Here is a 115,343-nt window from a genome sequence, read left to right as displayed (position 1 = left end):
TAAAGCACATTTCTCTATATAATAATACTCATATAGAAAACACCTTTTAGAAAGATGCCTATGCTTCCATATCCATTCTCGTATTTCTCTAGTATCTGGGGATTTCGCAAACCCCTATCAAAACGTTTCGGTCTCAACTGGTTTCAGCTTCTCTTTACGAGCATTTTCCTCATCAGTTTGTCTATGGTTCCGATTGCCATTCAAAACAGCTCACAGGAAACGTATCCACTGGATACCTTTATCGATAATGTCTACACTCCACTGACAGATGAAGCCATCATGGACTTGTCAGAGAATGCACAAATCGTTGATGGAAAGCTGAACTACTCAGGTACGAAGAATCAGCAGCCTTCTCTTTTGATTGGCCCGAGCCAAAACAAAGAATTGCCAAAGGACTTGCAACTTCATTTTGATACAGAAGAACTCGTCATCAGTAAGGAAAGTAAGGAACTGACTCGCATTCGCTACCACGCGATTCAAACGGAGAGTTTCCAGAGTAAGGAAGATCTAACCCAGGCCATTTCTAAAGATTGGTACCAACAAAATCGGGTCTATATCAGTCTCTTTCTCGTCCTTGGTGCTAGCTTCCTCTTTGGATTAAATTTCTTCATTGTCTCTCTTGGAGCTAGTCTTCTCCTTTATATCACCAAAAAATCACGCCTCTTTTCATTTAGGACTTTTAAAGAGTGCTACCACTTTATCTTGAACTGTTTAGGATTACCCACTCTGATTACGCTTATTTTGGGACTTTTTGGCCAAAATATGGCAACCCTTATCACTGTACAAAACATTCTTTTTGTTCTTTATCTGGTCACTATTTTTTACAAGACACATTTCCGTGATCCAGATTATCATAAATAGGAGATTTTTATGCCCGTGACGATTAAAGATGTGGCTAAGGCTGCAGGTGTCTCACCTTCAACTGTTACCCGCGTCATTCAAAATAAATCAACGATTAGTGATGAAACCAAAAAACGAGTTCGCAAGGCGATGAAGGAGCTCAACTACCATCCCAACCTCAATGCTCGTAGCTTGGTAAGTAGCTATACTCAGGTTATCGGTCTGGTGCTTCCTGATGACTCGGATGCCTTTTACCAAAATCCTTTCTTCCCATCTGTCCTACGAGGGATTGCCCAAGTCGCGTCTGAAAACCACTACGCTATCCAGATTGCAACGGGGAAAGATGAGAAAGAACGTCTCAATGCGATTTCTCAGATGGTTTATGGCAAGCGTGTTGACGGTTTGATTTTCCTCTACGCTGAAGAAGAAGATCCTCTGGTCAAGCTAGTAGCCGATGAGCAATTCCCTTTCCTCATTCTCGGAAAATCCACTTCACCCTTTATCCCTCTTGTTGATAATGACAATGTACAAGCGGGCTTTGATGCGACAGAGTATTTCATCAAAAAAGGATGCAAACGAATTGCCTTTATCGGGGGTACAAAGCGACTCTTCGTAACGCAAGATCGTCTAACTGGCTATGAGTCCGCACTCAAACAACACCAACTTCCGATTGATACCAACTTAACCTACTTTGCGACCGAATTTCTAGAAGAAAAAGGGTATCAGTTCAGTGAACTCCTGTTCAATCACGATCCGCAGATTGACGCTATTATCACAACTGACAGTCTCCTAGCCGAAGGAGTCTGTGACTATATCGCTAAGCACAAACTGGATGTTCCTGTCCTCAGCTTCGACTCAGTCAATCCTCGACTTGACCTCGTAGCTTATGTCGATATCAATAGTCTGGAACTTGGGCGCGTTTCCTTTGAAACCATTCTCCAGATCATCAACGATGCTAAAAACAATAAACAGATTTGTTACCGCCAGTTGATTGGACACAAAATTATCGAAAAATAAAGGCCAGCCCCAAGGCTGGTCTTTTGAGTATTATTAATTGTCTGTTTCTACGAATCGTCCTAGGATGTGGACATTTTCAGATACAGAGACAAAGGCTGTCGGATCGACCTGTTTCATGATGTGTTTAAAATCATTAAACTCTGCTCGTGTGATAACCGTAATTAAGACTGCTTTTCTCTCATGATTATAGGTTCCTTCTGCATCGTGGATCATGGTTGCTCCGCGATGCAATTTTTTATGGATTTTTGCGATTACCTTGTCAGGATTATTGGTCACAATCATGGCCTGCATGCGTTTTTGCTTGGTAAAGACCGCATCAGTCACACGGCTGGAGACAAAGATGGTAATCATGGAGTAGAGGGCGTATTTCCAACCAAAGGTCAATCCTGCTATCAGCATAATCGTCCCATTCACTAAGAAAGAAATACTACCGACATTCTTACCCGTTTTCTTTCGAATGGTCAGACTGACGATATCTGTACCTCCACTAGAAATATTGTTACGGAGCGCAAAACCAATCCCCAAGCCCATGACAACACCCCCAAAAAGGGCATTGATAATGGGATCCTCTGTCAGGGTCACAACTGGTACAATCTGGATAAAGAGGGAACTCATGGATACTGTGATGAAGGTAAAGATTGTAAACTTATGCCCAATCTGATACCAAGCCAAAATCATCAACGGAAAATTGATAGCATAAAAGGTTAGCGATATCGGAATATAAAAACCAAACCAGTGATTACTCAAGGCAGAGATAATCTGTGCCAGACCTGTCGCGCCACTGGAGTAAACGTGCCCTGGTTGAAAAAAGAAATTGACTGCTACTGCTGACAAAAAGCCATAAACCAGAGAAGCCGATACTTTCTCATCATATTTTTCCCGAGAGATACTTTGTAAAACTCGTAAGATTTTTATCTGATAAGCAAAGCGGCGCAGATAATAGCGCCACCGCTTAATTCGTTTTGCTTGTTTCATCTTCTTCTACTTGTAAGCTGAGTTCCTCTAGTTGTTTGAGAGCGACTGTTGATGGAGCTTGTGTCATTGGGTCGGTTGCCTTATTGTTCTTAGGAAAGGCAATGACTTCACGAATATTCTCTTCCCCTGCTAAGAGCATCACAAAACGGTCAAGACCGATAGCCAAACCACCATGTGGCGGAAAACCATAGTCCATGGCTTCAAGAAGGAAACCAAACTGGTCATTTGCTTCTTCAGCTGAGAAACCAAGTGCTTTGAACATACGTTCTTGAAGGTCTTTTTGGTTGATACGAAGACTACCACCACCAAGCTCATAGCCGTTCAAAACGATATCGTAGGCAATGGCACGAACCTTAGCCAAATCACCTTCAAGCTCATGAGCAGTATCTGCTTGAGGAAGGGTAAATGGATGGTGGGCGCTCATGTAGCGGTCTTCTTCTTCAGACCATTCAAACATTGGCCAATCAACCACCCAAAGGAAGTTGAACTTATCGTTATCAATCAAACCAAGCTCTTTGGCAATACGGCCACGAAGGGCACCAAGGGTTGCATTTGCCACTTCAAGCGTATCCGCCACAAAGAGAACCAAATCCTTGTCTTCAAGAGCAAGTGCTGCAGTCAAGTCTGCTTGAATCCCAGTTAAGAACTTGGCAACCGGTCCATTTAATTCTCCATCAACTACCTTGACCCAAGCAAGACCTTTGGCACCGTACTGTTTGGCTACTTCAGTCATCTTGTCGATGTCTTTACGTGAGTAGTTGTCCGCAGCTCCTTTAACTACAATGGCTTTAACAGCAGGTGCTTCTGAGAAGACTTTAAAATCAACACCCTTGACAATTTCTGTCAGGTCCTGAAGCAACATGTCAAAACGCGTATCTGGCTTGTCAGAACCGTAAAGAGCCATCGCGTCATCGTACTTCATACGAGGAAATGGAAGCGTCACGTCGATGCCTTTTGTTTCTTTCATCACGCGCGCAATCAATCCTTCTGTGATATCTTGAATCTCTTGCTCCATAAGGAAGGATGTTTCCAAGTCGACCTGGGTAAACTCAGGCTGACGGTCTCCACGCAAGTCTTCATCACGGAAACATTTGACGATTTGGTAGTAACGGTCAAATCCAGCATTCATCAAGAGTTGCTTAGTGATTTGTGGGCTCTGAGGAAGAGCGTAGAAATGCCCTTTATTGACACGAGATGGTACCAAATAGTCACGCGCCCCTTCTGGCGTTGATTTAGAAAGGAATGGCGTCTCCACATCGATAAACTCCAACTCATCCAAGTAATTACGGATAGAGTGGGTCACCTTGGCACGAAGCTTAAGGTTTTCTAGCATTTCTGGACGACGAAGGTCAAGGTAACGGTAACGCAAACGTGTATCGTCATTGGCCTCAATTCCATCTTTAATCTCAAAAGGTGTTGTTTTGGCTGTATTAAGCACCGTCAAAGCTGTCACGTTCAACTCAACTGCACCCGTTGGCAATTTATCATTGGCTTGCTCACGCGCAGCGACTTGTCCAGTCACCTCGATAACAAATTCGCTACGAAGGCTTTCAGCTGTTGCCATAACCTCTGCAGATACTTTTTCAGGGTTGATAACCAACTGCATGATTCCTTCACGGTCACGAAGGTCGATAAATATTAAACCACCAAGGTCACGACGACGGCCAACCCATCCTTTCAAGGTCATTTCTTGTCCGATGTGTTCCTCACGAACACGACCAGCATACATACTACGTTTCATGTTTTCTCTCCTCTTTTATTCTGTTACTATTTTACCATAAAAGAGCAGGCTCTTCATGAAAATCAGCAGAAAAGTTTAATTGTCTTTAGAAATCAAAACGAACAGACAAAAAATCCGATGAAAACGTCATCGGATTCTCTGATTATGATTCTTAACCTTTTTTACGCTTTTCAGCAATCTCAGCTGCCTTTTTAGGTAGAACAATCTCCGTCGCATAAGCCGAAGCAAAACGCAAGACACCTGCAATAGGCGCAAAGACCACTGCTAGATAGTTGTAGAAGAAATCGCCTTTAAAGGCATAGGCAAGTGCCCCGATGATAAAGAAGAGAACGACCGCCTGTATCACTGCTAATAAAATTACTCGTTTCATGTGACCTCCTGACTCTATTATAGCATGAGTATCATCAAAAAGCCGATTAAATTATTCAAAGCGTGGAGAGAAATACTGTAAAGAAGACCTTTTCGGCTCACATAAGCCAGTCCCAAACTCAATCCCAGACTAGCATAAACTAAAAACTGTTGCAAAGTCCCTGGAAAATGAATCAAGGCAAAGAGCACACTCGATACGAGGAGAAACAGAGCTGTCTGTTTGCCGTTGTTCTGCTTAGGAAAGAGATAGCGCGCCAGCATCCCTCTAAAGATGAGTTCTTCCGTCAGAGGAGCAAAGACCACTACCATAAAGAAACCAAAGACAGGCTGAGCAACTGTCAGTTGTGATACGATTTGTTGATTGACCGACGGATCATCTGGCAAAAAGAACTGGGCTGTAATCGCCACTAGCAAAACCAGAGTTGGCAACCAAATATAACGATTAAAAGCTGTTGTCTGGATGCTAACCTTTTCTGTCTGATACCATCTGTAAACTCCATAAACATAGGCCCCTGACAGGGCGATATAAAGTGGCAAGACTCCAAAGATCGAAGCCCCTAGGTCAAGCGCTGATAAAGCCATACTCTGAACCAGACCATAGCCAAAGTAAAAGGATAGAATGGCTAGAAGAAACCAGCCAAGATTTTTAAGTAATTTCATATGGACCTCCTATTTGGAATGAAGACTTAGCATTGTTATTCACATCATCTTGATAAAAATGTGGAATACAGTCGCAACTAAAAGAGTTAATCAGTGAATTCCTCTTGCAAAAATAGAAACGGTAGTAATGGTTTTATAAAGATATTTTTGAGCAAGCAAAAGCAATGTTAATCCTAGGAAAAAGAGGGTCAGGAGCAAAGTAAGGTCCTGACCAGTTTTAAATACTATTAAAAGCCTAATTTTTCAAAGATTTCTGAGAAATTTTGATTGATAGCATCAAGTGACACTTGAACTTCTTCTCGAGTTTGGTTGTTCTTAACTGTCACTTGTCCGCTTTCGACTTCGCTCTCTCCGAGAGTGATGAGGGTCTTAGCAGCAAAGACATCGGCTGACTTGAACTGAGCTTTGAGCTTCCGGTTAAGGTAATCACGCTCTGCTTTGAAACCTTGCTGACGAAGGGCTTGTACCAATTCCAAGGCCTTGACATTTGCTCCATCACCCAAGACTGCGATATAGACATCTAGAGCATTTTCGATAGGGAGAGTCACACCTTGCTTTTCAAGAATGAGAAGCAGGCGCTCTACACCAAGGCCAAAACCAAATCCAGCAGTCTCAGGACCACCAAAGTAAGCAACCAAACCATCGTAACGACCACCCGCACAGACTGTCAAGTCATTGCCCTCAATCTCAGTGATAAACTCGAAAATGGTGTGGTTGTAGTAGTCCAGACCACGCACCATATTGGTATCGATGATATAGTCTACTCCAAGATTCTCCAACATCTGACGCACAGCATCAAAGTGAGCTTGGCTTTCTTCATCAAGGAAGTCCAAGATAGACGGCGCATTCTCCACTGCCACCTTGTCTTCTTTTTCCTTAGAGTCCAAGACACGAAGAGGATTTTCCTCCAAACGACGTTGGCTATCCTTCGACAAGGTCTCCTTGAGCGGTGTCAAATAGTCGATCAAGGCTTGACGGTAGGCTGCACGACTCTCAGGATTTCCAAGAGTGTTGAGGTGCAACTTGACACCTTGGATGCCAATTTCTTTCAAGAAATGGGCTGCCATAGCGATGGTTTCCACATCGGTAGCTGGATTGCTAGAGCCAAAACATTCAACACCAATTTGATGGAACTGGCGCAAACGCCCTGCCTGTGGACGCTCATAACGAAACATTGGGCCCATGTAGTAGAACTTACTTGGCTTTTGCACCTCTGGCGCGAAGAGTTTATTTTCCACATATGAACGGACAACGGGCGCAGTTCCTTCTGGACGGAGGGTGATATGACGGTCACCCTTGTCATAGAAGTCATACATTTCCTTGGTTACGATATCCGTTGTATCTCCGACAGAGCGACTGATGACCTCGTAATGCTCAAAAATAGGCGTGCGCACTTCTGCATAGTTGTAGCGCTTGAAAATCTCACGGGCAAAGCCCTCAACGTACTGCCACTTGGCAGACTCAGCAGGTAAAATATCCTGCGTTCCTTTTGGTTTTTGTAATTTCATAGGGAATCCTCTTTAAACTTAATAGTCTTATTTTACCATAAATAAAGGGATTAAAACAGTGAGAAAAAATAAGGATTTAGATATCATTTTTGAGATTAAGACTTGTCAAAAGAATAGCCAGGAAGGAAAGACCAACAAATAGCATCCAAGTCAACTGTATATTCCATACGGCTACTAGTGAAAAACAAGCTGTTCCCACAGGTATGGATAAGGTAAATAATAAACCTAAAAAATTACTGGTACGAGCTAGAACCTCTGGAGCTAGATTTTTCATGAGCATGGCACTAATCTTTGGTTGAACTTTGCCAGACACATACAGAGTTAAAAATAGAAATAGCAAACCAAGCACGACTTGATTGAATACGTTAGCCAGACCAATTAGAGTGAGCCCTACGGTAGCCCACATCATCAATCTAGGCAAGGACTGCTTCCCAAAATAATCATTGCCCGTAAGGCTACTGATGATGATTGCTAACAAAACACAGGCTTGATTGATAAATAGTGTCTCTGTGTAAGAAAAATTCAAGAGAGAATGGCTCAAAAAGAAGATATTATAAATTCCACCCAAAGCGCCACCCAAGGCATTGATAAGCAAGACAGCAAAGAGCATAAAACCAAAGTTTTTCTGTCCACTTTTAAGAAAAACGAGGCGTAAATTTCGGTAAATTGTTAGGAACTGGTCTTTGATAGGAAGCTTCTCATTTTTTAGTTTTTCACCATCAGCAGATGACATTGACAGACTCAATTTGCTTTTTCCTAAAAAGAGAATAAAGGCTGATACTAGGAAAAAGCAGGCATTGATTCCCGCAACAAGGGAAAAATTGTTGACCGATAGACCTAAAAGCCAGACTCCAAAAGCTTGACCACCAATAGCTGAAATATAGGTGATAAACTGGGAAAAAGAATAAGCCTCCATCAAATCATTTTCAGCCACTTTTTCCTTAATAAGAGGCATGCGCAAACCACCTGCAAAATCACTGATCACATCACTGATGACATTGATCAAACACAGGCTAGAAAAGGCAAAGAGACTAGCTTGCTGAACAACTAGGGCTGCCAGAAAAAATAAAACCGCCTGAAACAAACCGCTATAGACCATCCATTTGACCTTGTCCCTTGTGTAATCTGCCCGAATCCCTACAAAAACTGTAAAGAGAGTCGGAAGAATCATGACAATATTCGCCATAGCAACAGCAAAAGAGGCTTGTGGCAAGGTCGATGCATAAACGATAAATACCAGGTTAAAAATCGAAGCACCAAAGGCATTGAAGAAGCGCGACAAAGTCAAGAGTCGATAAGCTTGATTTCTAAACAATAGTTTCATAGGTAATCTCCCTTCTTGTTATAATCCCTATATGAAGTATGACTATAGTATAGCACTTAGAAATTGAAAGGGAAAACTTTTGAATATATGCAACACACAAAATGAGCAAAGAAACGATAGAACTTTTGTAACGACCTGAGAGTAGTCAAAAGTTCTATCGCTTAAATTTTCAAATTATTTTCTTAGTTTGCAGATATTAAACAATCGGTTGTATTTCTGTAGTATTCAGCAGATTTGTTACAACCAAGCATCTCAAAAATATGGACAGCATCTTCCATCTTTTTCTGACCTTCCTTGACTCTACCCTGCTTGCTATCAAGAAGACCTTCAGCCCACAAATAGACAATTCGGAAATAGGTCTCATTTTCCTTGTAGAAATGCTCTTTGATGACACGTTTAAAATAAGAGGCATTGGTAAATTCTTCACACTCAATGCTGGCTAAAAAACCATTCAATAGCATAGTATGAAAAAGGTTTCGACTACTAGACATTTCCATTAGAAAATCGGATTTGCGGACCATTTCTCGTACATATCTAGTAAAAAGAGAAACGGACAAGAACGGAGAACTGACTGAGAACAAATTGAGTTCATAGATTCCCCAAATCTCGGTAGAAAACAGGTAATCATGAAGGACTTTCCCTTCCTCTGCTGTTAACTCTACCGTTTCATCCATGCTCTTCATATAAGACTTAATCATAATGGCATTTAGAATATATTTCTGTTTGTTTTGAGAATTGGCATACTTTTGATACTCCTTACGATACAAGTCCTCGAGAGGTGCTATGTTCTTTGGATCCAAGATATCTGTGATTTCTTTTCTCAACTCAGAATCTGTATCATACTGAAAACCTCTCGCCAGAAAGAGTATTTCCTCTACACTCGCAGATATATTTTCTAGGGCAAACAGAAACTTTCCCACCGAAAGTTCACTCTGACCTGTTTCAAATCGGGACAACATGGACGGCGAAAATTGTCCCCCAGTTGCTTGTCTCAGCGAGATATTTCTTGACTCTCGTAATTCTCTAAAGACTTTTCCAATCTGCTCCATAGGCTTCCCCTTGATTCAGTATTTTCTTCATTTTATCATATTTTTCAGAAAATTCATCAAAAACTTGCCAAATTGTCAGAATTATGAGAAAATAGAGGATATTTATCACGTGGAGGGACTGTTATGAGAGACGATATCAAAATCAATGACCGCGCTTTGGCCTTGCAAGACCAAATTATCGAAAAACTAGAGAAGGTTTTTGATACAGATGTGGAATTGGATGTGTATAATCTGGGCTTGATTTATGAGATCAATCTGGATGAAACCGGGCTCTGCAAGATCGTCATGACCTTCACTGATACTGCCTGCGATTGCGCAGAAAGCTTGCCTATCGAAATTGTGGCAGGTCTGAAACAAATCGAGGGTATCGAAGATGTCAAGGTTGAAGTTACCTGGTCGCCTGCCTGGAAGATCACACGAATCAGTCGCTACGGCCGTATTGCCCTTGGACTACCACCTCGTTAATGAGGCAAATCACTTTTGAAGATAAAAAGAAGCAAGCCGAAGATGGCTTGCTTTTTGATACTCAATGAAAATCAAAGAGCAAACTAGGAAACTAGCCGCAGGCTGTACTTGAGTACGGCAAGGCGACGTTGACGTGGTTTGAATTTGATTTTCGAAGAGTATGAGTTTATTTTTTACCTGACTTGTCCATATTCCAGAAGTCTGTCACGGCTCCGCGAGAAGCGGATGATACGATGTGGGCATATTTACCGAGGACACCACGGCTGTAAAGTGGTGGCAAGGTTGTTTCTGCCTTGCGTTTTTCAAGTTCTTCTTCGGATACGGCCATAGAAATTTCTTTGGTATCTTGGTCAACCGTAACGATATCACCTGTACGAAGGTAAGCAATCGGTCCACCATCCTGAGCTTCAGGGGCGATATGTCCAACAACCAGACCATAAGTACCACCTGAGAAACGGCCATCCGTCAAGAGAGCAACCTTGTCTCCTTGACCTTTACCAACGATCATGGATGAAAGTGACAGCATCTCAGGCATACCAGGCCCACCCTTAGGTCCAACGAAACGGACAACGACTACATCGCCATCAACGATTTCATCTGTCAAGACAGCCTGAATAGCATCTTCTTCTGAGTCAAAGACCTTAGCCGGTCCAACGTGACGACGCACTTTAACACCTGATACTTTAGCAACCGCGCCATCAGGGGCAAGGTTCCCGTTCAAGATAATAAGCGGACCGTCTGCACGTTTTGGATTTTCAAGTGGCATGATGACTTTTTGACCTGGTGTAAGGTCTGCAAAGTCAGCCAAGTTTTCAGCGACTGTCTTACCAGTACATGTGATGCGGTCGCCATGAAGGAAACCATTTGCCAAGAGATATTTCATAACCGCAGGTACTCCACCAACTTCGTAGAGGTCTTGGAAGACATACTGACCAGATGGTTTCAAGTCAGCCAAGTGAGGCACACGTTCTTGGATCGTATTGAAGTCCTCAAGTGACAAGTCAACATTAGCCGCATGGGCAATGGCAAGCAAGTGAAGAGTGGCATTGGTTGACCCACCGAGAGCCATGGTTACTGTAATGGCATCTTCAAAAGCTTCACGAGTCAAGATATCTGATGGTTTGAGGCCAAGCTCCAGCATCTTAACAACAGCTCGTCCTGCTGCTTCGATATCTTCTTTCTTGTCAGCTGATTCAGCTGGATGAGATGAAGATCCTGGCAAACTCATACCGAGAACTTCGATAGCAGTCGCCATGGTATTGGCTGTATACATACCACCACAGCCACCAGGGCCAGGGCAGGCATTACATTCAAGACGCTTCACGTCCTCAGCCGTCATATCACCGTGGTTCCATTTTCCAATACCTTCAAACACAGAAACCAAGTCAATGTCTTTGCCATCAAGATTTCCCGGTGCAATGGTTCCACCATAGGCGAAAATAGCTGGGATATCCATATTAGCAATAGCAATCATAGAACCAGGCATGTTCTTGTCACAGCCACCGATGGCGACGAAGGCATCGACGTTGTGACCACCCATCGCCGCCTCGATAGAGTCCGCAATGATATCACGAGATGCTAGAGAGAAACGCATACCAGGTGTTCCCATGGCAATCCCGTCTGCTACGGTAATGGTTCCAAACTGTACCGGCCAAGCGCCCGCAGATTTGACACCTTCTTTAGCCAATTTCCCAAAATCATGCAAGTGAATGTTACATGGTGTATTTTCCGCCCAAGTCGAAATCACTCCCACAATCGGTGTTTCAAAGTCCTTATCTGTCATACCAGTCGCACGAAGCATAGCACGGTTAGGTGATTTAACCATGCTGTCATAAATGCTACTGCGGTGACGTTTATCTAATTCAGTCATCTTATCCCTCCCGTTTCAGTTTTTACTATTATAGCACATTTTAAAGGCAATGAACAGAAGAAAATTCTTGAATTTTCAGAAAATTTCGATTAATTTGATTGAATGTCTTCTAATTTTTTCATCTTTTTTTGTCAAGTAACTTTACTTTACAAAAAAAATGTGTTATCCTAGTATGGTTGATGAAAATCACTAGATTGAATCGAATTTAAATACCTAAAGGAGAAAAGAAAATGGCAGTACCTGCACGTCGCACTTCAAAAGCGAAGAAAAACAAACGTCGTACACACTACAAAGTAACAGCTCCATCTGTAAACTTTGACGAAACTACTGGAGATTACTCACGTTCTCACCGCGTATCACTTAAAGGATACTACAAAGGACGTAAAATCGCTAAAGCTGCATCAGCTGAATAATAGAAGGGAGATGCCATGCGCGTAAATATCACACTTGAACACAAAGAATCTGGTGAACGCTTGTACCTTACTTCTAAAAACAAACGTAACACTCCAGACCGTCTTCAATTGAAGAAATACTCACCAAAACTTCGCAAACACGTTGTGTTTACAGAAGTTAAGTAATTTAACACAGTAAAAGCCTATGAAATCAACGTTTCAATGGCTTTTTTCTTTTAATTTTAGCAATATAACTGAATTTTAACTGAATATGATTGTTCATATCAAGTAGGGGAATATTTTTGATATAATTATTTTGAAAATCATCAAGGAGCCTAGTATGAAGAAGACTATCAATATTAATTGGGGAGAAAAAATTTCTGAAGTCTCTAAAAAAATCAAAGAATTTAAAATAACTTCTTTTTATATGTTAAGTACAGACCTATATAAAATTGATAATAAAAAGTTAACACAAATTATTACCAATAAATTTGAAAATCATCCTGCCACGATAATGATTTTAATAGGTACTAAAGATAACCAACTTATTGCTAAAAAAAATAAATTTTGGAATATCCCCTCTAAAATACATCATTTGAAAGATGCGATTGATAAAAAGACCAATGACTATCTTGACTTATACTTTATCAAACTTGAGAAGGAAAAGCAAAAATGGTTATATAGCACAGAGAGTAATCAATTTATTAAATTTGTGTTCACTCCTCTTATAGAATTTGGTAAAGAGAGCAAAATATACCTCTACTTTGTCACACTTACCGTATATCAAAATGGATCAATAGTAATTGATTTATTTGAGGATTTGAGAGACTCTTTTTATGATGTCGACTTTCAACACCCGTATACCAAAATGATAGCCAAACTCTTTCCTGATTTTAAAAAGCGAAACAAATCATACTCTTTGGACTCTTCTCAACAGTTAGATGATATTTTAAATTATATAAAAAAAGAATTATCTTCAATAAGCGGAGGCATTCAATTAAGCGAACGTTTTTTTACACTTCATTTCATTACTAATATGAAAGATATGAATAAATTAGAATTCTTTAAAAAAGACAAATTGTATACTTGGATGATTAACGCTCCATATACTTCACAAGCTCTATCCTCTATGAATAAATCAAAATATTACAGAACAGACTATTTTGATTTAGAATACATTAACTACATAAACAAAGGTTCTAATTATGTCATCTGGAATAACAATAATTCTAATAATTTTGAGTCCAATTTTCTACAACAAGCTAGCTTCTTTTTAGCTTCGGCTACTCCTTTTTTTCAATTAGTTTGCCTTGAAGAAACTATTATGGACGGACTTGAAAAATTCCACCTTTCAAATGAAAAACATCTTATTCAGTTTAATGAATGGGCTCACAATTATAAAAAATCATATGTTTTTATGTACAGACTGAATTTTATAGCCATTTTTGAACTTTTTAATCATCTTAAAGAACATTCTGATTTCATTCACGATGAATATGTGGAAAAAGTAAAGCAAGAGGAATATGACTTGATTAAGGAAAAATATCAATTTAATGAATTAAGAAATACTAAACTTATGGAAGCCATACTTTTTATTATTGCTTCCGTATCTGTTCTTCAAGTAATAAATATCTTTACTAATAACATTGAGATTTTATTGATAAGTTTAGTTAGTATTATTGTTATTTCTATATTCATAATCATAGTAAGAATACTAAAATAATAATTAAAGGCCTATGAAATCAAAGTTTCAAAGGCTTTTTTCGTTTGATTTTAACAAAACAACTGAATCTCAACTGGTGAAGATAAATCAAGTAATTATTTCAGCCAAATCTACCATAGCTTGTTCAATCTTATGTTTTCCTTTTTGCATGACATGAAGATAAATTTTTTCTATTTCTCTACTATCTTCTGAATGTCCCACAAACTCTCGAATAACGTTTAGGCTTACATTCTTATCAGCCATGACTGAAACAAAACTATGTCGGAACATATGGGGAACTATGTGAACAGGTCTACCAAAATCGACTAGGTCGTCAATATCCTTATAGGATTTCCCACTTTTCTTATTATACTTTGCAGACTGACTAGTTCCTCCTCTTAAAAACATTGAAATTTCTGTATGATACAATGGACTCCCCTGCTGATTCTTCCCCTTTATGTATACTCTAGTAAAGATATATCCCATATCATGATAAGTCGGATTGAATCTAGCTTGAAACTTATTTCTTTCAATATATTTCAATAAAATTTGTTCTACTTTTGGTGACATTGGAATAGTTCTAACGCTTTCTTTAGTTTTTAGAATTGCTCTATATCGTTCCTTCTCATCACGCAAGCCTTCTTCTGCCATTTCTTTGTCAGTCTTATTATGGCTTGCCCTCTGCCAATGAATCTTAATGAGTTTATTCTTGAAATCTAAAACATCTTCATTCAAACCTAATGCTTCACTCGGTCTCATTCCTGTCAAGTAGATAATTCTGAGTACATCAGCAACTAGTTCATTATTATGTCGCTTAGTCCAGTTTTCAATAATCTTAAATACTTGATTAGCTTCTTCAACTTCAAGATATTTTTCAGCTATATCTTCCCTGAGTTTCGCCTGCTCCTCTGCACTTGTTAGTGTCTTACGCTTAACCCTCTTATTCAAAATAGGGTGTTGCGACGCTGTTAATTTTCCTTGTTCTACTGCCCAATCAAATATCATTTTAAGATAGATATGAATGTTCTTTGAAGTTCCCTCACTTGCATTATTTATAATATCTTGCATTTTTTCCTGTTCCATACAGAACTGTTTAAGGCTCATATTTTCGTTGAAATATGGGGAAATATGCTGGTTATAAACACTAACTCTAGTCTTTAGAGTATTCTTGGCAGGCTTAACACGATTGACCCACCACTTAAAAGCTAAACCGTATAATTCGTTGTTTTCATCATACGGTCTAGCTATCTCTTTGAGGCATAAAGTTTTACTAGGCTCTAATTTCTTTGGTTTTTCTCCAGTCAAATCTAATACAGTTTCATCAATCATTTCATTTAGTATCTTTGAAACTTTTGTAATCAGCTGACTATTCTTTATATCAGAAATAAGTAACTTCTCATGTCCCTTACTGTCCTTTCCTGTTGGTATTGCCTTAGTCGTATACCACCCTTTATTTTCTCCCCTTGTAAGGTACTTATAACGACTTTTTGTTATCAAAGGATGAGTATATCTCATTGCAAACTTAACAAGCACATTTCCTTTTTTAGAAGGGTCTGGTTTCCATTGATAAACAGTCAGAACTCGAGTAGTCTTACCTACCTTCATTTTTACCCCCTTATACTAAGCTATAACTGCCTCATTTTCATGGAAAATCTTATAATCAAACCAATCTTTAAACACCTCCGCATGAATAAAGACATTCCCATGGGTTCCACAAATTCCAAAAGAATATGGACTATTTCTCATTTGACGAATATAGTGATCCAATGTAGGTAATTTCATACCCTTCCAAAGTTCGTCTAAAAAATCTTTCTTCCGATACCAATTTTTAGTTAAATCATAGTCTGACTTTGTCTTAAGCTCTATCATTGGAATACTTTCCTTTCTTATGCTATAATCTAGTTAGTTAATTTTTAGAGGCGACTTATTCTCAAGTCGTCTTTTTTGTCCCCAAAGTTGGGAACTATTCTGTTCTCTTATATATTGTTCTATATCCTTTTCATCATTATCAGTTAGCCTTGAAAGTCCCTCTTTGAGTAAGCTTTGAATATAATCTTCCGCCTTTTGAACATCATAGGCCTGATACTTTGCAATATAGACTTTTGCTAATGTTTTCGCAACTTGTTTCTCTGTCCAAGCCTCAGACTGGCGTAGTGTCGTTTTAGCCCTTGTAATACTAAGAACTGTCTGATTTTCAGTTCCTAGATAATCTATCCACCACTTGACTTTTTTTCTTCTCCAATGATTGCTATCTGTCGCATTTGAACGAACAAAGCGATAATGACCATTGATAGCCTCAAAATAGATAGATGATAAAGGACGCTTTAGAAACAACTGCTCCGCAATAATATTGGCTTTTTCCTGCCAACATCTAAGTTCTGCGCGAATCCAAGACGGAACTTCTACAAGCTCTTGCTTACCAAGTTGCTCCATGCGTTTATTATATATGCACCACTGCTGATTACCTCGTGAACCTATTACAACTGTTTCCCCTACACGCTCACCAGAATCTAGAACTGATTTCTCATGATATTCAAAGTGTTTGGCTTTCGAGATACATAATCCTTTCTTGCAATAGTCATATATTCGTTGAACATTTAAGCTACCGTCAAATATGTCGTGGGCAATATCTAGTCTAGTAAAGTTGGCATTATGATGATATAAACGACTTATTAAAGCAATCCAATTATTTTCGTTACTGTTTAAAAATTCTTCATATTGACGACAACCTTGCCCTTTTAATTCGATAAATACACCCATAGAAAGTCTATCAACATTAAAATACACCTTAATTTCTGAACAAGAATAATGTTGCTTATACTTATTTATGCCCCAATCATTCAAGGTAAAGTTTTCAAGAGGAATCAGAAGGATGTCTGTCAGAACTCTTTCTGGCGGAACATCCTTAACAGTCACAGCAAAATAATCTATTCTGACTGTATTCATAGGATTATTCTCCTAGAACTTTAATATCCTCACACACAATTTTTACACCTGCCCAATTACTTCTAGCCATATTCCAAGCCAGTCGAACCTTAGGCCGAATCAATTCAACAGAAACATTCAACAAAGCATCATTTTGAGCAAGTTTTGCAATCTTATCCAGATTTCCGATAATTTCTAGGTTAATGGCTTTTAAGTCATCAGTAGAAATTCCCATTTCAGTTAGAACTTTCACTTTGTCAGCGTCAAGCACAGTAGAAGTAATTTTACTTACTTCATCTGTCTTCACGTTTTCACCGTTGACTTCTTTGTATTTGTTGTTCACCTTAACTGACAAAATCACTACTTTCTTAGGAATATCAAACTGTGACATTTCAAGGTCAAGCAATCCAATTTTAATGTTTTTATCTGTCATATTGTAAACCATATTTTTTCTCCTTTAATTCCGTATCCTACATGAAAACACCTCTCATCCTTACTCTCCCAAGAGTTTGCGACCTCTTGGTACAACTAGAAAGCCGTAACCCCTTACGTACCAAGGGTTTAGAGTACATTTCATGTATGTGTGCACCCCCTATTAGTACTGGGGCTGTTTTTTCTGACCTCCTGCAAGCAGTCGGTTGGCTCTTTCTCCCTAGCAAAAAAGAAGAACGCTCCGCTCGATTCTGCCCCTCCTGGGCAATCGTCCCTATTTTGCTAGCTCGAAAGACCGTCATCTGAATTTGGTAAAATACTCAGAGGTTCATTGTTTATCCTCGTTAATACCTCTATTTGCCTTTTTGATAAATTTTCAAGAGGCTTACCCTCTATAGCTAACGCCCACCATAAAGTGTTTTCAATCGTACAATTAGGGCAGGTTCTGGGGGATAAAATCCTAAAACTACCCATTATCGGAGGATATTCCCATCCTTTATCAAAAGCTAAATCTGAATCAATGATTTCACTTTTTTCACATACCTCGCAAATATGCTTCAACAGCATTTCAAATACCACCTTACATTATTCTAATTCATCTACAATTTGCATATGGACTACTTGTAAAATTTTTAACAATGCTTTATAAGGATTTTCATCACATTCAGTAGCACCCATTAAACTGCCATTCGATAACTTGACAACAACACTAATTTCGTTCATTTCGCATCCTCATATACCTATCACAAGCTTCATCAAAATATGCTTCAAAGTCTAGTTCGTCAGACTTGAACGGTGTCTCTACAAACTTAGGCGTAGGAAGCACCCCATCTATTTGGCAATATCCTTCGCCAATACCACAAGTCTTATAATCAATCTCTTGACTTGAAAACATCATGCGACAAGAATCTGAATCAGCAGTAGTTGACCCCAACAAGAGAGCTACTCCAAAGTTTTGTCTCATATATGTCGGAATGAAGTCACTTGAGGCCCTCTGTAAACCGATTATCACCTCTATTGAAGCTTGGCGTGATTTTACCAAGAGACTCCCAAGATTTGACATTGCCTCTTGATAGGCTTGTTTCCCTTCTTTAAACGTCTCGGCCTCGGTTTTAAAGGCAATCCCTTCATCAAGTACTACTACAAGAGGGTAATTCCCCTTAACATCAGCCCAAGACAAAACCTTCCCTTTAGAAACATATATATCTGGGTTATCTGCCATAATCTGAAAGCGTCTATTCATTTCCAAGACAGCCTCACGAAGGGCACCAGAAATTTGAAAGGGAGAATTATAAACTACTTTATAGCCTAATCTATCTTCTAGCTTCTTACCAACTAGCCAACTCAAGTCGCCATTTTTAGGGTCAAGCAATTTTATTTCAGCCCCTAAAGTTAAGTATTGAGCCACAAGGTTCTCTATCATTACCGTTTTTCCTGACTTCGTCGAGCCTGCCAAAAGGACGTGGGGCGGAGAACCAAGCTGGAAGCCAACGCTATCGGAAATTGTAATCCTTGTTGTTTTTAGAGTCTCCTCCCAAGAAATCCTTTTCTCAGGATATCTTCTGAATATGTACTTAGTAAAACTAGGACTCTTTAATTTTTGTTCCAAATTTAAATTCAAACAAGCACTCAAATATACATCTAACTCTGAAACCTTATTAGAGAAATTATCACCCATAACATGAGCATAAACAACTATGTATTCCTCATCTATAGAAAAGTCAAGAACCACGGAACGAACTACAGCCCCTTCAGAAGAAGATATAAACAGGTTGTTAGATTCAAGTAGGAAGATTAATTGTTCACGTATAGCAAGGATGGGCTGTATTCTATTGTATACTTCACTCAGCTTTGATATAAGTTTATTAGCGATGACAATTTCTAATCCTACAAGCAGTAGTAATAAAATCCCTGAAATATTAAAGATTAAAACCAATAAAATAAATATAAAAACTTGAGATAGTATACAAGCCCAATAACAAGTCTTCATTAAGGCTGTTGATAAAATATATGACTCGCAAAGAGAAACCCTACGATTTATATGGAACATATTTTACCTCATTTTATTTCTGATATCCTTGATAATAAGAGAAAGCGAAATTAATTTAACTCTTCCCCAATAAAAAAGGAACGCCAAAAAGAAAAGGAAGGCTAAAATTGAAAACAGCACACTAAGGGCTGACCCAAATCCTGTAGGGGCATACACTGATAAAAGAGTAAAGACGAATATACAAAAAAAGCAAAATCTATATTTCTTTATCATTTTTATTTCCTCTTTTAACCATGGCTGGTAGTATGGCTAACAATTGAACTACAAAGACTGTCATAGCTACTACTAAAGCGAATTTCGCAGATAAAAAGGGATTGTAAGAAGAGAAGGACAAGCGGGCTCCGAAGCCTGCAAAGAAACTCATAACAATTAGCAGTATAAGACAGCTCGTTCTCCAGAAGTATTCATTAACTTTCATTTTTATTATTTTCCTTTCAAAAATAAGGAAAGGGATTAACCTTCCTTATTAGATATAGCTTTTAGGGCGACGATGTATTTTACCAGATGAGATGTCATCCATGATAGTCGTTCCATCTTTATAATGAGTACGATTAGAAGCATATGCTATTTTCTTCATCACATCCAGTCTCGCAACTTTTAGCTCGAGATTAGGATTGGAAAACATAGCATTTTTAATATCTTCCAAATCTTGAGAACTAGGTGCGAGTAGAATTACATCACCTTCAACTCTATTAGCCTTATCAATATAGAGAGCAATTCTTTCAGCTGTCTCTGTTCTCAGAAACTTTAGTACATCTTTATTCATGTTTTTTACCTCTTATTTTTTCTAATTATTGATTTTTTCTAGAAACAAAATCAATTCAATGGTGAAGCTCGACTGTTACTCATATTCATAACCTCATTCTAAAATTATATTTCTTATATGTATCTAACATGTATCATAGTTCTATAAAAATTAGCATGTAGGACAAAAAAAAATACAAGGGGTTTAAACATTACATATTTGTTACATATTCATTACATATTAGATACATTGATTATATATGTATTGCTACAAAAAAAAAAGACGCTCAGTGCGTCAATTAATTATTATTTTCAAAATCTATAATCTCAGACTCCAGACTTTCAAAAAGTTCCTTTATCGCTAGATTAATAACCCAAGTCTTGTTCTCTCTTTCAAGCATATTTTTTTCTTTAAAAAATTTAGCTAGTCTTGGTAAATTAATTTCATTCTGTTTATTCAAATAAAAATTTGTTAATTTCGCCATAACATTCCTCCTACATAATATATATCATAAAAACACATACTTTTCAAGTAATTCCTATCTGAAAACTTCTCTACACACTTTGTACATCTGATATAAAATAATACCTTTGATGAACTATCATAACGAGAAATTTTGTTCAATACCTCTACAAACTAATGTACTCCATAAATTTAAACTACAACGCACTTATCTAATTAAGAAAATATCTAACCTATGATAAAGCAATACTAATAAGTGCTATATTCTGATTTCCAAAGAATATTAATTTATCGTAACTGATTCCTAACTGATTAAATTTCAATAAATTCATATTTCTCTATTTACCATTTATTTTATTTTAGGTAGAAAGGCTATCAAATCAAGGTTTTCAAATATCATTACATACCTTTAAAACAACATCTTCTTCACAGAAGTTAAGTAAGTATACCTAACTCAAAACGCCTTACTGGGCGTTTTTTGCTTTATTGGCTAGCAGTCTATAGCTTTTCAGGAGAGATTTATGACATTTTATCTTTGGATGTTTCCTCTACTTTTTATCTTTCACGATATGGAAGAAATTATCGGTCTTGTCCCTTGGATTCATCTCAACGAAACCTTGCTGGCTCAAAAGGCTCCAGCTATTCTCAAGATTCACAAAGGAATTACAACAGAGGGATTTGCCCTTGCTGTTTTTGAGGAGTTCATTCTTGTCTTATCCATCACTTTATTAGCGTATTTTACTCAATCTAGAGCGCTCGAATTAGTTTGGTTAGGAGGATTTGTGGCCTTTACACTTCATCTCTTGCTCCATATTGGGCAATCAATTCTTCTTCGCAAGTATATACCTGCTCTGATCACTTCTATCCTTTGTTTTCCTATCAGTGCTTATTTGATTACAGACATCGTGCATTTGTGGCGGGTTTCGACTAGCGAATTTTTCCTATTTTCACTAGTCGGCTCAGGCATCGTCGTCATCAATCTCCTCTTTGCTCTCTGGCTTGGGAAAAAGTATTCCGTCTGGCTTGCCCATTACCATTAACAAAAGAATCTGAGACAAAATGGTTCTCAAATTCTTAGTTATAAAAGAGAATAGGCGAAACCGCCGAATGTCGCCCCCACTAGCTAAGTAGCGCGTTGGTAATAGATATTTTGTGTCCTACTATATAGCTATACTTTCATGCCACTAATTCTTGTTATTACATAGAGACAAACAAATTAATTATTCCAAGCGATTCCTGATAATTTTACTATATTACAAAGATAATACAGTAGTCGTTTTAACATCGAGATGAATTTTTCCTGTTACCTAATAGTATCCTTTTAGGTTAATTACCAATTATTTATGAAATTCTCTGTATGCCATATGTTACTGTTCTATACATAATTAGTCTTTTATAACTGATACGGAACCATTTGAGCTAATTGCTCGACAACAGTCTGTATAAACTTCGATAAAATCATATCCTCCATGTAAAGCAATGCTTTTGGCTTTATCGAGGCCACCAGGTAATATCTCTCCTCGTTTATAATGCTCAATGATTTCTCCAACTAAGTCTAGGGTGTGCGCTTCGTAAGGTGCTCCTAAATAACATTTTGCTACAAAACCTAGGAGAATTCCATTAATATCCACATCTGGGAATTCCGACTTGATTGTATTAATAATTTCATTTACTTCCTTTTTATTATGAACATGTCCTCCTGCATCTAGTTGATGAATAGCATCCATATATTCTTTAGACCGTGATTTTCTTAGAAGCCTATCTAAACTCAATTTATCTATTTGTGGTTGTTTTAAGTTAGAAGTCATGATATGGCTTGCTTGTGTTTGTTTTTGGGATTGGTATGGATTTAACATTGGTCTAGGCATCTATTTTTCTCCTAATCGTGTTATAAGTTATATTTTGCAATTTAAGATTCCTTTTAATGGTACTCTCAGAATAGATCTTCATTTAAGGAATTATAAAAATGGACACGAAACTGAGATTACAGTTACCGTGTCCAAATAATGAACTTATTAAACAAGTACTTTTCTTGTTTTAAGTCCACTTTGTTTATGAACAAGTCCCTCTCCACCGATTGGTTTTCCAGATGCAGGAACAGCTCTTTCTTTCCCCCAATCTCTAATAGCCTCAATTTTTTCTGGGCTAGTTTGAGAGAGTGGGACTACATTATTGAAAGCATTCATGATATTCTCTTCGTTGAGAATAAAATTGTTATTAGCGATAGCTCGGTAAGCTAAATCTCTAACTGTCGATTCTAAGTCCGCACCAGTGAAACCATCACTTATTTGAATGATATTATCAGCAAACTCTCCTTCAAATTCTAGACTTAAGTATTTTTTAAAATACAAAGCAAGTATTTCTTTACGCTCATCTGCAGTAGGTAAATCAACAAAGAATAACTCATCAAACCTTCCTCGACGAAGAAGTTCTGATGGAAGCATAGACACATCATTAGCTGTTGCAACTACAAAAACTTGTTTTTTGCATTCTTGCATCCAGAATAAGAATTGACCAACCATACGAGTAGATACACCGCCATCATTAGCGCCTCCAGTAGCTCCTGATAGTCCTTTTTCTATTTCATCAATCCATAAAATACATGGGGATACATTCTCAGCGGTAGTTAGAGCATCTTTGAGTTGCTGTTCAGACTGACCTACATAACTTCCTTGAACCGTTGCAAAATCTAAACGATATAATGGAAGTTTCCAGTTAGCGGAAATTGATTTAGCAGATAAAGATTTTCCGCATCCAGGGACACCTACTAGGAGTATTCCTCTAGGTGGTTGCAATCCTTTCTCACGTAACATATCTTTCTTTTCGGGAGTTAGTAGTTCTTTCTTTTCATTAAGCCACTTCCTTAATCCTTCAAGTCCTCCGACATCCTTTACAGAATCATCTACAACGATTTTTTCTAGACCAGAGATATCAGAGAATAGGCGATCTTTTGCAAATCTTATCTCATCTAAATCAGATTTTCTTATGCACTTATTTGCAATCAAAGCAGCGATAACGTTCTCCGCCTCAATTCTAGTTACCCCATTGAGAGCTGCTGCAGCTTCTCGAATATCGGAGTTGTCCCATTCAATCTGGATATCGTTTCTATAGTCGTCAATGTATTCTTGAATTATTGAGTACATTTCCTCTTCGTTAGGTAAATCTATTTTTACTGTCATACCTTGCCGTTGAAGTTGATTCCAAATAGGGGTATTGGTAAAAACTATTACAACGCCTCCAGTTTCATTGGCTAGATTGACCAGTGCTAAGACTTGTTTAGAATCGCTATTTTCATTACTAAGATCCGGAACTTCTGTCAGTACAATAGTTTGGTATTGTTTCTTTTGCATTTGGTCCGTCATGTAATCTATTGCACCATAAATAGATTTATCATCGTTAACATTCTTACCAGAACTAAGATCATACACACCTTTGGTGAGAGTATATACGTTGAACGGAAGTTGTAATTCTTCAGATATTTCCTTTAACATATCTAATGTTCTACTTGGCTCAATGGTATTGATAGCAATAAAAGGAATTCTTGCAAGTGAATATCTCGTAAGAAGTTCTTTGCTTTTTACTATATTGCTCATTTACTGTTCACCTTTATTTAAAAAAGAATTAATTTTATGATTTCTAATAATACTTGACATTTTCCCGCTTCGGTCCTGTTTTGCGGATTCTTCTAAAGATTTTTGCATACTATTAGCTTGTTCTATAACGAGATTTAGGTAGTGTTGTCGCTCTTTATCCGGAATTACAGGAAGATTGATTGCTTCAGCTAAGAACGTCATTTCTTTTCTCAAAGAAAGAATTGCTTGAATAATAGCTCCCTCGTATCCTTGGGATTTTAGTAAATCATTTTGAAACTTATCTGAAGCTACATTCATACGGTAATTAACAGCGTCAATTAACTTTGTAGAGAAACGTTCTGCCACACCGTATTGCCATTCGATAGTTCCAGATTTCATCATTTTTAAAACTGTTTCATCATCATCTTTGTTTTTAAAAATAGCTAAGACATTTACCCATTCTGCATATGTTTGTGGTTTATTCATTATTTTTGCCGTTTCCTTCTGACTAGCAATTGTGGGGGCACAATATCCCATGAAGGGAGTCCCTCAGCAAACACGCTCATAGGTTCTTCAGTGATATCTTCTTCAGTATTAATGCTCTTAAATGGAGTGGTGTTATTAGATGATAGCTTACTATCGCCTTTATATTTTTCATCCATGTCAATTACCTCCTCAAATTTTAATCTTTCTATTAGATGATGCCAACTTGTTTACATATTGTTCAGGTCTTATTTGTTCGAGGAAATCAAGAACTTTAGTGCTTTCAGCATCTCTCTCTGCGAATTCAATTCTAAAGTCTACAATTTCAGCTAGAGTAGCTCTTATAATTTGTTCACCATTCACTCTTTTATTCTCGTATTGTTCTTCAATTTTCTTGCGATTCGTTTCAATGTTTTCAATATTAGATTTATGCTTAAGAACCATAACAATCCCCGCTATAATAGCTATTAAACCTAAGAAAATATTCCCAAAAATCATCATTAAACCGATTACTCCGATAGCTATCCCACCATACAAAAGGAATTTATCAAATAAACTTGGGAAGTAATTTGACAAAGTTTGTTCTTTTTCAGAGTCAATCTGAGAATTGAATTTTTCAATCAACTCGTTTTCGTTTTGGCCATCTGTTGATTTATCATTAAAAGTATCCACATTAATTTCAATTTCGTAAGGAATCTTCATGCGATTTTTTGCAGTAACGTCATTATAAGCGTTTGTTACCCAATCACGAGAAAGAGCCAATGCAAATTTTTGGGTTGATATACTTGAGTGAGAAGATTCGGGTTTCATTGCTGCATCGGTAAGCAACTGGGTGAAGTCTTTATGGGTTTCAAATGCAGTCACCTCAATATCCATGTTTTGATGAGCACGGTTGTCATCTCCTCCAAAGTCAACCACAAACTGCTCGAATTTTTCTTGTTTTCGAAGAGCTAGTTCCTCGTTATCAAAATCAGTCACAAGTGTGTCTAAAATATCATCTAATTGTTCTTTGACGCTTTCTGTAGACCCTTTTTTCTCAAAAATATCAGTTAGATAGTTTAATATTTGTTCATGGAGATGAGCACCTTCTAAAATATCCTCTAGAACAGGCCAACTATTACTATATTTTCTTAGGTTAGGGTATAAATCTTCATCTAGTTCTCTTCTTTTTAAGTTAATGGCTTCGGACCATTGTTCTGTTTGCTGTTCAGTAAAACCAGGTTTTTCTTCAAGTCGACTGAGCCATTCATTCATTTGACGTGAGATGACTCCTTCGGTATCAGCTCCCAAGAGTCCACTCGCAAAAGCATCTAAGATAATTATAGAATTTCTGTCGAGATTTTCTTCATCTTGATTAGCTAGATAACGTTGAGTCCACTTAAGGCATGCGTTCTTTCTGTTAGCTCTTCTACAAATTAAGGCAAAGAAAAGGGAGGTTTTTTCATCGTTTCGTTTAATCCCTTCCTTGACTGCTTTTTCAGCTAACTCGGGTTGATTATTTATCCATGCTGCTAATGCAACCAAGCATGGAGCAAGCCAGTAGCCTGGAGTTGATATCATTAGTTCTTCTGTTGCAGTGCTGATTGTTTCTTTTTTGACAATTCCTAAATCATCAGCTTGTAAAATCCCTGTGGTAGTACGACGAACAATATCATAATGTCCGTATTTCTTCTCAATTTCCTGACGTATTTTTACCAGTCGAGTTTCAGCTTGTCCTAATCTATTAGCTTTTTGTTGGATATTCACAAATTCATGAAATTCTTGTGCTAAACTACCAATTTCATCGTACACGATTTGAAGATTTTCGTTTGCTACATCAACTCTAGCATCAATTGTTCGTAATCCTTCATGGATAGAGCGCAAGTTGTTCTCGATAGCTCGAAGATCAGCTTGATGTATTATTCTTTCAGCCATAATATCCCCCTTGTTAATGATTTCCAAATTAATTAGAAAAAATTTTGACTAATTTTCTAAATAAACTATCTTAAAATCATTTTGATTTTTTCCTTATAGAAAAAGAATATCATAATTATTTTATTAATTCAACTTATCATAAGAATGAAGCGAAAGTATTTGATTCGCGCTGACCTTATAGTTACTCGATAAGTATTTTTGGTATATAGAAATCGATTATCATATCAATGAAGCTTTAGCTCTTTCTTGGTCTGATATAGATTTAGATAATGCAGTTGTGCATATCACAAAGACTTTAAACTATAAACAAGAAACCAATAGTCCAAAATCAAAAGCAAGCTATCGGGATTTAGATATAGATCAAGCGACTGTTAGTATGCTGAAGCAGTACAAACATAGACAAGTACAAGAAGCTTGGCAACTTGGGCGGTCTGAAACGGTAGTATTTTCTGACTTTATTCATGAATACCCCAATAATCGAACCTTACATACTAGGTTAAGAACCCACTTTAAACGGGCAAACGTCACTAATATAGGTTTTCATGGCTTCAGACATACACACGCTAGTTTATTGCTTAACTCTGGAATACCCTACAAGGAACTTCAGCACCGTTTAGGACATTCCCAATTATCTATGACCATGGATATATACAGTCACCTCTCAAAAGAGAACGCAAAAAAAGCAGTCTCATTCTATGAAACTGCACTAAAAAGTTTATAACTGAACAAATAACTGAACAAACCCAGAAATCACCCTTTTAAGACAAAGCAAAAAGCCCACTGTTGTAGGCTTTCTGTAAGATATTTCTTAAAATTAAAGCATTTTGTTGTAGAATTCAACGACAAGTGCTTCGTTGATTTCTGGGTTGATTTCGTCGCGTTCTGGCAAGCGAGTCAATGAACCTTCCAATTTTTCAGCGTCGAATGATACGAATGCTGGGCGTCCAAGAGTAGCTTCTACTGCTTCAAGGATTGCTGGAACTTTCAATGATTTTTCACGAACTGAGATCACTTGACCTGGAGTTACGCGGTATGATGGGATATCAACGCGTTTTCCGTCAACAAGGATGTGACCGTGGTTTACGAATTGACGAGCTTGACGACGAGTAGTCGCAAGGCCAAGACGGTAAACAACGTTATCCAAACGACGTTCCAAAAGAAGCATGAAGTTGAAACCTAGGATTCCGCCTTTGATTTTTGTAGCTTGTACGAACAAGTTACGGAATTGTTTTTCACCTACACCGTAAGTGAAACGAAGTTTTTGTTTTTCAGCCAATTGCAAACCGTATTCTGACAATTTAGAACGGTTGTTTGGTCCGTGTTGTCCTGGTACGTAGTTACGACGTGCCAATTCTTTACCTGTACCTGTAAGTGAAAGGCCAAGGCGACGAGCTTGTTTCCAAGATGGTCCTGTATAACGTGACATGTGTATGTCCTCCTGATATAAATAATATTTCGGTGGAAATAGTCACTTAGAAAGCCCTGATTCGTGCAGATGCCCTTCGCCTAAACAGCCAAGGTTACTTGTCATAAGACACCTGTTGACGAGCTTCATGCTTTCCTGCTGCTATTTCACACAAAGGCTATTGTACCATGAAAAGCTAGATTTGTAAAGGGATTTTACGCCTTTATTTCAAATTGAGGCTGAATGTAAACTTGCTTCCTAAGCCATACTGACTTTCTGCTGTGATTTCGCCACCAAGCTGATGGGCTAGTTCGCGTGCAATCGCAAGACCTAAGCCATGTCCACCTGTCTTCATATTGCGCGAAGTTTCTACACGATAAAGTCGTTTAAAGATCTTTTCCAAATCCTCAGGATGAATCCCCTGACCCTCGTCTTTCACACTGATTGTCAGCTCTTGTTCTGTTAATTGGGCAAGAACCTCGATTCTGGTTCCTGGTTCTGAATATTTAAAGGCATTGTTTAACAAATTGACCAGAATACGAGAAAGTTTGTCAGAATGGCTCTTGATTTTCGCTGACTCAGGTGATACTTGAATGTAAACATCCCGCTCCTCTTGTTCAATCTGGAGTTGAAATTCACTCATTGACTCAATCAACAGCTGATCTAAAAAGACCTCTTCGACTTCTTCATCAGCAGTATCTTGAGGTTGTGTGTTAAGAGTCAAAACATCCAATTCCTCCACTAGCTTATTTAGACGCTCAGTTTGCCGACCAATCGTGGCTAAGTAGTGGAGCCGCTCCTCTTCCTTAATCACTCCATCTAGAATTCCCTCCACAGTAACCTGAATGGAGGTAATGGGAGTTTTAATATCGTGAGAGAGCTGCGCAATCATCATTCTCTTTTCTTGCTCGCTCTCATCAAGTGATTGAAAGGTAGCCTGCAAATTGTGAGACATGTCATTAAAAGCCTGGCCCAGCTCTTGAAATTCTAATGGGCCCTTGGTTTCAATTTCTGTGCTGAAATCCTTGCTTGCTATATCCTGAGCTTGTTTTTTCAAATGTTTCAGAGAAGAGAACACTGGTGACAAAAGAAAGATGCTCACTGCAGCGCCAATGAAACTAGCAATCAAGGTCATTCCAACTAGAAAGTAAACTTCACTTTTCTCAATCAACATCCGTTGGACTGCCCAGAAAACGACCAAAATCGTTAGTAGAGTCGACACTAGATACCCCACTAAAATATAGTTTTTTAATTTCATTTTCTACCTCTTGGTCTTTCCATCTTATAGCCCAAACCCCAGACAGTTTTGATAGCGGGAGCATTTGAATTCGTATACTTGGTCAACTCTTGCCTCAAAGCATGGATATGAACATTGAGTGTATTGGTATCATCCACATAGTCCTCTTGCCATACCTTCTCGTAAAGTTCCGTCTTTGAAAAGACTCTCTCGGGATTGCTGGCCAATATCCATAGAAGTTCAAAGGATTTTACTGTCAATTCCAAAGGTTGCTCCCCAATGCGAACCTCATGAGTCACATGGTTGATTACCAAGTCTCCAAACTCGATCTGTTCTGTCTCTCCTCCACGGCTAAGGCGACGCAAGATATTATTCACTCTTAAAACCAATTCGCGTGGGCTAAAGGGTTTGACTATAAAATCATCTGCCCCCAAACTTAACCCATAAATCTTATCCTGTTCGCTTGTCTTAGCAGTTGTAAAGAGGAAGGGTTGATCCGGAGCGATATACTGAACTTCACTGATAAAATCATAACCATCCATATTGGGCATCATGATATCTGTGATAATGAGGTCGATAGATTTTTTTCTGAAAAGTTCTAATCCCTCCTTACCATCATGGGCGACCAAAACATCGTAACCTGCCTGTATAAGATAGCGGTTTTGAATATCTAGAATATCTATCTCATCATCAACCAGCAAAATTGTCTTTTTCATCTGACACTCCTTCGATAAAAACAGTGTTATACTTGCTTTAGTATAACACTATTTTCTCTAATGTTTAAGTGATTTGAATCTTAATCTTCTCGTTTGGTTGTCAAACCCAAAAGTCCAACAAGCCCTGCCAAGGCTAGACCAAAGATACCAAGGCCAGCTGTAGCTGTTTTAGCTTCCCCAGTATTTGGTAACATCGCTTTATCATCTTTTTTCATCATATTAGCCATTGGGCTAGAAGCTGGTTGATCTACTTTCATATCTGACATATGGTGATTTGTACCCATCATACCCTCAGTCGTACCTGTAGAGGCTGTTTCAGAAGGCTTCGTATTCATCTGACCTTGTTGAGATGGTGTTGTCGCCATTTCTTTTCCACGAAGTCGAATCGTTACTTGACGAGTAGCAATCAGATTGGTCAAATCAGGTTTGCCATCTTTAGATCCATAGACTTTAACAGTAGCTAGGTATGTATGGGTTCCGTTAGCTCGAAGTTGATCCAGCAAGGCCTGACCATCTTTGCCAACCGTATTGCCATTCAAATCCACTTCGTAGAAATATTGGCCTTTAGCTAAGCCTTCAAGTGGCAATAGAGCAGGATTTTTAGCTGTTCCGTTGTCTGACCATGGGGCTTTGTCTGATGCTTTTAACAAGAGGCGAGTCAACATGCCATCTCCACCAAAAGCTTCGTATGGAATAACTTGGTTGACGCCGGCCAAGAAAGGTCCAGGAACCTTAGCCTTTTCAAGGTAGCTAGCTGGAACATCAATCATGTCTTTGACATTGTTAACAACAGACTCTTTGACCTGATTTGGTGTGGTCAAGCCATTCAAATTAACAGTCAAATCTTTAGTTGCTACCAGATTAGTTAAGTCAGGCTTGCCGTCTTTCGCACCGTACACCTTGATAGTAGCTTTATAGCTTTGTGTACCATTTTGTTTCAAGAGGTCAAGTAGTTCCTTGTCAGATTTGCCTTGGGTACCTGCTAAATCCACTTCATAGAAGTAAAGGCCTTTGCCCAATTTTTCTACTGGTGGGAGAGCGGGATTTTTAGCTGTTCCGTTGTCTGACCATGGAGCCTTATCAGAAGCTTTCAAGATCAGGCGAGTCAACATGCCATCTCCAGCGAAGAATTCATATGGAATGACTTGGTTGACACCAGCTGTAAATGGTCCTGGGAAATTGGCTTTGTCAAGGTAGCTAGCTGGGACATCTACTGTATCTTTTGTATTGTCAGCCACACCTTTTTGTACTTCAGCTGGGGTGGTCGCTGCTTGCGCTTCACTAGCTTCACGGTCTTGTCCAGAAACTGTAGGCGCAGGACTTTCCACAGGTTTAACTGCATCTTCTGTTTGTTTCTTAGAGTCAGGTTGTGCTTGTACTTCTTCTTTTGGCGCTACTGCCGGCTCTTTAGCAGTTGCGTCCGCTTTTTCTGAAGAGCTTGTCGTATCCACACTTGCTTTAGGTGTTGGAATAGACTGTTCTGAAGGAAGAGCTACATCGACTGCTTTTTTGAGAATCTCTGCTGGTAAGTCGCTCTTTTCACTCACCGAAGTTGCGTCTGGCACGACTTGGGCAGGAGTCGGATTGACGATATCAGCGCGTGCAGAACTTGGTTGACCGACTAGGACAAAGAAGCCACTAGCCACAACAACTGAAGCAACACCGACACTGAGACGGCGAATAGACCAACGAGTATATCTCTGATTTGGATTGAATTTCATAGGATTCTCCTTAGAGTTTTTCTTTTTTTTGATGACTCTAGTATAATCTCCTAAAATTAAAAAGGATTAAGAAAAAGTTAAAATTTTTCTTAAATCCCTCTTATAAAATACTTATATTGACTCGTTAATTATTTGGAAAGAGAGTGCCCTTCCTCTCCTACTCACTTAGCTCTGCCAAGGTGTCCAAATGTTGGTTATTAATGACGGCCATGATGTAGGCATCTGCCTGCAAGAGGTCATTGGGTCCGAATTGGACATCCAGAGGAGCATTTTCGTAGGAACGAAAGCCAAGTACGTTGAGGTTGTATCGCCCACGTAAATCCAACTGACTGAGGCTTTTACCTACCCACGATTGAGGGATTTTCATCTCGACAATCGATACATTCTTGTCCAGCTGAAAGACGTCTACACTGTTATGAAAGAGGATGGTCTGTGCCAATGAGCGCCCCATTTCATACTCTGGTGAGATGACTGCGTCCGCGCCAATTTTTTCTAGAACCTTTTTAGCTGTGTGACTTTTGACCTTGGCAATGACGGTCGGCACTCCTAGACTTTTGCAGTGCATAACCGCGAGAACACTGGACTCCAGATTTTCACCCGTTGCGACAACTACGGTATCACAGGTGTCAATCCCCGCTGATAGAAGGAGTTCCTCATCCGTGATATCTCCAACTACCCCACGCGCCAGCACTGGTTCAAATTGATTAATGCGTTCCTCGTGGTCATCAATAGCGATAATATTCATGTCATGCTTGGCTAGGGCTGCCAAAACACTGCTCCCAAAAATTCCCAAGCCTAAAATTCCAATTGTCCGATCTGACATCGTTCTTCCTTTCTTACCCAATGGTGATATCTGCTTTCATATAGTGAATCGTATCTTTCTTGTCTGGCTGGTATTCTGCTACACTGACCAGTAGTGTCAAGGGACCAATACGACCGATAAACATCAGCAACATAACGATGCTGAGGGCTATCTTGCCTAGCTCTGGTGTTAAATTTGCCGTCACCCCAACTGTCGCAAGGGCTGAAATGGTCTCAAACATGAGGTAGATGAAGCGCGGATTTCCCTCTGCTGTTATCCCTAGCAGGATCAAGCCCAGCAAGAAGGTCAGCAAGAAGATAATAAAGACACTGAAAGACTTTTGTACGGTTCGGGGTTCAATGGTCCTCCGAGCCACATTGGCATGAGGCAAGCCCAATAGTTCGCTACGAGCAAAGACCAACAGGACAAAGAAGGTCGTAATCTTGAGCCCCCCTGCTGTCCCTCCAGGCGCCCCTCCTAGAAACATCTGTAGGATATAGATGAACAAGGTCACCGGTCGAGCCTGGGTATAGTCAATGGAAGCAAAGCCTGCCGTTCTCATGCTGACGCTCTGGAAGAAACTAACCAGCAGTTTCTCTGGGACGCTGAGATTTCCAATCGTTCCAGGATTGTTCCACTCGATTACCAAAGTCGATACGGTTCCAAAGAGTAAAATTCCCGCCGTTAAAAAGATAACCAACTTGGTATGGAAACGCAGGCGGCGTTTTTTCTTCTTCCCAAACTGGGTCGCTAGGTCAAACCAGACCATAAATCCTAGACCACCCGTGATAATCAAACCTGCAATCACTAGATTGATCAAGGGATCCGTTTGAAAGGCTAGCAAACTCGTACTTCCAAAATTATCAAATCCAGCATTACAGAAGGCTGAAACAGCCAAAAAGATAGAGGTTAACACCCCTCGTCCCCAGCCAAATTCAGGAATAAAGCGAAAACTCAGGAGAAAGGCACCAATCCCTTCCACCAGAAAAGTCGTCAGAAAGATCGAGCGGATGAAATCCTTTAAAGACTGGGTTTCTCCATAACTGAAACTTTCTTGAATGGTCTCCCGGCCACGAAGACTGAGCTTTTGCTTACCTTGGATATAAAAGATTCCGATAAAGGTCATGAGCCCCAAACCACCAATCTGGATCAAAATCATACAGATTAACTGGCCCCAGATATTGTAGGTAGAAGCCACTGGCAGAGTAAAAAGCCCTGTCACACAGACCATGGACACGGTCGTAAAGAGATGGTCAAAGTAGGTCGCTTGTGACGTTGCTGCTTGCACAAAGGGAAGGCTTAAAAGGAGCGAACCCAGGAAGATAACTAAGGCAAAACTTAAAAAGATGCGACGGGCTGGTGATAACCGTCCCAGTGTCGTCTTTATTTTTTCCAAAAAAGATTTGAATAACATAACTACATTCTACCATAAAAACAGTCAGAACACTCACATGTGGTGCACAATGGCAAGACAGAGTTCGAGTGCCTTATCAAAAGCTTCAGAGCCCCAGTCACGACTGTCGTAGTTATCTAGATCCGCCAGGGAATCTGCAGTAAAGAGCAATTCCCCCCAGACAACACCACGTAGTTGGGCAACTGCCGCAAGAGCAGAGCACTCCATCTCCACAACAGCACAGCCTTCTTCCTTGCGATAGGCAACCTTTTCAGCCGTCTCTCGGTAAAAACCATCTGTCGTCCAGGTCATAACTTCCTCGTAAGGAATGCCTCTTTGTTCCAAGACTTGCTCAATGGCAGAGATAGCCTCAGTCTGCATCTCCATATAACGAGAAGGCGCTACATAGTGGTAGCTGGTTCCCTCATCTCGCAGAGCGCGAACAGGGACGAGAAAGGCATTTTCCTCTATATCGGCTAGGACACCACAGGTACCAGTGGAGATGATTTGCTCCACACCATAGCCAATCAACCAATCCATAAACTGGGCCGCTGGGGCAGAGCCCACGGGCGCCTGGGCTAGACAGATCTCCTCGCCCTTGTAATTGATGACATATACAGGATAGGTCTTGGTGGCCGAAACGAACTCACCAACACACTCCGCCCCTACTTCCTGAGCATAGCGGTCAATCTCTTCCTCCAAAAACGCATAGATGCACTTCTTTGGCAACTTTAAATCTAGCCCCTCATGTGTTGGCATAAGGACCGCCTGGGGATTGTCATCAAACTCTAAAATGGGAATCGCATGTTTCTGAATCATCGTCCACCTCCTCTAATTTTGTACTATTGTATCAAAAGCTGACGAAGTGTCAAGGAGTCGACTTTAGCAAGCCAGAAAACTCCTCTTCCATACATTTAAGAAATCGTTGCACTGCTGGAGAGGTCGGTTTCTGTTTTAGTAAAGTGATTGAGGACTATCACCAAAATACCAAATTCAATAATAAAAAAGCACAAATCTGCATCAGGTAATGTATACCCTTTTATATTATCTTGTACAAGAAGCCAAACCAATAGAATCTAGCCTCCATTTTGTCTAGGCCTACTCTATTTCCACAAACCACCTAAAATCTGTTTTTCTAATAAGTCTAGATCTTCTTCCTTTATTTCTCCGTTGTCACTAACGATATAAAGCTGAGCGAAGTAAGCCAACAACGGGCCAACACAAATACGAACCATTTGAGGAATCGTTAACTCTGGATTTACACGTGGATCTGCTAGCAATTCCTTATGAAGCACTCGAAGTTTATCTTGAATAGCATTCCAGATAAAAATCTGTTCATTTTTTAGTTTTTTATTTGAAAAACTCTCCTGCAGAATGATTTTCATCAAAGCACGATTTTTTTTGAGATAGCTCATACGATCATGGACGAGATAACGAACCCTCTCTTCTGTCGTTTCAAAAGCTAAGAGTTCCTCAAAAAAACTACCAAAAATGCCTGGGACTACAGGATGTAAAATAGCCGTCAGTAAATCATCCTTCGTCTTAAAATACTTAAACAAAGTTGCCTGGCTTAGTCCAGCACGCTCAGCTATGTGAAGAGTTGAGGTCCCATGGTAACTCCTGGTTGATATGAGATCCACTGCTGCCTGCATGATTTTTTTCTTTCCTTGAGGGTAATTCGCTTCTTCTAAGTAATCTTCAAACGATTCAAAAACAGTCTTATCCATCTAATCTTCACACCTTTTTAGCATTATTTATGTTGATTTCTAAACTTTACGATAACGACGCAATCCAACAATATTAAGAATTGTTAAAATGATCAAGAAAATCATTAAAACACCAAGATTTGACAAAATATCACCAAGATTGTGCCCGTAAAGAATAATCTGGCTTATTGCATCACCAGAATAGGTTAATGGCAAAAATTTCCCCACAGTTAGAGCCCATTCTCCCATGGATGACAATGGAATAATCCCTGAGAAAAAAAGTTGGGGCATAATCACGAGAGGAATAAATTGCATCATTTGGAATTCTGATTTTGCTAAAGTAGACAAGAGAATTCCAAAAGCTAGTGCTACAAGAGCCAGTACCACATTAACTATTATAACATTTAAAATACTTCCTACAACTTCTACATCTAGTAGCCAAATTGCTGCTAAAACGACAACTGCCGTTTGAAAAATCGCAATAATACCGTAAGACAACATATAGCCATAGACGATTTCAGATCGTTTCACTGGTGTTGCTAACAAACGTTCTAGTGTTCCACTGGTGCGCTCTTTCAAAAGCGCCATACCTGAAATCAAAAAGACAAAGAAGAAAACTACAAAACCTATCAAAACCGGAATCATGCTGGTAAAGAAGCTTGTATTTTCATCTCCATACTGGTAAGACTCCTTGATTTCTGGTGTTTTTGCGTCCGAGTCCAATTGTGGAAGAGCTTGTTTAACACGAGATACTAACTGATCGGTGCCTTCACTGGCGATACTCGTTCGTAACACTTGTCGTGTCATAGTTGTTTTAGAAGCATCCGTATTTGCGTAGTCGACCTGATACTCACCGTTTTTATAAGAAATCACAGCATCGACTTTTTCATTTGCTAGCGCTTCTTTGGCTTGATCTAAGTCTTGATAAGTCTCGACGTCCACATGATCGAGCTCATCCATTTTCGTTACCAAACCAGTTGGTAGATCCTGTGTTGCTAACTTGACATTCACGGTTGTACTAGCTGAAAACATGAGGTTCATCAACCACATGATAAAAACAGGTGCTATAAACATCAGGGCTAGAGTTCGTTTGTCACGAAGTAATTCTTTGATGACTTTTTTTGCAATCGCTATTGTTCTCATTTTACTCACCTTCTGCTTTTAAAAATACTTCTTCAATACTTGAAACTTGATAACTATCTTTTAAGTGTTGCGGTGTATCAAAAGCAATGATTTTTCCACCTAATAATAAGCCGACCTTATCCGTTAACTCTGCTTCATCCATAACATGGGTAGTAACTAATATCCCTACCCCATTGTCTCTAAGCGCGAATAATTCTTTCCAGATTTTCTTTCGAAGAGAAGGGTCGATTCCAACTGTCGGTTCGTCCAAAATCAAGAGTTGAGGATTTCCTAAAAGCGCGATAGCCAGTGACAAACGCCGTTTCATTCCTCCAGAATAACCAGATACCGCCTTGTTTAAGTAGTCTGTCAGATCTACTACTTGAGCTATATGAGCTATTTCCGCCTTCAGGTCTTTTTTAGAAAGCCCCTTTAGCTGACCAAAAAATTCCAGATTTTCTTGACCTGACAAAGCCTCATATAAGGCATCTGACTGGGCCATATAGCCAATATCTCCTAAAATATGGCGATTCGGCATAGTGTGATTTAACACTAAAGCTACGCCTCCATCAGCCTTTTCCATTCCTAACGTAGTCTTAATCATAGTTGATTTACCAGCACCAGACGGACCAATTAATCCTATAATTTCTCCTGGCTGCAATTCAAAGCTGACATGATTCAGAACTATTTGATGGTCAAAAGATTTTACTAAATCTTGTAAATGTAGTAATGTTTTCATTTACTTCCCCCTTTGGTGAGTGCTTACTCACTTACTAAATATAAACCCATTATAGTGAGTGATTACTCACTTGTCAAGAGAAAGGGTTAAATTCTTTAAAAAATAAAACACCAGATTCGTATCTGATGTTTATAATGCATATGTCTTATTTCTAAAAATGTTTTTGAACTTCCTCTCTATACTCCGAAATGGTCTTTCCTGTCCACTTTTTAAAGGCCTATTCTTCCTCTGCTTTTCTCAGCCAATCCTACCATCGTCATTGCTATCGCAACTCTAATGACCTTGGCGATGGAAATTCATTTTACTCATTTTTATATGAAACAGACTAAGAAATTTTCAAGACCTAATTGGGAGTTGTTTTAGCTATAATCCATCTCTCAAACATAAAAACTCTCCCTTCTCTTTCGAGAAAGGAGATTCTTTTTTATCCTCGTCCGCCAGGGGCTGGACCGCCAGGACCACCATTTCCTTGAGGGCCTTCATTTGGTCCACCGCCTCCAGGCATAGAGTTGACGATTTCCGTTTGTTTTTCGCCGTTGAGATAGATATCCCCGCCTGTGTAGGTCGCTGTTCCATCAAAGTCAAAACCTGTTTGACCAATCATTTTAATGGTTCCACCTGTAACCGTGATATCCCCGTTTGAGTCGATTGGGTCTGTATCCCCTTGACCAACTTCTACTGTCAGGTTCCCACCGTTCATGGCAAAGAAAATCTCACTTTGTTGAGCATTTTTGTTAGCCGCATTGACACCATCATCTGTCGCATAGACATTTATATCGCCGTCGTTTATGGTGATGGATTTTCCTTCTATCCCTTCTGTTGAATTCTTGACGGTATAGGTACCGCTATCAATCACTAGGTTACCAGAAGCGTGAATTCCATCATCTCCTGCTGTGACGGTGATGTTGTTGTTGGATAGGTACATGGTTCCGACTGAAGTATCCTCGTCATTGTCCACCTTTACGCCATCTTCCTGGGCATCGATAGTCATGGTCGTACCAGTGATGTTGAGTTCATCATTGACATTAAAGGCATCGCCAACTGCTGTGATGTTATAGGTTCCACCCGTGATGTGGAGGGTGTCGTTAGCCTTGATACCATTGTTTTTCTTGCCATCTACATTGAGAGTTCCTTTCCCGTTGATGGTCAAATCCACCTTAGAAAAGAGAGCTGCGTTTGCTTTTTCGTCGCTGTTAGAGCTTGAGTCAGAGAGACTGTTGGTGGTTCCCTCTGCTAAAGTCAAGTAGACATGGCCAGCTGATGTCGCAGATATCGCTGCATTGGTATTGGTCATGGTCGCTCCTTTTAGGACTAGATGAACATCTGCAGACTTATCTACCTCGACCTTGATTTGCACTCCGTCAGACTGACCTGAAATCACATAGGTTCCAGATTTTGTGATGGTCACTGTTGATTCAGAGACGACTGTCACTCCATCTCCAGAGACGTTTGCAGATGAGCCAGATAGCTCAATTTTAGAAGCTGTGCTTTCATCATAAGAAGTATCATAGTCCTTCTCTGTAAAATAGGAAGATTGGTTTGTCTTTGTTGCAGTTGTTGTGGCACTATTTGTCGTTGCATTGGTATTGGATGTAGTTGTTGACTGGGCACATGCTGCCATCAGCACCATTGCCGTTAAACTCGTTGCGAGTAGGGTCCATTTTTTTGATTTCATAGCTTTTTCCTCTCCTTCGTATGATATAGCTAGACAGTCTACAGAAGATTCCTGAAACAAAACTAAAACTTTTCTGAAAGTTTCCTTAAATTCAGTTTCAGTTAAGTTTCGCTTAATAAAACTTTTAGAAATGTCCTCTAGACTTGTTCCAAGCAAGTTTACCTTGTTTAATCTATGATTTATCTAAAGGAGAAATTGCTTATGAAACCCCTAGAAACAAGCTTTGAACGGATCGAAACCAAGTACCTGGTCTCTAAAACAGACCTACACGATTTAATAGAAGATTTGAAAGACTACCTCGTCGAGGACGACTATCCGACTTCGACTATTTCCAATATCTACTTTGATACAGAAGATTTTCAGCTCATCCAAGACTCTCTGCAGGATCAGCATAAGAAGGAAAAAATCCGTATGCGAACCTATCTCGCGCAACCAAGCGCTAACAGCCCCGTCTTTCTAGAAATCAAGTCAAAAGATGATGCCGGTGTCGGTCACAAGCACCGCGTCCTGGCCCAGTCAGATACCATCACCCAACTCATCACCAAGGGTTGGGGAGAAGACCTGATCAAAGATAGCTTTCTGGTAGCAGAGGTTCAAAAGCTACGCCAACGCTACAGTGAAGATCTCAAACCGCGTATCTATATCTCTTATGACCGTTTTTCACTAAAAGAAAAAAAGAAAATCCCAGGATCCCCCTACCAGAAAATTCGTGTCACTCTTGACCAAAATCTGACCTATCGTGATAAACAGGTCTGCCTATTCGCTGACAAAAAAGGTCTGCCTCTCTTAGAAGACGAACTGGTCATCATGGAAATCAAAGCGCCTGGTGACAAACCACAATGGCTACAGGATATCCTTGATAAGTATGGGCTAGTAGAGCAAAAATTCTCAAAATACTCCTGCGCCTACCATAAATCACAGGGACTGGCCTATGCACCTCAACCTATCGGAGAAAGTGTAGGTAATGCTTATGTCTAATCTTTTTAACTCTATTTTCAACGACGCAACCGCCACTGCTGACCCCCTCCAACTCCTACTCGCCCTCGTCGTCAGCCTTTTTCTAGGACTAGCACTCAGCTGGGCCTACAAGCAACGGACTCTTTACACACGGGAATTTGTCATCAGTTTGACCCTTTTACCTTGTTTGATGACGCTGGTTATCTTCCTCGTCAATGGTAGTCTCGGAACGTCCATTGCAGTGGCAGGGACCTTTAGTCTCATTCGTTTTCGTTCTGCAACGAGTGGCTCTCGAGAGCTAATCGCTATCTTTCTAGCCATGATCATCGGTCTGGCGGCAGGGACAGGCTACCTTCTCTTAGCCGTTCTCTTCACGGTCTTTATCCTAGGTATTTGGCTCCTTTTGGAAAAACAACAGAGCAAGAGCAATCACCAACGTCGTAGACTCTTGACCATCACACTTCCCAATAAAGAAGACCGCCTAGATACTATCCAGGTCGCGCTGGATCAATTTTGCACCGAGTCTGACCTTATCTCAGTAGATACCAGCAACGCTGGTGAATCCTTGCAAACCGTCTACGAAGTCGATCTTAATCCTCAAGTAGACGACTTCCAACTGACAAGCTACCTGACAAGCAAGATTTCTCAGTGCAATGTCTCCTTGACCAAGAAAGCCAAAAAGAAGAAAAATTTATAAGACTAAAGCTCATAAAAAGAACAGCTTGGGCTGTTCTTTTTAGTTTTCTTTTACTGGGATTTCCTTGATAACACGCGCAGGATTCCCACCTAGGACAACATTGTCGCCAAAGGACTTGGTAATCACGGCCCCTGCTCCTGCAACGACATTATTTCCCAGTGTCACTCCAGGAAGGACAATGACGCTACCTCCAGCCCAGAAATTATCTCCAATGGTGATGGGCTTGCCGTATTCGACCCCTGAATTGCGTTCATCCGGATCCAGTGGATGGAGTGGGGTTAAAAACTGACAGTTGGGGCCAAGCATGGCGTTGTTCCCGATGCGAATCGGACAAACATCCAGCATAGTCAAGTTCCAATTAGAATAAAAATTTTCCCCTAGATGGATATTGACACCGTAGTCCACCACCAAGCGTGGATTGACATAGAGATTTTGCCCAGTTGAGCCAAACCAAGTCTTGATAATATTCGCTCCCTTCAAGGGATCTTCTTCCTTGTTAAAGGCAGCCTGTTTTTGGCGAGAAGCTTGTGCCAAGACACGCAACTCTGGGTCCGACGGACGGTAAGGCTCCCCTGCTATCATTTTCTGGTATTCGCTAGCCATCTTATCACCTCACACTTACTTTGGACTCATCATATCAAAAAGCCTTTGAAAGGTCAAGAATAGCCTGCTTTCTAGACTCTCGAAACTAATTCCCTCCCAAGTCAAAACAACTTGCTTGACAAAAGCTTGACTTCATGGTTTAATATACCCCATAAGGGTATATTTGGAGGTGCCTATGTTTCACTTATTATTTACAAAAATTGACAGTATTTCGACCAGCGAGTTAGAAGCTAAACTCAGAGAACCGATTCAGCTACTGGATGTTCGGACGCCTATAGAATTCCGTAGGGGTCATATCAAAAACGCCAAGAATGTCCCTCTAACCGAAATCGGATCTTATACACCAGCGACAAAAGAAACACTTTATGTCATTTGTCATTCTGGTGTACGAAGCAAACTAGCTGCGAAAAAGCTTAAGAAAAAAGGCTATGATGTCATCAATGTCCGAGGCGGTATGAGCGCTTGGACAGGTAAGGTCATCTAGAAGCATAAAATGGGCTACGTAGCCTTGAACCTTATCGAAGGTCTGAGCGATAATATCCAATGGTACCAGCTCGAAGACGAACTGACTAAGGGAAAGAAATTCCTTGATGTACGGACAAGTGGCGAATTCCAAAGTGGTCGACTTAAGGTTGACACCATCCACATCCCCCTAAGCGAACTATGGGAGAACTTGGATGAACCAGACAAGAACCAGGCCTACATCGCTATATTGCAAAGAACAGCCTCCAGCAGGCAGGATTTACCGTCCAAAGCCTTGATGGCGCTTATTCACAATATAAAATGGCTAATCCAGAAGGAGTCAAATATGGAAACTAGTATCAGCATGGCTGACTTTTATGAAAAATACCTAAATGAAAATCTAAATCTTATCGATGTACGTGAAGTGCATGAATTCCAAGCAGGACATGCACCAAGTGCCAAAAATCTTCCGTTAAGTACCTTGGAGCAAGGTTACAAAGAACTCAAACCTGACCAGGAATACCATGTCATCTGTCAAGGTGGAGTGCGATCCGCATCTGCTTGTGAATTTCTAAGCGCCCAAGGCCTCACCGTTATCAATGTAGAAGGTGGTATGAATGCTTGGCCCGGTCAAGTAGAATAATGAAAAAACCGATTAAGTTCCTTAATCGGTTTTTTCATTTCTGCAACCCACTGATATAGGATTCGTAGCCCGTCGCTTCTATAAAACGAAGCAAATTGATGGTATCTAAAAAGAGGTTTGCTCATTGGTATTTGGGGGAAATCATCCGTTTGTCCGACATGATTTTTTTGTCGGAACAAACTTAAATACCTTTGTCTGCATTGTTTATCAATAGCAAATTAGTTTATTTTCGTTTAATCAGGTATCGGATGGCCTTTTCTAGGCGTTCCTTTTGAGCCTCGGGGTCGTCTAGTGGTTGGTTGATACAGTCAGTGAGATTTTCAGTAATGATCATCTCAATCACGCGCTCAACGCTAGATTTCACTGCTGTCAACTGCGTAACAATATCTGCGCAGTCACGATCTTCTTCAATCATCTTTTGAATCCCACGCAACTGACCCTCTGAACGTTTCAGGCGTGTTATATACTTTGAGTTTGTCATTGATTTATCCTTGGTCACTTTTTCTTCATTATATCTCGAATAAGGGGCTTTGTCAAAATTCACTTCCTGTCTGTATTTGTAGGAGGCAACCTTTTCTCTGTATCGGATAGAAAAGATTGATAAGCATGGAAATGGAAAAGAAACTCTGTCCTCCTTGAAGCTCGATGGGAAATTAAATTTCCTATTAACCAACTGACCTTTATGCGTATATCTTGGACAAATTGGACAAAAAGGCTAGGATCACTATCCCATAGACTATAACTAGAGCCAGCCCAAATCCGATACCAAACCACTTGTAAAACTTGTTCATTCCGCTGTAACGTTCGACATAGGCCCTGGTCGGCTTGTCTGGATCATACCAGACTGTCAGCTCCGAATGAAGGGGGAAATGGGTCTGCATCAAGCGTTTGAAGGAAACAAAGGAGTTGCTGTAGCGAGTGATTGAAGGTGCCAGCATATCTTCTCTTGTATAGTCCTTTAAAAATTTAGTAGTCCCCCACGGAATTGTGACCGTTTTGAACATAAAATACTGCAAGGTTTTCTTATAAGCAATCCCATCCACCGTGTATTCGACGATAGGTGGATACCCCTCACGAAAACGGCTATAGCCGATAACCGTTCCAGAAACGGATGACTTGGCAAGGCGGACCAACTTCTGATCTCGAAGATAGAGGAAAAGAAAGGTCCCACACACAAATACAAAAGATAGGAAGATGACGATTGTCCCAACTATCAAACCAATCACTTCTTTATTCATATGAACTCCTCCTGTTATTCTATACGGTAAAATCCCAAAACTAACTCGTCCAGAAGGACATTGAAGTCCTCGAGTCTATTCCTCGGATTTTTCTTTTGACTGTTTTTCTCTCAAATCTTTCACAGATTTCGATATGATATCTCTCACCTGTTCGTCAGTAAGTCCTGGAATCTGGTAATAAGGATTATTGGATTCGCTTTTTGACGGCTTTGTTCCTGAACTTTCGGTTTTAGAACTTTGTTCAGTCGAAGACGAGGATTTCGGCTCTGAGGAACTGGATTCTTTGGTCTTAGAGGAACTCGACGACTCAGACTCAGAAGGCTTGGACGTTTCAGGCGTGTTAAAATCAAGTTTAGGCGGATTGTTTACTTGGACGTTCGACTGTTTCACAGGTTTATAAAATAGCCCAAAAGACAACAGCAAGGCCATCAAGATCCCAATACCAGCCAAGGTTCTTTTATTGGCTTCAGCCGAGGGAACCCTTACTCCCTGTGTGCTGAGTATTTTCCATTCTGGATGCTCTTTTTCTATAGCTTTTTTCTGCCTCCTAAGAGGACCAAGTAGAAAATGATTAAAAGGCACAATCGTTACCATAGCCACCGTTACAAGCGGGACATAATTGGAATGACTTGATACCAGTAGAACATCGAGTATAGCGAGAAGAATGAAGAGGAAACGCCCCACAAACTTACGAACTTGATGCTCTTTTTTGATTTGCAAATATCTCTCTTGTGACATTATCATTCCCTCTTTTCTATTTCTTCCCTAAATATTACTTTCCCCTGTTCATACTTTCGCACAGCTAAGAGCCAGCGGATAGGGTTGTTTTGGAATAAGAAAAGGTACAACAAGGCAGGAAAGAGACCTGCTAAAGGCGAGAAAAAGATTTGTATATCAAATGCCTCTTGCTTATTGAATGAGTCAATAGTGCCCGGAATTGCAGCAGCAAATATTACTATAGTAGTCATAAAAACTAGTAGCATGACAATCATAAAAGCCAACATTTTCGCAAACGTCGCTTTTTTCTCACTAAAATTTTCCCAGAACAAATTTGAATAAACTGCTTCTTTAAACTCTTTCTTTGTTGCTCCTTGGACTCGTTTCACTCCTTTATATAAGGCGACTTCCATCATCCATATAAATCCAAATAGGATAAAGGAAAGACAAAGAATAAAAATAGGAACCATCCCACTATTATAACGAAGGCCTGAGAAAATTGGTATTGCAACAAATCCTCCGAGTAAACCTAACAAAGAGAATATAGCAATTAAAGGAGCAATCCCCCTATTCGATCTCCTAGCCCCTTCTGTATTTAACAAGGCACTCTTATCTGCTACAAGAGCCTCTTTTGTTCGCGTATTATAGTAAACGGCCTTATCACCGCTCTGTCCAATAAAAATTATTTTTCTCATATAAAATCACCACAGTTTTCACTAATCACTATAATCAGAAACTTCAATTTTATCATAGGTTGTTGATAAAACATCACCATCACCAACCACTGGTAATGGTAATAGCGTTTCTCTCGTGTTTCTAGTTCTTCTCTTCCCTAAATAATACTTTCCCCTGCTTGTATTTTCGTACGTCTAACAGCCAGCGGATAGGGTTGTTTTGGAACAAGAGCAGTACGACACTAATTGGGACGATCGTTGCTCCGATTGGCACCATGAACATCGACGGCTCAAACCATTCATGTTCATAGTAGGGAATGAAGGTCCCAGGTATGGCAAAGAACACAACAATAACAAAAACAAATAGAAGAACGAGGATAACAAATAGATACAAGATGATTTTATCGACTGTTGGTTCCTTATCTGGAGACTTCCTCCAAAAAGTACTACTTTCAACAGCATCTTTAAACTGCTCTTCACTTGCTGGGACAAGCGACTTAGCCCCACTGTAGAAGAGTTTTTCAAATCCATAAACACTTCCGATAAAAACGAAAAGGATTGCGGCTAGATGGATAGGTGCCATCCACTCACTCAATCTAAAGGGTGCTATCAAGGAACGAATCCAAATACCGATAATAGCAACTAGCAAGAAAGCAAAGAAGACAACCCAAGGCCACTTGGATTTCTTTGAACTGATGGCGCCTTCACTATCTGGCAAGTTGCTATATTCTGTCGCTAAAGCCTCTCTCGTCCTTGTGTTATAGTAGACGGATTGCTGGCATCCTTGGCCTATATAAATGATTTTTCTCATCTTACATTTCTCCCTCTTTTCCTCGGCTATCGTCCTGTAATATCTCCATCAGCTCCTTGAACAGTCGTTTGCGCGTTTTCATCTGAAAATCATAGACCATATATGTAAGAATACCAATCCCTAACATGTACATAAGTAAAAACTGAAAATCAGAAACAGCCAGATAACGATAGGCTGAAAAAATCGTTATTAAAACAAAAATGTAGCCAACTACTGTCAACGCCCTAGATTTTCTCCTAAGTGTTTTGATATTGGCTTTTGTCAGCCGAACTTTTCTAAATCTATCTGTCTTCATGTTGCGTCGGGTAGACTTGGCAAGGAGAATGGTCCCGAAAACCAAAAACAGAGACATCAGGATAAAGAAGATTAGATTAAGAGGGGATGAGACATCTCCAAAGGTTTGGTTGAGCAACTTTGACAACCGTTGCAAGGAATAGATTGCAATAGGGGCTGCAATGGCTGAATAATTTATGCCTTGTTTTACACTGTAGAATACTTGATTCTTCAGATCATAATAGATAAAAGAGTCCTCCAGAGGGCCCATACTGATTAAATTTTTTACACTTGTGTCCATCTATTTCCCGTCTCCTAAACTCAATACGGATGTTCAAACAGAGTTCTACTTTCTCTTAAAAGCATCGTGACAACGATTGCCAGCATTCTAGCCCATTTTCGGCGTTTGCCTTCCTAGAGAAAGAAAAGTTTATTAGTATTATAGCATGAACCCCCAGAAAAGGGAAAATATCCCCGATAGATAGATAGATTGGCTAGAGTCAAAAAAGGCTTCGTCATTCCATAAAAAAGCGAACAAGTCCGCATTCTAAAAACAGAATGCGAGCTTATCCGCCTTTTTCTATGTCTCTAAAGTAAATGATGTGTTTTCCTCGTCTCATCGTGCCAAGCGAATGCGGGTCACAATCCCATCTGGGTCTACAAGATCCAGTTCACTCGAATTTAGCCATTTGATCGGTGCTTCTAGCTCTTGTGCTTGCTGAACGATGTCCAAGAGTTCTTCCTTTCTTTCGACCTCAAGGACGTAGTAGGCCAAGCCTGGCAAGCCTTGCTCACGCGGAGCCAGACCTTTTCCAGCCCATTCGTTAACAGCCAGGTGGTGATGGTACTGACCTGCCGCTATCCAACTAGCACTCGGAATACTAAATTTATCCTCTAGCCCCAACACTTTTTGATAAAACCGACTCGCCGCGTGGCTATCCTTAACCGATAGATGGATATGCCCCATTCTCGTCCCTTCCGCTAGGATAAAGGGATCCACCTTTTCCCCTAACTCATAGATGTCCTGTGCCGCAAGGGCTTCGGTCACACCGATAATACGACCGTCTTCTCGAATATCCCATGAAGACACTGGCTTATCACGGTAGAGTTCAATGCCATTTCCTTCCAAATCCTCCAGATAAAGGGCTTCACTGTATCCATGATCTGCACCCCCGACCAGAGGAATACGCAAATCACTTAGGTGTTTCAAGACATCTGCCAAAGCTTTTCGTGTCGGCAACAAAATCGCCAGATGGTAGAGCCCATAATGCTCCCTTACTTCGCCAGACTTTTCTGCCTGAATCAAGTGGACCAAGGCTTTTCTACCTAGTCCCAAAATCGCTTCTGCCTCCGTTTGCGATAAAATCTCCAAGCCAATAGTCTGATGATAAAAAGCCGTTTGACTCTTCAAATCCTTGACATTTAAAACCGCCTCTGCTAGGTAAATGTGGCTTTGGTAAGCATAAGTCATAGGGTGTCTCCTTTTGTTTGTTGTAACTTTGTTAATTACATCAATTATACACTATTGAAATAAAATGTCAACGAAGACAACTCAAAAGAGCTGGAAACCAGCTCTTCTTTTTATTTTACAACAAGCTCGTAGCGAGTTTTGCTGGTGAAAGTTTCCCCTGCTTTGAGAATGACTTGGTCTTTGAGGTCGCTGTGAATGGCATCTGGTAAAGCTTGCGCTTCAAGGGCAATCCCATTGTGCTGTACCATTGGCTGACCAGCTATGATGACACTCTCATCCACAAAGTTTGCTGTGTAGACCACAAAGCAAGGGGCCTCTGTCTTGAAAAGTAGGAAACGACCTGAGTTTTGGTCATAAAGGAAACCAGCATTGTCATGACCTGCAGGAAGAGCAAATGGGTGATCCAAACCAGATACCAGCTGGATTTGCTCATCGTCCTCTGCAAAGATATCCTTCAACAAAGCACCATTGTAGATGTGTTTCACCACGTCGCGATTGGCATCTGGAGTTTTTGCTGGAACACCGTCCGGAGCAATTGGGTAAATGCCCTCTGTGTTTAGTTGGAAGACATGGCGGTCAACTGTCTGCGTGAAATCACCAGACAAGTTGAAGTAGCTGTGATTAGTTGGATTGACCAGCGTATCCTGATCTGTCGTCACCTTATAGCTGACTTCGTAGGCACCAGTTTCTTCCAAGTGGTAGCTAATCCAAATCTTAAGATTACCAGGAAATCCTCCTGTCCCGTCTGTACGCTCTGTGTAGAGGGTCAAGCCATGGTCGCTCACCTCGACCAATTCAAACAAGCTCGAATCCCAACCTGTTGAACCACTGTGGTTACAGTTGCTAGCATTGTTGACTTCAAGGTCATAGGTCTTGCCATTGAGCTCAAATGTTGCACCTGCAATACGGCCCGCTACAGGACCTACACTTGCTCCATGCTTGGGACTATTGCCTACGTAGCTAGCAAAATCATCAAAACCCAAAATCACATTGGCAAAATTTCCAGCCTTGTCAGGAGTTACGTAGCGTAAAATCGTCGCTCCATAGGTCATAACCTCCAGCTGATAGCCTGCATCCGTTTCAAAGCGATAGGCCAAGACATCCTTACCCTCATGATTTCCAAATACACGCTCTGTGTATGCTTTCATTTTCATCTCCTTTTTTCTATTTCTATTAAGTAAACAAACCATAGAAAGTGTATTCACCATCTATGGTTATAGTTTCTATTTTCAGAATCCTTTGTCAGAAAATCTTAAGTATCTTCTTAACAAAAGGGAATTCTTCTATACTTGTTTTATGCTTCTACACGTTCAGTCCATGAAGTCGCTGTAGTTTTGAGAACTTTGTTGAGTTCGTCAATGTTCTCAAATCCAGTTGTACGAAGCCATTCACGAGCTGCTGCCTCACCGTCTTTGATGTAGGCTTCAACTGATCCAGCCCAAGTTGCACGGCCACAAAGAACTCCGTTGAAGTTTGCGCCTGATTCGTGAGCAAAGACAAGTGTTTCTTGGAAGAGTTTGGCTGATACACCCGCACTCAAGTAGATGTATGGAAGATTTGTTGCTTCATCTTGTGCTTTAAAGAAGGCTGCCGTTTCTTCGCGTGTATGCACGATTTCACCATCACCAAAGCCTTCAACGTATTTCACATTGACTGGAACTTCCACTTTCAAAACATCAATGTTAAAGCGTGGGTCTGAGAAGACTTTCATAGCACCGATAACCTTGTGTGGTTTTACTTTTGCGTATTCTGCAGAACCTGCGTCAGCGATTTTTTCATCGTAAGCGAGGATTTCAAGGAAGAATGGAATGTCTTCCGCCACACACTCTGAACCGATACGTTCAATGTAAGCTTGTTTTTCTTGGTTAAGTTCGTCAGCGCTGTCTACGTCATAATAAAGCAAGAACTTCACAGCATCTGCACCTTGTTCCTTGATACGTTTTGCAGACCAAACATCCAAACAGTCAGGCAAGCGTTTGGTGCTTGTTGTGTCGTAACCTGTTTTCTCATAAGCAAGGAGAAGACCAGCATTGGCATCAAGCGCTTTTGTAGCTGGAAGTCCATACTCTGGGTCTAGAAGCATAGAGGATGCGTATTTTGTCAATTCATCTGCTACCAAGACTTTGAGTTCTTCCATTTGAGCCACAGTTGGTTCCTCTGTTTGGTATTGAGCCATGAGACGTTTCAAAGCACCACGTTGGTCAAAGGCAAGAGCTGAGATAATGCCGTTCTCGTCAGATAGTTTTTGCAAGCAAGCTACTTTATTGGGACTTAATTGTAATTTACTCATAGACACTTCCTTATTTTTGATATTCATGAATGATCACACCTTGTACCACACGGTTTACAGTGCCAGTAGGAGATGGTGTATCTGGTTTGTTTTCCACTTTAAGCGAAGTCAATAGGGCAAAGAGTTGAGCATATACGATATAAGGGAAGACACGGTAAATATCGTTCAAGACACCGCCACAACCAAGTGCTACTTCTTTGACATTTTCAAGACCAAAGGCTTGATCACTCAAAAGCACAACACGACGAGCAATCTGATCACCAGCCACTTCACGAACCAAGTCCAAATCGTACTTGCGAGTGTAGTCTGTCGTTGTGCCAAAGACCAAAACAACTGTATTTTCGTTGATAAGAGATTTTGGACCGTGACGGAAGCCGACTGGACTTTCATACATGGTCGCAACTTGGCCAGCTGTTAATTCCAAAATCTTGAGCTGAGCTTCATGAGCAAGTCCAAAGAAAGGACCAGCACCAAGATAGATGACGCGGTTAAAGTCTAAATCAACAAGCTCTTTGACGTCTGCTGCATTTTCTAGAACCTTACGCGCAAGGTTAGTCACAACTTCAAAACGTTCAGCTTTCACAGCAAATTCTGTAGGATCAAAGACCAAGAGAGCTGTTAGCATCATGGACGTAAAGCTAGAAGTCATGGCAAATCCAGCGTCATTGGAAGCAGCTGGTTGCAAGAGCAAAAGATTGCGCTCATCGCCATGAGCTTGAAGAGCCAATTTACCATCTGCAGCACATGTAATGGTCACTTGATAGAGGTCATCAACCAAGGCTTTGGCCAAATCAACCGTCGCCACACTTTCAGGTGAATTCCCACTACGAGCAAAGGATACAAGAACAGTCGCCACATCTTTTTTCAAATAAGTTTCTGGATTGGCAACAATATCAGTTGTCGCAATGGCATTGAAATTCCATTTGCGTTCGTCATAGACTTCCTTAAAGTAAGGCACCAAGGTATCTCCCACATAAGCAGAAGTCCCAGCGCCTGTCAAGATAACCTTAATATAGTCATGTTTATCAGCGATACCTTGCAGAAAGGCTGCAATTTCTTCACGTTTCGCTTGATAGGCTTCAAAAGCTTCTTTCCATACATCAGGCTGTTGGTAGATTTCACGAGTCGTGATTTCTGCACCCAGTTCAAGTAATTCTTCTTTTGTGTAATTTAGCATAGAGTTCCTCTAATCTATTGTTGTTTCATTCCTATTGAAAATATGGGAATGGGAGTGACTCCCATTCCCATGTATATTCTATATAAGATGCTCTAACGATTTAGCCGTTATTACATCGTATACTCAATGAAAATCAAAGAGCAAACTAGGAAGCTAGCCGCAGGCTGTACTTGAGTACGGCAAGGCGACGCTGACGTGGTTTGAATTTGATTTTCGAAGAGTATTATTCATCTTCGTCATCATCGAAGCCCGCTAACAGATCATTGACTTTCACAATGCTTTCTGCAGCACGGCTCTTGTAGTCCGCATCTGCACCTGTAAGGCTGGCATTGATAAATTCAATCACCATTGGAAGATTCATCCCTGCGTAGAGTTCAATGTCGCGACCTTCCATGATCAAACGGCTTACCACGTTACATGGTGTTCCACCGAGAAGGTCCGCAAAGACTAGGAAATCATCCAATCCTTCGATAGCAGCTTCAAATTTTGCAGTAAATTCTTCTGGACCATCTTCTGGAAGAAGAGCCACTGCATGAATGTTGTCCTGTGGACCCATGATCATTTCAGTGCTACCTTTAAGTTCTTCACAGAAACGACCATGACTCACCAAAATTAATGATTTGCTCATAAATTATGCGCCCATTCCAAGCAAGAATTTACCGATGAATGAAAGACCTACTGCAAGAACGATAATGATACCGATCGCTTTAGTAGAGTTCATACCTTTCTTACCAAGCAACCAGAAGATAAAGGCAGTAAAGATTGCTGGAAGCAAGCGTGGGAAGATTGAGTTCAAGATGTCTTGGAAGTCAATCATCTTTTCACCGATTGGCAATTTGTAAGAAATGTCAAAGTTGATCATTGTTGCTACAAGAGCACCCATCATGAAGACACCAAGTACAGATGCAGCGTCAATCAAAGCTGTCAAGGTACTTTGCATGTTGTTGATAAGGTTAACCCCTTCTTTGTAGGCAAATTCCAATTGTTTCCAACGGAAGATGTCATATGCAACTGCAACTGCGATCCAAAGGAAGATACCCCATGGTTGGCCAGCGATAGCCATAGTTGCTGCGATAGATCCCATGATAGCAGGTACAAGTGAACCAAAGATTGTGTCTCCAAGAGGAGCGAATGGTCCCATCAAACCTGTCTTGATACCGTTAACGGCATCTTTTGAACCTACACCATCTTTTTCTTCCATGGCAAGGTCAAAACCAGCGATAATTGTGTGGAAGAATGGTGAAGTATTAAAGAATTGAGTATGAACTTTCATCATTTCTTTCAATTCAGGAGTTCCATCCCCATACATTTTACGCAATTGAGGCAAGATCATGTAAAGGTAACCAGAAGCTTGCATACGTTCATAGTTCCAACCTAATTGGAAAGTAAACAAGCTACGTTTGTTGATTTGATTAAAATCTTCTTTTGTAAGTTTGTAATTAGAATTCGTCATCTTCGATTTCCCCACTTTCTGATGGTGTAGAAGGTGCTGCTACAGCTACTTTTTGGCTGTTCTTAAAGTGAACAACTGCAAGGAAGATACCTACGATAGAGATACCGATCATAGACAAACCTTTGAAGTTGTTAGCAAAGCCAATCTTTTCAGCAACATCAGCAGGAAGAGTACCAAGGATACCCGCAACAGCTCCACCAAGACCTGTTACATATGAGTAAAGAACAGTCAACATAGCTGTCAAACCGAATCCCATTGCAAGGTAGTGAAGGTTACGTTTAACTGGAAGGTAACGAAGCAAGATAGCGAATCCAAGACCTGGAAGCATACGACCTGCAAGTGTCAAACCGTCTGCAACCCATTGGTATTCTTTAACAAGGTTTACAACACCTTGTACGAATTCTCCACCAAAAGCAAGGGCGAAGAATACTGGAAGGGCACGAGAAAGAGCCCATGGAAGCGCACCAAGTAGGTAGTTGCGTTCGATACCATTGTAGTCAAAGCGTTCGATCGCAGCATCAATACGGTGTGCAAAGAAAGTAGTTGTCATACGTCCAAGAACGTCGAAGTATGTCAAAAGTGCTGCTACTGGTACAGCGATTGTTGTAATCGCAAGGTCTGTATCAATACCTTGAGAGATAGAGAATGCTGTTGCAAGAACCGCACCAGAAGTTGCGTCGATACGAGAAGCACCACCGAAGGTACCAACCCCGAGAACGAACAACTGCAAGCTACCACCGATAAACAAACCAGTTGTCACATCTCCCATGATCAAACCAGTAATGAAACCAGCGAATACAGGGGAACCTGCAGATGAAACGATTGTCAACTCATCACAGATTTGATAAGCTGAGTACAAAGTGAGAAGTAAAATTTGCCACCATTGTATCATAACAATGACCTCCTAAAAATTTTTTCCTATTTTAATAAGCTCAAAAAGTCTGAAACTGGATCATTTGGAACCATTTGAGCAGTGAGTTTCACACCTTTTTCTGCTAGTTTGTGGAAATCTTCCACATCCTTGTCTACCACGTTGATAGAACGTGTGATAGAGCGAGTTTCTGGTGTTTGAGACATATTACCAACGTTGAGTGTTTCAAGCGGAACACCTGCTTCAACCAAACCAAGGAAACGGTCTGGTTTACGTGCAACGATAAAGAGACGTTGGCTATCGTATTTACCAGCAAGGATATTTGCTGCTGCTTTCTCAACTGGCAAGATACTGAGTTTCACACCTGGTGGTGTCGCAAGTTTCAAACCACTCTTTTCAATATCGTTGTTAACAACTTCGTCGTCTACAACCATAATGCGTGAAACATTTAGTTTTCCAGCCCAAAGATTGGCTACTTGACCGTGGATCAAACGTCCATCGATACGGCATCCTACAATTGTCATAAGTTTTCCCCCTTTATGTGTTTTAGTGTAGGTTTACGAGTTAGGTGAATCTCTTCTTTATATTCGCCCTCAGTTTCAAAGATAATGATGCGGTTAGCACCTTCCTTGAGATAACTATGAGGGATATAAAGTGAGAGGGTCGGGCCGACATTCCAGAAACGCCCTAGATGACGCCCGTTGACAAAGGCAACTCCCTTACCAAACTCAGACAAGTCTAAGTAGGTATCCTTCGGCTCTTCGATCGTAAAGTCGAAAGCGTAAAAGGCTGGTTGTCCTTCTGTCCATCCTTTTGAAAAATCAATCTTCTCAGGATTATCCAGTGGTAGTGGATATTGTTTCCAATTCAGTAAGAAATGTAGATCCTTGCAGACACCTGTTCGAATTCCTTTACGCTGCGTATCTGCCAAGAACTTATGACCGTAGTTGACACGCCCCATATTTTCAATCAAGATGTCAATTTCTGAAAAGCCTTCTCGGTTGCCCTGACAGTAGATGTCTTCACCAATCTCTGTCTGGTATTGAGTAGCAATCCATTGACCATCTACAAAGAGTTGAGCTCGGTCACGTCCATCGATGATACGGAGACGTTCCTCTTCTGCATCCCAACTTGCCTCCGTGCGGTAGAGAAGGTAGCCATAACTTTGACCAAGTTCTTCCATCGCTTTTGGATAGAGGCTTTCAGTAGGACTAGAGAGACTATCCAGAGTTTCAAACAAGGAAACTTTTTCGACCAATGGAATGGACCCTATCTCCATGCTTTCCTTATAGAGTGGTTCCAACTGTGGATACTCTGGGAAGTGGGTTGCCATCATCTTCTTGACTGCTAAGTATTTAGCAGTTGGATTTCCTTCTTCATCGAGAAGGGCATCATAGTCGTAAGATGTGACTTGTGGCAAATCCAGAGTCCCTCGAGCCGAGCAACCATTCATGAAACCAAAGTTTGTCCCCCCATGGAACATGTAAAGGTTGATAGAGCCTTGCTCCAATACCTCTCGAACAGCTTCTGCCAATTCTTTAGGATCCCGTGTGATGATGGGTTCTTTCCAACGGTTGAACCAACCATCCCAGAATTCCATACACATGAGGGGCCATTTCTTGCCATGCTCATCAAAGAATTCCTGCATCTGTGAAAAGTTGTACGGAGCTTTAGAACCGAAGTTTCCTGTCACAAAGAGATCGTCTTCGATCAAGGTTCCGGCTTTCAGAGTAGCCCTCCATGGGCCATCTGAAGTAAAGAGTGGGCAATCAATCCCTCGGTCTTCCATCAATTTCCGAATTGCTCGTAGATAAGACTTATCTTCTCCATAAGAGCCATATTCATTTTCGACTTGCATCATAAGAATGTTTCCACCATTATCCAACAAGCGAGGCACAAGCCTTGGCAATAATTGGTCATAATAGCGAGCAACAGCCTCGATGTATGCAGGGTCGGACGAGCGAATTCGCATGTCCTTGGTCAAGAGCCAAGCCGGCAAGCCACCAAATTCCCATTCCGCACAGATAAATGGAGACGGGCGTACAATGGCATAGAGACCCAGATCTTGTGCAATTTGAAGAAATCTCTCCAAATTTCTGGCACCTTCAAAATCAAACTCCCCTTCAACAGGTTCGTGTAAATTCCAAGCCACATAGGTCTCGACTGTATTAAAGCCAAGCGCCTTTAAGTTATAGAGAGAATGATACCAATCCTCTGCTGGAATCCTAAAATAATGAATGGCGCCGGACAAAATCTTGAACGGTTTTCCGTCTAAATAGAAATCGTCCTCAATTTTAAATCTTGTCATGTCATTACCTCTGACGAATTAAGTTTGCGCTTTCATTTATTATAATATTAACTATAATCAAATCTTTTGCATTTGTCAATAGGTTTTAGAAAATTATTTAAAATTTTTCTATTTTTTTACTTACCGTTTACCGAAATTATCTAAAAATAGCATGAAAACGATCTTTTTATGTATGATAATTCACAAGAACATCAAATGAATTTTTTTACATGTAAAATAACATTTTTAGTCTATTATTTTAATTTTTTGACCTTAATACTACTCTTTTCTTTATATTTGTGGTAAAATCAAAATTGGAGAAAGAGAATCGAGGTGAAATTTATGGCTATTCCTAAATACCAATATATTAAAGATGAATTAAAAAACAAAATCATCTCTGGTCAATTTGCAAGTGGAGATAAATTTTATACAGAAGCCGAATTGATCGCGATGTACGATGTGAGTTCAATCACAGTTGTTCGTGCCTTGAACGACCTTGCTAAAGACGGCTACATTGTCCGCCAACAAGGTAAAGGTACTTTCGTTTCACGTGCCCGCAAGCACAAACTCGTTGAGTTTTCAGATGTCGAAATCTTTGAAACAAAAGACGATAAAGTTACTGTCCTTTCTATCGAGCGCGGAAACAAACTTGAATATTTAGATAAACTTGGACTACGTGGAGATCAATTCTACTATAAGATTGAACGTATTCGTCAGACAAACGACGTAACATACATCTACCACACATCTTATATTCCTGAGCAATACATCAATGCCAACTATCCAAATCTTGACTATTATAGCTCTATCTATACACGTTTCAAATTGGATTACCGCATTCACATGAGTGATGAACATTTTGAGGAAATCAACGAAATCGCATTCCCAACACCAGAGCATGCTGCTTCTGTACTCGGAATCGATACACAATTCCCAACTGTCTTCCAAACGAAGACTACAAAACTTGAGGCCACTGGCCAAGTCCTTGCCTATAGTGAAACTTATAAGCGAGCAGACTACTACAAAATCAAATTCATCTCATGTAACCGAGATCATTAAGAAAAAGCCTGAGCCTAGCTCAGGCTTTTTCTGTATTCATTATAGCACGAGAAAGAAGTTGTGAAAACGCTATGAAGGTCTCTTATTTAATTAGTAGCATTTTTACTAAAAACAAGGTAAAATTTCGTTTGGTTTTTCCTCGGTTTTATCCCTTATTAGCAAATTTCTCCTAAATCTTATGATTTCCTCTATTTATTATAGTTCTTATATAAACCCACTTGACATTTTACTCCTTAGATAATAAAATAAAATTGGTTTTATGTAAACGCTATCATATATGATAATAACAAGGAGGTTTTGTCATGAAACTAGAAAAGAAACAGCGCTTCTCCATCCGAAAATACGCGGTTGGGGCAGCTTCTGTACTTATAGGATTTGCTTTTAGCGCACAAGTCGTATCTGCCGACGGGATTACTCCAGCTCCAACAGCTGAAGAAACTGTTCAAACGATTCAGGAGAGTCCACAAGCAGTCAAAGAAACTGTAGACTCCAAGGTTCCAGAAAAACTGGAAGAAAAGGCTGACGAGCCTGTGAAAGAGGAGGTCAAAGAAGACCAGGAGGCTCCTCGAACAGTTGCTCCAAAAACAGAAGAGTCAAGCGCACCAGTTGTGACAGAAAATGCTGCTCCAACTCCTACTGCCGAGAAAGAAAGCCCTGCTCCAGCTAAAACTCCTGCCGAAAGTACTTCTTCAGAAAAGAAAAATGAAGCCGTCACACCTGCAGTAGCCACTCCTAGCACGGAACGAGCAGCTCAGGTAAATGAAAAACTAGCGAAACGAAAAATGATCTCAATCGACGCTGGACGCAAATACTTCTCTCCAGAGCAACTCAAAGAAATCATCGACAAAGCCAAACACTACGGTTATACTGATCTTCATTTACTAGTTGGAAATGATGGCATGCGTTTTATGTTGGACGACATGACGATCAAAGCCAATGGCAAAACCTATGCAAGCGACGATGTCAAACGTGCACTCGAAAACGGAACCGATGCCTACTACAAGGATCCAAACGGCAACCATTTGACAGAAAGTCAGATGACGGACTTGATCAACTATGCTAAAAACAAAGGCATTGGCCTCATCCCAACTGTAAATAGCCCTGGTCACATGGATGCGATTTTGCATGCCATGAAAGAACTAGGCATCCAAAAACCGAACTTCAACTACTTTGGTAAGGAATCTGCTCGTACCGTTGACCTTGATAACAAAGAAGCGGTTGCATTTACCAAAGCTCTGATCGACAAGTATGCTGCTTACTTCGCTGGCAAAACTGACATCTTCAACATCGGGCTAGACGAGTACGCCAATGATGCTACAGACGCTAAAGGCTGGAGCGTTCTTCAAGCCTATAAATGGTATCCAGAAGATGGATTCCCAGACAAGGGTTATGATAAATTTATCGCCTACGCCAACGACCTTGCTCGCATCGTCAAATCTCACGGCCTCAAACCAATGGCCTTTAACGATGGTATCTACTATAATAGCGACACTAGCTTTGGAACCTTTGACAAAGACATCATCGTTTCTATGTGGACTGGTGGATGGGGCGGATACGACGTCGCTTCTTCTAAACTTCTAGTTGAAAAAGGCCACCAAATCCTTAATACCAACGATGCTTGGTACTACGTCCTCGGACGAAATGCCGATGGCCAAGGATGGTATAACCTCGACCAAGGACTCAATGGTATCAAGAACACTCCAATCACTTCTGTACCAAAATCTGATGGGGCTACTATCCCGTTCATCGGGGGTATGGTAGCTGCTTGGGCGGACACCCCATCTGCACGCTATTCACCATCACGCCTCTTCAAACTCATGCGTAGCTTCGCAAATGCCAATGCTGAATACTTCGCAGCTGACTATGAGTCTGCTGAGCAAGCTCTGAAAGAAGTACCAACAGACCTTAACCGCTATACTGCAGAAAGTGTCGCAGCTGTAAAAGAAGCTGAAAAAGCTATTCGCTCACTTGATAGCAACCTCAGCCGTGCCCAACAAAACACCATTGACCAAGCAATCGCGAAACTCCAAGAAGCTGTTAGCAACCTAACCTTCACACCAGAAGCTCAAAAAGAAGAAGACGAGAAACGCGAAGTTGAAAAACTTGCCAAGAACAAGGTGATCTCAATTGACGCTGGACGTAAGTACTTCTCAGCTGAACAACTCAAACGTATCATTGATAAAGCTAGTGAACTTGGATATTCTGACGTGCATCTCCTCCTAGGAAATGATGGACTTCGCTTCCTACTTGATGACATGACTATCACTGCTAACGGAAAAACTTATGCAAGTGACGATGTCAAAAATGCCATCATTGAAGGAACAAAAGCTTACTACGATGATCCAAACGGAACCACTCTTAGTCAGACTGAAATCACTGAATTGATCGAGTACGCAAAATCAAAAGGGATTGGACTCATCCCAGCGATCAACAGCCCAGGTCACATGGATGCCATGCTTGTCGCTATGGAAAAATTAGGTATCCAAAATCCTCAAGCCAACTTCGACAAGGTCTCTAAAACAACCATGGACCTTGAAAACGAAGAAGCGATGAACTTTGTCAAAGCCCTCATCGGCAAGTACATGGACTTCTTTGCAGGCAAGACTAAGATCTTCAACTACGGTACAGACGAATATGCCAATGATGCTACCAACGCACAAGGCTGGTACTACCTCAAATGGTATGGACTCTATGGCAAGTTTGCTGAGTACTCTAACACCCTTGCTGCCATGGCCAAAGAAAGAGGCCTTCAACCAATGGCCTTCAACGATGGTTTCTACTACGAGGACAAGGATGATGTTGAGTTTGACAAGGATGTCATCATCTCTTACTGGTCTAAGGGATGGTGGGGCTACAACCTTGCATCTCCACAGTACCTTGCAAGTAAAGGCTATAAATTCCTTAATACCAACGGAGACTGGTACTACATTCTCGGTCAAAAACCAGAAGATGGCGGTGGCTTCCTCAAAAAAGCTCTCGAAAATACCGAGAAAACTCCATTTAATCAACTAGCATCAACTAAATACCCTGAAGTTGACCTTCCTACTATTGGTAGTATGCTTGCTATCTGGGCAGATAGACCAAGTGCTGAGTACAAGGAAGAAGAAATCTTTGAACTCATGACTGCCTTCGCAGATCACAACAAAGACTACTTCCGCGCTAACTACAATGCACTCCGTGAGGAACTTGCTCAAATCCCTGCAAACTTGGATGGATACAGCAAGGAAAGCTTGGATGCCCTAAATGCAGCGAAAGAAGCTCTCAACTACAACCTCAACCGTAACAAACAAGCCGAGTTAGACGCTCTCGTAGCCAAGCTCAAAGCAGCCCGCCTAGGCCTTAAACCAGCGGCAACTCACTCAGGAAGCCACGATGAAAATGAACTAGCTGCCAACGTTGAAACCAAACCGGAACTCATCACAAGATCAGAAAAGATTCCATTTGAAGTTATCAAGAAGGAAAATCCGAACCTCCCAGCCGGTCAGGAAAAAATCATCACACCAGGTGTAGAGGGCGAACGCACTCATTACATCTCTGTTCTTACTGAAAATGGAAAACAAACAGAAACCGTTCTAGATAGCCAAGTGACCAAAGAACCTGTGACCCAAGTGGTTGAAATCGGTGCCCCTATTACCCACAAAGGGGATGAAAGTGGTCTTGCTCCAGCCGCAGAGGCAAAACCAAGACTGGATATCCAAGAAGAAGATATTCCGTTCACTACTGTGACACGTGAAAATCCACTCTTGCTCAAAGGGAAGACTCAAGTCGTTACTAAAGGCGCTAACGGTCGTCGCAGTCATTACTACTCTGTGAGCACTAGTGCTGACGGTAAGGAAGTGAAAACTCTTGTAGATAGCCTTATGACTCAAGAAGTAGTGACCCAAGTTATTGAAGTCGGAACCCTTGTAACCCATGTAGGAGACGAACACCGTCTTGCTCCAGCCGCAGAAACAAAACCAAGACTGGATATCCAAGAGGAAGAAATTCCATTCACTACTGTGACACGTGAAAATCCTCAATTACCAAAAGGACAAACGCAAGTTGTTACTAAAGGGGCTAACGGCCACCGTACTGCCTTCTACTCTGTAAGCACTACTGCTGATGGAAAAGAAGAAAGAACGCTTGTCAATAGCGTGGTAACACAGGAAACGGTCACTCAAGTTGTTGAAGTCGGCACTGCCGTTGAGAAAGCTGAGCAAACTGCACCAACTACTGCCAAAGCAGATGAAAAACAACTCCCTGCAACAGGAAGTCAAGACTCTGCAGGCTTGGTCGCAGCAGGCCTCATGGCGACTCTAGCAGCCTACGGACTGACTAAGAGAAAAGAAGACTAAGATTCTTCTAAGAGAATACGAAAAAGCGAGATTGAATCTCGCTTTTTTATTTTTATGATTAGTCACCAAGTCCGATACGTTCGAAGATATCATCTACTCGTTTGGTGTAGTATGCAGGGTTGAAGATTTCGTCGATTTCATCTTGAGTGAGGCGTGATGTCACTTCTGGATCTGCTTCGAGAAGCGGTTTGAAGTCTACTTGGTTGTCCCAAGAGTGGGCTGTTTTTGGTTGCACCAAGTCGTAGGCTTGCTCACGGGTCATGCCTTTTTCAATCAAGGTCAACATGGCACGTTGGCTAAAGATCAGACCAAACGTAGAATTCATGTTGCGAATCATATTTTCTGGGAAGACCGTCAAGTTCTTGACGATATTTCCGAAACGGTTAAGCATGTAGTCAATCAAAATGGTCGTGTCCGGTGTGATGATTCGCTCAGCTGATGAGTGAGAAATATCACGTTCGTGCCAGAGAGCGACGTTTTCATAGGCCGTCACCATGTGACCACGGATGACACGCGCAAGACCTGTCATGTTTTCAGAACCGATAGGGTTGCGTTTGTGAGGCATCGCAGATGAGCCTTTTTGACCTTTGGCAAAGAACTCTTCTACTTCGCGTTGCTCAGATTTTTGCAAACCACGGATCTCAGTCGCCATACGTTCGATGGAAGTCGCAATGCTAGCAAGAACTGCAAAGTACTCAGCATGAAGGTCACGAGGAAGCACCTGTGTAGAGATTTCTTGGGCACGGATACCCAACTTGTCGCAGACGTATTGCTCTACAAACGGTGGGATGTTGGCAAAGTTACCAACTGCACCAGAAATCTTACCAGCTTCCACACCAGCAGCCGCATGCTCGAAACGCTCGATATTACGCTTCATTTCGCTGTACCAAGTCGCAAGCTTGAGACCAAAAGTTGTAGGTTCCGCATGCACACCGTGGGTACGCCCCATCATGATGGTGAACTTGTGCTCCTTAGCCTTATCAGCGATGATGTTGGTGAAGTTTTCAAGGTCACGACGAATGATGTCGTTGGCTTGCTTGTAAAGGTAACCATAGGCAGTATCCACCACGTCGGTAGAGGTCAACCCATAGTGGACCCACTTGCGCTCTTCGCCAAGCGTCTCAGAAACCGCACGCGTGAAGGCAACCACATCGTGACGCGTCTCTTGCTCAATCTCTAAAATACGGTCGATGTCAAAGTCCGCTTTCTCGCGAATCAAAGCCACATCTTCCTTAGGGATTTCCCCCAACTCAGCCCATGCCTCGTCAGCCAAGATTTCCACCTCAAGCCAAGCACGGTATTTATTTTCTTCACTCCAAATGTTCGCCATCTCAGGGCGAGAGTAACGTTCGATCATGTTTAAGATACCAAGGGCGACTAGAAAGCGACTGAATTTTAGGAAACCAACGACGGACGCTTGCATCCTAGGAGGTTTATCTAAATTCCGAGCTTTCCGCCCGGGTTCAGTTCTGCAAACTAGATGCCCATTCCCTTTCTTTGTTTACAATTAGGAAGTTCGTAGCCCGTATTCAGTTTTAATGAATACGAGTGTCCTTGTTCCTTTCTGTTTTAGTTATTATACTGTATTAGAAATATAATATTCGTGTTGATAAAAATTAATACTCTGTCGACTCTCTGTTTCAACTTTTATTTTAATAATTCCTGCACAGCTTTGTCTAATGAAGTGAATTTACTAGATAATATTTTATAGGCCTCAACGTTATTATTAGGATAATTTAATCCAAAATTTTTAATAGAAATCCTTAAACCTTGCACATTAGAAATATTGGTTTCATTCCAGTCTCTAACAATAAGCTCACTTCCTATTTTCTCAGAAAGAGAACTTTTATTTGAAACTAGAAAATCATAAAAATCTTTATCTCTTTTTTTGCCATATATAAACCCTATTGTTTTAGCCCCAACAGAAAATTCGCATTTAATATCATCCTGTCCTACTCTTGATATTGTATAATATGAAGCAATTTTCTTTGTTGGCAACTTATAATTAAATTCCTCTAACTCATTCAGGTATTTAGTGAATCCATTCCAAAATTGTTCTTTATTATTTGTGTTCAAATTTTCTTCAATCTGTTTATCTTTTCGTTTCTTTTGAACTGTAAAAACTCCCTGTACTTTCCCACCTAAACTTTTTATTTTTTCAATAACATTTTCCTTAAATGATGGTTGCAAAAATTTTCTAGCTTCAGTTGTTTCTTTCTCAGGAGTATAATTTATAAGAATATCTTCCAAAATTTCGATAATTTCGCCAACACTCTTCGTTTGCAAACAACGTTTCATAAACAAAACATAGTATGCTTTTTGCTCGTAATAATTATATTCTGTCATTTGATATTGTTTTCCAATCTCAGAATATAATCGAATTTGCTCAATAATTTTCTCAAACAATTTAGGATCTTCATTAAAGATTGTATCGTAATAATTACTAAAAATTACTGCCTTACTATTGGCTGCTGACTCTGGACGCCCTTCATAAGCAAATAGCACTTGCCCTAATTTCTCCATAGATATTATATAATCATATTTTTTACTAAACTCCTTTCCACTACCTCGCTTTCGATCATATCTAATACCTTCCTGGTCTAGACGTTGCTCAATAGCTAATTGAATTTTATCTACAGAACGTAGATCTATCTCTTTGATTGGATTCTGACTATTTGTATATTCTGAAATTTTATTTGTTAGTTCCTCATTTTTCGAAGTTACTAAGAGCCTAACTATTACACTAGCGCTAACTAAATTAGAAATTATATCTTCAACTTTATTTTCGGTTTTATACTTAAAAATTGAACGAAGTGTTTGACCACCATTAACTATCTGATAATTTTTTAAAATCAACTCTGTTGACTCATCAATTATATTAGGTTTGCTAGAAATTTCTTCTGCAACAATAGTTACTCCATTGTTGTATAGAAAAAAATTTGATGGTTCTTCAGATAATGTTTTAATAATCTTTTTATTTATTTTATTGTTTCCTAAATACTCTCGAACATTTTCAAATAGTAAATTAAAATCTAATGTTAAAGAATTCAACCAATCAAGGTCCTCTAGTTCCTCTATTTTTGTTTCCTTTCGTAATGTATCATCACTACTTGCAATTCTAATTAAATTTACAAGATTTAATTCTATAACGTATGACTTAGTAGTAGTATAAGATACATTGTGTTCTAATATCATTCTGTTTTTTATACGAAGTCTAGCCTCATTTTCCGGACTCTGTAAAGATAAATGATCCATTATATTTAATAAATTAAAATCTCGTAATTGCAAAAAATTTTCATATCTTTTTAAAAAAGGTCTAGCCCCTGGATCATTTTCGTCAACTTTTGATTTATCATTTGTAACCATATAAAGAATAATATTATAGCTACTATCCTCAATCATCAGTTCTCTAATTTCATCAATTTTATCAAGAGTCTTCTGATAATCTTTTTTATCTTCTCGCTTAATAAAATTATTATATTCTTCTAGACTAGTCACAATATTTAGAAACGATTCTGCACTACGAATTTCACTATGCTTAGGTTTTTTATTCGCAGTTACAAATTTCTCTCGGAACTTAAAATTTAAGAGATAAATCTGCTTTTCATCCCTATCAATATATACCGCATCTATTCCTAAATCTTTATTCTTATTGTTTGGAGCTTTGTCAACCAATTCAACAAAATGATCATCTATAATAAACTTATTAATATCTTGGACTTGAGTTTCACCAAATAATAAATCAAATACTAAATAGTAAAAACCTAAACGTGCCTTTTCTGTATCATTTTGAACTTTCAAGTTTACAATTTGATGCGCAGCTCTCTCAAAATATTGTAACGATTCTTGATACATAATATCGTAATCTAAAGCATTTACTTTTTTATTGAAAACTTTTACCATTGCATTCTTCTCCTAAAATTCAATCCCTTTCCCAAACTCCTCAACCTCATCCGGCGCATCACTAAACAAAGTCACATGACCCATTTTACGATTTTGCTTCGCTTCTATTTTACCATACAGGTGGAGGTGGACGCTTGGATTTTCTGTGACATATTTTTCAGCGACCTCGACGTGTTGGCCGAGGACATTAAGCATGACGGCAGGTGCATGTAATTTAATTTCTGGCAATGATGCTCCCAGAACACCTAAAATGTGGGTATCAAACTGGGAGAAGTCGCAGGCTTCGATGGAGTAATGCCCTGAGTTGTGTGGGCGGGGGGCAATTTCGTTGACAATAATATCATCAGCTGTCGCAAACATTTCCACGCAAAGAGTTCCAGAAAGGTTTAGTTGTTCTGCAATTCGCACCGCCATGGCTTTGGCTTTATCTGCTAGACTATCTGAAATGCGAGCAGGGACGATGGTCTTAGACAGGATGTTGTTGCGGTGGATATTTTCCTGAACTGGGAAAACCGTCACATCCTTGCCATTTCCGGACACGATGACAGAAATTTCAAGGTCGAAGTTGACAAATTCTTCCAAAACGCAGTCTGCTGAGTCAGCTAGCGCATAGGCTTCTACTAAATCTTCTGCTGAGCGAATGACCTTTTGTCCATGACCATCGTAGCCACCGGTCGCCGTCTTGAGGACATAGTTTTTCGACAGGTCAATATCTGTCAAGTCATGGCTAGAAGTCACAACCTTGTAAGGTGCTACCGTTACTTGAGCCTTGTTTGAGAGAAAGTCCTTTTCAAAGATACGATTTTGAGAAATACGGAGCAGGTCTGTCCCTTGTGGGAGTTGTCCACCCTTGATAACGGCATCCAAACCGTCAGCGTCTACATTTTCAAACTCATAGGTGAGGACATCGCAACGCTCAGCCAACTGACGGAGGGCATCCACATCGTTATAAGGAGCCACGATGATCTCCGCCACGCGAGAGGCTGGGCAATCCGCCGCAGGATCCAGCGCGATAACCTTGTGCCCCATGTAGATAGCAGAAATGGCCATCATCTGACCAAGCTGACCGCCACCGATAATTCCGATTGTTTTAGATGAGCTCATTTGTAGACTCCTCTGCGATTTTTCCTTGCTCTTCTGCGAAATCTGCCAATGCTGTCGCGATAGCCTGATCCTCTACTGACAGGAGACGGAGGGCAAAGAGGGCTGCGTTGGTCGCCCCTGCTTCACCGATAGCCATTGTCGCTACAGGCACACCACCCGGCATCTGTACGATAGAGTAGAGCGAGTCCACGCCACTAAGAGCACGAGATTTGACGGGCACACCAATGACTGGAAGGGTTGTTTTAGCAGCTACCATACCTGGCAAATGGGCTGCGCCACCCGCACCAGCGATGATGACCTTGATACCGCGACTACGTGCTTCCTCCGCATGTCTAAACATGAGGTCTGGTGTACGGTGGGCAGAGACAACTTTTTTTTCGTAGACTACACCGAAGCGGTCTAGGACTTCTGCGGTTTTTTGCATGGTTGCCCAGTCGGATTTTGAGCCCATGATGATGGAAATTACTGGTTTCATTTCTTCTCCTTTTTTTAATAATCGTCTAATGTAGTGCGGACGTAAGCGACCGCCTATGACGTTCCATTACTAAAACTGGAGCCTGAGTCTCCAGTTTTCCGCTCCTAGTAGCTTTGCTACTAGGAGTTCCACTACTGCGACGATTATCCTATAGTGGCTCGCTTTCGCTCGCCATGAAAAATTTAGTAGCTGTTAATCTTTTATGGCCTTGCTTCCGATATCTGTTCGGTAAAAGAGGCCTTCTGTATTTTGTTTGTCAAGTTCCTTGTAGATGGTGTCTTGGGCTTCTTTGACGGTGTCTGCTGTGGTGACGAGCATATAGACACGTCCACCTTTTGATAGCAGTGCTCTGCTATTTTCCGCAAACTTAGCCCCTGCATAGTAGGTGATGATATCACCCTCTGTCTTAGCTGGCAATTCAACACCTTTTTCATAGTCAAGCGGGTAACCGTTTGATGCGACAACCACACCCAGCGTCACACCCTCGTCTGTCCAGGTAATGGTTGGCTCCTTGCTATCGAGAATATCCTTGATATTTTGCGCAAAGTCAGATGTCAAACGAGGCAAGATAATCTGAGTTTCGGGATCTCCAAATCGAGCGTTGAACTCGATGACCTTAGGTCCATCAGCTGTCAAGATAAGCCCCGCGTAAAGGACACCAAGATACGGACGACCTTCTTTAATCATCCCTTCAAGAACTGGCTTGACAATAGTCTCAACCGCCGTATCAACCACGCTCTGTGGCAAGTGAGGAACTGGCGCATAAGCTCCCATACCACCCGTGTTAGGGCCCTTGTCGCCGTCATAGGCACGTTTATGGTCCTGAGCCGTTGGCATGATGTAGAACTTGTCCCCATTGACAAAGGCAAAGAGAGAGAACTCTTCTCCGTCAAGGAATTCCTCGATGACCACACGCGCACCTGAGTCACCAAATTTATTGTCCAAGAGCATCTCATGAGCGGCTTCGACAGCTTGCTCGACTGTCTCAGCAACGACGACACCCTTACCAAGCGCTAAACCATCTGCCTTGACGACGATAGGAGCGCCTTTCTCCTCGATATAAGCCTTGGCTTCCTCGAAATCTGAAAATGTGCCATAGGCTGCCGTCGGAACGTCGTATTTGACCATGATTTCCTTAGCAAAGTCCTTAGACCACTCCAGCTCCGCTGCAGCCCTAGTCGGACCAAAAGCCTTGAGACCAGCTGCATTGAAATCATCCACAATCCCAGCAGCAAGGGCATCATCTGGCCCGATGAAGGTCCAAGAGATATCGTTGCTCCTTGCAAAGTCAATCAACTTAGAATGTTCGGAAATAGAGATATTCACCAATTCCAGGCCATCCAGAGTCATTCCGTCATTTCCAGGAGCTACAAAGACTTTTTCAACGTCTTTTGACTCAAGCAACTTCTTAGCAATCGCATGTTCACGACCACCCGAACCGACAACAAGCAGTTTCATTTCTCAACCTCTTTTGCGAATTATTTACTAATATTATACCATAAACGTTCGTTATAATCTTGTTTTGCTCCGCATTTTTACGCAAAAAGGAAAGAAACTGTTTTCTTCCCTTTTGTTTGTTAATTAATGTCTTACTCCGTTATATATTCTTCTTTCAACACTTTAGCAATTTTAGGTTCCAATAAATTAACAAAATACTTTTTCAAATTTAAAATATTATCAACCTGTTCTTTATCTAACCTAAATGAACGACCAGTTTGAGGCTCCTTTAATGGACGTAATAGATCTTTGCCAGTTGGCCATACTAATTTTCTTGCCTGTGGTTGAAAAGGGTTTACTCCCGTCCCTGGCATTATTCCCTCGATAAATCCATTTGATTTAGCTGTACTTGAACTTTTATTTATCAATGTGACAGTAGCAAATCCTAACGAAACTTCGCCAAATACAACAATAATGAAAGGGCGAATATCATACTCTGATTCACTGTTAGAATAATAATTAAGCTCCTTTTCAATTCCGTATTTATACTTGTTGTTTTTGAAAATATTTTGTTTTAATTTAACCACTGTCAAATCATCATCATTTAACGAATGCTCTTTACTATTAAATTCTATCAGATTATCATTCTTTGAAAAAATCATAAATACATCTGGATTTGGTCCAAATTCTCCTTCGAATGCTATCGAAGAGAAGGCATAAAAACCATGCTTGTATTCACCTCTAAGTTTCCATGACATTGTACTTTGACCAACTAAAGGAAAATGTATATTTTCAATTCTGCTTTTTCTGATATATCTTTTTTTATGCATAATATTTATAAATTCCTTAAGGTCTGTACTTATTCCAATGGTTGGCCCAGATAACGACACCCCTATATTTATTGACATCTTAACTTCTCCATTCTATTGATTTACCTAATTATATAAAGATACCAGATTCTTGTATAATCCTCATTTCTTAATGTCTAAAATGTCTCACGCCCGTGAAGACCATGGTCAATCCATATTTATCAGCGGCTTCGATAGACTCTTGGTCACGGACTGAGCCACCGGGCTGGATGATGGCCTTGATACCTGCTTTGGCGATTTCTTCCACATTATCCGCAAATGGGAAGAAGGCATCGGAAGCAAGAACAGCACTGTCCAGACGGTCTTTGGCTTGTTCAATGGCAATACGTACGGAAGCCACACGGTTGGTTTGACCAGGGCCAACACCAAGTGTCATGTGGTCATTGGTCACGATGATCCCGTTGGATTTGACGTACTTGATAGCCTTCCAAGCGAACTCAAGAGCAGTTGCTTCTGTCTCAGTTGGCTGACGTTTGGTCACCACTTGCCAGTCAGCTGGGCTTTCTTTGACCACGTCTTGGTTTTGCACCAGGAGTCCACCGACCACACCAGTGTATTCTGCTTCTACTTCGCTAGCATCTTGAGCGTCAAACGGCAACTCGAGGATACGCAAGTTTTTCTTTTTATTGGTCAAAATGGCTAGCGCTTCATCCGTATAGCTTGGTGCGATGATGATTTCAAGGAAAACACCATGCATCTTCTCAGCTGTCGCAGCATCTACCTCACGGTTGAGAACGACGATACCACCAAAGATAGACACTGGGTCAGACTCATAAGCGTAGTCCCAAGCTGTTTCGATGTCATCTGCTTGACCGATACCACATGGGTTCATGTGTTTGAGAGCCACAACGGTTGGACGGTCTTTGAAATCGCGGATAATACGAATGGCAGCATCCGCATCGCGGATATTGTTAAAGGACAATTCCTTACCGTTTAGTTGTTTCGCTGAGGCAATAGAGTAGTCAGTCGGCAAGGCTTTTTGGTAGAAGTCCGCATCCTGTTGAGGATTTTCCCCATAGCGCATGGATTGTTTGAGGTCATAAGTCAAGGTCAACTTTTCGGGCTTGCTCTCGCCGACCTGAGCTGTAAAATACTCTGCAATCAAGGCATCATAAGCTGCTGTGTGACGGAAAACTTTGGCCGCTAAACGTTGGCGAGTTTCGTAAGTCGTTTCACCTGTGGCTGCTAATTCGTCAAGAACCACAGCGTAATCCGCTGGGTCTACCACAACTGTCACGCTGGCGTGGTTCTTCGCTGCTGAACGAAGCATAGAAGGACCACCGATGTCGATGTTTTCGACTGCATCAGCGTAAGTCACATCTGGTTTGAGAATGGTTTCCTTGAAAGGATAGAGATTGACCACAACAAGATCAATCAACTCAATCTGATTGTCCTTAGCCGCTTCCAAGTGGCTATCCAAGTCACGACGAGCCAAAAGTCCGCCGTGTATATTTGGATGAAGGGTCTTGACACGACCGTCCATCATTTCTGGAAAACCAGTCACATCATCGATGGCAATGGTCTCCACTCCAGCACTATCAAGGGCAACCTTGGTTCCACCTGTCGAGATAATGTCCCAACCGAGTTTTTTGAGTTCTTGGGCAAATTCAACAATGCCCGCTTTGTCTGAGACGCTGATTAAGGCTTTTTTCGTCATTCTATTCCTCTTTCTTTAGGTCCAAGCGCATAGCGATTTCGTTATTTTCTTCTATAAATTCTGTTTCCTGAAAACCCAGACTAGTCAACAGGTGCTTCATTTTTTCATTTCCAACCACATAATCTGCGGTAATATGACTGCAAGCTCTATCCATCTGGGCCTCTTTGATTAGAACTTCCAAGGCTTTTCGACCATAACCTCTTCCTTGGTACTGCTGACCAATCATTATCCGCCAGATAAAGTATTCCGCTTCATCCTTGTCTATTTCTAGCAGGAGAAAGCCAACCACTTGCTTATCCCAATAGATTGCCATCGGAAACACATCTTCGTTTTTCCGGTAGAGCCATGCATCAGCTAAAGAGCGCACATTTGGAGCTACGAAACGTGCTCGTTCATCAGCTTCTGATATTTTCAAATCCAACACTGCCTGAAAACTGCTCTCATCTACCAATTTCAGTTCAATCATTTTTTCTCCTAGCAAGATTACGCAATCAAAACTTGATTTACTTCTTACATTCTCTCCACTCCCAAGCTATCCAGCACCTCTGGATACAACTTGTACTCAGCCTCATGAATGCGAGCTTCAAAGCTATCCATGGTATCATCAGCTAGTCGTGGTACGCGTACTTGTTTGATGACCTTGCCTGTATCCACACCCGAGTCCACCCAGTGAATGGTCACGCCAGACAGGTCTACGCCAGCATTCCAAGCGTCCTCAATCCCATGAGCTCCTGGAAATTCGGGCAGGTAGGCTGGATGGATATTGATAATACGCCCCTCATAGGCTCCAAGTAAGGTTGGCCCAACGATTTTCATGTAGCCGGCGAGGCAAACCAAGTCAATCCGGTGTTCTTCCAAGAGTTCGACAAGAGCTGCTTCGTAGTCCGCCTTGTTCTCGAATTCCTTGAGTTCAAAAGCATAGGACAGGACACCGAGCTTTTCTGCACGCTCGAGCACATAGGCGTCACGATGGTCTGAAAAGACAAACTCCACCGGAAACTCTTCGGCAATCACCTGAAAATTTGAGCCATTACCAGAGGCAAAAACCGCTATTTTTTTCATTTGATGATGACACTTTCGTTTTCTTTCTTGACGATGCGACCAATTTCATAAACTGGTTCATCCAGCAATTCCTTGACGCGACCTACATTTTCAGGGCTAACTGCCAACATGAGTCCCACACCCATATTGAAGATTTCAAACATTTCTTCATGCTTGATTTCACCGTATTTTTCAAGTGCTTTGAAAATCGGAAGCACTGGAACCTTGCTTTCCTCAATCTCTGCAGCCAAGTCATCTGCAAACATACGAGGGACATTCTCGATAAAACCACCACCTGTGATGTGGGCAATACCGTTGACCAGCTCTTCCTTGATGAGAGGCAAGACAGCCTTGACATAGATACGAGTCGGTTCAAGAAGAACTTCTTTGAGTTTCTTTCCTTCCAATTCTGGCAAGACTTCCTCACCTGTGTAGTCGGCAAAGACACGACGAACGAGTGAGTAACCATTTGAGTGAATCCCACTTGAAGCAAGTCCGAGAAGAACATCCCCTTCTGCTACCTTTGAACCGTCAATGATTTGAGATTTTTCTGCCACACCGACCGCAAAACCAGCCAAGTCATAGTCATCTTCGCCATACATACCAGGCATTTCAGCCGTTTCCCCACCGATGAGGGCAGCACCAGCCTGCACACAACCTTCTGCAACACCAGCAACCACTTGTTCTAGTTTAGCTGGTTCGTTCTTCCCTGTCGCCACATAGTCGAGGAAATAGAGGGGCTCCGCACCTGCAGCGATAATATCGTTGACACACATGGCCACACAGTCCTGCCCAATCGTATCATGCTTATCATACTTGATGGCCAACATGAGCTTAGTGCCGACGCCATCAGTCCCTGAGATCAAGACCGGCTCTTTGACACCTGTTTTTGAAAGGTCAAACATGCCACCGAAACCACCCAGAGCTCCCATGACACCCGCACGCTCCGTGCGAGCCACATGCTTTTTGATCCGCTCAACAACTTCATAACCCGCTTCAACATCTACACCCGACTGGGCGTACGCATTTTTATTTGCCATTTTATTTTTCCTTTTCTTTGAGAAGATTGCGACGTATTTTTAGATAAACAATTATTTTATCTAAAAATACTAGTCAGGGCTCTAGCTTTGGTCCCATAGGGCAAAGCGTCTACTGACAAATGCTTTAGCTTTTAGTCAGTAGCGAGACGTGGAGCATAAGCATTTTTATTTGTCATCTTCTCTTCCTTTCCTTTCATGGAGAGTCTTTATCCGTCTATTTGTAAAAACTGGTCTTTTCATCCAAACTTCTACGATAGTCTTCTTCATAGTCGTAGAGAGGAGTTGGGTAGTCGCCGTCAAAGTAAGCGACACAGAGACCACCGTTTGGCGCATCTGTTTCGATGCCAATAGAATCAATCAAGCCATCAATCGAAAGATAGGTCAGGCTATCCGCACCAATGATTTGGCGAGTCTCTTCGACTGTATGATTGGCCGCAATCAGCTCCTGACGCGTCTGGATATCAATCCCGTAAAAACATGGATAAGCTAGCGCAGGACTACCAATGGCAACATGAACCTCAGACGCACCTGCTTCTTTCAAAAGCTGAACGATACGGCGAGAGGTTGTCCCACGAACAATGGAATCATCCACCATCACCACACGTTTGCCTTTGACAACGCCCGAAACAGCAGACAGTTTCATCCGCACCCCTTGCTCCCGCAATTCTTGAGTCGGTTGGATAAAGGTGCGTTGCGTGTATTGGTTTTTGATCAGCCCCATTTCATTTGGCAGACCAGATTCTTCTGCAAATCCCATAGCTGCGCTGAGTGAGGAATTTGGCACACCGACCACAATATCCGCTTCGTGCTTGAACTCACGCGCTAATTGAGCCCCCATACGTTTGCGAGCTGTATGGACATTAACACCATGGATATTAGAGTCAGGACGGGCAAAGTAGATATACTCCATAGAGCAGATCGCCAACTGGGTATCATTCGTATAGCTATCGTACTGAATCCCATTGTCATCCACAATCACAATTTCCCCTGGTTTCACATCACGAATCCACTCAGCACCAATAACTTCAAAAGCACAGGTTTCTGACGAAACCACCACCGCTCCGTTTGCCATTTTCCCAATAGAAAGTGGACGGAAGCCATTAGGATCAAGCGCAGCAATCAACTTGTCCTCAAACAGCAGGATATAAGCAAATCCACCTTTGACAAGGCTGAGCGCCTCTTTGATTTTGCCCATCAAGTTCGGATTGTGACTCCGACGAATGAGGTGTGCCAAAATTTCCGAGTCCGAAGTTGAACTGAAAATAGCTCCTCTTTGTTCCAATTCTTTCTTGAGCGATTCGGCATTGGTCAGGTTTCCGTTATGAGCAAGTCCAAACTGCATATCGTGAAAGCGAAAGAGGAAGGGCTGAATGTTATCAACAGAAGCTTCACCAGCAGTCGCATAACGCACATGCCCAATCGCGCTCGTTCCAGTCAGTTTATCCAAATTAGCTGGGTTTCTGAACACTTCTGATAAAAGCCCCATGTCACGATGACGCTTCAATTGCCCCTGATCATTGGAGAGGATTCCTGCCCCTTCCTGACCACGGTGCTGAAGACTGTGGAGACCAAAATAGGTCAATTTAGCAGCATCTGGATGTCCCCAGATACCGAAAACACCACATTCTTCATTAAGAGATTTTACTTCGTATGTCATTTTTTATACCTTTTATTTCCCTGTGAAATAACGCACAGCCGACACAAACAAGTGCTGGTCTTTATTTCCTGGAATATTTTGGAAAAGACCGTCTTCATAACGTTCTGAGTGTCCCATCTTACCGATGATTTGACCATTCTTGCTGGTAATTCCTTCGATGGCATTTACAGAACCATTCGGATTGTACTTAGAATCCATACTTGGTTTGCCGTCAAAGTCAACGTATTGGCTGAAAATTTGTCCATTGTCACGGAGCTCTGCAAATTCCTCAGCCGTCACGACAAATTTCCCTTCACCGTGCGATACTGGAATGGCATGGATATCGCCCACTTGTACTCCAGCCAACCATGGTGAGTTGGTATTGGCAATCCGAGTTTCCACCATCTTAGCCACGTGTTGGTTGGCATCGTTGTAGAAAAGGGTTGGGCTAGTGCTACTTGCATCTTCAAAGTTTCCATATGGAAGAAGACCTGATTTGACAAGAGCTTGGAATCCATTACAGATACCAATAATCAAGCCACCACGAGCGATAAAGCTATCAATGGCTGCACGCACTTTTTCATTAAGAAGGATATTGACAATAAACTTAGCTGATCCATCCGGCTCATCCGCAGCTGAGAATCCACCTGCAAAGAAGAGAATGTTTGCCTTGCCGATATTGTCAACCATAGTTTCAACTGACTTGACAATTGCTTCTTCATTCAAGGTCACGAATGGCACCAAGTTAACCTCTGCACCTTCTTTTTCGAAGGCTTTGGCTGAGTCATATTCTGAGTTGGTTCCTGGGAAGACTGGGATGTAAACCACCGGTTTTTCAATAGTTTCCTTGGCTTTGATGACTGCGTTAGAAGCGACAGCTGGCACTTCTTCCAATTCTTTAGCTTGTGCAAATTCAGTAGGGTAAACTTCTTCCAGTTTGCCTTGGAAGGCACTGTCAAGTTTCTGTCCATCTAACTTCACACCGTTGACAAGGAGTGTAAAGTCTGCTTTCGTTTGTCCAATCTTCTCTACTCCAGCAATTTCTTCAGGAGATGTGAAAACAAATCCGCCTAATTGAGCTGTCAAGGCTGTTTCAAGTTCAGGCAAGGTTACCTCTGCACCGATATGATTCCCAAAAGTAGCAAGAGCCAAGCTTTCAAGGACACCACCATATTTGACAGCTGATGCAGATGTCACTTTGTGATCAGCTTGGATGGCTTCAAAGTGAGCAAAGTTAGACTTGATAAGATCAAAATCAATCTCTGCGGAAAGGGCTTGACCTGGGATGTAGTAGATGTTTTCACCAGCAGTCTTGAACTCAGGAGAGAGCACCTTACGGCTATCTGCTGTCGTTACCCCAAAGGCAACCAAGGTTGGTGGTACCGTCAATTCTTCAAAAGTACCAGACATAGAGTCCTTACCACCGATAGATGGCAAGCCAAGCTGGATTTGTGCTTCGATAGAGCCTAGAAGAGCGGCTACTGGCTGACCAAAACGCTCTGCTTGTTTATCCATGCGTTCGAAATACTCTTGATAAGAGAAGCGAGCCTTGGACCAGTTTGCACCAGCAGCCACCAAACGAGCAGTCGCTTCGATTACTGCATAGGCAGCACCGTGGTATGGAGACCATTCTGCTACATAAGGGTTAAAACCTTGAGCCATGACTGATGCAGTGTGAGTTACACCGTGTTGAACTGGCAATTTCTGCACAGATGCCTCAGTTGGTGTGAGTTGGTAGCGACCACCAAGTGGGTGATTGACCGTTGAACGACCGACCGAACAGTCAAAGATGGTTTGCAATCCTTTTTGACTCGCATGGTTGAGATCAGATAGAACCGCAAGGGTATCTGCTTCAAGGGTTTCAACGCTTGTCTTGCGTTCTTCTGGAAGTTTAACATCCTTGTCTACCACCTTGGCATCAACGACTACGCGCACACCGTTGGTATCAAGGAAACGACGTTCCAAGTCAACAATCGTTTCACCATTCCAGTGCATGACAAGATTTGGTTTTTCAGTCACTGTTGCTACGACAACAGCGTCAATATTTTCTTTATTACATTCTGCAACGAAGGCATCTACGTCTTCAGGACGCACCACAACTGCCATCCGTTCTTGAGATTCAGAAATGGCAATTTCTGTACCGTTCAAGCCTTGGTATTTCAGAGGAACCTTGTTGAGGTCAATTTCAAGACCATCTGCCAATTCACCGATAGCCACACAGACACCACCAGCACCAAAGTCATTGGACTTCTTGATGAGGCGGGTAACCTCACCATTACGGAAGAGGCGCTGAATCTTGCGTTCCTCTATGGCATTCCCCTTTTGAACTTCAGCACCGGCAGTCTCTACAGACTCAACTGTTTGAACCTTAGAAGATCCCGTTGCACCACCGACACCATCACGCCCAGTCTTACCACCTAGCAAGATAATCACATCACCCGCTTCAGGTTTTTCACGGACTACATTGCCCTTAGGAGCAGCACCGACAACTGCACCTAGCTCCATACGCTTAGCAACGAAACCTGGGTGGAAGTATTCACGAACGTAAGTCGTCGCCAGACCAATCTGGTTACCATACGAAGAATAACCATGAGCCGCTGTCTTCGAAATGACTTGTTGTGGCAATTTACCAGCACGCGTTTCCGAAATCGGTGCTGTAATGTCTCCAGCACCTGAGATACGCATGGCTTGATAAACGTATGAACGTCCTGACAACGGATCACGAATGGCTCCACCGATACAAGTAGCCGCTCCACCAAATGGTTCGATTTCTGTTGGGTGATTGTGGGTTTCATTTTTAAACATGAGAAGCCATGGCTCTTTTACTCCATTCACATCCACCTCGATTTCAACCGAGCAGGCATTAATCTCGTCAGACACTTCCATGTCATTCAAACGCCCATTGGCACGCTCATAACGACCGAAAATAGTCGCCATATCCATCAAGGTTTGTGGTTTTTCAGAACGACCTAACTCCTCACGCATGGCAATATACTTGTCATAAGTCGCTTGTAATTGATTTTGGAATTTAGAAGCTGAGAAATCAATCTGTTTCAACTCTGTCTCAAAAGTTGTGTGACGGCAGTGGTCAGACCAATAAGTGTCCAAAACCTTGAGCTCAGTCTCAGTCGGCACACGCCCGATTGACTTGAAATAGTCTTGGATAAAGAGCAAATCATCCACTTCCATAGCCATCCCTTGCTCAGCCTTGTAGCGGGCAAAGTCTTCTGCTGTGTAGCTTTCAAAGAAGGTCAATTTAGGAATAGTCTTGTCTGACTCTGAAAATTCCTGCTTGGCAATTCCTGTCGTGATGTCCTTGAAACGAGAATCCACTGGATTGAGCAGGTAGTTCTTGACCGCTTCCAACTCAGTCGCATCAATATCTTTATTAACCAAGTAAAGTTGAGCAGTATTAACCGTTACATCACTTGAGCTACCAAGCAAAAGCAAGGCTTCTTGTGAAGAAGCTGCACGCTGGTCAAACTGTCCTGGCAGACTTTCAATGGCAAAGAAAGCATAGTTGGCAAGATCAGCCTGCACAGCCGATTCGTCCAAGACATGGTCTGTCACCTGCTCAGAGAAGATATGTTTCTCTGCAGGCGCAAACAAGTCCTCTGCCAAATCAAAGACATCATAAACTTGCACGATGCGAATGCTTTTCAAAGTTGAAAGTCCCAAGTTGTGCTGGAGCTCCCTTACCAAACTCTCTGACTTGACTTGAAAATCAGCCTTTTTTTCAACAAAAATACGTTTATTCATCAATTCTTATTCCTTTATTTCAGCTCTTGCAATATTCCCAAATGACCTCTAGGGTGTTATTTTAAACCTTGCAACTTTTCCCAAACAATTTCGTAAACGTCTGTCAGTTCTCCCAATCCCCTACGGAGTGTAAAGGTTCGGGGGACCTTTTCAGCCTGAGTCCTTACATCTGAAAGACGAAGGTTTTCCGTTTCTAACAGATTATTTCAAACCCTGCAATTTCTCCCAGACAATCTCGTAAACGTCTGTTAATTCTCCGAGACCCCTACGGAAAACATCCTTGTCCATGTGGTTGCCATCTGCATCCCACAAACGGCAGTTATCTGGTGAAAACTCGTCTGCCAAGATAATCTTGCCATCCTTGTCAAAACCAAACTCTAGCTTAAAGTCAATCAATTTAAGGCCAATCTCAGCAAACCAGGCTTTCAAGAGTTCATTGATACGACGGGTTTCTTCTTTCAAGTAGGCAATCTGCTGGTCATCCGCAATCTGTAAGAATTTCACATGCTCATCATTGATAAAGGGATCATCCAAATCATCATTTTTATAGTAAAATTCGACAATCGGAGTCTCAAATGCGATACCTTCTTCTACGCCAAAACGTTTTGAAAAGGAACCAGCCGTGTAGTTGCGAAGCACGACTTCCAAAGGAATAATCTCAACCTTTTTATTGAGCTGTTCCGTGTCTGAAATTTTCTCCACAAAGTGAGTCGCTACACCAGCCGCATTTAATTTCTCAAAAATAAAAGATGAAATCTGATTATTTAACACTCCCTTGCCTGCAATCTGCTCCTTCTTGACACCGTTGAAGGCAGTTGCCTGGTCCTTGTAAGTTGAAATAATGAGATTTTCATCCTCAGTTGTATAGATATCCTTGGCTTTTCCCGAATAGATCAGTTGTTTTGACATTTTAAAGTTCGCCTTTCGTTTTACTTGAGCACATTCTACCACAAAAGCATGAAAAATTCAAGATTTTTACGAATAAATAACGTTTTTCTAGTTTAAGCGTAAAGAAAAAACTGCAAGATGGGCTCTTCTTACAGTTTTAAAATCATTTATCCTCTGAAAAACACGAATATTACCCTTTATTTAAAAATTGATCCCAAAAATATCGGAGATAGCTTTTCTTTCCTGTAATCATCTGCAGGCGACCTTCTAAACCATAACGAAGTGTTGCAGCCTGTTCCGAAGTTAAATTAGTCTCCGCCTCAATTTTAAAGAAATTCCCTTTTTCAGTTTTTGTAGCTGTCGCATCAATACTCGTAATCGTGGAATCCAGGAAAATTTGATTCTTGGCATCGTTAGTCGTAGTATAACGGACAGAGTCCCCAATCTTGACTCTAGCAACATCTTTTGAACTGAGATAGGCTGTGAGTTTGGTTTTTCCTTCTTTTTCCAAGGATGGATAGAGTTGGGCTAGCAAGGTTCCTTCTGCAACCATCGTAGATTCACTGGTCTCAGGATTAAGGTGAAGCACCCCATCCTCACTTGCTGTAATCTTACCTTTATCTAGGATACCTCCTTGAACCTTCTTACCTGATTCCGCCTCCAAAATTTTCTGATCTAGAAGAGTTAATTCCTGACCGACTTTAACTAAGTGCTGAGATTTGAGTGATTCCAGTTGACTATCTAGTCCCGTTGCGTAGGCTTGTTGAGCTCCAGAACCCGCATATTGTACACGATAGGTAGCTAAACTAGACTCTAGCTGGGCAATTTGTGCATCCACTTGCGCAATAACTTGCGATTTAGCTTGCGGATCTTCTTCACCTTGGTTTTTATAGGTTTGGTAAAAAGAGTAGGCTGGATTCTGACTATCCAGTTGATCTCCTTTTTCAATCGCTGATTTAGCTGTTTTGTAGTCTCGGATTTTTTCCTCTGTTTGGCTGATAAGATTGCCAATCTCAGCCTGACTCTGACTTGCTGCTGCATTCTGCGAGGAGATGTTAGCATTTTGCTGAGAAACATTACTTCTTAGACCATTCGCTTGGCTGATATAATCTCGAAACATCTCCTGGTAACCAAACTTATCCGCCTCTGGAAATTGATCACTCCCCTCTTTCAAACTAGATTGCAAATACCCCAACTGCTTTTTTTGATCCTTTAACATCTCCAATTGACTGGCATATGCCTCAACCTGGACAGCCTCCGCCCCTTGCTGGTACTGAACGAGGAGTTCCCCCTGCTTGACTAGTTTGTTTTCTTCTAGATAATTGGCCACGATGAGTTGATTGCTAGTCGACTGGATATTAGCAATAATCCGACTAGGTTCAACAGTCGCTCTGGTAGACAAACTAATCTCCTTCTCTGCAAAAACTGCAAATCCTAACAGAAACACGAGCAGAAGCGACATAGGTAAAATCACCCGACTGGAAAAATTATGGTAACGACGATTATAAAACTCCGCACTTTCTAAAAATTCTGGTTTCATCTTCTCCTCTTTCTAGCTATTCACCAAATGGGCGTAAAAGCCATCCTGTGCGAGCAAGTCTGCATGGGTGCCTTCTTCGACAATCTTGCCCTGATTCAAAATAACAACCTTTTCTGTCCGCTCAGCGATGGTCAAGCGGTGGGCAATGAAAATCAAGGTCTTGTCTAAAGCCATAAGATTATCCACAATCCGCTTCTCTGTCAAAATATCCAAACTGCTGGTCGCCTCATCCAATATCAGAACAGGTGCATCTGTTAAGAGAGCACGCGCCAGAGCGATTCGCTGACGTTGTCCACCTGAAATTCCTGCCCCATCCGAAGTCAATTCTGTCTGATAATTCAGTGGCATGCGCTCGATATCCTCCCGAATCTCTGCCAATTCAACTGCTCGTAAGATGTCTTCCTGAGTCGTCCCCTCCTTGGCTCCAAGGAGAAGATTCTCCAAAATCGTTCCGTTAAAGACATAGGGCTGTTGAGGCAGGTAGTTGATGTACTGGCGCAGGGCCTTTTTATCAATCTGATTAAGATTGACACCACCCAGACTAATCTCTCCCTGACTAGGGTCGTAGAAATTAACCATCATCTTGGCCAAGGTCGTCTTACCCGAACCTGAAATTCCCACGAAAGCCATCTTAGACCCTTGCGGAATGGTCAAATTGATATCCGACAAGACGTCACGACCATAGCCATACTTATAGTGAACCTGCTTAAAGGTCATATCTCCCTTCATCATGCTCAAATCCTCAACTGTTTTCTTCTCCTCAAACTCTGAAGCGACCAGATAGACCTCGTTCAGACGATTATTGGCAACCTGCGCTGTTTGAAGTTTGGTTTGCAGATTGATGATATTTTCCAAAGGATTGGTAAAGTAAACAAGCAAAGTATTATAGGTAATCAATTGCCCCAAACTCATCTTGCCATCCATGACCAGAACAGCTCCCATCCAGAGAACGGCAACATTGAGAAGGAGCTGGGCGACTTTTTTCAGAGCCTTTTGCTGACTTTCTGCCCGACTATAGGTAAAAGATTTTTTCAGATAAGCTACAAATTCATTGTCAATCTTTTGATAGCGTGAACTTTCACTGGTCAAAGATTTAATGGTCTCAATACCGTTGATGTCCTCGATGATAGAAGAAGACAGAACCGCATTGGCTTCCATAGTGTCCCGATTCATCTTTTCAAAAGGCTTCATAAAGGCAAAAATAATCACTGTATAGATGGGAAGCGCAAGCAGACTAATGAAAAAGAGTGTCATATTTTGTGAAAACAGGACAAGCGAGATAATCAAAATCGTCGACACATCTAGGAAAATTGAAAGAATGGTCGACGCTAGCGCGTCAATGATACTATTGGCATCCGTAAAACGAGAGACAATCTCTCCTGTCCTACGTGTCGCAAAAAAGGACATCGGCAGGTGAAAAACATGCTTGATGTAGGACAAAATCACGTCAATTGACAACCGTTGCCCCAGAACAAGCAAGAGGTATTCCTGCGCATAGGACAAGATCTGCTGGAGGATATAGACGATGACTAGTCCTATTGAGATGATACCCAATGTCGAACGCATCTGGTCTGGTACGTAACTATCAATGATAGACTGCAGATAATAAGAGCCCACGATATTGATCAGGGTCACCAAGAGTGTTGCCAAAACAATATTGATAATCAAGCCCCGCTGTTTGAGTAAGATTGGCAAGAAGGATAGGAGCCCCTGTTTTTTCTCCTTATGGGGTTTATAGTCTGGAGACGGAGCCATAAAGAGACTGACCCCTGTCCATTCTTGCGCAAATCGCTCACGGGAAATCTTGGTCAGCTTAACACCTGGATCTGGATCAGCGATATGAATGTGCTTTTTATCCTGACCTGTCACCACATAATAGTGGAGCAATTTCCCTTCCTTGAGCACATGAGCCACAAACGGAAAGGTCAAATCTGGCAGGTCAAAGAGCGTCATATCCGCCTTGATAGCCCGCGTTTCAAAACCAATCTCCTCTGCCACCTTTACAAGACCCAAAGCAGTCGTCCCATCCATGGTCGTCTTGGCCAATTCTCGCAGGTGAGCCAAGGAGTAATAACTACCGTAGTAACCAAAGACCATAGCCAAGGAAGCAACGCCACAATCCATCTGATCCACCTGGGGACGATAGTGCCTTTTCCCAAATTTCATATCCTTCTCCTTTTTTAACAATCTCTTTATAAATTTGTAAGATTATTTAACCAAATAAGGATAAAAACAGGAAAATATTCCTAAATAAACCATTTTTGCACCTAAAACGCACTTTCAAAAGAATAAACTATCATTTAAATGTAAAAAGCAGAACAAAAGTTCTGCCTGTTTAAAGTAACCGTTAAAAAATGAATGCCCAGAAATAAACTATTCTGAAATGATATTTCTATAAAGTAAGATAAATGTCATCAAGAATGATGAAATCGTAGGTATATCAAAATATTCAAACTACGTAGGTAGATTTATTTTGTTTATATTAGCCACCTCTCGCTGCTGACTGATAACCATTATAGGCACCCCAAGCTAGGAGTCCGAGAGAAACAATTCCTCCACCAACGAAAAGTAGCACTCCTCCGCCATCTACTTCTTGTAGTTCAAGATCGCTTAAAGTTGGATAGTTTTGTTCCAACGTTTGTAAATTTAACATATTTCCTCCTTCATTTTACTAATAAAAATTAATGTTCTTTCAACATACCCACAATAATCATTAATACACTCAAGAAAAACGCAGATAGCAGTCCTTTAGTAGTACTATTAAAAAAAGGTCTGTCAAAAACAAAATAATTATATGCAGATAATCCTAAACCAATAGCAGTTACTACTATTGTAATAACGAATAGTATAATCCAAAATGTTTTTTTGCTCATATTTATCAAAAATTATGGATGAGTAATATAATAGAATGTTTTGCCAGCAGCTTCACCAACTTGGTAAATTCCCCAACCAATTGCGATACCTACAGAGACCATCTCCCAAGCAATCCCCCCATTCACATCCGTCAACTCTTCTTCTGTAAGAGCTACAAAGTTCTGTTCCATGTTGTCAAAATTTGTCATTTGTTTTCTCCTTTATTTTTATTTTTTTAGTTTACGGTTTCTAGGCTTTAAACCATTTTAAAAACCATATTGGGTAAATTACTGAAATCATTTTCTTATCTCCTTCCCTTTTTCCTTACCTATTTATTCGAAAAACAATTCGAAAATGAACAATTTATTCATTTTTATTTTAAAAACCACTTAATGAACCATGGATAAAAACCGGTAACATACATAAACGTTCCTCCTTTTTCTTTCTCATCTCTTTATTCGCAATTTCTACTAAAAGTTTCTCTTTTTTCCGCAAACAAAAAAACAACATGACTTGCATGTTGCTTTTGGCTATTTTTTATCTTTAATAATCGCTACTACATCCGCTACACTTTGAAGTTGATCGATTTCCTCATCAGTGATTTCGATACCAAATTCATCTTCTAGTGTCAAGACAAACTCCATCAAGTCCACTGAGTCCGCATCTAAATCATCTTTCAAACTCAAGGCCTCTGTTACGGCAAAGTCTGCTCCCTGTCGCTCTTGGATAATGGTTACAATGCGGTCAAAAATTTCTTTTTCTGTCATCTTTTTTATTCTCCTGAAAATTCACGCGCAGTCTGAACAACTACGTCTGTTTCTAGCATGGTACGAATCTGACGAATCGTACTGTACACAGCTTTGGCATCACTTGAGCCGTGAGTTTTTACAACTGGCGCCTTGACACCAAACAAGACTGCCCCTCCAACATCTGAATAGTTGAGCTGGGTCTTCAACCCTTTAAGACTATCCTTGAGAAGGAGAGCACCTAGCTTCGCTCGAAGGCCACCACCCGTAATAGCATTTTTAAGCAAGCCCATGATTCCCAAAGCTGTACCTTCAATGGATTTGAGAACAGCGTTTCCCGTGAAACCATCTGTTACGACAACATCCGCAACGCCATTCATCAGATCACGCGCTTCCACGTTTCCGACAAAGTTCAAACTTTCATCAGCTACTAGCAAGTCGTATGTTTCCTTACGAAGCGGATCTCCCTTGCTGCTTTCTGTTCCATTGTTGAGCAAACCAACACGTGGTTTCGAAATCCCACGAACATTTTTAGCATAAAAGGAGCCTAGAACAGCGTATTGGTGGAGGTGCTGGGCTGTATTTTCTGCATTGGCACCGAGATCTAGCATATCAAAGCCTTTTCCATCGATGGTCGGCAAGGTAGACATGAGTCCTGGACGATCGATATTCTTGATACGACCCACAATGAAGAATCCTGCTGCCAACAAGGCACCTGTGTTCCCAGCTGAGAGGACAGCGTCTGCTTCTCCCTCCTTGACTGCCTTGGCTGCTAATACCATGCTGGCATTTTTCTTCTTACGGATAGCTTTTGTCGGCTCATCGTCTGAGTTAATTTTCTCATCCGTATGGATAATGCTGACACGCTCTGTGGCTGTTAGATATTGCTTGATTTTGCTTTCATCTCCATAGAGTTGAACCTCAATATCTGAAAAGTCAGCAAGGGCTTGATTGACACCCTCAACGATGGCTTGAGGTGCGTAATCGCCTCCCATAGCATCTACTGCGATTTTTTTCATTTGTCTTCCTCTTTTAGTAATTGTCCCCAGTCTGCTAGGGAATCAATAAATTTCTTTGATTTTAGGTGAATCCCAACGTACTCTTCGTAGAGTTGATCCATAAATTGGCGTAGCTCTTTCTTGATTTCGGCCTTAAGCGAAATGGTCTCCAAGGTCTCAAAATCAATGGCTTGAAATTGATTGAGCAGATAAGGGATGTTGGGATTTAGATGACAACGTTTCTCGTCCTCATGGTAATGGTCTGGACAGAGGCAGGCTCCATATTTGAAAGAAAAGTCAAAGGCCTGACCAACCCGATGGCAAAAGACACACTCATTAAAATTGAGGCTGATTCCAAATCGAGTCAAGATTTGAATTTCAAAAATATTGGTTAAGACCTGATAATCTATGCCTGCTTCCATCAACTCCAGAGTCTTCTTCAAGAAAGCAAACAAGGGAGAATCCTGCTGATTATCCTGCAAACTAGCATCTGCAAGAGCCGCCACATAGGTAGCATAGGCCATGACAAAAAGATCACTATTAATCTTGGGAAAGGTCATCACCTCATGGTAGTCCTCGATGTAGCTAAGGCCGTCATCATTGATTCGCAAGAGAAATCGTGCCAACACCAAGGGCTGAATAACCGGAGCTAGTTTAGATTGACCAGCGTGTTTGATGAAAAACATGCGTTTGCCAGCCTGCTCGGTGAAAATTTTGACCAGCTTGTCATCCTCACGAAAGTTACGATTGTAGAGCACCAAGCCTTGACTCGTGATAGACTGAATCATGCTTCTCTCATGTACTCCTCAAGTCGTTTCATGGCCTCTCTGATCGTTTCCATGCTGGCTGCATAAGACAGACGCACATAGCCTTCTCCGTAACGTCCAAAGGCTGCACCAGGGATAAAGGCAACGGCCTTCTTCTGAGCAAAATCCTTCAGAAAAGCAAAGGAGTCTTGATTGTAACCTGTTGGAATCTTAGCAAAGATATAGAAGGCACCGTCCGGTTTGATAATATCAAAACCAAGAGCAGTCATCTTTTCGATGATATAATCTCGACGCTGGATGTATTCCTTTTTCATAGGCTCTGCGTCGTTTTTACCAGCGGTCAAAGCCTCCACCGCAGCATGCTGAGCCATCGTATTTGCAGCAGTAACCAAATATTGGTGACTCTTGATCAACTGAGCTGTGAAAGCCGCAGGAGCAAAGATAAAGCCTAAACGCCAACCAGTCATAGCATGCGATTTAGACAAGCCATTAATAATAATAGCCTGGTCTCTCAGCATAGTTCCCAATGATACATGATTTGCCCCTGTATAGGTCAATTCTGAGTAAACCTCATCACAGACAACAAAAATCTCATACTTGCGTAAAACGTCTGCCAAGGCTTCCAACTGCTCCCGACTATAGGTAATTCCTGTCGGATTGGCTGGATAGTTGAGAATAACTGCTTTGAGCTTGTCCCCTTGCTCCAAAATGGCCTTTTCCAACATCTCAGGAGTCAAGACAAAACCATTTTCAGTTGTATCAATCTCGACAATCTCTGCCCCAACTAGATTGACAATCGGCTCATATCCTGGATAGGCAGGAGCTGGCAAGAGCACCTTGTCCCCCTCTTCCAAAATAGCCGTCAAAGTAGCAGATAAAGCCTCTGTCGCCCCAATTGTAACTAAAATTTCATTTTCAGGATTATAATCTAGCTGGTACTTTTCTTTTACAAAGTCGCTAGCAGCCTGACGCAAGGTCAGTAAACCGCTCATCCCTGTATAGTAGGATTGGTTCTGATCAATGGCTCGCTTAGCTGCTTCCTTGACATGATCTGGCGTTGTAAAATCAGGTTCCCCCAAGGTCAAACGCAAGACCCCAGGAATCTCTGAAATTGCCTGGTCAAACTGGCGAATCAAGGAAACTTGAATCTTGTCTAACTGTTTATTAAAGCTCTTGGTTAAGTCCATAGATATCCCCCTTGCTTACAGAACATAGTACTATTATACTACAAAAGCTCCCTGACCGCAAAATCCATCTGAAACCTGCATTTTTCACTTTCTGTTTTACTTTTCTTCTCGACAGGAGTATAATAATAAATGCTTATTTTCGGAGGTTTATATGTCATTTTTATCAAAAAATGGAGCAGGCATCTTTGCCTGCCTTCTCATTTCTATCGTATCTTGGTACTTAGGAGGATTCTTTCCTGTCATTGGCGCACCCGTTTTTGCCATTTTCATAGGAATGCTCCTAAATCCCTTTCTCTCATCCTATAAACAACTGGATGCTGGATTGACCTTTAGTTCTAAAAAATTACTCCAATATGCCGTTGTCTTGCTTGGTTTTGGTCTCAATATCTCGCAAGTCTTCGCAGTTGGGCAATCTTCACTCCCTGTTATCCTCTCCACCATTTCAATAGCCCTGATTATTGCCTACCTCTTCCAGCGCTTCTTTGCACTGGATACAAAACTGGCTATCTTGGTTGGAGTGGGATCTTCTATCTGTGGTGGCTCTGCCATTGCTGCGACAGCACCCGTTATCCATGCCAAGGAAAAAGAAGTTGCCCAAGCCATTTCCGTTATCTTTTTCTTCAATGTCTTGGCTGCGCTCATCTTTCCAACCCTAGGAACCTGGCTTCACCTATCCAATGATGGCTTCGCCCTCTTTGCAGGAACTGCGGTCAATGACACTTCCTCTGTAACGGCTACCGCCAGCTCCTGGGACAGTCTTTACCAGACCAATACCCTTGAGTCTGCAACCATTGTGAAACTCACGCGCACCCTAGCTATCATTCCCATTACGCTCTTTCTCTCCTACTGGCAAAGTCGCCAGCAAGAAAATAAACAAGGCGTACAGCTGAAAAAAGTCTTCCCACTTTTTATCCTTTACTTTATCCTGGCTTCTCTATTAACGACTCTTCTCACCTCTCTCGGTGTGTCTAGTAGCTTCTTTACCCCTCTTAAACAACTCTCCAAATTTCTCATTATCATGGCTATGAGTGCCATCGGTCTCAAAACCAATCTCATTGCCATGGTTAGATCCAGTGGCAAATCCATTCTTCTTGGAGCCCTTTGCTGGATTGCCATCATCCTCACCAGCCTTGGTATGCAGGCATTGATTGGTATTTTCTAACACAAAAGGTAGCCTACTGGCTACCTTTTTATTTTTCAAGAATTAAACGTGTATGTTCTCTCTTAATACAGCGATTCATCACGATGTCATCGCATCCTCCAGCACGCAAGATTTCTTCCGCTTCTAGGCTTTCAAGGCCCAGTTGTGCCCAAAAAATCTTAGCATCCGCCTTGAGAAAATCACGCGCCACATCTGGTAAAAACTCGCTACGTCGGTATACATTGACAATATCGATAGGAAAAGGAATCTCAGCTAGGCTTGCATAGGCCTTTTCTCCCAAGATTTCCCCACCTGCAGCCTTGGGATTAACTGGAATGATTTTATAGCCTCGAGCCTGCATTTCCTTGGTCACTCGATTACTAGTTGTTTCTTCACGATCGGATAAACCCACTACCGCTAACGTTTTACTGGTCGCCAGATACTGACGAATCACACCATCACTTGGGTTGATAAATTCTTGACTCATAGAAATCCTCCTTTTTCATCAGTATAGCACATTTTGAAAAGGCTTGCAGATTTTGACTATAAAAATCTCCTAGCAAGAAAAGAAACCTGCTAGGAGTTCTGTCTACTTCAAGTGAAAGATTAAATCTTTTTCTCAATACAAAATAGGGGAGAAAGAGGACGTTTTTCGTGGATACGGATAATAGCATCTCCTAGAAGATGAGCAATCGAAATTTGTTCAATCTTATCAATCAAACGCTCTTCTGGTAGGTAGATGGTATCCAAAACAACCAATTTCTTAATAGCTGATTTTTGGATATTGTCCATAGCAGGACCAGAAAGTACTGGGTGCGTACAGCTTGCGTAAACTTCAACAGCCCCTGCTTCAGCAAGAGCATCTGCCGCATGACAAATGGTTCCAGCTGTATCGATCATATCGTCAATCAAGATACAAGTCTTACCATCTACTTTACCAATGATGTTCATCACTTCACTGGTATTCATCTTGTCTACACTACGGCGTTTGTCAATAATCGCAATCGGAGTTTTCAAAAACTCTGCCAATTTACGAGCACGAGTCACCCCACCATGGTCTGGGCTGACAACCACGTAGTCAGAGCCAACCATGCCACGACGTTCAAAATAGTCCGCAATCAATGGAGCACCCATCAAGTGATCTACTGGAATATCAAAGAATCCCTGAATCTGTGCAGCATGCAAATCAATCGTCAACAAACGATCTACGCCAGCAACTTCTAGCATGTTTGCAACGAGTTTTGCTGTGATTGGCTCACGCGCGCGCGCTTTTCTATCCTGACGTGCATAGCCATAGTAAGGCATAACAACATTGACAGATTCTGCACTGGCGCGCTTCAATGCGTCCACCATAATCAAAATTTCAAGTAAATTATCATTTACAGGTGAACTAGTTGATTGTAGGATAAAGACGTGTTTTCCACGGATTGATTCTTCAATGTTGACCTGAATCTCCCCATCCGAAAATTGGCGAACAGTCGATTTCCCCAACTCTATCCCAATTTCTTGCGCCACACGCTCTGCCAATTCTCTATTAGAAGAAAGGGCAAACAGCTTTAAATCAGAAAAAGACATGATTTCCTCCGGTATTTATGTATCACTTGTTTTTACACAACATTTTCCATCTACCATTGTAGCGCTTTTTCCTTTATTTTTCAATCAAAAATAAAACAAGAGCAAACATTTATACCCTTGTTTTATACTATTTTATATTAGCTATATTAAACCTGAAATCCTACATTTTAACAATCGATTTTATGCTAGGATGAAATTTTTTCGAGACAAAGTTAGTATACTTCTCTCATACTTCCTGTATCCACATCATAGACAGCACCTGAAATAACCACATCATCAGGAATCAGTGGAGATTCTCGAAGCAATTGCATATCCTCTCTCACACTCTCTTCAACATCCTGGAATGGTAAAAAATCTTGATCAGATACATCAACTCCGAGCTCGTGTTTCAACTGTTCATGAAAACTTTCATTTTCAAAGGTTTGAGCTCCACAGTCTGTATGGTGAAGCACCACGATTTCTCTTGTCCCCATTTGTTGCTGGGAAATCACCAGTGAACGAATCATGTCCTCAGTTACTCGACCACCCGCATTCCGCAAGATATGAGCATCCCCAAGGGCCAAACCTAGAGCTTGCGCAACGTGCAGACGTGAGTCCATACAGGTCACGATCGCTACTCTGGTTTTGGGTTTAAGTGGCAGATTTAACTGCCCATGTAGGGCAACATAAGCCTGATTGGCTTGCATAAACTGTTCAAAATACGACACGATTCCCTCCTCAAAAATTTGATAATCAAATATTTCTCCTATCTTATCATTTTTAAGAGGATTTGTCACGGATTATGCAAAGACCTTTTTCAAAACTTCCTGAATCGTTGTCACACCAATGACTTCAATTTCCTTGGGTGGAGTGATTCCTGTCAAGGAATTCTTGGGTACATAAATCTTGGTAAAGCCCAGTTTTGCCGCTTCATTGATACGTTGTTCGATACGATTCACGCGCCGAATTTCTCCGGTCAAGCCCAGTTCACCCACAAAACATTCCTGAGGATTGGTAGGCTTGTCCTTGTAACTAGAGGCAATAGCCACTGCAACGGCTAAGTCAATGGCAGGCTCATCCAATTTCACGCCACCAGCAGATTTGAGATAGGCATCCTGATTTTGCAAGAGAAGCCCTGCTCGTTTTTCCAAAACAGCCATAATCAGACTCGCACGATTGAAATCAAGACCTGTCGTCGTGCGTTTAGCATTTCCAAACATGGTTGGTGTTACCAAAGCCTGAACCTCCGCCAAAATCGGACGGGTTCCTTCCATAGTCACCACAATTGATGAACCAGTCGCTCCGTCCAAACGCTCTTCTAGGAAAACTTGACTCGGATTAAGCACCTCAACCAATCCGCCCGACTGCATCTCAAAGATGCCAATCTCATTAGTGGACCCAAAACGGTTTTTGACCGCTCGTAAGATTCGGAAGGTATGGTGGCGTTCCCCTTCAAAGTAAAGCACCGTATCCACCATATGCTCCAACATACGCGGACCAGCCAAGGTCCCTTCCTTGGTCACATGCCCTACGATAAAGATGGCAATGTTATTGGTCTTAGCCAGCTGCATAAGCTCAGCGGTCACCTCACGCACCTGAGAAACAGACCCCTGCACCCCTGAAATCTCAGGAGACATAATCGTCTGGATAGAGTCGATGATGAGAAAATCTGGTTGGATGCGCTCCACCTCAGATCGAACACTCTGCATATTGGTCTCTGCATAGAGATAAAACTCACTATCAATATCACCCAAGCGCTCTGCACGGAGTTTAATCTGCTGAGCAGACTCCTCCCCACTGACATAGAGAACAGTCCCTACTTGAGACAGCTGGGTTGAAACTTGTAGGAGAAGGGTTGATTTCCCGATTCCTGGATCCCCACCGATAAGGACGAGACTCCCTGGTACCACTCCGCCTCCAAGTACACGGTTGAATTCCTCCATCTCCGTCTTGGTTCGATTGACATTGATGGAAGTCACCTCAGCCAGTTTCATAGGCTTGGTTTTTTCACCTGTCAAGGACACACGCGCATTCTTGACCTCGGCAACCTCAATCTCTTCTACAAAAGAAGACCAAGACCCACAGTTAGGACAACGCCCTAGATACTTAGGTGAATTATATTCACAATTTTGACACACAAATGTCGCTTTTTTCTTTGCGATGATAAACCTCTTTCTAAATTTCTATCTCACATTCAATCACTTGGCAAAAATTAATCTTCTCGTCTGGTACAAATTGGCGCATGAGCATTCGATGAGCGACAACTAGCACTGTCTGGTAGTCTCGGTACTTTATCATAGTTTCCAAAAAACGCACCTTCATCTCTTCAGCTGTCTCATACTGAATAGGACTATTAGGAAGCAACTCCCCCTTGTTTTCTAAAAACAGAGTACGTGCTTTTTCAAAATTCTCTATACCACTTTCGTAAACCTGCCATTCGTGTAACAAAGGCTCCACCCTCAAAGGAAGGCCGGTAGCACAAGATACATAAAAAGCCGTTTCTAAAGCTCTCGTTACTGCTGAAGTCACTAGTAGATTAGCCGATTGTAGCAAAGGATTTTGCCAAAGTTCCTGAGCTTGTCGCCTTCCTTTCTCAGACAAAGGAGCCAAATCTAATCCAAAGCCAGTGTAGGAACACTCCTCTAACTCACGGTAGTCTGGCTCCCCATGACGTACAAAGATTATCTTCATCTTAATACCCTGTCGATCCAAATCCACCAGTTCGCACGCCATCTGCCTCATCTCCGTCTGCAATTAAGAAAGGAGCAAAGACAGCCTGAACCACACGCTCTCCAACTTCGAGAACCACTTCCTGATCAGTAATATTTTTCATCTGAGCAAAGATATGGCCTTCATTCCCAGGATTTCCATAATAATCCCCATCAATGACCCCAACTGAGTTAATCAAAACCAAACCCTTCTTGCGAGGGTTTGATGAACGGTCATAGAGATAGAGCACTTCTGTCGGCTGCATATAGGCCTTAACACCTGTCGGAACCAAGACAATCTCTCCTGGCGCAATAACCGTACGCACAGCAACCTTTAAGTCGTAACCAGCTGCATGAGCCGTCTCACGCTTAGGTAGCAAACTTTCATCTGTAAAACTCGAAACCAATTCAAAACCACGAATTTTCATATTTTTCTCTTTTCTATTATCATTTATTCTAGGCTATTTTATCTTATTTATTCGAAAAAAGCACGAAAAAAGAGCACACAATTCACATCGCTTAGGGCTGCTGGATTCCTCCCCTGACCCGCTTCACGCAGAACTGTTGCTCCACTATTTATTATACCACATTCCCCTCTGTTTTTAAAGAGAAATTATTTTTTCCGTCGATTTCGGAAAAAATCCTGCATAATCGCTGCACACTCACTCTCCAAAACTCCCGTTTCAACCTCTACACGATGATTGAGACGCTCATCTGTTAAGATGTCGTAGAGACTCCCAGCGGCGCCAAATTTCTGATTCTTAGCCCCATAGACCACCTTTGGAATACGGGCAAGCCCGATTGCCCCACTACACATCACACAGGGCTCAATGGTCACAAAAAGGGTACAATCCAGCAGACGCCAGCTCTCTTCACTCAGATTAGCATTCTCAATAGCCATGATTTCTGCATGCATGACCGCCCGTTGCAACTCCTCGCGCGCATTATGCCCCCTACCAATGATTTCTCCATCCTTGACAATCACACAACCAATTGGAATTTCATCGTGTTCTAGAGCAATTTCTGCCTCTTTCAAGGCCTCTCTCATGAAGCTTTCTTTTTCTTCAACTGTATAATTCATCGATTTTTCCTTTTCCTACTTGTCGATTCTATTATTATATCATGATTCCCAAGACAAAAAAAGCCACCCAATGGGGTGACTTAATAGGGAGATTATTATGAAAAAGAAAAGTTTAGGATATTTGTTACAACAAGTTAGGAGGTCTTCTTGTAACTGTCTATAGTATACCCAACCTGTCTTAAACTAATCTTAAAAATCTCCTATGACCAAACACTTTCTAAAATATTAGTTTGTTCACGACCGGGACCTACTGAGAAAGTTGAGATACGAACACCAACCAACTCGCTTACACGACGAACATAGTTACGCGCATTCTCAGGAAGATCTTCCAAATTACGGACCCCAGTGATGTCTTCTGACCAACCTGGCAATTCCTCGTAGATTGGCTTGCAGCGTTTCAACTGCTCAAGACTAGCAGGATAGTAATCAATACGTTGACCATCAAGATCATAGGCAACACAAATTTTCACGGTATCCAAACCGCTCAAAACATCGATAGAGTTCAATGAAAGATTGGTAATTCCAGATACACGGCTGCTGTGACGCATCACAACTGAGTCAAACCAACCCACACGACGTGGACGGCCAGTTGTCGTACCATACTCATGACCTACTTCACGAATGCGATCTCCCACTTCATCAAACAATTCAGTTGGGAAAGGACCATCTCCAACACGACTTGTATAAGCCTTACATACACCGACAACCTTGTCAATCTTACTTGGACCAACACCAGAACCGATTGTCACACCACCAGCGACAGGGTTTGACGAAGTAACAAATGGATAAGTACCTTGGTCAATATCTAACATAACACCTTGCGCACCTTCAAAAAGCACACGTTTTCCATTATCAAGGGCATCGTTCAAGATTACGGACGTATCTGTCACATACTGCTTGATTTGTTGGCCATACTCATAATACTCTTCAAAAATATCATCAATTGAAATAGGTGTACTGTCATACAATTTTTCAAACAGACGATTCTTTTCCACAAGATTGCGTTCCAAGCGTTCACGGAAAATATCCTTATCCAAAAGATCTGCAATACGAATTCCAACACGAGCAGCTTTATCCATATAGGCTGGACCAATACCCTTGATAGTAGTCCCGATTTTATTGTCGCCCTTAGCTTCTTCTTGTAGACGGTCTAATTCAATATGATATGGCAAAATGACATGCGCACGGTCCGAAATGCGCAAATTATCTGTTGTCACACCTTCTTCATGAAGATAAGTCAACTCTTTTACCAGAGATTTAGGGTTTACAACCATCCCATTCCCGATGACAGAGATCTTTTCAGGGAAGAAAATCCCAGATGGAATCAAGTGCAACTTAAATTTCTTGCCATCAATCACAATTGTGTGACCAGCATTATCACCACCTTGATAACGAGCAATCACTTCTGCATTAGCTGAAAGAAAATCTGTAATTTTCCCTTTACCTTCATCACCCCATTGGGTACCTACAACAACAACTGAAGTCATAATAAAATTCGTCTGAGCTACTAGGAGCTCGTCCTTTCTCATATACATGGCAGGAATTTCACCTGCAATTATATCTTACAATTTATTATAAGAAAAAAACACTATTTTATCAAGAAGAAACAGTAGAAAAGATTTGGGAATTCTTTCATTTCTAAATACAAAAGCCTTTGATTATAAGCTAATTCTATATTTTTCAAAATATATCCATAACTATCGTTCGTAATTATGATATAGATACTTCCTATTGGATGAGAGTTGTACCACCTTGCAGTAATTTATCTAGATATAGACGATAAGCTGCTCTAAAGTGATATAGAGAAAAGTCCCTATCACTTTTAATTTTAAATCGGATTAAGTAATATAGTAAAAAACGGAGATGAAGTGATTCCCACTCTGAACAACTCTGGCCTAAAGAGGCATATTCTTGTTCAACTAGTTTCAAAAAGACAAATGCTCGATCATAAAATTTCTGAAGCATATAAAAATTCCCTTTCTTATTAGTAACACTAGTCTAACAAAAAAAGGAACTAAAAAAGCTTCAAATCCTATAAAAGTAGAATTTGAAGCCAAACGAACTAAAAATAAAATAAAGAGGTAATTACAGATTTTAAAATTAAAATTTGAAATTTCAACAGTCCACTATATTTATAAATAAAAAAACGCTCAGTTGAACGTTTCGATTTATACTCCGCCAGTAGGACTCGAACCTACGACATCATGATTAACAGTCATGCGCTACTACCAACTGAGCTATGGCGGATAAAAGCTAAGCGACTTCCATATCTCACAGGGGGCAACCCCCAACTACTTCCGGCGTTCTAGGGCTTAACTGCTGTGTTCGGCATGGGTACAGGTGTATCTCCTAGGCTATCGTCACTTAACTCTGAGTAATACCTACTCAAAATTGAATATCTATCAAATACCAAGAAAACCTTCGCTTTCGTATTCTCAGTTACTTTGGATAAGTCCTCGAGCTATTAGTATTAGTCCGCTACATGTGTCGCCACACTTCCACTTCTAACCTATCTACCTGATCATCTCTCAGGGCTCTTACTGATATAAAATCATGGGAAATCTCATCTTGAGGTGGGTTTCACACTTAGATGCTTTCAGCGTTTATCCCTTCCCTACATAGCTACCCAGCGATGCCTTTGGCAAGACAACTGGTACACCAGCGGTAAGTCCACTCTGGTCCTCTCGTACTAGGAGCAGATCCTCTCAAATTTCCTACGCCCGCGACGGATAGGGACCGAACTGTCTCACGACGTTCTGAACCCAGCTCGCGTGCCGCTTTAATGGGCGAACAGCCCAACCCTTGGGACCGACTACAGCCCCAGGATGCGACGAGCCGACATCGAGGTGCCAAACCTCCCCGTCGATGTGAACTCTTGGGGGAGATAAGCCTGTTATCCCCAGGGTAGCTTTTATCCGTTGAGCGATGGCCCTTCCATACGGAACCACCGGATCACTAAGCCCGACTTTCGTCCCTGCTCGAGTTGTAGCTCTCGCAGTCAAGCTCCCTTATACCTTTACACTCTGCGAATGATTTCCAACCATTCTGAGGGAACCTTTGGGCGCCTCCGTTACCTTTTAGGAGGCGACCGCCCCAGTCAAACTGCCCGTCAGACACTGTCTCCGATAGGGATAACCTATCCGGGTTAGAGTGGCCATAACACAAGGGTAGTATCCCAACAACGTCTCCTTCGAAACTGGCGTCCCGATCTCTTAGACTCCTACCTATCCTGTACATGTGGTACAGACACTCAATATCAAACTGCAGTAAAGCTCCATGGGGTCTTTCCGTCCTGTCGCGGGTAACCTGCATCTTCACAGGTACTAAAATTTCACCGAGTCTCTCGTTGAGACAGTGCCCAAATCATTACGCCTTTCGTGCGGGTCGGAACTTACCCGACAAGGAATTTCGCTACCTTAGGACCGTTATAGTTACGGCCGCCGTTTACTGGGGCTTCAATTCATACCTTCGCTTACGCTAAGCACTCCTCTTAACCTTCCAGCACCGGGCAGGCGTCACCCCCTATACATCATCTTACGATTTAGCAGAGAGCTGTGTTTTTGATAAACAGTTGCTTGGGCCTATTCACTGCGGCTGACGTAAAGTCAGCACCCCTTCTCCCGAAGTTACGGGGTCATTTTGCCGAGTTCCTTAACGAGAGTTCTCTCGCTCACCTGAGGCTACTCGCCTCGACTACCTGTGTCGGTTTGCGGTACGGGTAGAGTATGTTTAAACGCTAGAAGCTTTTCTTGGCAGTGTGACGTCACTAACTTCGCTACTAAACTTCGCTCCCCATCACAGCTCAATGTTATAGATATAAGCATTTGACTCATATCACACCTCACTGCTTAGACAGACTCTTCCATTCGTCTGCTTTAGTTAGCCTACTGCGTCCCTCCATCACTACATACTCTAGTACAGGAATATCAACCTGTTGTCCATCGGATACACCTTTCGGTCTCTCCTTAGGTCCCGACTAACCCAGGGCGGACGAGCCTTCCCCTGGAAACCTTAGTCTTACGGTGGACAGGATTCTCACCTGTCTTTCGCTACTCATACCGGCATTCTCACTTCTATGCGTTCCAGCACTCCTCACGGTATACCTTCTTCACACATAGAACGCTCTCCTACCATACCTATAAAGGTATCCACAGCTTCGGTAAATTGTTTTAGCCCCGGTACATTTTCGGCGCAGGGTCACTCGACTAGTGAGCTATTACGCACTCTTTGAATGAATAGCTGCTTCTAAGCTAACATCCTAGTTGTCTGTGCAACCCCACATCCTTTTCCACTTAACAATTATTTTGGGACCTTAGCTGGTGGTCTGGGCTGTTTCCCTTTCGACTACGGATCTTAGCACTCGCAGTCTGACTGCCGACCATAATTCATTGGCATTCGGAGTTTATCTGAGATTGGTAATCCGGGATGGACCCCTCACCCAAACAGTGCTCTACCTCCAAGAATCTTGATGTCGACGCTAGCCCTAAAGCTATTTCGGAGAGAACCAGCTATCTCCAAGTTCGTTTGGAATTTCTCCGCTACCCACAAGTCATCCAAGCACTTTTCAACGTGCCCTGGTTCGGTCCTCCAGTGCGTCTTACCGCACCTTCAACCTGCTCATGGGTAGGTCACATGGTTTCGGGTCTACGACATGATACTAAGGCGCCCTATTCAGACTCGGTTTCCCTGCGGCTCCGTCTCTTCAACTTAACCTCGCATCATATCGTAACTCGCCGGTTCATTCTACAAAAGGCACGCTCTCACCCATTAACGGGCTCGAACTTGTTGTAGGCACACGGTTTCAGGTTCTATTTCACTCCCCTCCCGGGGTGCTTTTCACCTTTCCCTCACGGTACTGGTTCACTATCGGTCACTAGGGAGTATTTAGGGTTGGGAGATGGTCCTCCCAGATTCCGACGGGATTTCACGTGTCCCGCCGTACTCAGGATACTGCTAGGTACAAAGACTATTTTAAATACGAGGCTGTTACTCTCTTTGGCTGATCTTCCCAAATCATTCTTCTATAATCTTTGAGTCCACATTGCAGTCCTACAACCCCGAAGAGTAAACTCTTCGGTTTGCCCTCCTGCCGTTTCGCTCGCCGCTACTAAGGCAATCGCTTTTGCTTTCTCTTCCTGCAGCTACTTAGATGTTTCAGTTCACTGCGTCTTCCTCCTCACATCCTTAACAGATGTGGGTAACAGGTAGTACCTGTTGGGTTCCCCCATTCGGAAATCCCTGGATCATCGCTTACTTACAGCTACCCAAGGCATATCGTCGTTTGTCACGTCCTTCTTCGGCTCCTAGTGCCAAGGCATCCACCGTGCGCCCTTATTAACTTAACCTTATTTTTTGACCTTTCAGTCATAAACTCTTATTAATACTACAGCGTTTTCGGTTTATTTTCTTGTTACTATTTGATATAGATATTCAATTTTCAATGTGCATTACTTGGTGATCTCTCACCAATGGAGCCTAGCGGGATCGAACCGCTGACCTCCTGCGTGCAAAGCAGGCGCTCTCCCAGCTGAGCTAAGGCCCCACAAGACCTCTCAAGACTAAACAAGACCAATGTGCAGTTCCTTATCCTTAGAAAGGAGGTGATCCAGCCGCACCTTCCGATACGGCTACCTTGTTACGACTTCACCCCAATCATCTATCCCACCTTAGGCGGCTGGCTCCAAATGGTTACCTCACCGACTTCGGGTGTTACAAACTCTCGTGGTGTGACGGGCGGTGTGTACAAGGCCCGGGAACGTATTCACCGCGGCGTGCTGATCCGCGATTACTAGCGATTCCGACTTCATGTAGGCGAGTTGCAGCCTACAATCCGAACTGAGACTGGCTTTAAGAGATTAGCTTGCCGTCACCGGCTTGCGACTCGTTGTACCAGCCATTGTAGCACGTGTGTAGCCCAGGTCATAAGGGGCATGATGATTTGACGTCATCCCCACCTTCCTCCGGTTTATTACCGGCAGTCTCGCTAGAGTGCCCAACTAAATGATGGCAACTAACAATAGGGGTTGCGCTCGTTGCGGGACTTAACCCAACATCTCACGACACGAGCTGACGACAACCATGCACCACCTGTCACCTCTGTCCCGAAGGAAAACTCTATCTCTAGAGCGGTCAGAGGGATGTCAAGACCTGGTAAGGTTCTTCGCGTTGCTTCGAATTAAACCACATGCTCCACCGCTTGTGCGGGCCCCCGTCAATTCCTTTGAGTTTCAACCTTGCGGTCGTACTCCCCAGGCGGAGTGCTTAATGCGTTAGCTGCGGCACTAAACCCCGGAAAGGGTCTAACACCTAGCACTCATCGTTTACGGCGTGGACTACCAGGGTATCTAATCCTGTTTGCTCCCCACGCTTTCGAGCCTCAGCGTCAGTTACAAGCCAGAGAGCCGCTTTCGCCACCGGTGTTCCTCCATATATCTACGCATTTCACCGCTACACATGGAATTCCACTCTCCCCTCTTGCACTCAAGTTAAACAGTTTCCAAAGCGTACTATGGTTAAGCCACAGCCTTTAACTTCAGACTTATCTAACCGCCTGCGCTCGCTTTACGCCCAATAAATCCGGACAACGCTCGGGACCTACGTATTACCGCGGCTGCTGGCACGTAGTTAGCCGTCCCTTTCTGGTAAGATACCGTCACAGTGTGAACTTTCCACTCTCACACTCGTTCTTCTCTTACAACAGAGCTTTACGATCCGAAAACCTTCTTCACTCACGCGGCGTTGCTCGGTCAGACTTCCGTCCATTGCCGAAGATTCCCTACTGCTGCCTCCCGTAGGAGTCTGGGCCGTGTCTCAGTCCCAGTGTGGCCGATCACCCTCTCAGGTCGGCTATGTATCGTTGCCTTGGTGAGCCGTTACCTCACCAACTAGCTAATACAACGCAGGTCCATCTGGTAGTGATGCAATTGCACCTTTTAAGCAAATGTCATGCAACATCTACTCTTATGCGGTATTAGCTATCGTTTCCAATAGTTATCCCCCGCTACCAGGCAGGTTACCTACGCGTTACTCACCCGTTCGCAACTCATCCAGAGAAGCAAGCTCCTCCTTCAGCGTTCTACTTGCATGTATTAGGCACGCCGCCAGCGTTCGTCCTGAGCCAGGATCAAACTCTCATTAAAAGTTTGAGTTCTCACTCATTTCTGTCACTGACAGATTTATTGTTTTTTTCATTGTTCAGTACTATAACCTCAGTTATAGTGCCCTGCACATTGGTTCGTCTTGTTCAGTTTTCAAAGGTCTTTGCCTCTCACTTCTCTCGTGAGCGACAACTATATTAGTATATCACAGCTACCTGCCTCTGTCAACAGATTTTTTAAACTTTTTTCAAGTTTTTTTACCACAATACACCATAGTCCGTACGGGATTCGAACCCGTGTTACCGCCGTGAAAAGGCGGTGTCTTAACCCCTTGACCAACGGACCTTGAGTTTTTCAACTCTTTCTATTATACCTACTTTTACGCCTTTGTCAAGAACTTTTTTCAGTGAATTTAATTTTTTCTTTTCTTCACTAACTTAACCACTGCTTCTGTTCGTGCAGTGTGGGGAAACATATCGACCGACTGGATATACTGGAGATCATAGACTTTTACTAGTTTAACTAAATCTCGAGCCAAGGTCGAAACATTGCAAGAAACATAAACCATTTTTTCTGGAACATAGGTCAGTATGGTATCCAGTAGCTTACCATCTAACCCTGTACGAGGAGGGTCAACTATCAGGGTATCTGCTCGGTAGCCTTCACATTAGAACATAAAAAGAGAGGTCGAACCTCTCTAAACTTATTTTTCTTCACTCATTTTTGATTTCACTTCATCATAAGATAGGGCGTGAGTTTCCTCTTCTACAGTCTCAGGCATTTTTCCTGTTTCGTAAAGAGATTTAATCTGTGTACTATCCAATGTTTCGTATTTCAACAATGCTTCCGCAATCAGTTTATGAGTTTCACGATTTGACTGAATAATCTCAGCTGCTTTATTCCTTGCTTCATTTAATAATGAACGTACTTCCTCATCAATCTCATAAGCTGTTTGTTCTGAAATTGATTTTTGAGGACTTTGTGCACCAAACATAGCATGATTGCCCTCATATTGAACTGGGCCAAGTTTTTCACTCATACCATATTCAGTGACCATTGCACGCGCCATCTGAGTAGCTTGTTCAAAGTCATTTGAAGCTCCTGTTGTTTGGACATTAAAGATAATCTCTTCAGCAACACGACCACCCATCAAACCTGCTAATTGCTCTTTCATATCTTCTTTAGAAAGAAGCATTTGGTCTTCTTTAGGAAGTGCAATCATATATCCGCCTGCACGTCCACGTGGTACGATGGTCACTTTATGAACAACACGAGCATTCGACAAGACTAAACCAACAATGGTATGTCCAGCCTCGTGATAAGCAACCAATTCACGTTCTCTTTGTGATACTGTTTTATCTTTCTTAGATGGTCCAGCAATCACTCTGTCCTCTGCCTCATCAATATCTGAAGCATCAATAACTGACTTGTTGCGACGGGCAGCAACCAAGGCCGCCTCATTTAGAACATTTTCCAAGTCAGCTCCCACAAAACCTGGAGTTTGTTGGGCAACTAATTTCAAATCAACATCTTCTGCTAGAGGTTTGTTTTTAGCGTGAACTTTCAAGATTGCTTCACGACCTTTAACATCAGGGCGACCAACCAAGACTTTTCTATCAAAACGTCCCGGGCGGAGAAGAGCTGGATCGAGAACATCTGAACGGTTTGTCGCAGCGATAACGATAATCCCTTCATTACCCTCAAAACCATCCATTTCAATCAAGAGTTGGTTCAAGGTTTGTTCACGTTCATCATTACCTCCACCAAGACCGACACCACGTTGGCGACCAACGGCATCAATTTCATCAATAAAGATGATGGCTGGCGCTGCTTTTTTTGCATCCTCAAAAAGAGAACGAACGCGGCTTGCACCAACTCCGACAAACATTTCTACAAAGTCAGAACCTGAGATACTAAAGAATGGAACACCTGCTTCCCCAGCAACTGCCTTAGCAAGTAAGGTCTTACCTGTTCCCGGAGGTCCCTCTAAAAGAACACCTGCAGGAATGCGCGCACCAAGTTTTGTAAATCGTTTTGGATCTTTTAGGAATTCAACAACTTCTACTAATTCTTGTTTTTCTTCCTCAGCACCCGCAACATCTGAGAATCGTACCTTGATATCTTCTTTGTTTGCAGCTTTGGCCTTGCTACGTCCAAAACTCATTGGATTTCGGCCACTATTTCCTCCCATATTTCCCATCATAGAGAATAGGAAGAAGAAGAGAATAGCAAACGGCACAACAGAGACAAGGATATTGATCCACATACCGCTTGAACTCTCATGTTTGACTGTTACTTCTGCCTGATGCTCAGAAGCAAGTTTTTGCAATTCTGCAACTGTCGAATCAGACGGAAGAATGGTACTTGAGAATCTTTCTACTGTTGTAGCAGTAGGAGTGAAAAATTGAATTCCAGTTTCTTCTTTACTAGTCTTAGGATTTTTATAAACACCAGACACTTCAATGATGCTACCATTTGGCTGATAGGTTAATTCTTTTACATTGTCTGCTGTAATTTCTTTTACCAATTCTGTATAGTTAATTTTTTCGCTTCGTCCTGCAGTATTTCCAGAGTAAAAATACTGGAATCCTGTCACTAGGAAGAAGATAATTAACAAGTATAGAAATGGATTTCTAACTAAACCATTATTTTGTTTTTTCATTAAAGATAAATCTTTCTAATTTGAATAAACTTCTTCTTTCAATACTCCGACATAAGGAAGGTTACGATAATTTTCTTTATAATCTAGACCATAACCTACTACAAACTCATTTGGAATAGTAAAGCAGGTATAATCTGCCTCAATTTCAACAATACGCCCTTCTGGTTTATCCAACATGGTTGCAATCTTAACAGAAGCTGCTTCTCTTTCAATAAACATATCTCGCAAATTTTTCAAGGTTTGACCTGTATCGATGATGTCTTCAACAAATAGAACATGTCTTCCTTTGATATCTTGAGTCACGTCTTGCTTGATATTGATTACACCACTACTTGCAGTTCCACCATGGTAGCTAGATACCATCATGAAGTCCATCTCAATATGCGTATCAATATGTTTAACCAATTCAGCCATAAAAGGAATCGATCCTTTCAAAATTCCAATAAGAATTGGATTTTTCCCCTCATAGTCTTTTGTTAGTTGCGCACCTAGCTTTTTAGCAGCTTCTGTAATTTCATCATGTGAAACGAGGATTTTTTTAATATCGTGTTCTAACATCTTTTTACCTATCTATTTTTTCTATATAAATCACAGTGTTCATTATATCATTTTTCGTGTTTTTACTCAAATCACTGGTCGCAATTCCTGAAATTGAGACAATTTCTCCAAATTGCTCAATAATAGGAGTTGTTTTTCGTTTTTCAATAGGGATTTTTAAATCTATAAATAAGCGTCTCAGTTTCTTTCGATGACCATTTAGGATAATAACATCGCCAGGTTTTCGACATCTAATATGTACAAATGTTTCCCGTGAAACCATTACTTTTTGAACAAAATCCCCTTCAATAGGGATGCCAAAGGAAAATAAATATCCCATATATCGAACTTGATTTTGATAGTGTAACACAAGTTCATCTTCCTTTTCATCGGCCTGAGGACTGATTTTACAAACTCGAAAATTCTGATACTCTTTTATCAATTCATAGCCATTTTTAAGAGAATGACGATACTGGCTTTTAGTTGCTAAAATCTGTCGAACTTCGGCAAACTGAGCCTTTGTCAGATTTAAGTCTGGAAATTGATTAAGATAGTTCTGGAGCAAGATCCCTTGAGTTTGTTGTGAGTATGAAAATAGCTCATTCAAATCTTCCACATCAATTTGTTTCGAAAGCTCCGTTATTGTTGCTTGGTAATCTGAAATTTCCCTTCCAAAATCTAAAAGGGCGGATTTAAGACGAGGATTTTCTTTTTCAAGTTCTGGTAAATACCTATTCCGAATGCGATTGCGAAAATAGGTACTTTCCTGATTTGTTTGATCTTCGAAATGAGCAATTGGTAGAAAATCCTTTTTATGAAAATTCAACAAGGGACGGATGATTTCAATTCCATCAACTACTTGACCTTCTTTTATTCCTGTTAAATGACGTAGTCGACTACCTCGAATTAAGCGCATCAAAATCGTTTCAACTTGATCATCTGCATGGTGGGCAGTAATCAAGGCAGTCGCTCCAGCATCTTTCATGATTTTCCTAAAAAAATCATAACGAAACTCTCGAGCACGCGCTTCTGAAAAGTCTCCTGAAAAACTTGTGATATAAATAGGAAGTTCAGCTGCATCAGCTAACTTCCTTAGTTCATTTTCCTCCCAATCAGACTCATTTCTCTGCTTGTGATTGACATGTGCTAAAATCAACTCAATTCCCAACTCTTTTTGGTAAGTAGACAATAGATGGTATAAAAACATCGAATCCAGTCCACCAGACAGAGCCAATAAGACTTTAGAATGTTTTTTGAAATACTCTTTTTGGAGAAAATGATTTAAAAAATCCTGTTCCCTCATTTTAGAACCTCATAGACATCCTTAGCTATCTTAGCAATAGTGTCATAATCAGAATTTTTGGTGAAAATAGAAAGAACGAAAGGAGAGTCTGTATAGACAATCGCAGTGTCATGTTTAAACTCGTCGGCATCTCCAATTTTATGAGCTACCTTAACCGAAACACCTTTTGCGATTCGTTGGTTGTCAAAATCAGTCTTACCTAGAGACTCTAAGACAAAACCATTCTGATTATAAATAGCTTCCATAACCTTTCCAGCCATTTTTGAAGAAGTCAATTTATCATTCACATCCCAATCTTCACCCATAATGGTGGACATTTTTTCTTTGAAAGCCCCGTCAGATTGATTGGTCACGTAATAACCTAAAATATTATGAGCAACATTGTCTGACTCTTTTGTTACCTTGATAATTAACTGTTGAAGACTGTAATCTTTGCTGTCTTCTTTTTTAGGTAAACTACCACTACCTTCTGGTTTATAGGAGCCAGGAAAGCTATTTACTTCGGGGATATACTTGAAGCTACTGTCCAGCGTATAGTCGCCTTGATTTATCTTGTCCTGAGCATAATAAAGGTAGGTCAGTTTCAAGATACTGGCTGCATAGAGTTTGTTGTCTTCATTCACCCCAGCATCTTTACCTGTACTCAGCTGTTTAACATAAATAGAATAATTTTCATTCTGATAGTTGTTTGATAAGATTTCTTGAACCTTCTGGATGCGATTATCCTCTTCTGAGACAAACTCTTTTGATACCCACCCAACTTGATCAATATGAAGAAATTCTTGTCCCTCAGCAAAGAGAGTTCTATCCACCGTTACGAGTTGATAGGGAGAGAGGGACGAAGAAATTTCTTTCGCATTATAGGGACTGTTATAGATAACAAACCCTGGCTCCAACCATACTTGTCTATTTTGAGTTTGAACTTGACTTTTATCATAGACCAAACGCTTATCTGCAAGGATAAACTGGTGATTATCTAATTTAAAAACAGGAATACCTTGTCTATTCAAACGCCATTCTACTATTTTAAAGGTGTTTCCAGGAGTCAATTTACCAGACTCCTTGACAAGATCCTCATTAGCATAGACAGCTGTTTCTCCATATACCATTGGGGATTCAAGAGTTTCTTTATAGTAGAATCCATAATCAGACTCAGTTAGATAATAAATTTCTTGCGAAGAGTAAGGAAGCTGTTTTTCTGTGCTAACTACTCTTGAGGTTATGATAAAAGCAGGTAGCAATAAAACTACTAAGAACTTACGCATTCTTCTCTTCCCTTTCTTCTTGTAGTCGTAATAAATGGTTTTTAGCTGCCAATTCCTCTAATTTTTCATCTGACAAACTTAAAAATTGCTCAACAACTTCCAATAAATTTTCCATAACATTACCTCGGAAGCAAATCAGGAATTGTGTAAATTGCTTCTCGTTTCTTTGAGTAATAGTACTTGGCGCGTGCATATTTTGCTACATAGTCTTCATCTTTTAACTTTGCAGCAAAAGCAGATTCCTTATCCTTTTCATCACTAAGAGTTTGGTACTGCTCTTTCAACTCTGTTAATTGCTGACGGCGTTGCAGTAACTGATCATAGCTTTGAGCCAAGTTATAAGTTGGTAAAATAAACAACAAGATCATCAAAATAAGGACCCAACCCATAAAACGATTCCTCTTTTGTCTTTCCTTCATCAGGTAACGACGACGTTGATGTTCATTTTGAATAAAAGAATTATTCATCTGTACAATATTTTTAGACATTTTCTTCTACCCGTGTTTCACTGAGAATTTCATACATGCCTGCTGCATCTTCTTTTTTTGTACTATCTTTCATCTCTAGTACTTTAACAAGCAACAACTTATTTCCAAAGCGAATTTCAACTTGGTCATCAACTTTCAAATCCGTTGAACTTTTGGCCAAGATTCCGTTCACCTTGATTCTACCTTTATCTGCTACTTCTTTTGCGACTGTGCGGCGCTTAATAATTCGTGATACTTTTAAATACTTGTCTAATCTCATTTTTATTACCTCAAATTATTATTGTACCATTTTTATCCTTTTTATAGAAGAAAAATGTTAAATGGGATTTGCTTCCTTTGATTCTTTTATCTCTAATAAACTTTCTCCAAAAATCAGCAAACCTTCTAAAATTTCATAATCCTTCTTGTTTCGGACATCGAATACGACTTCCATTAATCCCTTATTCTCAGCTATGGCTGCTTTTAAGTTAGTTGCAGATAAGGCTTTAAAATAATCTTGAGCCAAGAATAGCCGTTGAGTGACTTTTTCAAATTGAACTGTAATCTTGTTATCTTTTCTTTCCACACGTTCTACAAAGACCTTGTCCAAATATGACTTGATCAAACCAATCTCTAAAAGATAGGCCACCACATCTGGATACTCCCCAAAACGGTCCATCAACTCTTCTTGTAATTCTTCATAGTTGACACGGTTGTCAATTTGACGAATTTTCTTGTAAATTTCAATCTTATGTCGTTGATCAGAAATATAAGTGTCAGGAAGATAAGCATCAATTTGTAAAATCAACTCAGCATTTCCTTTGCTTCTTTTGTTCCCATTGCCATTACGTTTAGCAATAGCTTCCTCTAATAACTGTGAATACAATTCAAAACCAACAGAATCAATGAAACCTGATTGGGATTTTCCTAGGAGATTTCCTGCTCCACGAATCGAAAGATCTCGCATCGCAATCTTAAATCCTGAGCCTAATTCCGTAAATCCCTTAATCGCTTCTAATCTCTTTTCAGAGACTTCACTGATTGATTTTTCTGGACGATACATAAGATAGGCATAAGCAATGCGATTACTACGACCGACTCTTCCTCTTAACTGATATAAGGTTGACAAACCCATATGGTCTGCATTTTCAATAAATAAGGTATTGGCATTTGGAATATCTACCCCTGTCTCAATAATAGTAGTTGTCACCAAAATATCATATTGTCCTTCAATAAAGTCCAGTAGAGTATTTTCTAACTGAATTTCACTCATTTGTCCATGAACAAACCCAATCGAAGCTTCTGGAATCAACTCCTGTAATTCTGAAACCTTCCGATCAATAGTGTCAACTTTGTTGTAAAGATAGTAAACTTGACCTCCACGCTCCATTTCACGCAAGACAGCATCACGAATTACACTATCATTCTTTTCCAAAACATAGGTTTGCACTGGATAACGATTGGTCGGAGGTGTTTCAATAACAGACAAATCTCGGATTCCCAACATAGACATATGGAGAGTACGAGGAATTGGCGTTGCTGTCAAGGTTAGGACATCTACTTGTTTTTTTAGTTCTTTCAAAGTTTCCTTATGCTTAACACCAAATCGCTGTTCCTCATCAATAATCATCAAGCCCAAATCAGCAAACACAACATCTTTTGACAAAACACGATGCGTTCCAATCAAAATATCAATTTGACCATTTTTTAATTTTTCAAGTGTCTCTGCCTGCTCTTTTTTACTTCTAAAGCGACTCAACACATCAATATTAACAGCAAAATTTTGAAATCGTTCCTTAAAATTCGTATAGTGCTGTTGAGCTAAAACCGTCGTTGGAACTAGAACGACCACCTGTTTATGATCATTGACTGCCTTAAAGGCTGCACGCATTGCAACTTCAGTCTTCCCAAAACCAACATCTCCAACTAAAAGTCGATCCATGGGGTGAGAATCCTGCATATCTCTCTTAATTTCCTCAATACTACGAAGTTGATCATCCGTTTCAACATAAGGGAAGGCATCATCAAAAGTATGTTGATCATCATCATCAGCTGAGAAAGCAAAACCCTTCAACTGACTACGCTCAGAATAAAGTTTGATTAAATCGTCAGCTATATCCTCCACCTGGCTCTTAACTTTTTGCTTGGCTTTTTTAAAATGACCATCATTTAATTTATTAAGTTTTGGAGGTTTCCCATCACTTGAAACATATTTAGACAGTAACTGAATCTGCTCTACTGGGATAGAGATTTGGTCACCATTTTGATACTGTACACTGACATAATCACGGTGAATTCCTTGGATTTCAATTGTTTCGATTCCTAGATATTGACCAATTCCATGGATATGGTGAACAACGTAGTCCCCTTTTTCAAGTTCATTATAATCTTTTAATCGTTCTGCATTTGAAGCATGTTGTCTTCTAAAACGACGTTTTAATTTCTTTTGAAAAATCTCATGTTCAGTAATCAAGAGAATTTTTTCATCTACAAAATGAAAACCATGTCTTAGATTACCCTCAACCAAGTTTACAGATTCCTTACAGATGCTTGACTTACCTCTGGAATCCAATTTAATCTGGTATTCCTCTAAAACATCCTCCAATGTTTTACTTCCCATTGAATTGCTAGACTGCAGAATAATGGTGTAGTTCATTTTTTTATATCGTTCAATTTCTTCTTTAAGAAAAGAAAATTGATTGAAAAATTCCTGCATAGGATATTGATTAAATTGATAAATGTAATCAAACTTGAGATTTCCTAATCCTTTTTGGAGATTGGAGAAAAAAGTAACTGGACTTTGTTTTTTATAGTTTTGCTCTGTGTCTGCAAAATACTGCATATCAGAAAATGATTTACCATTCTGTAAATCTTCTGTAAAGTATTGCGCTAATTCTCTTTCAAATGCTTCATACTGATTCATCAATTTTTGATAATCATCAAAGAATACTGGTGTATTTTTTTCAATATAATCAAATATAGTCCATGTTTTATCGTAACATAAAGATAAAAACTTTCGACTATCTGAATGTACTTGTTTTTGATGAAAACTTGACAAAATCTCTTCCAAATATGATTTTAAAATTGGTGATAGAGTCTTTGAAATTTGCTTTTCTAAAGCTGACTGTCCTCGTTGATAATCTTTTTCTCTCAAGAGTATGTCGCTAGCTGGAAAGATAGTGAGTTCTGTTTGATTTTCTTTCGATAATTGTGTTTCGACTTCAAAAGTACGAATACCATCTACTTCATCGCCAAAAAACTCGATTCGGAAAGGTTCTAACTGAGACATCTCAAAAATATCTAAAATGTCTCCTCGAATACTAAACTCACCTTGTGTCTGTACTTGAGTAACTTTTCGATATCCAATTTCCTTTAACCGGTGAAGTAGCTCGTGTTGGTCATATTCTTCGCCAACTGCAATTTTTATAGTACTTTCTTTAAATCTAGTCGGAGAGGGTAAAATTAACCGACTCGCTGCGATATTACAAACTAAAATCCCTTTCTTAGATGAATCAGTTAAAAAACGCAAGGCTTCAACTCGCGAAATGATTTTTTCTTGTGAAGACATCAAAAACTCTACCATAGGAGAGTCATCTACCAAAAATGGATAGACAAATTCCTCTCCTAAGATAGAAAGAAGATCACTGATAATTCGTTCTGCTTCTCCATAAGTTGAAGTCAGTAACACAATCTTATTTTCTTTTTCTAGGCTGCTTGCAATTACAAGAGCCTTGGTAGACGTTGATAAACCAAGTATTAGTTGTCTTTTCTTATCTATCAGATTTTGATGCCATTTTTTAATCTGATTATTTTCTGAGAATAAATCTAATAAAGTCACCATTTAGCCATTATACCTCTGCATTGTTTTCTCAAAATTTTTCTCTTGTAAATAGTAGTTTACAGCATCGTCAACCTTGTCAATAGACTGTAAAACACCTACATAGTCATCCTGATCAAACTTACTTAAAACATGATGAACCACTGACATGCCTTTTTTAGGTCTTCCAATACCTATTTTAACACGGTTAAATACCTGAGTCCCTATATGTTGAATAATAGACTTGATACCATTATGACCACCTGCTGATCCCTTTGCTCTTAAACGAATTTTCCCGACTTCCATGTCAAGGTCGTCGTAAATAACGAGTAAATCTTCAATATCCAAACCATAGTAAGTCAATAAAGCATGAACCGCTTTTCCACTTTCATTCATAAATGTTGTTGGTTTGACGAGATAAATTTTTTCTCCATTGATGAAAAAAGATGCTAGGTCAGCTTGAAATATCTTGTCATGTGTAAAGGTGACATTTTGTTTTTTGGCCAATTGGTCAATCAACATAAATCCAACATTGTGCTTGGTTTCAAAATATTTATCCCCTGGATTTCCTAATCCAACAAGTAATTTTGTCATTTATTTTTCCTTTCAAAAGCCAAAAGGGTTGGAATTTTTTTCCAACCTAATTGACACTATTTATTAAATGTTATTAAACGTTAAAGCGGAATTCCATGATATCGCCATCTTGAACGATATATTCTTTTCCTTCTTCACGCAAGCGCCCAGCTTCTTTTACAGCCTTTTCAGATCCGTATTTCACTAGATCCTCATATGACATGGTTACTGCACGAATAAAGCCTTTTTCAAAATCTGAATGGATAATACCAGCTGCTTGAGGAGCTTTCATACCACGCTTAAAGGTCCAAGCGCGAACTTCTTTTTCACCAGCTGTGAAATAAGTTCCAAGTCCAAGCAAGTGGTAAGCTGCACGAGTCAACTTATCAACACCTGATTCTGTCAAGCCAAGTGCTTCAAGAAACTCTTGCTTATCTTCATCATCTAACTCAGAAATTTCTTCTTCAGCACGCGCGGAAATAACAACTACCTCTGCATTTTCTGTCGCTGCAAATTCGCGAATTTGTTTCACATATTCGATAGAATCTGGATCTGAAACGACATCTTCATCCACATTAGCAACATAAAGAACTGGTTTAGTGGTTAAAAGGAAGAGACCTTTGACTACTTTTTGCTCTTCATCTGTGAATTCAATGGTACGTGCTGATTTTCCATCTTCAAGGACTGGTTTAATTTTTTGAAGGACGTTAAACTCTGCCACAGATTCCTTATCTTTTTGCGTACGTGCCATCTTTTCTACACGCGCATAGCGTTTATTAACTGATTCTAAGTCAGCAAGAATCAACTCTAGGTTAATGGTATCAATATCTGCAAGTGGATCCACAAAGGCGTCTTCACGTCCTTGCTCGCGCATAACATTTTCATCATCAAAAGCACGTACAACGTGAACAATCGCATCTACTTCACGGATATTGGCCAAGAATTTATTCCCTAGACCTTCTCCTTTTGAAGCTCCTTTTACAATCCCTGCAATATCTGTAAACTCAAAGGTTGTTGGAACTGTCTTTTTAGGAGTAATCATTTCCGTTAGTTTTTGTAGGCGTTCATCTGGAACTTCCACCATCCCAACGTTTGGATCAATAGTCGCAAATGGGTAGTTTGCCGCCTCTGCTCCTGCTTTTGTAATTGCATTAAAAAGGGTTGATTTCCCAACGTTTGGCAAACCAACGATACCTGCTGTTAAAGCCATAGTTTCTCATTCTCCGTTCTCATTTCAATCCCTAACATTATAACACAAAAAGGGAAAACTTGCTAACCCTCTAACTAAGGGTTCTTAGTCAATAATCTTATTCATTTTTCGTTCAAAATCATAGCGACTCATCATAACAAGGTGGTCACAATTGCTACATTTGATTTTGATATCTGCCCCTATGCGTGTAATTTCCCAACGATTGGCCTTTTTACCTGTTGACTTGATGGTGCAAGCATGTGGTTTTTTCATTTCAACAAAATTTCCAACTTGATACATACTACTCTCCTTTTCTTTTTCGATTATATCATAAAAGAGGCGAGCTAGGCTCAACCTCTTTCACTTAATTTGTACGAACTGGTGTAATGAGCTGCATGAAGTCTTCATCAGTATCTGCTGGAACAAGAGTAAATGGACGAACAGCTGAGATAAAGCTAATAGTTACCTTTTCGCTATTTAAAGCCTTGAGAGAATCAATCAAGTAAGTCGGGTTGAAACTAATAGTTAAATCATCACCAGTCACCTGCTCCGTATCGATTTCTTCGTTTACTTTACCAACTTCAGGAGAATGAACATGGGCGCTAACAACCCCACCTTTAATTTCAAGCTTCACAGTACCATTTTGAGTCGCACTTGATAAGAGACGAGCACGCTCCATAGATTGACGCAAATTAACCACATCAAAAGTAATTGTCGTGTTAAAGTCAGTTGGAATCAAACGATCTGTATCAGGATAGTTTCCTTCTAGGAGACGAGTATAGAAGCTAATATTTTCGCTTCTAAAGAGGATTTGATTATTTGCAAAGAAAATCTCCACAGTTTCAATATCATCCGTAAATACCGCTGAAAATTCGCGTAGAGAACGACTAGGAATTACTACATCGAAATCATCACCATTTTTTTCAAGAGTCAATTTTTTCTGGCTAAGGCGATGAGAGTCTGTCGCAACTGTTTTTAGTTCCTTGTGTTGGCTCAAAACAAAATGGACACCAGTCAAAATTGGACGACTTTCTTGCGTACTTGCAGCAAAAGCTGTTTCATTGATAATTTTCTTGAGTAGTTTGGTTTCAAGAACCAAAGGTGTGCTTGCTGAAATTTCTTGGATGCGTGGGTATTGTTCGCTATCTTTTCCTTTTAGAGTGATTTCTGATTTGCCACTTGTTAAGACAATTTGTTTTTGTTCAATCTCTTTGAAATCAAGGGTTACATCTGGAAGACTGGATACAACATTGATAAAGAAAGAGGCTTCAAGAAGAATCGAACCTAAGGAAGTAATTAAAAGACCAGCATCTTCATTCTTTTGAGAAATGAAATTTTCAATGGAGATTTGCCCATTTGATCCAATTAAAGTAATTCCTTCATTGGTAACATCAATTTTGATTGTTGATAAAATTGGAATAGCATTTTTAGAGCTAATTGCTCGTTTTGTGGTATTTAAGGCTTGTAGAAATAAATTTTTATTAATTGAAAAATGAATCATGGATTCTCCTTTATTTATTCTTAGTATTAGAAAGTTAATAGTAATAATAGAGTGTGTGAATTCTGTGGAAAACTAATTTCTATTTAGTAAACTCAAGTTTCTTAGCTTGTTTAAAAAATGTGGATAAAAAAGATAGGAAAGTGAGAGTTATCCACATGCTACTTAATTTTCTTTTTGATTGATTCTACTTCTAAACGTAAATTATCATCTTCGTCAATCAATGATTTTATTTTAGCATGAGCATGAATCACGGTAGTATGATCCTTTCCGCCGAATTCTTTTCCGATTTTAGGAAGACTATTATCTGTCAGTTCTCTAGCGAGATACATAGCAACTTGACGCGCCAAAACGATGTTTTGAACTCGTCTCGTTCCCTTCATTTCCTTAACACTCACTCCATAAAAATTACCAACTTCAGTTTGTATTTTTTCAATTGGAATAACAAGCATCTGGCGGGCATCTTGTTTACGTGCTCTGATAGCCTCTGCAGCAATATCAATAGTGATATCCTTAATCTTCTTGACTCTGGCAATTAAAGTGATATCGTTGATTGCTCCTTCCAATTCTCGAACATTTGAATCAAATTGGCCAGCCAAGTATTCCAGAGTATCACTTTGGAAATGGTAATCCAAATGCTCTGTTTTACTTTGAAGAATGGCGATACGTGTCTCAAAGTCAGGAGGAGTGATATTTTGCGTCAATCCCCAGCTAAAGCGCGTGACAAGTCTCTCTTCAAGTCCTTCTAGGTGTTTAGGACTTCGATCACTGGTTAGAACAATCTGTTTCTGTTTATCATGAAGAGCATTGAAGGTATTGAAAAATTCTTCCTGGGTCGCGACTTTTTTGCCACTGAGAGATTGGATATCATCGATCAACAAGAGATCAAGACTACGGTAAGTCTTTTTGAACTTTTCCATTTCCCCAAGTCGCAAGTGTTCAAGAAAGTCATTGATAAAGCTTTCGGCAGGAATGTATTTGACACGCGCATCAGGAATATTTTTCAAAATCTCATTTCCAATCGCATTGAGCAAATGAGTCTTTCCAAGACCAGGTCCTCCATAGATGAAAAGAGGATTATAGGTCAGAGCTAAATCTTCAGATACAGCTAGTGCAGCAGACACCGCCCAAACATTCCCATCACCTTGAATAAAGTTATCAAAGGTATATTTTTCTTTTAATCCTGTTTCAGAATAGGGAATCGTTGGTAGTGCAGGCGTATAATCGTAAGTAGAGACACTATTCGTATCATTTACTTGAGGAGATTCTGTACTCTGAGGTTTAGTGAAAATATAGTGAGGTTTGATTTCAGAATCATAAATTTCAAAACCAGCAGCAACAATAATATCTTTTAATTGCTTTTCCCACACCATTTCCATCTCTGATCTCGGTAGAAATATAGTAGCTGTGTTTTCTTCTACTTTGATGAGTTCAGCAGGTGTAGCATAGAAATCATACATAGATCGAGTCAATCTTTCTTGAGCAAATTCTAAAATACGATTCCAAAATTGTTTTTCTTTCAA

The 115,343-nt window shown here is 41.0% G+C and carries 108 protein-coding genes, 3 tRNA genes, 3 rRNA genes, 1 other RNA gene and 4 pseudogenes; 17 read left to right on the top strand and 102 right to left on the bottom strand.

All coding sequences use genetic code 11. The annotated features are described in order from the left end of the window. Positions 1-60: 60 nt before the first annotated feature. Complete coding sequence (locus SOR_RS00565) at positions 61-861, top strand: DUF1189 domain-containing protein (protein WP_000938242.1); 801 nt, start codon at positions 61-63, stop codon at positions 859-861. A gap of 9 nt (positions 862-870) precedes the next feature. Then, the gene (locus SOR_RS00560; RefSeq protein WP_001145427.1) at positions 871-1,857 is read left to right on the top strand and encodes a LacI family DNA-binding transcriptional regulator; all 987 of its coding nucleotides are present in this window, start codon (positions 871-873) and stop codon (positions 1,855-1,857) included. Between the two features lie 33 nt (positions 1,858-1,890). Here the strand turns inward: SOR_RS00560 and SOR_RS00555 are convergent, their stop codons facing one another. The 7 genes from SOR_RS00555 to SOR_RS00525 all read right to left on the bottom strand — a co-directional run bounded on the left by SOR_RS00555 (position 1,891) and on the right by SOR_RS00525 (position 9,483). After that, on the bottom strand, positions 1,891-2,832 hold the full coding sequence (locus tag SOR_RS00555; RefSeq protein ID WP_000806296.1) for a YitT family protein: 942 nt from the start codon (positions 2,830-2,832) through the stop codon (positions 1,891-1,893). Beyond that, the gene (gene aspS / locus SOR_RS00550; protein ID WP_000830912.1) at positions 2,810-4,573 is read right to left on the bottom strand and encodes an aspartate--tRNA ligase; all 1,764 of its coding nucleotides are present in this window, start codon (positions 4,571-4,573) and stop codon (positions 2,810-2,812) included. Before aspS ends, SOR_RS00555 begins: the two co-directional genes overlap by 23 nt. A 151-nt stretch (positions 4,574-4,724) precedes the next feature. After that, positions 4,725-4,943 (bottom strand): hypothetical protein, encoded by a 219-nt coding sequence (locus SOR_RS00545; RefSeq protein ID WP_000832176.1) that lies wholly within the window; start codon positions 4,941-4,943, stop codon positions 4,725-4,727. A gap of 17 nt (positions 4,944-4,960) precedes the next feature. Further along, on the bottom strand, positions 4,961-5,602 hold the full coding sequence (locus tag SOR_RS00540) for a CPBP family intramembrane glutamic endopeptidase (RefSeq protein WP_000771206.1): 642 nt from the start codon (positions 5,600-5,602) through the stop codon (positions 4,961-4,963). Between the two features lie 227 nt (positions 5,603-5,829). After that, positions 5,830-7,110 carry a histidine--tRNA ligase gene (hisS, locus tag SOR_RS00535; RefSeq protein WP_000775861.1) on the bottom strand — a complete coding sequence of 427 codons (1,281 nt, stop codon included), beginning with the start codon at positions 7,108-7,110 and terminating at the stop codon, positions 5,830-5,832. A gap of 76 nt (positions 7,111-7,186) precedes the next feature. Further along, positions 7,187-8,434, bottom strand: a complete 1,248-nt coding sequence (locus SOR_RS00530; RefSeq protein WP_000770635.1) for an MFS transporter — start codon at positions 8,432-8,434, stop codon at positions 7,187-7,189. Between the two features lie 182 nt (positions 8,435-8,616). Continuing rightward, complete coding sequence (locus tag SOR_RS00525) at positions 8,617-9,483, bottom strand: helix-turn-helix domain-containing protein (RefSeq protein WP_000434943.1); 867 nt, start codon at positions 9,481-9,483, stop codon at positions 8,617-8,619. Positions 9,484-9,606: 123 nt separating this feature from the next. Between SOR_RS00525 and SOR_RS00520 the strand changes: the two genes are divergently transcribed. Then, positions 9,607-9,948 (top strand): metal-sulfur cluster assembly factor, encoded by a 342-nt coding sequence (locus SOR_RS00520; protein ID WP_001204052.1) that lies wholly within the window; start codon positions 9,607-9,609, stop codon positions 9,946-9,948. Positions 9,949-10,114: 166 nt separating this feature from the next. Here SOR_RS00520 and ilvD read toward each other — a convergent pair whose 3' ends face one another. Further along, positions 10,115-11,818: a dihydroxy-acid dehydratase gene (ilvD, locus tag SOR_RS00515; RefSeq protein ID WP_000137337.1), complete on the bottom strand. Its 1,704-nt coding sequence runs from the start codon at positions 11,816-11,818 to the stop codon at positions 10,115-10,117. Between the two features lie 230 nt (positions 11,819-12,048). On the opposite strand from ilvD, the gene rpmF reads away from it, so the two are divergent. The 3 genes from rpmF to SOR_RS00500 all read left to right on the top strand — a co-directional run bounded on the left by rpmF (position 12,049) and on the right by SOR_RS00500 (position 13,933). After that, complete coding sequence (gene rpmF / locus SOR_RS00510) at positions 12,049-12,231, top strand: 50S ribosomal protein L32 (RefSeq protein ID WP_000290417.1); 183 nt, start codon at positions 12,049-12,051, stop codon at positions 12,229-12,231. 15 nt (positions 12,232-12,246) lie between these two features. Further along, the gene (gene rpmG, locus SOR_RS00505; protein ID WP_001265622.1) at positions 12,247-12,396 is read left to right on the top strand and encodes a 50S ribosomal protein L33; all 150 of its coding nucleotides are present in this window, start codon (positions 12,247-12,249) and stop codon (positions 12,394-12,396) included. A gap of 154 nt (positions 12,397-12,550) precedes the next feature. Beyond that, positions 12,551-13,933 (top strand): hypothetical protein, encoded by a 1,383-nt coding sequence (locus SOR_RS00500; RefSeq protein WP_000751280.1) that lies wholly within the window; start codon positions 12,551-12,553, stop codon positions 13,931-13,933. An 87-nt stretch (positions 13,934-14,020) separates the two neighbouring features. On the opposite strand, the gene SOR_RS00495 is transcribed toward SOR_RS00500, so the two are convergent. The 10 genes from SOR_RS00495 to SOR_RS00450 form a co-directional block, all read right to left on the bottom strand. Next, positions 14,021-15,517, bottom strand: coding sequence for a tyrosine-type recombinase/integrase (locus SOR_RS00495; protein WP_000862759.1), 1,497 nt, complete (start codon positions 15,515-15,517; stop codon positions 14,021-14,023). A gap of 15 nt (positions 15,518-15,532) precedes the next feature. Then, positions 15,533-15,781 (bottom strand): hypothetical protein, encoded by a 249-nt coding sequence (locus SOR_RS00490; RefSeq protein WP_000571453.1) that lies wholly within the window; start codon positions 15,779-15,781, stop codon positions 15,533-15,535. Between the two features lie 33 nt (positions 15,782-15,814). Then, positions 15,815-16,858 carry a replication initiation factor domain-containing protein gene (locus SOR_RS00485; RefSeq protein WP_001099063.1) on the bottom strand — a complete coding sequence of 348 codons (1,044 nt, stop codon included), beginning with the start codon at positions 16,856-16,858 and terminating at the stop codon, positions 15,815-15,817. Positions 16,859-16,862: 4 nt separating this feature from the next. Continuing rightward, on the bottom strand, positions 16,863-17,282 hold the full coding sequence (locus SOR_RS00480) for a hypothetical protein (RefSeq protein WP_000262968.1): 420 nt from the start codon (positions 17,280-17,282) through the stop codon (positions 16,863-16,865). 269 nt (positions 17,283-17,551) lie between these two features. After that, entirely contained in the window at positions 17,552-17,836 is a 285-nt protein-coding gene (locus tag SOR_RS00475) for a hypothetical protein (RefSeq protein WP_000924763.1), read from the bottom strand. A gap of 18 nt (positions 17,837-17,854) precedes the next feature. Continuing rightward, positions 17,855-17,992, bottom strand: coding sequence for a hypothetical protein (locus SOR_RS10225; protein ID WP_001002892.1), 138 nt, complete (start codon positions 17,990-17,992; stop codon positions 17,855-17,857). Next, a complete protein-coding gene (locus SOR_RS00470) occupies positions 17,979-19,319 on the bottom strand; it encodes an FtsK/SpoIIIE domain-containing protein (RefSeq protein ID WP_000468406.1) in 1,341 nt (446 codons plus the stop codon). The genes SOR_RS10225 and SOR_RS00470 overlap by 14 nt, the downstream gene beginning before the upstream one ends. A gap of 196 nt (positions 19,320-19,515) precedes the next feature. Next, positions 19,516-19,737 (bottom strand): hypothetical protein, encoded by a 222-nt coding sequence (locus SOR_RS00460; protein WP_000867243.1) that lies wholly within the window; start codon positions 19,735-19,737, stop codon positions 19,516-19,518. 48 nt (positions 19,738-19,785) lie between these two features. Continuing rightward, entirely contained in the window at positions 19,786-20,085 is a 300-nt protein-coding gene (locus SOR_RS00455; protein ID WP_001030814.1) for a hypothetical protein, read from the bottom strand. Positions 20,086-20,362: 277 nt separating this feature from the next. Next, positions 20,363-20,548, bottom strand: a complete 186-nt coding sequence (locus tag SOR_RS00450; protein ID WP_001096737.1) for a hypothetical protein — start codon at positions 20,546-20,548, stop codon at positions 20,363-20,365. A 499-nt stretch (positions 20,549-21,047) separates the two neighbouring features. Here SOR_RS00450 and SOR_RS00445 point away from each other — a divergent pair, with 499 nt between their 5' ends. Continuing rightward, positions 21,048-21,566, top strand: coding sequence for an HXXEE domain-containing protein (locus SOR_RS00445; RefSeq protein WP_000145155.1), 519 nt, complete (start codon positions 21,048-21,050; stop codon positions 21,564-21,566). 345 nt (positions 21,567-21,911) lie between these two features. Here the strand turns inward: SOR_RS00445 and SOR_RS00440 are convergent, their stop codons facing one another. From SOR_RS00440 to SOR_RS00425, 5 genes are all read right to left on the bottom strand, one after another. After that, positions 21,912-22,394 carry a hypothetical protein gene (locus tag SOR_RS00440; protein WP_001137907.1) on the bottom strand — a complete coding sequence of 161 codons (483 nt, stop codon included), beginning with the start codon at positions 22,392-22,394 and terminating at the stop codon, positions 21,912-21,914. Positions 22,395-22,541: 147 nt separating this feature from the next. Beyond that, positions 22,542-24,119: an AAA family ATPase gene (locus tag SOR_RS00435; protein WP_000065869.1), complete on the bottom strand. Its 1,578-nt coding sequence runs from the start codon at positions 24,117-24,119 to the stop codon at positions 22,542-22,544. Continuing rightward, positions 24,120-24,584: a hypothetical protein gene (locus tag SOR_RS00430; protein WP_001039967.1), complete on the bottom strand. Its 465-nt coding sequence runs from the start codon at positions 24,582-24,584 to the stop codon at positions 24,120-24,122. Then, positions 24,584-24,760 carry a hypothetical protein gene (locus SOR_RS10220; RefSeq protein WP_000343799.1) on the bottom strand — a complete coding sequence of 59 codons (177 nt, stop codon included), beginning with the start codon at positions 24,758-24,760 and terminating at the stop codon, positions 24,584-24,586. Before SOR_RS10220 ends, SOR_RS00430 begins: the two co-directional genes overlap by 1 nt. Positions 24,761-24,773: 13 nt before the next feature. After that, positions 24,774-26,495 carry a hypothetical protein gene (locus SOR_RS00425; protein ID WP_000840801.1) on the bottom strand — a complete coding sequence of 574 codons (1,722 nt, stop codon included), beginning with the start codon at positions 26,493-26,495 and terminating at the stop codon, positions 24,774-24,776. A 220-nt stretch (positions 26,496-26,715) separates the two neighbouring features. Between SOR_RS00425 and SOR_RS09845 the strand changes: the two are divergent. Then, positions 26,716-27,216, top strand: a pseudogene (locus SOR_RS09845) (site-specific integrase); the annotation flags it as partial. 93 nt (positions 27,217-27,309) lie between these two features. Here the strand turns inward: SOR_RS09845 and rpsD are convergent. The 10 genes from rpsD to SOR_RS00375 form a co-directional block, all read right to left on the bottom strand. Further along, complete coding sequence (rpsD, locus tag SOR_RS00420; RefSeq protein WP_000092756.1) at positions 27,310-27,921, bottom strand: 30S ribosomal protein S4; 612 nt, start codon at positions 27,919-27,921, stop codon at positions 27,310-27,312. Between the two features lie 202 nt (positions 27,922-28,123). Next, positions 28,124-29,158 carry a sensor histidine kinase gene (locus SOR_RS00415; protein ID WP_000769388.1) on the bottom strand — a complete coding sequence of 345 codons (1,035 nt, stop codon included), beginning with the start codon at positions 29,156-29,158 and terminating at the stop codon, positions 28,124-28,126. Beyond that, positions 29,155-29,853, bottom strand: a complete 699-nt coding sequence (locus SOR_RS00410) for a response regulator transcription factor (RefSeq protein ID WP_000751223.1) — start codon at positions 29,851-29,853, stop codon at positions 29,155-29,157. The genes SOR_RS00415 and SOR_RS00410 overlap by 4 nt, the downstream gene beginning before the upstream one ends. An 80-nt stretch (positions 29,854-29,933) precedes the next feature. Further along, a complete protein-coding gene (locus tag SOR_RS00405; RefSeq protein ID WP_000671335.1) occupies positions 29,934-31,574 on the bottom strand; it encodes an SSURE domain-containing protein in 1,641 nt (546 codons plus the stop codon). A 157-nt stretch (positions 31,575-31,731) separates the two neighbouring features. Then, a complete protein-coding gene (locus SOR_RS00400; RefSeq protein ID WP_001283886.1) occupies positions 31,732-32,397 on the bottom strand; it encodes a potassium channel family protein in 666 nt (221 codons plus the stop codon). A gap of 13 nt (positions 32,398-32,410) precedes the next feature. After that, positions 32,411-33,790 carry a TrkH family potassium uptake protein gene (locus SOR_RS00395; protein WP_000897928.1) on the bottom strand — a complete coding sequence of 460 codons (1,380 nt, stop codon included), beginning with the start codon at positions 33,788-33,790 and terminating at the stop codon, positions 32,411-32,413. A 33-nt stretch (positions 33,791-33,823) separates the two neighbouring features. After that, on the bottom strand, positions 33,824-34,588 hold the full coding sequence (locus SOR_RS00390; RefSeq protein WP_000615025.1) for a nucleoside phosphorylase: 765 nt from the start codon (positions 34,586-34,588) through the stop codon (positions 33,824-33,826). Positions 34,589-34,872: 284 nt separating this feature from the next. Continuing rightward, complete coding sequence (locus SOR_RS00385; protein WP_000361924.1) at positions 34,873-35,496, bottom strand: TetR/AcrR family transcriptional regulator; 624 nt, start codon at positions 35,494-35,496, stop codon at positions 34,873-34,875. Positions 35,497-35,535: 39 nt separating this feature from the next. Beyond that, positions 35,536-36,618 carry an ABC transporter permease gene (locus SOR_RS00380; RefSeq protein ID WP_001259049.1) on the bottom strand — a complete coding sequence of 361 codons (1,083 nt, stop codon included), beginning with the start codon at positions 36,616-36,618 and terminating at the stop codon, positions 35,536-35,538. A gap of 1 nt (position 36,619) precedes the next feature. Continuing rightward, a complete protein-coding gene (locus SOR_RS00375; RefSeq protein ID WP_000854374.1) occupies positions 36,620-37,336 on the bottom strand; it encodes an ABC transporter ATP-binding protein in 717 nt (238 codons plus the stop codon). A 228-nt stretch (positions 37,337-37,564) separates the two neighbouring features. Here SOR_RS00375 and SOR_RS10435 point away from each other — a divergent pair. Next, positions 37,565-37,699, top strand: a pseudogene (locus SOR_RS10435) (low temperature requirement protein A); the annotation flags it as partial. A 61-nt stretch (positions 37,700-37,760) separates the two neighbouring features. On the opposite strand, the gene SOR_RS00370 reads toward SOR_RS10435, so the two are convergent. Then, positions 37,761-39,011, bottom strand: a complete 1,251-nt coding sequence (locus SOR_RS00370; protein WP_013670148.1) for a carbohydrate-binding domain-containing protein — start codon at positions 39,009-39,011, stop codon at positions 37,761-37,763. A gap of 201 nt (positions 39,012-39,212) precedes the next feature. Here SOR_RS00370 and SOR_RS00365 point away from each other — a divergent pair, with 201 nt between their 5' ends. Together SOR_RS00365 and SOR_RS00360 are read left to right on the top strand one after the other, a co-directional pair. After that, on the top strand, positions 39,213-39,989 hold the full coding sequence (locus SOR_RS00365) for a polyphosphate polymerase domain-containing protein (protein WP_000803018.1): 777 nt from the start codon (positions 39,213-39,215) through the stop codon (positions 39,987-39,989). Beyond that, the gene (locus SOR_RS00360) at positions 39,982-40,665 is read left to right on the top strand and encodes a DUF4956 domain-containing protein (RefSeq protein ID WP_013670147.1); all 684 of its coding nucleotides are present in this window, start codon (positions 39,982-39,984) and stop codon (positions 40,663-40,665) included. The genes SOR_RS00365 and SOR_RS00360 overlap by 8 nt, the downstream gene beginning before the upstream one ends. 39 nt (positions 40,666-40,704) lie before the next feature. Here the strand turns inward: SOR_RS00360 and SOR_RS00355 are convergent, their stop codons facing one another. After that, the gene (locus SOR_RS00355) at positions 40,705-41,268 is read right to left on the bottom strand and encodes a sugar O-acetyltransferase (RefSeq protein ID WP_000135707.1); all 564 of its coding nucleotides are present in this window, start codon (positions 41,266-41,268) and stop codon (positions 40,705-40,707) included. 175 nt (positions 41,269-41,443) lie between these two features. Between SOR_RS00355 and SOR_RS00350 the strand changes: the two genes are divergently transcribed. From SOR_RS00350 to SOR_RS00345, 3 genes and pseudogenes are all read left to right on the top strand, one after another. Further along, the gene (locus tag SOR_RS00350; protein ID WP_000468870.1) at positions 41,444-41,752 is read left to right on the top strand and encodes a rhodanese-like domain-containing protein; all 309 of its coding nucleotides are present in this window, start codon (positions 41,444-41,446) and stop codon (positions 41,750-41,752) included. A 9-nt stretch (positions 41,753-41,761) separates the two neighbouring features. Further along, positions 41,762-42,087: pseudogene (locus SOR_RS10415) on the top strand (rhodanese-like domain-containing protein); the annotation flags it as partial. After that, a complete protein-coding gene (locus SOR_RS00345; protein ID WP_041170828.1) occupies positions 42,077-42,373 on the top strand; it encodes a rhodanese-like domain-containing protein in 297 nt (98 codons plus the stop codon). The pseudogene SOR_RS10415 and the gene SOR_RS00345, both read left to right, overlap by 11 nt. Positions 42,374-42,596: 223 nt before the next feature. On the opposite strand, the gene SOR_RS00340 is transcribed toward SOR_RS00345, so the two are convergent. From SOR_RS00340 to SOR_RS00265, 15 genes are all read right to left on the bottom strand, one after another. Continuing rightward, positions 42,597-42,854 (bottom strand): metal-sensitive transcriptional regulator, encoded by a 258-nt coding sequence (locus tag SOR_RS00340; protein WP_002880547.1) that lies wholly within the window; start codon positions 42,852-42,854, stop codon positions 42,597-42,599. A 199-nt stretch (positions 42,855-43,053) separates the two neighbouring features. Continuing rightward, positions 43,054-43,611 (bottom strand): DUF3592 domain-containing protein, encoded by a 558-nt coding sequence (locus tag SOR_RS00335; RefSeq protein ID WP_001031651.1) that lies wholly within the window; start codon positions 43,609-43,611, stop codon positions 43,054-43,056. A gap of 75 nt (positions 43,612-43,686) precedes the next feature. Further along, positions 43,687-44,349 carry a hypothetical protein gene (locus tag SOR_RS00330; protein WP_013670146.1) on the bottom strand — a complete coding sequence of 221 codons (663 nt, stop codon included), beginning with the start codon at positions 44,347-44,349 and terminating at the stop codon, positions 43,687-43,689. Between the two features lie 2 nt (positions 44,350-44,351). After that, positions 44,352-45,023: a hypothetical protein gene (locus SOR_RS00325; protein WP_001226100.1), complete on the bottom strand. Its 672-nt coding sequence runs from the start codon at positions 45,021-45,023 to the stop codon at positions 44,352-44,354. A gap of 121 nt (positions 45,024-45,144) precedes the next feature. Beyond that, positions 45,145-45,813: a hypothetical protein gene (locus tag SOR_RS00320; protein ID WP_001226450.1), complete on the bottom strand. Its 669-nt coding sequence runs from the start codon at positions 45,811-45,813 to the stop codon at positions 45,145-45,147. A gap of 1 nt (position 45,814) precedes the next feature. After that, positions 45,815-46,387 (bottom strand): hypothetical protein, encoded by a 573-nt coding sequence (locus tag SOR_RS00315; RefSeq protein ID WP_000381575.1) that lies wholly within the window; start codon positions 46,385-46,387, stop codon positions 45,815-45,817. Between the two features lie 315 nt (positions 46,388-46,702). Then, positions 46,703-47,557, bottom strand: coding sequence for a VOC family protein (locus SOR_RS00310; protein WP_000220442.1), 855 nt, complete (start codon positions 47,555-47,557; stop codon positions 46,703-46,705). 110 nt (positions 47,558-47,667) lie between these two features. After that, positions 47,668-48,705: an aldose epimerase family protein gene (locus tag SOR_RS00305; RefSeq protein ID WP_000649394.1), complete on the bottom strand. Its 1,038-nt coding sequence runs from the start codon at positions 48,703-48,705 to the stop codon at positions 47,668-47,670. A 146-nt stretch (positions 48,706-48,851) separates the two neighbouring features. Beyond that, positions 48,852-49,847 carry a tagatose-bisphosphate aldolase gene (lacD, locus tag SOR_RS00300; protein ID WP_041170827.1) on the bottom strand — a complete coding sequence of 332 codons (996 nt, stop codon included), beginning with the start codon at positions 49,845-49,847 and terminating at the stop codon, positions 48,852-48,854. A gap of 10 nt (positions 49,848-49,857) precedes the next feature. Further along, entirely contained in the window at positions 49,858-51,024 is a 1,167-nt protein-coding gene (locus SOR_RS00295) for an SIS domain-containing protein (RefSeq protein WP_000936008.1), read from the bottom strand. A gap of 223 nt (positions 51,025-51,247) precedes the next feature. Then, positions 51,248-51,652 (bottom strand): PTS sugar transporter subunit IIA, encoded by a 405-nt coding sequence (locus tag SOR_RS00285; protein ID WP_000045700.1) that lies wholly within the window; start codon positions 51,650-51,652, stop codon positions 51,248-51,250. A gap of 3 nt (positions 51,653-51,655) precedes the next feature. Continuing rightward, positions 51,656-52,477, bottom strand: coding sequence for a PTS system mannose/fructose/sorbose family transporter subunit IID (locus SOR_RS00280; protein WP_000185284.1), 822 nt, complete (start codon positions 52,475-52,477; stop codon positions 51,656-51,658). Next, a complete protein-coding gene (locus SOR_RS00275) occupies positions 52,464-53,369 on the bottom strand; it encodes a PTS mannose/fructose/sorbose/N-acetylgalactosamine transporter subunit IIC (protein WP_000616996.1) in 906 nt (301 codons plus the stop codon). The genes SOR_RS00280 and SOR_RS00275 overlap by 14 nt, the downstream gene beginning before the upstream one ends. 26 nt (positions 53,370-53,395) lie before the next feature. Continuing rightward, positions 53,396-53,872 (bottom strand): PTS sugar transporter subunit IIB, encoded by a 477-nt coding sequence (locus SOR_RS00270; RefSeq protein ID WP_000156968.1) that lies wholly within the window; start codon positions 53,870-53,872, stop codon positions 53,396-53,398. Beyond that, positions 53,869-55,656 carry a glycoside hydrolase family 35 protein gene (locus tag SOR_RS00265; protein WP_000196621.1) on the bottom strand — a complete coding sequence of 596 codons (1,788 nt, stop codon included), beginning with the start codon at positions 55,654-55,656 and terminating at the stop codon, positions 53,869-53,871. The genes SOR_RS00270 and SOR_RS00265 overlap by 4 nt, the downstream gene beginning before the upstream one ends. A 321-nt stretch (positions 55,657-55,977) precedes the next feature. Here SOR_RS00265 and SOR_RS00260 point away from each other — a divergent pair, with 321 nt between their 5' ends. Together SOR_RS00260 and strH are read left to right on the top strand one after the other, a co-directional pair. Continuing rightward, a complete protein-coding gene (locus tag SOR_RS00260; RefSeq protein WP_001007180.1) occupies positions 55,978-56,694 on the top strand; it encodes a GntR family transcriptional regulator in 717 nt (238 codons plus the stop codon). A gap of 302 nt (positions 56,695-56,996) precedes the next feature. After that, entirely contained in the window at positions 56,997-61,028 is a 4,032-nt protein-coding gene (gene strH, locus SOR_RS00255; protein ID WP_000764179.1) for an LPXTG-anchored beta-N-acetylhexosaminidase StrH, read from the top strand. Positions 61,029-61,086: 58 nt separating this feature from the next. Here strH and purB read toward each other — a convergent pair whose 3' ends face one another. The 22 genes from purB to SOR_RS00150 form a co-directional block, all read right to left on the bottom strand. Beyond that, positions 61,087-62,385: an adenylosuccinate lyase gene (gene purB / locus SOR_RS00250; protein ID WP_013670144.1), complete on the bottom strand. Its 1,299-nt coding sequence runs from the start codon at positions 62,383-62,385 to the stop codon at positions 61,087-61,089. Between the two features lie 290 nt (positions 62,386-62,675). After that, positions 62,676-64,931: an AIPR family protein gene (locus tag SOR_RS00245; protein ID WP_000241436.1), complete on the bottom strand. Its 2,256-nt coding sequence runs from the start codon at positions 64,929-64,931 to the stop codon at positions 62,676-62,678. Between the two features lie 12 nt (positions 64,932-64,943). Then, positions 64,944-66,035, bottom strand: a complete 1,092-nt coding sequence (gene purK / locus SOR_RS00240) for a 5-(carboxyamino)imidazole ribonucleotide synthase (RefSeq protein WP_000099045.1) — start codon at positions 66,033-66,035, stop codon at positions 64,944-64,946. Further along, positions 66,022-66,510, bottom strand: a complete 489-nt coding sequence (gene purE, locus SOR_RS00235; protein ID WP_000805610.1) for a 5-(carboxyamino)imidazole ribonucleotide mutase — start codon at positions 66,508-66,510, stop codon at positions 66,022-66,024. Before purE ends, purK begins: the two co-directional genes overlap by 14 nt. Before the next feature lie 192 nt (positions 66,511-66,702). Continuing rightward, the gene (gene purD / locus SOR_RS00230; protein WP_000772216.1) at positions 66,703-67,968 is read right to left on the bottom strand and encodes a phosphoribosylamine--glycine ligase; all 1,266 of its coding nucleotides are present in this window, start codon (positions 67,966-67,968) and stop codon (positions 66,703-66,705) included. 131 nt (positions 67,969-68,099) lie between these two features. Continuing rightward, positions 68,100-68,855 carry a hypothetical protein gene (locus tag SOR_RS00225; RefSeq protein WP_000026311.1) on the bottom strand — a complete coding sequence of 252 codons (756 nt, stop codon included), beginning with the start codon at positions 68,853-68,855 and terminating at the stop codon, positions 68,100-68,102. Between the two features lie 70 nt (positions 68,856-68,925). Further along, complete coding sequence (gene purH, locus SOR_RS00220; RefSeq protein ID WP_000161898.1) at positions 68,926-70,473, bottom strand: bifunctional phosphoribosylaminoimidazolecarboxamide formyltransferase/IMP cyclohydrolase; 1,548 nt, start codon at positions 70,471-70,473, stop codon at positions 68,926-68,928. 1 nt (position 70,474) lies between these two features. After that, the gene (locus SOR_RS00215) at positions 70,475-70,939 is read right to left on the bottom strand and encodes a GNAT family N-acetyltransferase (RefSeq protein WP_000571267.1); all 465 of its coding nucleotides are present in this window, start codon (positions 70,937-70,939) and stop codon (positions 70,475-70,477) included. A 44-nt stretch (positions 70,940-70,983) separates the two neighbouring features. After that, positions 70,984-71,535, bottom strand: a complete 552-nt coding sequence (gene purN, locus SOR_RS00210; protein WP_000717494.1) for a phosphoribosylglycinamide formyltransferase — start codon at positions 71,533-71,535, stop codon at positions 70,984-70,986. Continuing rightward, positions 71,532-72,554 (bottom strand): phosphoribosylformylglycinamidine cyclo-ligase, encoded by a 1,023-nt coding sequence (gene purM, locus SOR_RS00205; protein ID WP_001284586.1) that lies wholly within the window; start codon positions 72,552-72,554, stop codon positions 71,532-71,534. Before purM ends, purN begins: the two co-directional genes overlap by 4 nt. A 214-nt stretch (positions 72,555-72,768) precedes the next feature. After that, positions 72,769-74,211, bottom strand: a complete 1,443-nt coding sequence (gene purF, locus SOR_RS00200; RefSeq protein ID WP_000220659.1) for an amidophosphoribosyltransferase — start codon at positions 74,209-74,211, stop codon at positions 72,769-72,771. A gap of 12 nt (positions 74,212-74,223) precedes the next feature. Continuing rightward, on the bottom strand, positions 74,224-77,949 hold the full coding sequence (locus SOR_RS00195; RefSeq protein WP_001042268.1) for a phosphoribosylformylglycinamidine synthase: 3,726 nt from the start codon (positions 77,947-77,949) through the stop codon (positions 74,224-74,226). Positions 77,950-78,150: 201 nt separating this feature from the next. Beyond that, entirely contained in the window at positions 78,151-78,858 is a 708-nt protein-coding gene (purC, locus tag SOR_RS00190) for a phosphoribosylaminoimidazolesuccinocarboxamide synthase (protein ID WP_000043280.1), read from the bottom strand. A 169-nt stretch (positions 78,859-79,027) separates the two neighbouring features. Further along, on the bottom strand, positions 79,028-80,377 hold the full coding sequence (gene comB, locus SOR_RS00185) for a competence pheromone export protein ComB (protein WP_000801584.1): 1,350 nt from the start codon (positions 80,375-80,377) through the stop codon (positions 79,028-79,030). A 12-nt stretch (positions 80,378-80,389) separates the two neighbouring features. Then, on the bottom strand, positions 80,390-82,543 hold the full coding sequence (gene comA, locus SOR_RS00180) for a peptide cleavage/export ABC transporter ComA (RefSeq protein WP_000668323.1): 2,154 nt from the start codon (positions 82,541-82,543) through the stop codon (positions 80,390-80,392). A 316-nt stretch (positions 82,544-82,859) separates the two neighbouring features. Beyond that, positions 82,860-83,030, bottom strand: coding sequence for a H354_08695 family bacteriocin-like peptide (locus SOR_RS00175; RefSeq protein ID WP_000933509.1), 171 nt, complete (start codon positions 83,028-83,030; stop codon positions 82,860-82,862). A gap of 28 nt (positions 83,031-83,058) precedes the next feature. Next, positions 83,059-83,250, bottom strand: coding sequence for a hypothetical protein (locus SOR_RS10280; RefSeq protein ID WP_013670143.1), 192 nt, complete (start codon positions 83,248-83,250; stop codon positions 83,059-83,061). 12 nt (positions 83,251-83,262) lie between these two features. After that, on the bottom strand, positions 83,263-83,439 hold the full coding sequence (locus tag SOR_RS00170; protein ID WP_000180837.1) for a hypothetical protein: 177 nt from the start codon (positions 83,437-83,439) through the stop codon (positions 83,263-83,265). A 321-nt stretch (positions 83,440-83,760) separates the two neighbouring features. Continuing rightward, positions 83,761-83,997, bottom strand: a complete 237-nt coding sequence (locus SOR_RS00165) for an acyl carrier protein (RefSeq protein ID WP_000136434.1) — start codon at positions 83,995-83,997, stop codon at positions 83,761-83,763. A 5-nt stretch (positions 83,998-84,002) separates the two neighbouring features. Next, a complete protein-coding gene (gene plsX, locus SOR_RS00160) occupies positions 84,003-84,995 on the bottom strand; it encodes a phosphate acyltransferase PlsX (RefSeq protein ID WP_000717448.1) in 993 nt (330 codons plus the stop codon). After that, a complete protein-coding gene (gene recO / locus SOR_RS00155; protein WP_000616126.1) occupies positions 84,992-85,762 on the bottom strand; it encodes a DNA repair protein RecO in 771 nt (256 codons plus the stop codon). Before recO ends, plsX begins: the two co-directional genes overlap by 4 nt. Then, positions 85,759-86,928: a pyridoxal phosphate-dependent aminotransferase gene (locus SOR_RS00150; protein WP_000366403.1), complete on the bottom strand. Its 1,170-nt coding sequence runs from the start codon at positions 86,926-86,928 to the stop codon at positions 85,759-85,761. Before SOR_RS00150 ends, recO begins: the two co-directional genes overlap by 4 nt. Before the next feature lie 151 nt (positions 86,929-87,079). On the opposite strand from SOR_RS00150, the gene SOR_RS00145 reads away from it, so the two are divergent. Beyond that, positions 87,080-88,090 carry a YeiH family protein gene (locus SOR_RS00145; protein WP_000009124.1) on the top strand — a complete coding sequence of 337 codons (1,011 nt, stop codon included), beginning with the start codon at positions 87,080-87,082 and terminating at the stop codon, positions 88,088-88,090. A 28-nt stretch (positions 88,091-88,118) separates the two neighbouring features. On the opposite strand, the gene SOR_RS00140 is transcribed toward SOR_RS00145, so the two are convergent. From SOR_RS00140 to dnaA, 30 genes and pseudogenes are all read right to left on the bottom strand, one after another. Further along, entirely contained in the window at positions 88,119-88,556 is a 438-nt protein-coding gene (locus tag SOR_RS00140) for a CoA-binding protein (RefSeq protein ID WP_000076472.1), read from the bottom strand. Between the two features lie 119 nt (positions 88,557-88,675). Then, on the bottom strand, positions 88,676-89,644 hold the full coding sequence (locus SOR_RS00135; RefSeq protein ID WP_000010173.1) for a ribose-phosphate diphosphokinase: 969 nt from the start codon (positions 89,642-89,644) through the stop codon (positions 88,676-88,678). A gap of 212 nt (positions 89,645-89,856) precedes the next feature. Continuing rightward, complete coding sequence (locus SOR_RS00130; protein ID WP_013670142.1) at positions 89,857-90,351, bottom strand: beta-class carbonic anhydrase; 495 nt, start codon at positions 90,349-90,351, stop codon at positions 89,857-89,859. 72 nt (positions 90,352-90,423) lie between these two features. Further along, a complete protein-coding gene (radA, locus tag SOR_RS00125; protein ID WP_000336573.1) occupies positions 90,424-91,761 on the bottom strand; it encodes a DNA repair protein RadA in 1,338 nt (445 codons plus the stop codon). A gap of 37 nt (positions 91,762-91,798) precedes the next feature. Further along, on the bottom strand, positions 91,799-92,356 hold the full coding sequence (locus tag SOR_RS00120) for a histidine phosphatase family protein (RefSeq protein WP_000742055.1): 558 nt from the start codon (positions 92,354-92,356) through the stop codon (positions 91,799-91,801). Beyond that, positions 92,316-92,759, bottom strand: a complete 444-nt coding sequence (locus SOR_RS00115; protein ID WP_000701997.1) for a dUTP diphosphatase — start codon at positions 92,757-92,759, stop codon at positions 92,316-92,318. Before SOR_RS00115 ends, SOR_RS00120 begins: the two co-directional genes overlap by 41 nt. Before the next feature lie 59 nt (positions 92,760-92,818). Beyond that, positions 92,819-92,912, bottom strand: an RNA gene (gene ffs, locus SOR_RS09825) — signal recognition particle sRNA small type. A gap of 32 nt (positions 92,913-92,944) precedes the next feature. Further along, positions 92,945-93,412: a tRNA adenosine(34) deaminase TadA gene (gene tadA / locus SOR_RS00110; protein ID WP_001110104.1), complete on the bottom strand. Its 468-nt coding sequence runs from the start codon at positions 93,410-93,412 to the stop codon at positions 92,945-92,947. Positions 93,413-93,612: 200 nt separating this feature from the next. After that, a complete protein-coding gene (locus SOR_RS00105) occupies positions 93,613-94,899 on the bottom strand; it encodes an adenylosuccinate synthase (RefSeq protein ID WP_041170825.1) in 1,287 nt (428 codons plus the stop codon). A gap of 241 nt (positions 94,900-95,140) precedes the next feature. Then, positions 95,141-95,377, bottom strand: a complete 237-nt coding sequence (comW, locus tag SOR_RS10275; protein ID WP_000939510.1) for a sigma(X)-activator ComW — start codon at positions 95,375-95,377, stop codon at positions 95,141-95,143. 208 nt (positions 95,378-95,585) lie between these two features. Next, positions 95,586-95,659 (bottom strand) — tRNA-Asn (locus SOR_RS00095). 5 nt (positions 95,660-95,664) lie between these two features. Next, a 5S ribosomal RNA gene (gene rrf / locus SOR_RS00090) occupies positions 95,665-95,780 on the bottom strand. Positions 95,781-95,856: 76 nt separating this feature from the next. Then, positions 95,857-98,757: ribosomal RNA gene (locus SOR_RS00085) — 23S ribosomal RNA — on the bottom strand. A gap of 124 nt (positions 98,758-98,881) precedes the next feature. After that, positions 98,882-98,954 (bottom strand) — tRNA-Ala (locus SOR_RS00080). 51 nt (positions 98,955-99,005) lie between these two features. Then, positions 99,006-100,551 (bottom strand): 16S ribosomal RNA (locus SOR_RS00075). The 16S, 23S and 5S rRNA genes sit together here with 3 tRNA genes alongside, the layout of an rRNA operon. Positions 100,552-100,782: 231 nt before the next feature. Beyond that, a tRNA-Glu gene (locus tag SOR_RS00070) sits at positions 100,783-100,854 on the bottom strand. A 67-nt stretch (positions 100,855-100,921) separates the two neighbouring features. After that, positions 100,922-101,173, bottom strand: a pseudogene (locus SOR_RS09815) (23S rRNA (uracil(1939)-C(5))-methyltransferase RlmD); the annotation flags it as partial. Between the two features lie 39 nt (positions 101,174-101,212). Next, entirely contained in the window at positions 101,213-103,171 is a 1,959-nt protein-coding gene (gene ftsH, locus SOR_RS00065; protein ID WP_000744581.1) for an ATP-dependent zinc metalloprotease FtsH, read from the bottom strand. A 15-nt stretch (positions 103,172-103,186) separates the two neighbouring features. After that, positions 103,187-103,729, bottom strand: a complete 543-nt coding sequence (gene hpt, locus SOR_RS00060; protein ID WP_000889399.1) for a hypoxanthine phosphoribosyltransferase — start codon at positions 103,727-103,729, stop codon at positions 103,187-103,189. 4 nt (positions 103,730-103,733) lie between these two features. After that, complete coding sequence (tilS, locus tag SOR_RS00055; RefSeq protein ID WP_001209063.1) at positions 103,734-105,011, bottom strand: tRNA lysidine(34) synthetase TilS; 1,278 nt, start codon at positions 105,009-105,011, stop codon at positions 103,734-103,736. Beyond that, a complete protein-coding gene (locus tag SOR_RS00050; protein ID WP_001224815.1) occupies positions 105,008-106,276 on the bottom strand; it encodes a serine hydrolase in 1,269 nt (422 codons plus the stop codon). Before SOR_RS00050 ends, tilS begins: the two co-directional genes overlap by 4 nt. Then, positions 106,269-106,391 carry an SP_0009 family protein gene (locus SOR_RS10385; RefSeq protein WP_000429343.1) on the bottom strand — a complete coding sequence of 41 codons (123 nt, stop codon included), beginning with the start codon at positions 106,389-106,391 and terminating at the stop codon, positions 106,269-106,271. Before SOR_RS10385 ends, SOR_RS00050 begins: the two co-directional genes overlap by 8 nt. Before the next feature lie 4 nt (positions 106,392-106,395). Then, on the bottom strand, positions 106,396-106,764 hold the full coding sequence (locus SOR_RS00040) for a septum formation initiator family protein (protein WP_000041922.1): 369 nt from the start codon (positions 106,762-106,764) through the stop codon (positions 106,396-106,398). Then, positions 106,757-107,023: an RNA-binding S4 domain-containing protein gene (locus tag SOR_RS00035; protein ID WP_001234975.1), complete on the bottom strand. Its 267-nt coding sequence runs from the start codon at positions 107,021-107,023 to the stop codon at positions 106,757-106,759. The genes SOR_RS00040 and SOR_RS00035 overlap by 8 nt, the downstream gene beginning before the upstream one ends. Positions 107,024-107,080: 57 nt before the next feature. Further along, a complete protein-coding gene (gene mfd, locus SOR_RS00030) occupies positions 107,081-110,584 on the bottom strand; it encodes a transcription-repair coupling factor (protein ID WP_000258135.1) in 3,504 nt (1,167 codons plus the stop codon). After that, the gene (pth, locus tag SOR_RS00025) at positions 110,585-111,154 is read right to left on the bottom strand and encodes an aminoacyl-tRNA hydrolase (RefSeq protein WP_000163926.1); all 570 of its coding nucleotides are present in this window, start codon (positions 111,152-111,154) and stop codon (positions 110,585-110,587) included. Positions 111,155-111,227: 73 nt separating this feature from the next. After that, on the bottom strand, positions 111,228-112,343 hold the full coding sequence (gene ychF, locus SOR_RS00020; protein WP_001218702.1) for a redox-regulated ATPase YchF: 1,116 nt from the start codon (positions 112,341-112,343) through the stop codon (positions 111,228-111,230). Positions 112,344-112,427: 84 nt separating this feature from the next. Further along, the gene (locus SOR_RS00015; RefSeq protein ID WP_000285180.1) at positions 112,428-112,622 is read right to left on the bottom strand and encodes a DUF951 domain-containing protein; all 195 of its coding nucleotides are present in this window, start codon (positions 112,620-112,622) and stop codon (positions 112,428-112,430) included. A 64-nt stretch (positions 112,623-112,686) separates the two neighbouring features. Then, the gene (gene dnaN, locus SOR_RS00010) at positions 112,687-113,823 is read right to left on the bottom strand and encodes a DNA polymerase III subunit beta (protein WP_000581146.1); all 1,137 of its coding nucleotides are present in this window, start codon (positions 113,821-113,823) and stop codon (positions 112,687-112,689) included. A 158-nt stretch (positions 113,824-113,981) separates the two neighbouring features. Further along, positions 113,982-115,343 carry a chromosomal replication initiator protein DnaA gene (dnaA, locus tag SOR_RS00005; protein ID WP_013670139.1) on the bottom strand — a complete coding sequence of 454 codons (1,362 nt, stop codon included), beginning with the start codon at positions 115,341-115,343 and terminating at the stop codon, positions 113,982-113,984.

It is taken from the genome of Streptococcus oralis Uo5, assembly GCF_000253155.1.
Lineage (GTDB): Bacteria > Bacillota > Bacilli > Lactobacillales > Streptococcaceae > Streptococcus > Streptococcus oralis_L.
Note: the sequence above shows the minus strand (reverse complement) of the source record. Positions and strands in the feature narration are given on the sequence as shown.

What these genes read in the sequence shown, in the direction of transcription:
- SOR_RS00565 (WP_000938242.1), top strand. Translation starts at nt 61, where the DNA reads ATGCTTCCATATCCATTCTCGTATTTCTCTAGTATCTGGGGATTTCGC.
- SOR_RS00560 (WP_001145427.1), top strand. Translation starts at nt 871, where the DNA reads ATGCCCGTGACGATTAAAGATGTGGCTAAGGCTGCAGGTGTCTCACCT.
- SOR_RS00555 (WP_000806296.1), bottom strand. Translation starts at nt 2,832, where the DNA reads ATGAAACAAGCAAAACGAATTAAGCGGTGGCGCTATTATCTGCGCCGC.
- aspS (WP_000830912.1), bottom strand. Translation starts at nt 4,573, where the DNA reads ATGAAACGTAGTATGTATGCTGGTCGTGTTCGTGAGGAACACATCGGA.
- SOR_RS00545 (WP_000832176.1), bottom strand. Translation starts at nt 4,943, where the DNA reads ATGAAACGAGTAATTTTATTAGCAGTGATACAGGCGGTCGTTCTCTTC.
- SOR_RS00540 (WP_000771206.1), bottom strand. Translation starts at nt 5,602, where the DNA reads ATGAAATTACTTAAAAATCTTGGCTGGTTTCTTCTAGCCATTCTATCC.
- hisS (WP_000775861.1), bottom strand. Translation starts at nt 7,110, where the DNA reads ATGAAATTACAAAAACCAAAAGGAACGCAGGATATTTTACCTGCTGAG.
- SOR_RS00530 (WP_000770635.1), bottom strand. Translation starts at nt 8,434, where the DNA reads ATGAAACTATTGTTTAGAAATCAAGCTTATCGACTCTTGACTTTGTCG.
- SOR_RS00525 (WP_000434943.1), bottom strand. Translation starts at nt 9,483, where the DNA reads ATGGAGCAGATTGGAAAAGTCTTTAGAGAATTACGAGAGTCAAGAAAT.
- SOR_RS00520 (WP_001204052.1), top strand. Translation starts at nt 9,607, where the DNA reads ATGAGAGACGATATCAAAATCAATGACCGCGCTTTGGCCTTGCAAGAC.
- ilvD (WP_000137337.1), bottom strand. Translation starts at nt 11,818, where the DNA reads ATGACTGAATTAGATAAACGTCACCGCAGTAGCATTTATGACAGCATG.
- rpmF (WP_000290417.1), top strand. Translation starts at nt 12,049, where the DNA reads ATGGCAGTACCTGCACGTCGCACTTCAAAAGCGAAGAAAAACAAACGT.
- rpmG (WP_001265622.1), top strand. Translation starts at nt 12,247, where the DNA reads ATGCGCGTAAATATCACACTTGAACACAAAGAATCTGGTGAACGCTTG.
- SOR_RS00500 (WP_000751280.1), top strand. Translation starts at nt 12,551, where the DNA reads ATGAAGAAGACTATCAATATTAATTGGGGAGAAAAAATTTCTGAAGTC.
- SOR_RS00495 (WP_000862759.1), bottom strand. Translation starts at nt 15,517, where the DNA reads ATGAAGGTAGGTAAGACTACTCGAGTTCTGACTGTTTATCAATGGAAA.
- SOR_RS00490 (WP_000571453.1), bottom strand. Translation starts at nt 15,781, where the DNA reads ATGATAGAGCTTAAGACAAAGTCAGACTATGATTTAACTAAAAATTGG.
- SOR_RS00485 (WP_001099063.1), bottom strand. Translation starts at nt 16,858, where the DNA reads ATGAATACAGTCAGAATAGATTATTTTGCTGTGACTGTTAAGGATGTT.
- SOR_RS00480 (WP_000262968.1), bottom strand. Translation starts at nt 17,282, where the DNA reads ATGGTTTACAATATGACAGATAAAAACATTAAAATTGGATTGCTTGAC.
- SOR_RS00475 (WP_000924763.1), bottom strand. Translation starts at nt 17,836, where the DNA reads ATGCTGTTGAAGCATATTTGCGAGGTATGTGAAAAAAGTGAAATCATT.
- SOR_RS10225 (WP_001002892.1), bottom strand. Translation starts at nt 17,992, where the DNA reads ATGAACGAAATTAGTGTTGTTGTCAAGTTATCGAATGGCAGTTTAATG.
- SOR_RS00470 (WP_000468406.1), bottom strand. Translation starts at nt 19,319, where the DNA reads ATGTTCCATATAAATCGTAGGGTTTCTCTTTGCGAGTCATATATTTTA.
- SOR_RS00460 (WP_000867243.1), bottom strand. Translation starts at nt 19,737, where the DNA reads ATGAAAGTTAATGAATACTTCTGGAGAACGAGCTGTCTTATACTGCTA.
- SOR_RS00455 (WP_001030814.1), bottom strand. Translation starts at nt 20,085, where the DNA reads ATGAATAAAGATGTACTAAAGTTTCTGAGAACAGAGACAGCTGAAAGA.
- SOR_RS00450 (WP_001096737.1), bottom strand. Translation starts at nt 20,548, where the DNA reads ATGGCGAAATTAACAAATTTTTATTTGAATAAACAGAATGAAATTAAT.
- SOR_RS00445 (WP_000145155.1), top strand. Translation starts at nt 21,048, where the DNA reads ATGACATTTTATCTTTGGATGTTTCCTCTACTTTTTATCTTTCACGAT.
- SOR_RS00440 (WP_001137907.1), bottom strand. Translation starts at nt 22,394, where the DNA reads ATGCCTAGACCAATGTTAAATCCATACCAATCCCAAAAACAAACACAA.
- SOR_RS00435 (WP_000065869.1), bottom strand. Translation starts at nt 24,119, where the DNA reads ATGAGCAATATAGTAAAAAGCAAAGAACTTCTTACGAGATATTCACTT.
- SOR_RS00430 (WP_001039967.1), bottom strand. Translation starts at nt 24,584, where the DNA reads ATGAATAAACCACAAACATATGCAGAATGGGTAAATGTCTTAGCTATT.
- SOR_RS10220 (WP_000343799.1), bottom strand. Translation starts at nt 24,760, where the DNA reads ATGGATGAAAAATATAAAGGCGATAGTAAGCTATCATCTAATAACACC.
- SOR_RS00425 (WP_000840801.1), bottom strand. Translation starts at nt 26,495, where the DNA reads ATGGCTGAAAGAATAATACATCAAGCTGATCTTCGAGCTATCGAGAAC.
- rpsD (WP_000092756.1), bottom strand. Translation starts at nt 27,921, where the DNA reads ATGTCACGTTATACAGGACCATCTTGGAAACAAGCTCGTCGCCTTGGC.
- SOR_RS00415 (WP_000769388.1), bottom strand. Translation starts at nt 29,158, where the DNA reads ATGAAATTAAAAAACTATATTTTAGTGGGGTATCTAGTGTCGACTCTA.
- SOR_RS00410 (WP_000751223.1), bottom strand. Translation starts at nt 29,853, where the DNA reads ATGAAAAAGACAATTTTGCTGGTTGATGATGAGATAGATATTCTAGAT.
- SOR_RS00405 (WP_000671335.1), bottom strand. Translation starts at nt 31,574, where the DNA reads ATGAAATTCAATCCAAATCAGAGATATACTCGTTGGTCTATTCGCCGT.
- SOR_RS00400 (WP_001283886.1), bottom strand. Translation starts at nt 32,397, where the DNA reads ATGTCAGATCGGACAATTGGAATTTTAGGCTTGGGAATTTTTGGGAGC.
- SOR_RS00395 (WP_000897928.1), bottom strand. Translation starts at nt 33,790, where the DNA reads ATGTTATTCAAATCTTTTTTGGAAAAAATAAAGACGACACTGGGACGG.
- SOR_RS00390 (WP_000615025.1), bottom strand. Translation starts at nt 34,588, where the DNA reads ATGATTCAGAAACATGCGATTCCCATTTTAGAGTTTGATGACAATCCC.
- SOR_RS00385 (WP_000361924.1), bottom strand. Translation starts at nt 35,496, where the DNA reads ATGGATAAGACTGTTTTTGAATCGTTTGAAGATTACTTAGAAGAAGCG.
- SOR_RS00380 (WP_001259049.1), bottom strand. Translation starts at nt 36,618, where the DNA reads ATGAGAACAATAGCGATTGCAAAAAAAGTCATCAAAGAATTACTTCGT.
- SOR_RS00375 (WP_000854374.1), bottom strand. Translation starts at nt 37,336, where the DNA reads ATGAAAACATTACTACATTTACAAGATTTAGTAAAATCTTTTGACCAT.
- SOR_RS00370 (WP_013670148.1), bottom strand. Translation starts at nt 39,011, where the DNA reads ATGAAATCAAAAAAATGGACCCTACTCGCAACGAGTTTAACGGCAATG.
- SOR_RS00365 (WP_000803018.1), top strand. Translation starts at nt 39,213, where the DNA reads ATGAAACCCCTAGAAACAAGCTTTGAACGGATCGAAACCAAGTACCTG.
- SOR_RS00360 (WP_013670147.1), top strand. Translation starts at nt 39,982, where the DNA reads ATGTCTAATCTTTTTAACTCTATTTTCAACGACGCAACCGCCACTGCT.
- SOR_RS00355 (WP_000135707.1), bottom strand. Translation starts at nt 41,268, where the DNA reads ATGGCTAGCGAATACCAGAAAATGATAGCAGGGGAGCCTTACCGTCCG.
- SOR_RS00350 (WP_000468870.1), top strand. Translation starts at nt 41,444, where the DNA reads ATGTTTCACTTATTATTTACAAAAATTGACAGTATTTCGACCAGCGAG.
- SOR_RS00345 (WP_041170828.1), top strand. Translation starts at nt 42,077, where the DNA reads ATGGAAACTAGTATCAGCATGGCTGACTTTTATGAAAAATACCTAAAT.
- SOR_RS00340 (WP_002880547.1), bottom strand. Translation starts at nt 42,854, where the DNA reads ATGACAAACTCAAAGTATATAACACGCCTGAAACGTTCAGAGGGTCAG.
- SOR_RS00335 (WP_001031651.1), bottom strand. Translation starts at nt 43,611, where the DNA reads ATGAATAAAGAAGTGATTGGTTTGATAGTTGGGACAATCGTCATCTTC.
- SOR_RS00330 (WP_013670146.1), bottom strand. Translation starts at nt 44,349, where the DNA reads ATGTCACAAGAGAGATATTTGCAAATCAAAAAAGAGCATCAAGTTCGT.
- SOR_RS00325 (WP_001226100.1), bottom strand. Translation starts at nt 45,023, where the DNA reads ATGAGAAAAATAATTTTTATTGGACAGAGCGGTGATAAGGCCGTTTAC.
- SOR_RS00320 (WP_001226450.1), bottom strand. Translation starts at nt 45,813, where the DNA reads ATGAGAAAAATCATTTATATAGGCCAAGGATGCCAGCAATCCGTCTAC.
- SOR_RS00315 (WP_000381575.1), bottom strand. Translation starts at nt 46,387, where the DNA reads ATGGACACAAGTGTAAAAAATTTAATCAGTATGGGCCCTCTGGAGGAC.
- SOR_RS00310 (WP_000220442.1), bottom strand. Translation starts at nt 47,557, where the DNA reads ATGACTTATGCTTACCAAAGCCACATTTACCTAGCAGAGGCGGTTTTA.
- SOR_RS00305 (WP_000649394.1), bottom strand. Translation starts at nt 48,705, where the DNA reads ATGAAAGCATACACAGAGCGTGTATTTGGAAATCATGAGGGTAAGGAT.
- lacD (WP_041170827.1), bottom strand. Translation starts at nt 49,847, where the DNA reads ATGAGTAAATTACAATTAAGTCCCAATAAAGTAGCTTGCTTGCAAAAA.
- SOR_RS00295 (WP_000936008.1), bottom strand. Translation starts at nt 51,024, where the DNA reads ATGCTAAATTACACAAAAGAAGAATTACTTGAACTGGGTGCAGAAATC.
- SOR_RS00285 (WP_000045700.1), bottom strand. Translation starts at nt 51,652, where the DNA reads ATGAGCAAATCATTAATTTTGGTGAGTCATGGTCGTTTCTGTGAAGAA.
- SOR_RS00280 (WP_000185284.1), bottom strand. Translation starts at nt 52,477, where the DNA reads ATGACGAATTCTAATTACAAACTTACAAAAGAAGATTTTAATCAAATC.
- SOR_RS00275 (WP_000616996.1), bottom strand. Translation starts at nt 53,369, where the DNA reads ATGATACAATGGTGGCAAATTTTACTTCTCACTTTGTACTCAGCTTAT.
- SOR_RS00270 (WP_000156968.1), bottom strand. Translation starts at nt 53,872, where the DNA reads ATGACAATTGTAGGATGCCGTATCGATGGACGTTTGATCCACGGTCAA.
- SOR_RS00265 (WP_000196621.1), bottom strand. Translation starts at nt 55,656, where the DNA reads ATGACAAGATTTAAAATTGAGGACGATTTCTATTTAGACGGAAAACCG.
- SOR_RS00260 (WP_001007180.1), top strand. Translation starts at nt 55,978, where the DNA reads ATGGCTATTCCTAAATACCAATATATTAAAGATGAATTAAAAAACAAA.
- strH (WP_000764179.1), top strand. Translation starts at nt 56,997, where the DNA reads ATGAAACTAGAAAAGAAACAGCGCTTCTCCATCCGAAAATACGCGGTT.
- purB (WP_013670144.1), bottom strand. Translation starts at nt 62,385, where the DNA reads ATGATCGAACGTTACTCTCGCCCTGAGATGGCGAACATTTGGAGTGAA.
- SOR_RS00245 (WP_000241436.1), bottom strand. Translation starts at nt 64,931, where the DNA reads ATGGTAAAAGTTTTCAATAAAAAAGTAAATGCTTTAGATTACGATATT.
- purK (WP_000099045.1), bottom strand. Translation starts at nt 66,035, where the DNA reads ATGAGCTCATCTAAAACAATCGGAATTATCGGTGGCGGTCAGCTTGGT.
- purE (WP_000805610.1), bottom strand. Translation starts at nt 66,510, where the DNA reads ATGAAACCAGTAATTTCCATCATCATGGGCTCAAAATCCGACTGGGCA.
- purD (WP_000772216.1), bottom strand. Translation starts at nt 67,968, where the DNA reads ATGAAACTGCTTGTTGTCGGTTCGGGTGGTCGTGAACATGCGATTGCT.
- SOR_RS00225 (WP_000026311.1), bottom strand. Translation starts at nt 68,855, where the DNA reads ATGTCAATAAATATAGGGGTGTCGTTATCTGGGCCAACCATTGGAATA.
- purH (WP_000161898.1), bottom strand. Translation starts at nt 70,473, where the DNA reads ATGACGAAAAAAGCCTTAATCAGCGTCTCAGACAAAGCGGGCATTGTT.
- SOR_RS00215 (WP_000571267.1), bottom strand. Translation starts at nt 70,939, where the DNA reads ATGATTGAACTGAAATTGGTAGATGAGAGCAGTTTTCAGGCAGTGTTG.
- purN (WP_000717494.1), bottom strand. Translation starts at nt 71,535, where the DNA reads ATGAAAAAAATAGCGGTTTTTGCCTCTGGTAATGGCTCAAATTTTCAG.
- purM (WP_001284586.1), bottom strand. Translation starts at nt 72,554, where the DNA reads ATGGCAAATAAAAATGCGTACGCCCAGTCGGGTGTAGATGTTGAAGCG.
- purF (WP_000220659.1), bottom strand. Translation starts at nt 74,211, where the DNA reads ATGACATACGAAGTAAAATCTCTTAATGAAGAATGTGGTGTTTTCGGT.
- SOR_RS00195 (WP_001042268.1), bottom strand. Translation starts at nt 77,949, where the DNA reads ATGAATAAACGTATTTTTGTTGAAAAAAAGGCTGATTTTCAAGTCAAG.
- purC (WP_000043280.1), bottom strand. Translation starts at nt 78,858, where the DNA reads ATGTCAAAACAACTGATCTATTCGGGAAAAGCCAAGGATATCTATACA.
- comB (WP_000801584.1), bottom strand. Translation starts at nt 80,377, where the DNA reads ATGAAACCAGAATTTTTAGAAAGTGCGGAGTTTTATAATCGTCGTTAC.
- comA (WP_000668323.1), bottom strand. Translation starts at nt 82,543, where the DNA reads ATGAAATTTGGGAAAAGGCACTATCGTCCCCAGGTGGATCAGATGGAT.
- SOR_RS00175 (WP_000933509.1), bottom strand. Translation starts at nt 83,030, where the DNA reads ATGTTAAATTTACAAACGTTGGAACAAAACTATCCAACTTTAAGCGAT.
- SOR_RS10280 (WP_013670143.1), bottom strand. Translation starts at nt 83,250, where the DNA reads ATGAGCAAAAAAACATTTTGGATTATACTATTCGTTATTACAATAGTA.
- SOR_RS00170 (WP_000180837.1), bottom strand. Translation starts at nt 83,439, where the DNA reads ATGACAAATTTTGACAACATGGAACAGAACTTTGTAGCTCTTACAGAA.
- SOR_RS00165 (WP_000136434.1), bottom strand. Translation starts at nt 83,997, where the DNA reads ATGACAGAAAAAGAAATTTTTGACCGCATTGTAACCATTATCCAAGAG.
- plsX (WP_000717448.1), bottom strand. Translation starts at nt 84,995, where the DNA reads ATGAAAAAAATCGCAGTAGATGCTATGGGAGGCGATTACGCACCTCAA.
- recO (WP_000616126.1), bottom strand. Translation starts at nt 85,762, where the DNA reads ATGATTCAGTCTATCACGAGTCAAGGCTTGGTGCTCTACAATCGTAAC.
- SOR_RS00150 (WP_000366403.1), bottom strand. Translation starts at nt 86,928, where the DNA reads ATGGACTTAACCAAGAGCTTTAATAAACAGTTAGACAAGATTCAAGTT.
- SOR_RS00145 (WP_000009124.1), top strand. Translation starts at nt 87,080, where the DNA reads ATGTCATTTTTATCAAAAAATGGAGCAGGCATCTTTGCCTGCCTTCTC.
- SOR_RS00140 (WP_000076472.1), bottom strand. Translation starts at nt 88,556, where the DNA reads ATGAGTCAAGAATTTATCAACCCAAGTGATGGTGTGATTCGTCAGTAT.
- SOR_RS00135 (WP_000010173.1), bottom strand. Translation starts at nt 89,644, where the DNA reads ATGTCTTTTTCTGATTTAAAGCTGTTTGCCCTTTCTTCTAATAGAGAA.
- SOR_RS00120 (WP_000742055.1), bottom strand. Translation starts at nt 92,356, where the DNA reads ATGGCGTGCGAACTGGTGGATTTGGATCGACAGGGTATTAAGATGAAG.
- SOR_RS00115 (WP_000701997.1), bottom strand. Translation starts at nt 92,759, where the DNA reads ATGAAAATTCGTGGTTTTGAATTGGTTTCGAGTTTTACAGATGAAAGT.
- tadA (WP_001110104.1), bottom strand. Translation starts at nt 93,412, where the DNA reads ATGAATTATACAGTTGAAGAAAAAGAAAGCTTCATGAGAGAGGCCTTG.
- SOR_RS00105 (WP_041170825.1), bottom strand. Translation starts at nt 94,899, where the DNA reads ATGACTTCAGTTGTTGTTGTAGGTACCCAATGGGGTGATGAAGGTAAA.
- comW (WP_000939510.1), bottom strand. Translation starts at nt 95,377, where the DNA reads ATGCTTCAGAAATTTTATGATCGAGCATTTGTCTTTTTGAAACTAGTT.
- ftsH (WP_000744581.1), bottom strand. Translation starts at nt 103,171, where the DNA reads ATGAAAAAACAAAATAATGGTTTAGTTAGAAATCCATTTCTATACTTG.
- hpt (WP_000889399.1), bottom strand. Translation starts at nt 103,729, where the DNA reads ATGTTAGAACACGATATTAAAAAAATCCTCGTTTCACATGATGAAATT.
- tilS (WP_001209063.1), bottom strand. Translation starts at nt 105,011, where the DNA reads ATGAGGGAACAGGATTTTTTAAATCATTTTCTCCAAAAAGAGTATTTC.
- SOR_RS00050 (WP_001224815.1), bottom strand. Translation starts at nt 106,276, where the DNA reads ATGCGTAAGTTCTTAGTAGTTTTATTGCTACCTGCTTTTATCATAACC.
- SOR_RS10385 (WP_000429343.1), bottom strand. Translation starts at nt 106,391, where the DNA reads ATGGAAAATTTATTGGAAGTTGTTGAGCAATTTTTAAGTTTGTCAGAT.
- SOR_RS00040 (WP_000041922.1), bottom strand. Translation starts at nt 106,764, where the DNA reads ATGTCTAAAAATATTGTACAGATGAATAATTCTTTTATTCAAAATGAA.
- SOR_RS00035 (WP_001234975.1), bottom strand. Translation starts at nt 107,023, where the DNA reads ATGAGATTAGACAAGTATTTAAAAGTATCACGAATTATTAAGCGCCGC.
- mfd (WP_000258135.1), bottom strand. Translation starts at nt 110,584, where the DNA reads ATGGTGACTTTATTAGATTTATTCTCAGAAAATAATCAGATTAAAAAA.
- pth (WP_000163926.1), bottom strand. Translation starts at nt 111,154, where the DNA reads ATGACAAAATTACTTGTTGGATTAGGAAATCCAGGGGATAAATATTTT.
- ychF (WP_001218702.1), bottom strand. Translation starts at nt 112,343, where the DNA reads ATGGCTTTAACAGCAGGTATCGTTGGTTTGCCAAACGTTGGGAAATCA.
- SOR_RS00015 (WP_000285180.1), bottom strand. Translation starts at nt 112,622, where the DNA reads ATGTATCAAGTTGGAAATTTTGTTGAAATGAAAAAACCACATGCTTGC.
- dnaN (WP_000581146.1), bottom strand. Translation starts at nt 113,823, where the DNA reads ATGATTCATTTTTCAATTAATAAAAATTTATTTCTACAAGCCTTAAAT.